Source organism: Streptomyces sp. NPDC037421 (assembly GCF_055602105.1).
Genome location: NZ_JBVJWV010000009.1, coordinates 1 through 113,734, shown reverse-complemented (window position 1 = coordinate 113,734; position 113,734 = coordinate 1). Strand labels below are relative to the sequence as shown.

The 113,734-nt window shown below is 73.6% G+C and carries 94 protein-coding genes (1 of these 94 cut by a window edge); 23 read left to right on the top strand and 71 right to left on the bottom strand.

The features are described from left to right. Positions 1-548, top strand: partial view of a PaaX family transcriptional regulator gene (locus ACZ7IF_RS16040; protein ID WP_470970916.1) — the 3' portion only. 259 nt of this gene lie to the left of the window's left edge; only the last 548 of its 807 coding nucleotides appear in the window; its start codon lies off the left edge, out of view; it ends in the stop codon at positions 546-548. 259 nt (positions 549-807) lie between these two features. After that, positions 808-1,647: a GNAT family N-acetyltransferase gene (locus ACZ7IF_RS16035; RefSeq protein WP_470970912.1), complete on the top strand. Its 840-nt coding sequence runs from the start codon at positions 808-810 to the stop codon at positions 1,645-1,647. Between the two features lies 1 nt (position 1,648). Here the strand turns inward: ACZ7IF_RS16035 and ACZ7IF_RS16030 are convergent, their stop codons facing one another. Both ACZ7IF_RS16030 and ACZ7IF_RS16025 read right to left on the bottom strand, forming a co-directional pair. Next, positions 1,649-3,910 carry a bifunctional salicylyl-CoA 5-hydroxylase/oxidoreductase gene (locus ACZ7IF_RS16030; RefSeq protein ID WP_470970909.1) on the bottom strand — a complete coding sequence of 754 codons (2,262 nt, stop codon included), beginning with the start codon at positions 3,908-3,910 and terminating at the stop codon, positions 1,649-1,651. Positions 3,911-3,914: 4 nt separating this feature from the next. Then, positions 3,915-4,742 (bottom strand): enoyl-CoA hydratase family protein, encoded by an 828-nt coding sequence (locus ACZ7IF_RS16025; protein ID WP_470970904.1) that lies wholly within the window; start codon positions 4,740-4,742, stop codon positions 3,915-3,917. Between the two features lie 208 nt (positions 4,743-4,950). Between ACZ7IF_RS16025 and ACZ7IF_RS16020 the strand changes: the two genes are divergently transcribed. Next, on the top strand, positions 4,951-5,373 hold the full coding sequence (locus ACZ7IF_RS16020) for an ATP-binding protein (RefSeq protein ID WP_470970900.1): 423 nt from the start codon (positions 4,951-4,953) through the stop codon (positions 5,371-5,373). Positions 5,374-5,430: 57 nt separating this feature from the next. Here ACZ7IF_RS16020 and argF read toward each other — a convergent pair whose 3' ends face one another. The 7 genes from argF to ACZ7IF_RS15985 form a co-directional block, all read right to left on the bottom strand. Next, on the bottom strand, positions 5,431-6,441 hold the full coding sequence (argF, locus tag ACZ7IF_RS16015; RefSeq protein ID WP_470970896.1) for an ornithine carbamoyltransferase: 1,011 nt from the start codon (positions 6,439-6,441) through the stop codon (positions 5,431-5,433). A 137-nt stretch (positions 6,442-6,578) separates the two neighbouring features. Next, on the bottom strand, positions 6,579-7,805 hold the full coding sequence (locus tag ACZ7IF_RS16010; protein WP_470970891.1) for an arginine deiminase: 1,227 nt from the start codon (positions 7,803-7,805) through the stop codon (positions 6,579-6,581). A gap of 55 nt (positions 7,806-7,860) precedes the next feature. Further along, positions 7,861-8,364: a hypothetical protein gene (locus ACZ7IF_RS16005; protein ID WP_470970887.1), complete on the bottom strand. Its 504-nt coding sequence runs from the start codon at positions 8,362-8,364 to the stop codon at positions 7,861-7,863. Positions 8,365-8,526: 162 nt separating this feature from the next. Then, complete coding sequence (locus ACZ7IF_RS16000; protein WP_470970883.1) at positions 8,527-11,103, bottom strand: polynucleotide kinase-phosphatase; 2,577 nt, start codon at positions 11,101-11,103, stop codon at positions 8,527-8,529. After that, the gene (locus ACZ7IF_RS15995) at positions 11,100-12,596 is read right to left on the bottom strand and encodes a 3' terminal RNA ribose 2'-O-methyltransferase Hen1 (protein WP_470970879.1); all 1,497 of its coding nucleotides are present in this window, start codon (positions 12,594-12,596) and stop codon (positions 11,100-11,102) included. Before ACZ7IF_RS15995 ends, ACZ7IF_RS16000 begins: the two co-directional genes overlap by 4 nt. 52 nt (positions 12,597-12,648) lie before the next feature. Beyond that, positions 12,649-13,395, bottom strand: a complete 747-nt coding sequence (locus ACZ7IF_RS15990; protein ID WP_470970875.1) for a hypothetical protein — start codon at positions 13,393-13,395, stop codon at positions 12,649-12,651. Positions 13,396-13,524: 129 nt separating this feature from the next. Continuing rightward, entirely contained in the window at positions 13,525-13,755 is a 231-nt protein-coding gene (locus ACZ7IF_RS15985) for a hypothetical protein (RefSeq protein ID WP_401241913.1), read from the bottom strand. A 189-nt stretch (positions 13,756-13,944) separates the two neighbouring features. Here ACZ7IF_RS15985 and ACZ7IF_RS15980 point away from each other — a divergent pair, with 189 nt between their 5' ends. After that, on the top strand, positions 13,945-14,397 hold the full coding sequence (locus ACZ7IF_RS15980; RefSeq protein ID WP_470970872.1) for a zinc ribbon domain-containing protein: 453 nt from the start codon (positions 13,945-13,947) through the stop codon (positions 14,395-14,397). Between the two features lie 33 nt (positions 14,398-14,430). Here ACZ7IF_RS15980 and mmuM read toward each other — a convergent pair whose 3' ends face one another. Both mmuM and ACZ7IF_RS15970 read right to left on the bottom strand, forming a co-directional pair. Then, complete coding sequence (gene mmuM / locus ACZ7IF_RS15975) at positions 14,431-15,297, bottom strand: homocysteine S-methyltransferase (protein ID WP_470970868.1); 867 nt, start codon at positions 15,295-15,297, stop codon at positions 14,431-14,433. Positions 15,298-15,308: 11 nt separating this feature from the next. Further along, positions 15,309-16,235: an LLM class F420-dependent oxidoreductase gene (locus ACZ7IF_RS15970; RefSeq protein WP_470970864.1), complete on the bottom strand. Its 927-nt coding sequence runs from the start codon at positions 16,233-16,235 to the stop codon at positions 15,309-15,311. 203 nt (positions 16,236-16,438) lie between these two features. Between ACZ7IF_RS15970 and ACZ7IF_RS15965 the strand changes: the two genes are divergently transcribed. After that, positions 16,439-16,720, top strand: coding sequence for a hypothetical protein (locus ACZ7IF_RS15965; RefSeq protein WP_470970860.1), 282 nt, complete (start codon positions 16,439-16,441; stop codon positions 16,718-16,720). A 73-nt stretch (positions 16,721-16,793) separates the two neighbouring features. Here ACZ7IF_RS15965 and ACZ7IF_RS15960 read toward each other — a convergent pair whose 3' ends face one another. The 4 genes from ACZ7IF_RS15960 to ACZ7IF_RS15945 all read right to left on the bottom strand — a co-directional run bounded on the left by ACZ7IF_RS15960 (position 16,794) and on the right by ACZ7IF_RS15945 (position 19,473). After that, a complete protein-coding gene (locus ACZ7IF_RS15960; protein WP_470970857.1) occupies positions 16,794-17,282 on the bottom strand; it encodes a DUF6099 family protein in 489 nt (162 codons plus the stop codon). A gap of 122 nt (positions 17,283-17,404) precedes the next feature. After that, a complete protein-coding gene (locus ACZ7IF_RS15955) occupies positions 17,405-17,746 on the bottom strand; it encodes a nucleotide pyrophosphohydrolase (RefSeq protein ID WP_470971481.1) in 342 nt (113 codons plus the stop codon). A 50-nt stretch (positions 17,747-17,796) separates the two neighbouring features. Then, positions 17,797-19,011, bottom strand: a complete 1,215-nt coding sequence (locus ACZ7IF_RS15950; RefSeq protein WP_470970852.1) for an AAA family ATPase — start codon at positions 19,009-19,011, stop codon at positions 17,797-17,799. 66 nt (positions 19,012-19,077) lie between these two features. Continuing rightward, on the bottom strand, positions 19,078-19,473 hold the full coding sequence (locus ACZ7IF_RS15945) for a cell division protein SepF (protein WP_125606022.1): 396 nt from the start codon (positions 19,471-19,473) through the stop codon (positions 19,078-19,080). Positions 19,474-19,571: 98 nt separating this feature from the next. On the opposite strand from ACZ7IF_RS15945, the gene ACZ7IF_RS15940 reads away from it, so the two are divergent. The 3 genes from ACZ7IF_RS15940 (at position 19,572) to ACZ7IF_RS15930 (ending at position 22,002) form a co-directional block, all read left to right on the top strand. Then, complete coding sequence (locus ACZ7IF_RS15940) at positions 19,572-20,237, top strand: TetR/AcrR family transcriptional regulator (RefSeq protein WP_470970841.1); 666 nt, start codon at positions 19,572-19,574, stop codon at positions 20,235-20,237. A 43-nt stretch (positions 20,238-20,280) separates the two neighbouring features. After that, positions 20,281-21,018 carry a DUF2470 domain-containing protein gene (locus ACZ7IF_RS15935; RefSeq protein ID WP_470970835.1) on the top strand — a complete coding sequence of 246 codons (738 nt, stop codon included), beginning with the start codon at positions 20,281-20,283 and terminating at the stop codon, positions 21,016-21,018. A 63-nt stretch (positions 21,019-21,081) separates the two neighbouring features. After that, on the top strand, positions 21,082-22,002 hold the full coding sequence (locus ACZ7IF_RS15930; RefSeq protein WP_470970830.1) for an NADP-dependent oxidoreductase: 921 nt from the start codon (positions 21,082-21,084) through the stop codon (positions 22,000-22,002). Positions 22,003-22,106: 104 nt separating this feature from the next. Here the strand turns inward: ACZ7IF_RS15930 and ACZ7IF_RS15925 are convergent, their stop codons facing one another. From ACZ7IF_RS15925 to ACZ7IF_RS15900, 6 genes are read right to left on the bottom strand one after another with little or no spacing between them, the layout of a single operon-like run. Continuing rightward, positions 22,107-23,429: an LLM class flavin-dependent oxidoreductase gene (locus tag ACZ7IF_RS15925; protein ID WP_470970824.1), complete on the bottom strand. Its 1,323-nt coding sequence runs from the start codon at positions 23,427-23,429 to the stop codon at positions 22,107-22,109. A gap of 47 nt (positions 23,430-23,476) precedes the next feature. Next, positions 23,477-24,448, bottom strand: coding sequence for an ABC transporter permease (locus ACZ7IF_RS15920; RefSeq protein ID WP_470970819.1), 972 nt, complete (start codon positions 24,446-24,448; stop codon positions 23,477-23,479). Further along, positions 24,445-25,266, bottom strand: a complete 822-nt coding sequence (locus ACZ7IF_RS15915) for an ABC transporter ATP-binding protein (RefSeq protein WP_470970811.1) — start codon at positions 25,264-25,266, stop codon at positions 24,445-24,447. The genes ACZ7IF_RS15920 and ACZ7IF_RS15915 overlap by 4 nt, the downstream gene beginning before the upstream one ends. Positions 25,267-25,272: 6 nt before the next feature. Next, entirely contained in the window at positions 25,273-26,316 is a 1,044-nt protein-coding gene (locus ACZ7IF_RS15910) for an ABC transporter substrate-binding protein (RefSeq protein WP_470970804.1), read from the bottom strand. 14 nt (positions 26,317-26,330) lie between these two features. Beyond that, on the bottom strand, positions 26,331-26,876 hold the full coding sequence (gene ssuE / locus ACZ7IF_RS15905) for an NADPH-dependent FMN reductase (RefSeq protein ID WP_470970796.1): 546 nt from the start codon (positions 26,874-26,876) through the stop codon (positions 26,331-26,333). 28 nt (positions 26,877-26,904) lie between these two features. Next, a complete protein-coding gene (locus ACZ7IF_RS15900) occupies positions 26,905-27,834 on the bottom strand; it encodes a TauD/TfdA dioxygenase family protein (protein ID WP_470970788.1) in 930 nt (309 codons plus the stop codon). A gap of 1,046 nt (positions 27,835-28,880) precedes the next feature. Here ACZ7IF_RS15900 and ACZ7IF_RS15895 point away from each other — a divergent pair. The 4 genes from ACZ7IF_RS15895 (at position 28,881) to meaB (ending at position 35,263) form a co-directional block, all read left to right on the top strand. Beyond that, positions 28,881-30,125 (top strand): ROK family protein, encoded by a 1,245-nt coding sequence (locus tag ACZ7IF_RS15895; protein ID WP_470970781.1) that lies wholly within the window; start codon positions 28,881-28,883, stop codon positions 30,123-30,125. 63 nt (positions 30,126-30,188) lie between these two features. Continuing rightward, entirely contained in the window at positions 30,189-32,069 is a 1,881-nt protein-coding gene (gene mutA / locus ACZ7IF_RS15890) for a methylmalonyl-CoA mutase small subunit (protein ID WP_470970774.1), read from the top strand. Continuing rightward, the gene (gene scpA, locus ACZ7IF_RS15885; RefSeq protein ID WP_470970767.1) at positions 32,066-34,267 is read left to right on the top strand and encodes a methylmalonyl-CoA mutase; all 2,202 of its coding nucleotides are present in this window, start codon (positions 32,066-32,068) and stop codon (positions 34,265-34,267) included. The genes mutA and scpA overlap by 4 nt, the downstream gene beginning before the upstream one ends. A gap of 12 nt (positions 34,268-34,279) precedes the next feature. Beyond that, positions 34,280-35,263: a methylmalonyl Co-A mutase-associated GTPase MeaB gene (gene meaB, locus ACZ7IF_RS15880; protein WP_470970761.1), complete on the top strand. Its 984-nt coding sequence runs from the start codon at positions 34,280-34,282 to the stop codon at positions 35,261-35,263. Between the two features lie 30 nt (positions 35,264-35,293). Here meaB and ACZ7IF_RS15875 read toward each other — a convergent pair whose 3' ends face one another. Together ACZ7IF_RS15875 and ACZ7IF_RS15870 are read right to left on the bottom strand one after the other, a co-directional pair. Further along, positions 35,294-38,383, bottom strand: coding sequence for an NACHT domain-containing protein (locus tag ACZ7IF_RS15875; RefSeq protein ID WP_470970754.1), 3,090 nt, complete (start codon positions 38,381-38,383; stop codon positions 35,294-35,296). A 72-nt stretch (positions 38,384-38,455) separates the two neighbouring features. Continuing rightward, on the bottom strand, positions 38,456-39,457 hold the full coding sequence (locus tag ACZ7IF_RS15870; RefSeq protein ID WP_470970746.1) for an asparaginase: 1,002 nt from the start codon (positions 39,455-39,457) through the stop codon (positions 38,456-38,458). Positions 39,458-39,571: 114 nt separating this feature from the next. Here ACZ7IF_RS15870 and ACZ7IF_RS15865 point away from each other — a divergent pair, with 114 nt between their 5' ends. Further along, positions 39,572-40,021: an Lrp/AsnC family transcriptional regulator gene (locus ACZ7IF_RS15865; RefSeq protein ID WP_469114618.1), complete on the top strand. Its 450-nt coding sequence runs from the start codon at positions 39,572-39,574 to the stop codon at positions 40,019-40,021. 133 nt (positions 40,022-40,154) lie between these two features. Then, positions 40,155-41,987, top strand: coding sequence for an AfsR/SARP family transcriptional regulator (locus ACZ7IF_RS15860; RefSeq protein WP_470970736.1), 1,833 nt, complete (start codon positions 40,155-40,157; stop codon positions 41,985-41,987). Positions 41,988-42,021: 34 nt separating this feature from the next. On the opposite strand, the gene ACZ7IF_RS15855 is transcribed toward ACZ7IF_RS15860, so the two are convergent. Together ACZ7IF_RS15855 and ACZ7IF_RS15850 are read right to left on the bottom strand one after the other, a co-directional pair. Next, complete coding sequence (locus ACZ7IF_RS15855) at positions 42,022-42,582, bottom strand: hypothetical protein (protein WP_470970730.1); 561 nt, start codon at positions 42,580-42,582, stop codon at positions 42,022-42,024. An 84-nt stretch (positions 42,583-42,666) separates the two neighbouring features. Next, the gene (locus ACZ7IF_RS15850; protein ID WP_470970724.1) at positions 42,667-43,455 is read right to left on the bottom strand and encodes a 4'-phosphopantetheinyl transferase family protein; all 789 of its coding nucleotides are present in this window, start codon (positions 43,453-43,455) and stop codon (positions 42,667-42,669) included. A 218-nt stretch (positions 43,456-43,673) separates the two neighbouring features. On the opposite strand from ACZ7IF_RS15850, the gene ACZ7IF_RS15845 reads away from it, so the two are divergent. Further along, positions 43,674-44,681, top strand: a complete 1,008-nt coding sequence (locus ACZ7IF_RS15845; protein ID WP_470970721.1) for a TauD/TfdA family dioxygenase — start codon at positions 43,674-43,676, stop codon at positions 44,679-44,681. 75 nt (positions 44,682-44,756) lie between these two features. On the opposite strand, the gene ACZ7IF_RS15840 is transcribed toward ACZ7IF_RS15845, so the two are convergent. From ACZ7IF_RS15840 to sbnA, 25 genes are all read right to left on the bottom strand, one after another. Then, positions 44,757-47,318, bottom strand: coding sequence for an FtsX-like permease family protein (locus ACZ7IF_RS15840; RefSeq protein WP_470970717.1), 2,562 nt, complete (start codon positions 47,316-47,318; stop codon positions 44,757-44,759). Beyond that, positions 47,318-48,097, bottom strand: coding sequence for an ABC transporter ATP-binding protein (locus ACZ7IF_RS15835; RefSeq protein ID WP_470970714.1), 780 nt, complete (start codon positions 48,095-48,097; stop codon positions 47,318-47,320). The genes ACZ7IF_RS15840 and ACZ7IF_RS15835 overlap by 1 nt, the downstream gene beginning before the upstream one ends. A 206-nt stretch (positions 48,098-48,303) precedes the next feature. Next, positions 48,304-49,014 (bottom strand): hypothetical protein, encoded by a 711-nt coding sequence (locus tag ACZ7IF_RS15830; protein ID WP_470970708.1) that lies wholly within the window; start codon positions 49,012-49,014, stop codon positions 48,304-48,306. A 102-nt stretch (positions 49,015-49,116) separates the two neighbouring features. Continuing rightward, on the bottom strand, positions 49,117-49,938 hold the full coding sequence (locus ACZ7IF_RS15825; protein WP_470970702.1) for a 4'-phosphopantetheinyl transferase superfamily protein: 822 nt from the start codon (positions 49,936-49,938) through the stop codon (positions 49,117-49,119). Positions 49,939-49,968: 30 nt separating this feature from the next. Continuing rightward, positions 49,969-51,366, bottom strand: coding sequence for an alkaline phosphatase family protein (locus tag ACZ7IF_RS15820; protein WP_470970696.1), 1,398 nt, complete (start codon positions 51,364-51,366; stop codon positions 49,969-49,971). Then, positions 51,363-52,577: a metabolite traffic protein EboE gene (eboE, locus tag ACZ7IF_RS15815; RefSeq protein WP_470970689.1), complete on the bottom strand. Its 1,215-nt coding sequence runs from the start codon at positions 52,575-52,577 to the stop codon at positions 51,363-51,365. The genes ACZ7IF_RS15820 and eboE overlap by 4 nt, the downstream gene beginning before the upstream one ends. Before the next feature lie 21 nt (positions 52,578-52,598). Further along, a complete protein-coding gene (locus ACZ7IF_RS15810; RefSeq protein WP_362474144.1) occupies positions 52,599-53,456 on the bottom strand; it encodes a TatD family hydrolase in 858 nt (285 codons plus the stop codon). Positions 53,457-53,487: 31 nt separating this feature from the next. Then, positions 53,488-54,171 (bottom strand): EboA domain-containing protein, encoded by a 684-nt coding sequence (locus ACZ7IF_RS15805; RefSeq protein WP_470970681.1) that lies wholly within the window; start codon positions 54,169-54,171, stop codon positions 53,488-53,490. Beyond that, positions 54,168-55,064, bottom strand: coding sequence for a sugar phosphate isomerase/epimerase family protein (locus ACZ7IF_RS15800; RefSeq protein WP_470970679.1), 897 nt, complete (start codon positions 55,062-55,064; stop codon positions 54,168-54,170). Before ACZ7IF_RS15800 ends, ACZ7IF_RS15805 begins: the two co-directional genes overlap by 4 nt. After that, positions 55,061-56,047, bottom strand: a complete 987-nt coding sequence (locus ACZ7IF_RS15795; protein ID WP_470970674.1) for an SCO3242 family prenyltransferase — start codon at positions 56,045-56,047, stop codon at positions 55,061-55,063. The genes ACZ7IF_RS15800 and ACZ7IF_RS15795 overlap by 4 nt, the downstream gene beginning before the upstream one ends. Further along, positions 56,044-57,255, bottom strand: coding sequence for an inositol-3-phosphate synthase (locus ACZ7IF_RS15790; RefSeq protein ID WP_470970671.1), 1,212 nt, complete (start codon positions 57,253-57,255; stop codon positions 56,044-56,046). The genes ACZ7IF_RS15795 and ACZ7IF_RS15790 overlap by 4 nt, the downstream gene beginning before the upstream one ends. Before the next feature lie 271 nt (positions 57,256-57,526). Further along, the gene (locus ACZ7IF_RS15785; RefSeq protein ID WP_470970664.1) at positions 57,527-58,315 is read right to left on the bottom strand and encodes a Tat pathway signal sequence domain protein; all 789 of its coding nucleotides are present in this window, start codon (positions 58,313-58,315) and stop codon (positions 57,527-57,529) included. A gap of 199 nt (positions 58,316-58,514) precedes the next feature. Further along, on the bottom strand, positions 58,515-59,945 hold the full coding sequence (locus ACZ7IF_RS15780) for an MFS transporter (RefSeq protein ID WP_470970658.1): 1,431 nt from the start codon (positions 59,943-59,945) through the stop codon (positions 58,515-58,517). Then, positions 59,942-60,958 (bottom strand): ornithine carbamoyltransferase, encoded by a 1,017-nt coding sequence (locus tag ACZ7IF_RS15775; protein ID WP_470970653.1) that lies wholly within the window; start codon positions 60,956-60,958, stop codon positions 59,942-59,944. The genes ACZ7IF_RS15780 and ACZ7IF_RS15775 overlap by 4 nt, the downstream gene beginning before the upstream one ends. A gap of 4 nt (positions 60,959-60,962) precedes the next feature. After that, positions 60,963-67,508: an amino acid adenylation domain-containing protein gene (locus ACZ7IF_RS15770; protein WP_470970648.1), complete on the bottom strand. Its 6,546-nt coding sequence runs from the start codon at positions 67,506-67,508 to the stop codon at positions 60,963-60,965. Continuing rightward, positions 67,505-72,751, bottom strand: coding sequence for an amino acid adenylation domain-containing protein (locus ACZ7IF_RS15765; RefSeq protein WP_470970644.1), 5,247 nt, complete (start codon positions 72,749-72,751; stop codon positions 67,505-67,507). The genes ACZ7IF_RS15770 and ACZ7IF_RS15765 overlap by 4 nt, the downstream gene beginning before the upstream one ends. An 83-nt stretch (positions 72,752-72,834) precedes the next feature. Then, positions 72,835-73,077, bottom strand: a complete 243-nt coding sequence (locus tag ACZ7IF_RS15760) for an MbtH family protein (RefSeq protein WP_470970639.1) — start codon at positions 73,075-73,077, stop codon at positions 72,835-72,837. 143 nt (positions 73,078-73,220) lie between these two features. Continuing rightward, positions 73,221-74,393 carry an FAD-dependent monooxygenase gene (locus ACZ7IF_RS15755; RefSeq protein ID WP_470970632.1) on the bottom strand — a complete coding sequence of 391 codons (1,173 nt, stop codon included), beginning with the start codon at positions 74,391-74,393 and terminating at the stop codon, positions 73,221-73,223. Next, positions 74,390-75,838 carry a condensation domain-containing protein gene (locus ACZ7IF_RS15750; RefSeq protein WP_470970625.1) on the bottom strand — a complete coding sequence of 483 codons (1,449 nt, stop codon included), beginning with the start codon at positions 75,836-75,838 and terminating at the stop codon, positions 74,390-74,392. Before ACZ7IF_RS15750 ends, ACZ7IF_RS15755 begins: the two co-directional genes overlap by 4 nt. Continuing rightward, positions 75,835-76,551, bottom strand: a complete 717-nt coding sequence (locus ACZ7IF_RS15745) for a DsbA family protein (RefSeq protein ID WP_470970618.1) — start codon at positions 76,549-76,551, stop codon at positions 75,835-75,837. Before ACZ7IF_RS15745 ends, ACZ7IF_RS15750 begins: the two co-directional genes overlap by 4 nt. Before the next feature lie 46 nt (positions 76,552-76,597). Beyond that, positions 76,598-77,341, bottom strand: coding sequence for a 3-oxoacyl-[acyl-carrier-protein] reductase (gene fabG, locus ACZ7IF_RS15740; protein WP_469114642.1), 744 nt, complete (start codon positions 77,339-77,341; stop codon positions 76,598-76,600). 93 nt (positions 77,342-77,434) lie between these two features. Further along, entirely contained in the window at positions 77,435-78,529 is a 1,095-nt protein-coding gene (locus ACZ7IF_RS15735; RefSeq protein ID WP_470970607.1) for a beta-ketoacyl synthase N-terminal-like domain-containing protein, read from the bottom strand. Next, positions 78,526-79,794, bottom strand: a complete 1,269-nt coding sequence (locus tag ACZ7IF_RS15730) for a beta-ketoacyl-[acyl-carrier-protein] synthase family protein (RefSeq protein ID WP_469114644.1) — start codon at positions 79,792-79,794, stop codon at positions 78,526-78,528. The genes ACZ7IF_RS15735 and ACZ7IF_RS15730 overlap by 4 nt, the downstream gene beginning before the upstream one ends. After that, positions 79,791-80,054, bottom strand: a complete 264-nt coding sequence (locus ACZ7IF_RS15725) for an acyl carrier protein (RefSeq protein WP_007267082.1) — start codon at positions 80,052-80,054, stop codon at positions 79,791-79,793. Before ACZ7IF_RS15725 ends, ACZ7IF_RS15730 begins: the two co-directional genes overlap by 4 nt. 63 nt (positions 80,055-80,117) lie before the next feature. Beyond that, complete coding sequence (gene sbnA, locus ACZ7IF_RS15720) at positions 80,118-81,152, bottom strand: 2,3-diaminopropionate biosynthesis protein SbnA (RefSeq protein WP_470970595.1); 1,035 nt, start codon at positions 81,150-81,152, stop codon at positions 80,118-80,120. Positions 81,153-81,328: 176 nt separating this feature from the next. Between sbnA and ACZ7IF_RS15715 the strand changes: the two genes are divergently transcribed. From ACZ7IF_RS15715 to ACZ7IF_RS15705, 3 genes are all read left to right on the top strand, one after another. Next, the gene (locus ACZ7IF_RS15715; protein WP_470970588.1) at positions 81,329-82,927 is read left to right on the top strand and encodes a tryptophan halogenase family protein; all 1,599 of its coding nucleotides are present in this window, start codon (positions 81,329-81,331) and stop codon (positions 82,925-82,927) included. A gap of 98 nt (positions 82,928-83,025) precedes the next feature. Continuing rightward, positions 83,026-83,664: a flavin reductase family protein gene (locus ACZ7IF_RS15710; protein ID WP_470970582.1), complete on the top strand. Its 639-nt coding sequence runs from the start codon at positions 83,026-83,028 to the stop codon at positions 83,662-83,664. Then, positions 83,651-84,964, top strand: coding sequence for a cation:proton antiporter (locus ACZ7IF_RS15705; protein ID WP_470970575.1), 1,314 nt, complete (start codon positions 83,651-83,653; stop codon positions 84,962-84,964). Before ACZ7IF_RS15710 ends, ACZ7IF_RS15705 begins: the two co-directional genes overlap by 14 nt. 234 nt (positions 84,965-85,198) lie before the next feature. On the opposite strand, the gene trpD is transcribed toward ACZ7IF_RS15705, so the two are convergent. The 8 genes from trpD to ACZ7IF_RS15665 form a co-directional block, all read right to left on the bottom strand. After that, positions 85,199-86,248: an anthranilate phosphoribosyltransferase gene (gene trpD, locus ACZ7IF_RS15700; RefSeq protein ID WP_470971476.1), complete on the bottom strand. Its 1,050-nt coding sequence runs from the start codon at positions 86,246-86,248 to the stop codon at positions 85,199-85,201. Positions 86,249-86,337: 89 nt separating this feature from the next. After that, positions 86,338-86,541 carry a hypothetical protein gene (locus ACZ7IF_RS15695; RefSeq protein ID WP_470970568.1) on the bottom strand — a complete coding sequence of 68 codons (204 nt, stop codon included), beginning with the start codon at positions 86,539-86,541 and terminating at the stop codon, positions 86,338-86,340. 265 nt (positions 86,542-86,806) lie between these two features. Beyond that, complete coding sequence (locus ACZ7IF_RS15690; protein ID WP_470970562.1) at positions 86,807-88,135, bottom strand: class II 3-deoxy-7-phosphoheptulonate synthase; 1,329 nt, start codon at positions 88,133-88,135, stop codon at positions 86,807-86,809. A gap of 26 nt (positions 88,136-88,161) precedes the next feature. Then, positions 88,162-88,758 carry an anthranilate synthase component II gene (locus ACZ7IF_RS15685; RefSeq protein ID WP_470970558.1) on the bottom strand — a complete coding sequence of 199 codons (597 nt, stop codon included), beginning with the start codon at positions 88,756-88,758 and terminating at the stop codon, positions 88,162-88,164. Next, positions 88,755-90,293: an anthranilate synthase component I family protein gene (locus ACZ7IF_RS15680; RefSeq protein ID WP_470970551.1), complete on the bottom strand. Its 1,539-nt coding sequence runs from the start codon at positions 90,291-90,293 to the stop codon at positions 88,755-88,757. The genes ACZ7IF_RS15685 and ACZ7IF_RS15680 overlap by 4 nt, the downstream gene beginning before the upstream one ends. Positions 90,294-90,388: 95 nt before the next feature. Beyond that, positions 90,389-91,423 (bottom strand): 2,3-diaminopropionate biosynthesis protein SbnB, encoded by a 1,035-nt coding sequence (gene sbnB, locus ACZ7IF_RS15675; RefSeq protein ID WP_470970543.1) that lies wholly within the window; start codon positions 91,421-91,423, stop codon positions 90,389-90,391. A 77-nt stretch (positions 91,424-91,500) separates the two neighbouring features. Next, the gene (locus tag ACZ7IF_RS15670; protein ID WP_470970536.1) at positions 91,501-94,467 is read right to left on the bottom strand and encodes an AfsR/SARP family transcriptional regulator; all 2,967 of its coding nucleotides are present in this window, start codon (positions 94,465-94,467) and stop codon (positions 91,501-91,503) included. Between the two features lie 582 nt (positions 94,468-95,049). Further along, positions 95,050-96,306: an MFS transporter gene (locus ACZ7IF_RS15665; protein WP_470970529.1), complete on the bottom strand. Its 1,257-nt coding sequence runs from the start codon at positions 96,304-96,306 to the stop codon at positions 95,050-95,052. 148 nt (positions 96,307-96,454) lie between these two features. Here ACZ7IF_RS15665 and ACZ7IF_RS15660 point away from each other — a divergent pair, with 148 nt between their 5' ends. Further along, complete coding sequence (locus ACZ7IF_RS15660; RefSeq protein ID WP_470970524.1) at positions 96,455-96,973, top strand: MarR family winged helix-turn-helix transcriptional regulator; 519 nt, start codon at positions 96,455-96,457, stop codon at positions 96,971-96,973. 339 nt (positions 96,974-97,312) lie between these two features. On the opposite strand, the gene ACZ7IF_RS15655 is transcribed toward ACZ7IF_RS15660, so the two are convergent. After that, positions 97,313-98,644 (bottom strand): class I SAM-dependent RNA methyltransferase, encoded by a 1,332-nt coding sequence (locus ACZ7IF_RS15655; protein WP_470970517.1) that lies wholly within the window; start codon positions 98,642-98,644, stop codon positions 97,313-97,315. Between the two features lie 100 nt (positions 98,645-98,744). Next, a complete protein-coding gene (locus ACZ7IF_RS15650; RefSeq protein ID WP_470970510.1) occupies positions 98,745-100,799 on the bottom strand; it encodes an APC family permease in 2,055 nt (684 codons plus the stop codon). Between the two features lie 210 nt (positions 100,800-101,009). On the opposite strand from ACZ7IF_RS15650, the gene ACZ7IF_RS15645 reads away from it, so the two are divergent. Both ACZ7IF_RS15645 and ACZ7IF_RS15640 read left to right on the top strand, forming a co-directional pair. Further along, positions 101,010-101,678, top strand: coding sequence for a potassium channel family protein (locus ACZ7IF_RS15645; protein WP_470970504.1), 669 nt, complete (start codon positions 101,010-101,012; stop codon positions 101,676-101,678). Beyond that, complete coding sequence (locus ACZ7IF_RS15640; protein WP_266783666.1) at positions 101,675-102,337, top strand: potassium channel family protein; 663 nt, start codon at positions 101,675-101,677, stop codon at positions 102,335-102,337. Before ACZ7IF_RS15645 ends, ACZ7IF_RS15640 begins: the two co-directional genes overlap by 4 nt. Positions 102,338-102,393: 56 nt before the next feature. On the opposite strand, the gene ACZ7IF_RS15635 is transcribed toward ACZ7IF_RS15640, so the two are convergent. From ACZ7IF_RS15635 to ACZ7IF_RS15605, 7 genes are all read right to left on the bottom strand, one after another. Then, the gene (locus ACZ7IF_RS15635) at positions 102,394-103,149 is read right to left on the bottom strand and encodes a DUF3159 domain-containing protein (protein WP_470970499.1); all 756 of its coding nucleotides are present in this window, start codon (positions 103,147-103,149) and stop codon (positions 102,394-102,396) included. Between the two features lie 3 nt (positions 103,150-103,152). Further along, complete coding sequence (locus ACZ7IF_RS15630; protein ID WP_125816976.1) at positions 103,153-103,572, bottom strand: OB-fold nucleic acid binding domain-containing protein; 420 nt, start codon at positions 103,570-103,572, stop codon at positions 103,153-103,155. 43 nt (positions 103,573-103,615) lie between these two features. After that, entirely contained in the window at positions 103,616-104,302 is a 687-nt protein-coding gene (locus tag ACZ7IF_RS15625) for a response regulator (protein WP_470970490.1), read from the bottom strand. After that, positions 104,299-106,926, bottom strand: coding sequence for a DUF4118 domain-containing protein (locus tag ACZ7IF_RS15620; protein WP_470970485.1), 2,628 nt, complete (start codon positions 106,924-106,926; stop codon positions 104,299-104,301). The genes ACZ7IF_RS15625 and ACZ7IF_RS15620 overlap by 4 nt, the downstream gene beginning before the upstream one ends. Before the next feature lie 175 nt (positions 106,927-107,101). Next, on the bottom strand, positions 107,102-107,878 hold the full coding sequence (locus tag ACZ7IF_RS15615; protein ID WP_470970480.1) for a DUF3710 domain-containing protein: 777 nt from the start codon (positions 107,876-107,878) through the stop codon (positions 107,102-107,104). 1 nt (position 107,879) lies between these two features. After that, positions 107,880-108,428, bottom strand: coding sequence for a dUTP diphosphatase (gene dut, locus ACZ7IF_RS15610; RefSeq protein WP_470970474.1), 549 nt, complete (start codon positions 108,426-108,428; stop codon positions 107,880-107,882). Next, positions 108,428-109,012 carry a PaaI family thioesterase gene (locus ACZ7IF_RS15605; RefSeq protein WP_125594768.1) on the bottom strand — a complete coding sequence of 195 codons (585 nt, stop codon included), beginning with the start codon at positions 109,010-109,012 and terminating at the stop codon, positions 108,428-108,430. Before ACZ7IF_RS15605 ends, dut begins: the two co-directional genes overlap by 1 nt. A gap of 58 nt (positions 109,013-109,070) precedes the next feature. On the opposite strand from ACZ7IF_RS15605, the gene ACZ7IF_RS15600 reads away from it, so the two are divergent. Then, positions 109,071-109,541: a DUF3093 domain-containing protein gene (locus ACZ7IF_RS15600; protein WP_470970468.1), complete on the top strand. Its 471-nt coding sequence runs from the start codon at positions 109,071-109,073 to the stop codon at positions 109,539-109,541. A 21-nt stretch (positions 109,542-109,562) separates the two neighbouring features. Here the strand turns inward: ACZ7IF_RS15600 and ACZ7IF_RS15595 are convergent, their stop codons facing one another. From ACZ7IF_RS15595 to ACZ7IF_RS15580, 4 genes are all read right to left on the bottom strand, one after another. Further along, complete coding sequence (locus tag ACZ7IF_RS15595; protein ID WP_470970462.1) at positions 109,563-110,501, bottom strand: hypothetical protein; 939 nt, start codon at positions 110,499-110,501, stop codon at positions 109,563-109,565. A gap of 8 nt (positions 110,502-110,509) precedes the next feature. After that, a complete protein-coding gene (locus ACZ7IF_RS15590) occupies positions 110,510-110,806 on the bottom strand; it encodes a DUF4193 domain-containing protein (protein WP_007267048.1) in 297 nt (98 codons plus the stop codon). Positions 110,807-111,190: 384 nt separating this feature from the next. Continuing rightward, a complete protein-coding gene (locus ACZ7IF_RS15585) occupies positions 111,191-112,435 on the bottom strand; it encodes a sensor histidine kinase (RefSeq protein WP_470970455.1) in 1,245 nt (414 codons plus the stop codon). Between the two features lie 4 nt (positions 112,436-112,439). Continuing rightward, positions 112,440-113,093 (bottom strand): response regulator transcription factor, encoded by a 654-nt coding sequence (locus ACZ7IF_RS15580; RefSeq protein ID WP_007267046.1) that lies wholly within the window; start codon positions 113,091-113,093, stop codon positions 112,440-112,442. A 283-nt stretch (positions 113,094-113,376) separates the two neighbouring features. Here ACZ7IF_RS15580 and ACZ7IF_RS15575 point away from each other — a divergent pair, with 283 nt between their 5' ends. Beyond that, entirely contained in the window at positions 113,377-113,544 is a 168-nt protein-coding gene (locus ACZ7IF_RS15575) for a hypothetical protein (protein ID WP_164720975.1), read from the top strand. Positions 113,545-113,734 lie beyond the last annotated feature (190 nt).

Genomic DNA, 113,734 nt, shown 5'->3' with positions numbered 1-113,734 from the left:
TCTACGGAACAGTGCCGGTGTCCCCGGAGTGGCTGGTCGCCGTCTTCTCCGTCCCCGAGCAGGAGCGGAACAAGCGGCACCTGCTGCGCTCGCGCCTGGCCCGGCTGGGCTTCGGGGCGGTGGCACCGGGCGTGTGGATCGCCCCCGCCCAGCTGGCCGAGGAGACCGGACACACCCTGGAGCGGCTGCACCTGACCGGGTACGTGGAACTCTTCCGCGGCGCCCACACCGGTTTCGCCCCCACCGCCGAGGCGGTGGCCCGCTGGTGGGACCTGGCCGCGCTGGCCAAGCAGCACGAGGAGTTCCTCGACCGGCACGAACCGGTCCTCAGGGCTCTCCAGTCGGGCCCCGAGCCCACCCCCGAGGCCGCCTACCGGGCCTACCTGGCCGCCCTGGACACCTGGCGGCGGCTGCCCTACTCGGACCCGGGCCTGCCCCGCGAGCTGCTCCCGGCGGACTGGCCGGGCGACCGCTCCGCGGCCGTCTTCAGGGAGCTCCACACCCGGCTGCGCGATCCGGGCGCCCGCTTCGTGCGGCAGCGGCCGTAGCGGTGCGGGGCCGGTGCCCGGGCCGTACTCCGCCGGGGTGACGTGCGTGTGCGTGCCGTTCATGGTTGCTCCTCGTCCGATGGGTGTCGGCCTGCCCGGCCGGCTCCTGTTCGCATTTCCCAAGATCCCAGCGACCGGCGGCCCGTTCCTCCCCCGTGCGGGGATACGGTCTCCCCCGCGCGGGGGAGCGTGTGCCCGCCGGTGCGCGCCCGCCGGAAAACCCGGTGCGGCAGCTTCCAGGGGGCCGTCACGATGGGGCATGACATGGACCTTCAGCACTGATCTGGCGGCCTATCTGGCCGCCGCGCGCCCGGCCGTGGCCGCGCAGCCCGTCGTCAACACCTCCCTGCTGACCGTCACCGACGCCCTGGAGCGGCGGGGCCCGCGGGCCTTCGGCGACGGCGAACCCCTCTTCGGCTGGTGGACCGGCGCGGACGGGGCCGTCGACGGGACCCTGCTGCACACACCGCCGTTCCCGCTGCTGCTCGGCGCCGCGCCCCCCGAGGCGGTCCGGGCCCTGGCCGAGGCACTCGGCTCCGACCTGCTGCGCACCCGAGTCGGCGGGTTCAACGCCCGCCGCGCCGACGCGGAGACGCTGGCGGCGGCGTGGGGGACGCCGGCCCGCGTCGCCGAGGAGCTGCGCCTGTACCGGCTGGGCACCCTGGCCGCGCCCGACCCCGCCCCCGCGGGCCGGGCCCGGCCCGCCGCCGAGCCGGACCTGCCGCTGCTGCTGGAGTGGGTCGGGGCCTTCGACCGGGAGTGCGGCATCCCCGCCAGCCCCTCCGAGGCCTCCCTGCGCGACCGGATCTCGTACGGCGGGCTGCTGCTCTGGGAGCACGACGGCCGGCCGGTGTCACTGGCCGGCTTCTCCCGCCCGATCGGCGCCGTCTCCCGCGTCGGCCCCGTCTACACCCCGCCCGCCGACCGGGGCCGGGGCTACGCCGCCGGGGTGACGCACGCGACGAGCGGGGCCGCGTACGCCGCCGGGGCGGCCGAGGTGCTGCTCTTCACCGACCTGGCCAACCCCACCAGCAACGGCGTCTACCAGCGCCTCGGCTACACCCCGGTGGAGGACCGGGTCGTGCTGGAGGCGCTCTGAGCTACCCCTTGCCGGTCGGGGGCCTGCGGCTGCCCGCGCGGTACGGGGCGGGCCACGGGGCGCCGGGGCCCGCGTACCCCTGTTCGGCGGCCGCGTGCAGCGTCCAGTGCGGGTCGTACAGGTGCGGGCGGCCAAGCGCGCAGAGGTCGGCGCGGCCGGCCAGCAGCAGGGAGTTGACGTCGTCCCACGAGGAGATCGCGCCGACGGCGATGACGGGGACGCCGAGCGCGTTGCGGATCCGGTCGGCGTAGGGGGTCTGGTAGGAGCGCCCGTACTCCGGGGCCTCTTCGGCGACGACCTGTCCGGTGGAGACGTCGACGGCGTCGGCGCCGTGGGCGGCGAAGGCGGCCGCGATCCGTTCGGCCTCCTCGGGCGTGGTGCCGCCGGGGGCCCAGTCGGTGGCCGACAGGCGGACCGTCATCGGGCGGTCCCCGGGCCAGACCTCGCGGACGGCGTCGAAGACCTCCAGGGGGAAGCGGAGCCGGTTCTCCAGGGCGCCGCCGTAGGCGTCCTCGCGGTGGTTGGTGAGCGGGGAGAGGAACCCGGACAGCAGGTAGCCGTGCGCGCAGTGCAGTTCCAGCAGGTCGAAGCCGCAGTCGGCGGCCCGGACGGCGGCGGCCGCGAAGTCGGAGCGGATCGCGGCCAGGTCGGCGGCCTCCAGGGCGCGCGGGACGGCGGAGGTCCCGGCCTTGTAGGGCAGCGCGGAGGCGGCGACCAGGGGCCAGTTGCCGTCCGGGAGCGGTTCGTCCATGCCCTCCCACATCAGCCGGGTGGAGCCCTTGCGGCCGGAGTGGCCGAGCTGGACGCCGAGGGCCGTACCGGGCGCGGAGGCGTGGACGAAGTCGGCGATCCGCTTCCAGGCGGCCGCCTGCTCCGCGGTCCACAGGCCGGCGCAGCCGGGGGTGATGCGGCCTTCGGCGCTGACGCAGACCATCTCCGTCATGACCAGCCCGGCTCCGCCGAGGGCCCGCCCGCCCAGGTGCACGAGGTGGAAGTCGCCGGGCACGCCCTCCCGGGCCGAGTACGTGTCCATCGGCGAGACCACGACGCGGTTGCGCAGGGTGAGCCCCCGCAGGGTGAACGGGGTGAACATCGGCGGGGTTTCCGCGCCGTCGGCGTCGTCGGGGCAGCCGAAGTCGCGTTCCACCGCCCGGGTGAACCGTTCGTCGCGCAGCCGCAGGTTGTCGTGGGTGACGCGGCGGCTGCGGGTGAGCAGGTTGAAGGCGAACTGCCGGGCGGGCTGGTCCACGTACCCGGCGAGGTCCTCGAACCAGCGCATGCTGGCGGCGGCGGCGCGCTGGGTGCTGGCCACGGCCGGGCGCCGCTCCTCCTCGTAGGCGGCGAGGGCTGAGGGGACGTCGGGCAGCCGGTCGAGGGCTTCGGCGAGGGCGAGGGCGTCCTCGACGGCGAGCTTCGTGCCGGAGCCGATGGAGAAGTGGGCGGTGTGCGCGGCGTCGCCGAGCAGCACCACGTTGCCGTGCGACCAGTGCTCGTTGACGACGGTGCGGAAGCGGGTCCACGCCGAGCGGTTGCCGCGCAGCGGCCGGCCGTGCAGGGCCTCGGCGAAGGTCTTGGCGCAGCGGGATGCCGATTCGGCCTCGTCGCACAGGTCGAGGCCGGCCGCCCGCCACACCTCCTCCCGCATCTCCACGATGACGGTGGAGGATTCGGGCGCGTACGGGTAGCCGTGCAGCTGCATGACCCCGTGCTCGGTCTCGGCGATCTCGAAGCGGAAGGAGTCGAAGGCGAAGTCGGCGGCGAGCCAGACGTACCGGCAGCGTCCGGGGGTCTCGGTCGGCCGGAAGCGGGCGGCGCCGCGCGCGCGGGTGGCGCTGTGCACCCCGTCCGCGGCGACCACCAGGTCGTACGCGCCGGCCAGTGCGAAGGCGTCGGGGGCCTCGGCGCGGAAGCGCAGGCGTACGCCGAGGCCGGCGCAGCGTTCGTGGAGGATCTCCAGGAGCCGGCGGCGGCCGAGGGCGGCGAAGCCGTGGCCGCCGGAGGTCAGCAGCCGGCCCCGGTGCACGACGTCCACGTCGTCCCAGCGGACGAACTCGGCGGCGAGGGCGGCGTGGACGACGGTGTCGGCGCGTTCGATGCCGCCGAGGGTCTCGTCCGAGAGCACCACGCCGAAGCCGAAGGTGTCGTCGGGGGCGTTCCGTTCCCAGAGCTCCACCACGTGCCCCCGGCGGGCCAGCAGCGCGGCGGTGTAGAGCCCGCCGGGGCCGCCGCCGACGACGGCGACCCTCATGGTGCTCGCGGACATGCGGCTACCTGCCCTTCCACTCCGGGGGCCGCTTCGCGGTGAAGGCGGCGTGGAACTCCGCGTAGTCCTGGCCGTTCATCAGCAGTGCCTGGGTGTTGGCGTCGAGTTCCACCGAGGCGGCCAGCGGCATGTCCAGCTCGGCGGTGAGCAGGGCCTTGGTCTGGGCGTGGGCGAGGGCCGGTCCGGCGGCGAGGCGGGCGGCGAGTTCGGCGGCACGGGCGTCGGCCTTGCCCTCGTCGACGAGTTCGCTGAGCAGGCCGATCCGCTCGGCCTCGGCGGCGCGTACGGGCTCTCCGAGCATCAGCAGCCGGGTGGCGTGGCCGAGGCCGACGACCCGGGGCAGCAGGTACGCGGCGCCCATGTCGCCGCCGGAGAGGCCGACGCGGGTGAAGAGGAAGGCGAAGCGGGCGGAGGGGTCGGCGATCCGGAAGTCGGCGGCGAGGGCGAGCACGGCCCCGGCTCCGGCGGCCACGCCGTGCACGGCGGCGATCACCGGGAAGGGGCATTCGCGGATGGCGCGGACCACCTGGCCGGTCATCCGGTTGAAGTCGAGGAGCTGGGCGGTGTCCATGGCGAGGGTGGCGCCGATGATCTCGTCCACGTCCCCGCCGGAGCAGAAGCCTCGGCCCTCGCCGGCGAGGACGAGGGCGCGCACGGAGCGGGTGCGGGACAGTTCGGCGAGCAGATCGCGCAGGTCGGCGTAGGCGCCGAAGGTGAGCGCGTTCAGCTTCTCGGGGCGGTCGAGGGTGACGGTGGCCACGCCGTCCTGCCGGGTCACCCGCAGGTGGCGCCACCGTTCGGTCGCTGGTGTGGAACCGGTGAAGGGGCTCACACTGCGAAGCTATCACCGAATCGTGACCACCGTCAGAGAAACGCGACAAGTGGCCCCGACGGCGGCACACGGGACGAAGGTCCCCGGCCGCCCCCGCCCTGGTCCCCCGGCGGTGCGCCGGGGTGCCCTACGGAGGCTCCGGCCGGGTCCGTATCGTTGAATTCAGGACTTCCCCCGCGCCCCACCCTCACGGAAGGACGGACCCGCCGTGCACGACGCCTCCGCCTGGCGGATCGCCCTCCCGCACACGACCGCCGCCGTACCCATGGCCCGCGCCCTGATCCGCACCGCGCTCACCGACCCCGAACGGTGCCCCGACAGCGACACGGCGGAGCTGCTGACCGCCGAGCTGGTGGCCAACGCCGTGGAGCACACCGCCGGGGGCGCCCCGATCGAGCTGGTCGTGGAGCTGCGGGCGAACGGCTGCCAGGTGGAGGTGCACGACGGCGATCCGCAGCCGCCGGGCGACCTCACCGCCGGCCGGCCCGGCCCGCTCCCCGACCCGTGGCAGGAGGGCGGCCGCGGACTGCTGCTGATCCGGGCCCTCAGCTCGGCCTGCGGGCACCGGCCCACCCCGCGCGGCAAGGCCGTCTGGTTCACCCTGCCGAGCCGGGCGACGGCGACCGCCTGACCGCCCGGCCCCTCGCCGCCGGAGCCCGCATGACTATGCGGCCGACCGTGCGGACGACTACGCGGCGGGCTCGGCGAGCGTCGCGACGAGGACGGCCTTGATGGTGTGCAGCCGGTTCTCGGCCTCGTCGAAGACGACGGAGTGCGCGGACTCGAACACCTCGTCCGTGACCTCCAGCGAGTCCAGGCCGTGCCGCGCGTGGACCTCCTGGGCCACCTTGGTGCCCAGGTCGTGATAGGCGGGCAGGCAGTGCAGGAACTTCACGTCCGGGTTCCCGGTCGCGCGCAGCACGTCCATGGTGACGGCGTAGGGGGCCAGGGCCCCGATCCGCTCGTCCCAGACCTCCTTGGGCTCGCCCATCGAGACCCAGACGTCCGTGGCCACGAAGTCGGCCTGCGCCACGCCCTCCGCGACCTCCTCGGTCAGGGTGATCCGGGCGCCGCTGGCCGCGGCGAGCTCGCGGGCCCGCGCCACGACGGCCTCGGCCGGCCAGTACGGCTTCGGCGCGACGATGCGCACGTCCATGCCCAGCAGGGCGCCGGTCACCAGGTACGAGTTGCCCATGTTGAAGCGGGCGTCGCCCAGGTAGGCGAAGGAGATCCGCTCCAGCGGCTTGGCGCTGTGCTCGGTCATGGTGAGCACGTCGGCCAGCATCTGGGTGGGGTGCCAGTCGTCGGTGAGGCCGTTGAAGACGGGCACGCCGGAGTGGGCGGCCAGCTCCTCCACGGCCTGCTGGCTGTCACCCCGGTACTCGATGCCGTCGAACATCCGGCCGAGCACCCGCGCCGTGTCCCGGACGGACTCCTTGTGGCCGATCTGGGAGCCGGAGGGGTCGAGGTAGACGGTGTGGGCGCCCTGGTCGGCGGCGGCGACCTCGAAGGCGCAGCGGGTGCGGGTGGAGGTCTTCTCGAAGATCAGCGCGAGGTTCTTCCCCTGGAGCCGGCGCTGCTCGGTCCCGGCCTTCTTGGCCGCCTTGAGTTCGGCTGCGAGCTCGACCAGGCCGCGGAACTCGGCGGCGGTGAAGTCGAGCTCCTTGAGGAAACTGCGACCGGAGAGGTCGGTGGCCATGGGGACGCTCCAGAGTGGCGCTGACAGAGGATGATGGAAGTCTATACGATGCTCTGCATTGATATACGGAACAGTGGATCACATCACATGGTCCGTCACATGGTGACCGTCACGCGGCGTCCGTCACACCGCGTCCGTCACACCGCGTCCCGCTCCACGGGGCAGCTCATGCAGCGCGGACCGCCCCGGCCGCGCCCCAGCTCGCTGCCGGGGATCTCGATCACCTCGATGCCCTCCTTGCGCAGGTGGGTGTTGGTGGTGACGTTCCGCTCGTAGGCGACGACCACTCCCGGCTCCACGGCCAGCACGTTGCACCCGTCGTCCCACTGCTCGCGCTCCGCCGAGTGCACGTCCTGCGTGGCGGTGAGCACCCGCACCTTGTCCAGGCCGAGCGCCGCCGCGATCGCCCGGTGCATGTGCTCCGGCGGGTGGTCGCTCACCCGCAGCTCGCTCGCCCCCTCGCCCGGCCGGATCGTGTAGGAGCGCAGCATGCCGAGCCCGGCGTACTGAGTGAACGTATCTGCGTCCACCATCGTCATCACCGTGTCCAGGTGCATGAAGGCCCGCCGCTTGGGCATGTCCAGGGCCACGATGACGGATGCCGAGCCGGCCGCGAACAGGCCCCGGGCCAGCATCTCCACCGCCTGCGGGGTGGTCCGCTCGCTCATCCCGATCAGTACGGCGCCGTTGCCGATGACCAGGACGTCCCCGCCCTCGATGGTCGAGGGGTAGTCGACCTGCCCCTGCGACCAGTAGTGGAAGGGGCCCGCGCCGGTGAACAGCGGGTGGTGCCGGTAGATCGCCTCGAAGTGCACGGTCTCGCGCTGGCGGGCGGGCCAGCGCATGGCGTTGACGGACACCCCGTCGTAGATCCACGCGGAGGTGTCGCGGGTGAAGAGGTGGTTGGGCAGCGGCCCCAGCAGGAAGCCGTCCATGTCGAGGGCGTGGAACCGCACCGAGACCGGCTCGGCGTGCCGCTCCAGGAACTCCCGCTTGGTCATGCCGCCCACCAGGGCCTCCGCGAGGGCGGCGGAGGGCAGCCCGTCGAAGACCGCGCGCAGGTGGTCGGTGGCGAGCGGGCCGTACTCCTTCTCGTCGAAGACCCGGTCCAGTACGAGGTGGCGGGCCTCGGGGACCTCGAGGACCTCGCGGAGCAGGTCACCGAAGAGGTGGACGGCGACACCGCGGTCGCGGAGCACGTCCGCGAAACCGTCGTGCTCCTGGCGGGCCCGGCGCACCCACAGCACGTCGTCGAAGAGCAGGGCGTCCTTGTTGCTTGGTGTGAGCCGCTTCAGCTCCAGGTCGGGCCGGTGGAGGATGACGCGGCGCAGCCGCCCGGTCTCGGAGTCGACGTGGAATCCCATGCCGTACACATTCCCAGACCGGACGGCCTTTTGACCTCGCGTCGGCCGTCCCCGGTCAGCGCAGGCCGAGAAGTGCCGTCGGGGTGCCGATGACCTCCGGGGCGGCCAGGCCCAGCTTGGGGACGGCCAGGTTCGGGACGCCCGAGTTGCTCGCGTCCGGCATCGTCAGCGGGGCCCTGAGGACCGCACCGGGGGTGCGGGTGAGCAGGGTGGTGGCCGGGGACTCCAGGGAGCCCTCGCCGTCCGTCTCCGGCTCGCCCATCACGTTGGGCACCGGGGTGGTGAGACGGGTGGCCCCGAGGTCGGCGGCGATCGGGACCACCGGGAGCAGTGGGGTCGGCAGCAGGTCGCCCTGGTGGAACCGGGGCGCCTCCGGGGAGCCGACGAGCGGCACCGGGACCCCGGTGGCCAGGTTCGGGGCCGGCACGCCCAGCGTGGTCTCCACCGCCTCCAGCGGGACACCCACCGGGACCGAGTCGGCCACGGCCGGGGAGGCCGCGCCGGCCGCGGCCATACAGGTCATGAGCGCCGCAATGCTTCCGCGCGCGGTCATCTTCATAGGTGACGTTCCGTCCTTCCTGGGTCGCGGACACTCCGCTGCCCTGGATGAACGATCCCGCCGCCGCTTTCCCGGGGCTTCCGCGGGAAAGTTCCCCCATACGACCTAATTCGAGGCCGTACGGGGGCTGCCGCTTTACCCCGCACCTTTACCCGTGGGCGCTCACAGGCGCGGGTCGACCGGCTCCGACTCCAGGGCGAGCACCGCGAACACCGGCTCGTGCACCCGCCACAGCGGCTCCCCCGCCGCCAGCCGGTCCAGCGCCTCCAGACCGAGCGCGTACTCGCGCAGCGCGAGCGAGCGCTTGTGCCCCGGGAACCTCTGGCGCAGCCGCTCCAGCTGCTCCGGACGCGCGTACTCCGGACCGTAGATGATCCTCAGGTACTCGCGCCCGCGGACCTTCAGCCCGGGCTGGACCAGCCGGCCCCTGCCGTCCCGGGCGTACGCCTGGAGCGGCTTGACGACCATGCCCTCGCCCCCGGCGGCGGTCAGCTCCAGCCACCACTCGGTGCCCGCGCGGACGGACTCCTCGTCACCGGTGTCCACGTACACCCGGCGGGTCCGGCGCAGCAGGGGCGCGTCCGTGCCCTCGTCGGCGTCCGCGAGCCGGTCCAGCCAGGCGAGCTGCTCGTCGTGCGGTACGGCCGCCAGGGACCGGCCGGCCGCCGCGAGCAGCTGGAACGGCGCGAAACGTACGCCGTCCAGCCCGTCGGTGCTCCAGCAGTAGCGCCGGTACGCCTCGGTGAAGGCGGCGGCGTCGGCGGCCCGCCCGCGCTGGCGCTCCAGCAGCGCGCCGGTGTCCACGCCCCTGGCCGCGGCCGCCTCCAGGGCGGCGACGGCGTCCGGGAGGACGGCGCGGGAGGCGGCGCCCACGGCCGCGTACTGGTTGCGGAGCAGGCCCGTGGACTTCAGGGACCAGGGCAGCAGCTCCCCGTCGAACAGCAGCCAGTCCGTGCCGAGTTCCTCCCACAGGCCCGCACCGTCGACCGCCGCGCGCAGCCGGGCGAGGAACTCCTCGGTGACCCGCGGGTCCGGGAAGAAGGGCCGGCCGGTGCGGGTGTAGAGGGAGCCGGTGGGGCCGCCCTCGACCCCGAACCGCTCGCGGGCCGCGTCGGCGTCCCGGCACAGCAGGACGGTGGCGCGGGAGCCCATGTGCTTCTCCTCGCACACCACCCGGGCGATGCCGTCGGCCCGGTACTGGGCGAAGGCCTCGGCGGGGTGCTCCAGGTGGCCCTCCTCCCGGGAGGTGGCCGTCGGCGCCATGGTCGGCGGCAGGTACGGCACCAGCCGGGGGTCCACCGCGAAGCGGCTCATGACCTCCAGGGCGGCGGCCGCGTTCTCCTCGCGGACGCCGACGTTGCCCAGGTGACGGGTCTCCACGACCCGGCGGCCGTGGACGTCGGCCAGGTCGAGCGGGCGCCCCTCGTGGCCTCCCGGCACATCGGCGGCGAGCGGCTTGACCGGCTCGTACCAGACCTTCTCGGCCGGTACGTCGACCAGTTCGCGCTCGGGCCAGCGCAGGGCGGTCATCCGGCCGCCGAAGACGGCGCCGGTGTCGAGGCAGATGGTGTTGTTGATCCAGGTGGTGTCCGGGACGGGGGTGTGGCCGTAGACCACGACCGCCTTGCCGCGGTAGTCCTCGGCCCACGGGTAGCGTACGGGCAGGCCGAACTCGTCGGTCTCGCCCGTGGTCTCTCCGTACAGGGCGTGCGAGCGGACCCGGCCGGAGGTGCGGCCGTGGTACTTCTCGGGCAGTCCGGCGTGGCAGACGACCAGCTTGCCGCCGTCGAGGACGTAGTGGCTGACCAGGCCGGCGATGAACTCCCTGACCTCCTTGACGAACTCCTCGCTCTCACGCGAGAGCTGCTCGACGGTCTCGGCGAGGCCGTGGGTCTGCTGGACCTTGGAGCCCTTGAGGTAACGCCCGAGCTTGTTCTCGTGGTTCCCGGGCACGCACAGGGCGTTGCCCGACTTGACCATGCCCATGACCCGGCGCAGCACGCCGGGGCTGTCGGGGCCGCGGTCGACGAGGTCGCCCACGAAGACGGCGGTGCGGCCCGCGGGGTGGACCCCGTCCTCGTAGCCGAGCTTGGCGAGCAGGGTCTCCAGCTCGGAGGAGCAGCCGTGGATGTCGCCGATGATGTCGAAGGGGCCGGTGAGGTGGGTGAGGTCGTTGAAGCGCTTCTCCAGGACCACTTCGGCGGAGTCGGCCTCCTCCACCGTGCGCAGGACGTGGACCTTGCGGAAGCCCTCGCGTTCCAGGCCGCGCAGGGAGCGGCGCAGCTCGGAGCGGTGGCGCTGGATGACGCGGCGCGGCAGTCCGGCCCGGTCGGGGCGGGATGCGTTGCGCTCGGCACAGACCGACTCGGGCATGTCGAGGACGATCGCGATGGGCAGGACGTCGTGCTCGCGGGCCAGGCGGACGAGCTCGCGGCGGGACTCCTGCTGGACGCTGGTGGCGTCCACGACGGTGAGCCGTCCGGCGGCCAGGCGCTTGCCGGCGATGTAGTGGAGCACCTCGAAGGCGTCCTTGCTGGCGCTCTGGTCGTTCTCGTCGTCGGCGACCAGGCCCCGGCAGTAGTCGGAGGAGAGGATCTCGGTGGGCTTGAAGTGCTTGCGGGCGAAGGTGGACTTGCCCGATCCGGTGGCGCCGATGAGGACGACGAGGGACAGGTCGGTGACGGGGAGCACGCGGTGGGTCGCGCGGCCGGTCGTGCGGTCGGTGGTGGGGGTGCTCATGCTGCCTCGCCCTCCTTCGGGGTCTCGGTGGCGACGGTGAAGACGGCCATCTGGGTCGGGGCTCCGACCTCGGGGTCCTCGTCGCCGACGGGTACGTGGGCGACGGTGTAGCCGTGCCGGGCGGCGACACCGGCGGCCCAGGCGCGGAACTCCTCGCGGGTCCACTCGAAGCGGTGGTCGCGGTGGCGGACGTGTCCGGCGGGCAGGGACTCCCAGCGGACGTTGTACTCGACGTTCGGGGTGGTCACGAGGACGGTGCGGGGGCGGGCCGCGGCGAAGACGGCGTACTCCAGCGCGGGCAGCCGGGGCAGGTCGAGGTGCTCGATGACCTCGCTGAGCACGGCCGCGTCGTAGCCGGCCAGCCGCTTGTCGGTGTAGGCGAGCGAGCCCTGGACCAGCCGGACGCGGGAGCTCTGGCGCTCCCCCATCCGCTCCAGCCGCAGCCGCCGGGCGGCCGTGGTCAGCGCCCGCACGGACACGTCGACGCCGACGATCTCGGTGTACGCCGGGTCCTTGAGGAGTGCCTGTACCAGCTGTCCCTGGCCGCAGCCGAGGTCGAGCACCCGCTGGGCGCCGGCCTCGCGCAGTGCGCCCAGGATCGCGTCACGCCGGCGCACGGCGAGCGGAACGGACCGCTCCAGGGTGTCGGGGGTCTCGTCGGCGCCGTCCGCCGCACCGTCGCCCTCGACGGCGTTGTCGAGCTCCTCGGCCTCGCTCCCGTCGGCCTCGGCCAGCCGGGCCAGCTCCAGGCGTTCCATGGCGTTCTGGGTGAGCCGCTTGTGGCGGGCCAGGTAGCGGGCGGTGATCAGCGCGTGCTCGGGGTGCGCGGCCAGCCAGCCGTCCCCGGCGCGCAGCAGCTTGTCGACCTCGTCGGGGGCGATCCAGTAGTGCTTGGCGTCGTCGAGCACGGGCAGCAGTACGTACAGCTGGCGCAGGGCGTCCTCCAGCCTGAGCCCGCCCTCCAGCACGAGCCGCACGTAGCGGCTGTCGCCCCACTCCGGGAACCTCTCGTCCAGCGCGATCGGCACGCTCTCCACCCGGTCCCAGCCCAGCGGGCCGAACAGGCGGCGCACCAGCTCCGGTCCGCCCCGGGCGGGCAGCACCGGGATCTCGATCCGCAGCGGCCGCGGCCGGCCCGGCAGTTCGGGGCGCAGGGCGCACTGGCCCTTGAGGGCGGTGCGGAAGACCCCGCTGAGCGCGACGGCGAGCAGCGAGGAGGCCGCGTACGGGCGGTCGTTGACGTACTGGGCGAGGGCGGCGTCGGGTGCCCCGCCCCGCCCCTTGCCCTGGCCGCGCCGGACGAGCGCGACGGGGTCCACCTCGAGCAGCAGCGCCGCCGTGCACCGTTCGGCCGTGGCCTCGGGGTAGAACACGTGGGCGGTGCCGTGCGAGGTGGAGAACGCCTGCGCCTTCCCGGGATGCTTGTGCAGCAGAAATCCCAGGTCAGTAGCCGGATTCTCCGTCGTGCCGGTGGTGCTGATCGTCAGGAACATGCGTTCAAGCATGACCCGGGCACCGCGTTCCGGGCGAACGGATTTCCGGTGGTCAGTCGTCGGACGGGTCGGGTTCCCGGGTGCAGATGTGGCCGGACGGGCAGGCGGAGCAGCCCTTGACGGCGGCGAGCTCGGCGACGGCCTCGAAGAGCTCGCGGGCCCGGTCGGCGGATCCGATGCCCTCGTGCCCGGCGAACTCCTCCGGGTCGGGCTCGGTGCCCTCGGCCATGTGGGACCTGATGAAGGCCAGGGCCGCGAACTCGTCGGGGGCGATGTCGCCGGGGTGGGCGGGGACGCAGACCTTCGGGACGAGCGTGTCCTCCGGGGAGTCGGCGAACACCCAGGGCTCGCCCGGGCGTTCGGGGCGCCGGGTGACGATCCGCAGGAGGGTGGCGGGCGTCTCGGTGTCGACGAGGACGCCCCCGTAGGCGTGCAGTTCGTGCAGGCTCCTGCGGACCTGGTCGCCGGCCGGGTCGGCGCCGAGCATCTCCGCGGCCGCGGCGACCGGCAGCGGCGCCACCATGTCGCCCTGGCGCAGCAGGATGGTGCCCTCGTCGATGGCGACGTCGAGGTGCACGGCCTGGACGGGGATGCGGCCCGGGTAGAAGGCGCGCAGGCGCCCGAGGCGCCGTACGAGGTCGGCGGCGTCCGGGGTCAGGCGCGGGTCGTCGGCGGCGCCGGCGCCGGCGGACTTCGGGTCGACCCCGATCCACTCGTCGTAGCCGGGGGGCTGCAGCTGCTGGAGCGTGTAGGCCGCCTGGCGGCTGCGCCCCGGCTTGTTGGGCTTCCTGCGTCCCATGGGGGTTCCTCTCGCCCGTTGGGGGTGTCGGACCCTGAACAACGAGCGGGCCGGGCCGAGGTACGGCGGCCGCACCGCCCCGGCGGGTGATCCGGCCGGCGTCGCGCGAGGGCCGCCACGGGGGTCATGTCAGCGCTGCTTGGGGATGTTCAGCGGGCGGCCGATGTGCCAGTGCGGTTCGGTGCCGCTGTACGGGCACAGGTAGGCGATCCGCTCGTGCTGCCACGGCTGGATCCGGTTCATCTCGCTCGCGGCGTGTTCCGCCGCGGCCTCGTTCGCGAACTGCTTCTTCTCCCCGCACGCCCTGGAGCGGGTGATGCGGCGCCTGGCGGCGGCGCCCGTCCTGCTGGTGCGCTTCATCGGGACTCCTTCGTGGATACCCCACCTTCATGGCTTCGGCCTTCAGGGGGGTGGTGGCGGGGAGAAGTGCAATGCCTGCGGAGCAGGCCAGGGGAAACCGGATCGCCCCTGGGGGATTCGCAGTTCGGACAGCTCGACTGCCTCGACGACGTCTCCTCCGGGCCGCTCCGGCGCCCGGCCGTGCGCACCATGGCCGAGAACCGGAACCCGGCACGCGCCATCGGCGACGCGGCTCGGGCCGAGTTCCGGAGCGTGCCGGAGTGCGAAGCCGCCTGGTACGGGCGGACGGTGGCCGCTGTCGACCGCTCCTTCCCGTCCTCCGGGCCGTGCTCCCACGGCGGCGCTCTCGCCGGAAGGGTGCTGAACGTCCGCGAGTGGACGTGCCGAAGCCGCGGGACGACCCGCGACCGGGACGTCAACGCGGCGGAGAACCTTCTGGCCGCCGGACCGGCGGTGACAGCCTGTGGAGCTGGCGTAGGACCTCAACGGAGAACTCCGGGCGGGCGGTCGGCGACGAAGCAGGAAACCCCACGGCGCGAGCCGTGGGAATCCCCCTCGTTCGCGAGGGGAGGAAGTCAACTGTCCTGCCCATCCCAGCAAGCAGGGAGCCGACCCCAAAAGACAGTTCACCCGATCGAGTGATAGTCGGCCGCGCACCCTTGCCTTCGCCCCGCATCAGGCCAGGCGCGGCCCCAGGGCGGCGATGCGGTCCGGCCCGATGCGGCAGCAGCCGCCGATGAGCCGGGCGCCGGCCGTGCGCCAGGCCTCCACGGGCCAGGGGGCGGGGGCGGCGGGGGCGTTCCAGCTCCCGGTGGCGGCGTCCCAGACGGAGCCGTCGTTCGGGTAGGCCACCAGCGGCTTGGCCGTGACGGAGGCGGCGGCCGCCAGGGCGGGCAGCACGTCGGCGGGATCACAGCAGTTGACGCCGACCGCGATCACCTCGGGGGCGGCGGCCGCCAGGGCGAACGCCTCGGTGAGGGGCTGGCCGGCCCGGGTGCGGCCGCCCGCGACCGTGTACGTGAGCCAGGCGCGGGCCCCCGTACCGGCCAGCACCCGCAGCAGGGCCTCGGCCTCCAGGGCGTCCGGGACGGTCTCCAGCGCCAGGACGTCGGGGCCGGCCGCCAGCAGCGCCCCGATCCGGGGCCGGTGGAAGGCGGCCAGCTCCGCCACGGTGAGCCCGTACCGGCCGCGGTACTCGGAGCCGTCGGCCAGGACCGCCCCGTACGGGCCCACCGAGGCGGCCACCCAGACCTCCCGCGCGGCGGCCCGCGCGGCGTCGCCGGCCACCCGCACGCTCCGCTCCAGCAGGGCGGGCTCGTGGCCGACCTGGTAGCTCGCGGTGATCAGCACCTCGGCGCCGGCCCGGACGTACGCCGTGTGGGCGGCCTCCACCTGGCCGGGGCGCTCGGCGAGCACCCGGCCCGTCCACATCCCCCCGGACAGGTCGCAGCCCTGGTCGGCGAGCTGGTTGCTCAGCCCGCCGTCCAGGAGTACGGCCCTGCGGGCCAGGGCTTCGGCGAGCGGGCCGGTCGCACGGGGCACGGTCCGCGGTCCTACCGGCCGAGCTGGGACAGGACGCGGGCGGAGATCAGCTCCAGGTGGTCCAGGTCGTCGAGGTCGAGGACCTGGAGGTAGACGCGCGAGGAGCCGATGGCGGAGTAGGTGCCGAGCTTCTCCACGACCTCGTCCGGAGATCCGGCCAGGCCGTTGGCCTTCAGCTCGTCCACTTCGCGGCCGATGGCGGCGGCCCGGCGGGCGACCTCGGCGTCGTCCTTGCCCACGCACACCACCAGGGCGTTGGAGTAGACGAGTTCGTCCGCCTTGCGCCCGGCCTCGGCGGCGGCCTCGCGGACCCGGGCGAACTGGCGCCGGCTGTCCTCCACGGAGGCGAACGGCATGTTGAACTCGTCCGCGTACCGGGCGGCGAGGCGCGGGGTGCGCCGCGCGCCGTGCCCGCCGATGAGGACGGGCACCTTGGCCTGGGCCGGCTTGGGGAGCGCCGGGGAGTTCTCCACCTGGTAGTGGACGCCCCGGTAGTCGAAGGAGGCGCCGGGCTCGGTGGCCCACAGCCCGGTGACGATGGCGAGCTGCTCCTCCAGCCGGGCCATCCGCTCCGCCGGGAAGGGGATCCCGTACGCCTTGTGCTCCTCCTCGAACCAGCCCGCTCCCAGGCCGAGTTCCACCCGGCCGCCGGACATCTGGTCGACCTGCGCCACCTGGATCGCGAGGACGCCGGGCAGCCGGAAGGTACCGGCCGTCATCAGCGTGCCCAGCCGGATCCGCTTCGTCTCGCGGGCCAGGCCCGCGAGGGTGATCCAGGCGTCCGTGGGACCCGGCAGGCCGTCGACGGAGCCCATCCGCAGGTAGTGGTCCGAGCGGAAGAACGCGTCGAAGCCCAGGTCCTCGGTGGCCTTGGCGACGGTCAGGAGGGTGTCGTAACTCGCACCCTGCTGCGGTTCGGTGAAAATGCGAAGATCCATGCTCTCCATCCTGCCCTCCCCACCCCTGCCGGGTGAATCTGCGTCAACCGGAAGGTCCACCGCCCGCCCCGCCAGTGACCAGCGCCGATGGGGATCGTTGGCTCGGACGGAGCCGGACCGCCCGGCCCGCGCGCCGGCGGCCTCCCGCCGATGCGTCCACCGCCCCCTTCCGCACCGGAAGGGCCAGGGCCGAGGAGGCCGCCATGTCCCACGAGTCCGTGCCCGAGCATCCCGGACAGACCGGACAGGCAGCACACGACCACGCACGCCAGGAGTCCGCGGCACCCGCCCAGGGCGGCGCGCCGAAGGGCCTGCTCCAGCAGATGGAGGAGCTGATGGCGGCGCTGAACGCCGACCTCTCCCAGCTCGACGCCGACCTCCAGCACTCCGCGGACCGCACCCTCCCGGCCGCGCCGGCGGCCCCCGGCGGCCGCGCGTACGAGGGCGAGCTCCGCTCCGACCGCCACTCCGACCGGTCCTTCTGACCGCGCGGGGGTCCCGTCGCGCGCGGCGGGACCCCTCAGCCGCGCACCCGACCGGCCCAGGCCCGCTCCCGGCTCAGCTCACGCCCGACGCCGAGCCCCGTTCGCGTACGGACGCCGCCCGGCGCAGCAGTGACCGCACCCGGTCGCTCGACTCGTCCGCCGCGTCGATCGACTCTATGCACTGCCAGTACAGGCCCTCGTCGTCCGTCGCGCAGGCCACCCCGACGAGGGCTATGCCGACCTCGCCGAGCAGCTCCTGGAGCCCCAGCAGCGCCTGCCGTATGTCGGCCATCCCGGTCAGCTGCGCCGCCCTCGGCGGCTGTTCGGGCGGTCTTCCCTCACCCCGCAGGGCCGCCCGGTCGATGACCCCGCACCCTCTGCCGCCGGCTTCTCCCAGTCCCCGTGCCTCCGCTCTCAGTTCCGGCGGCCCGGTGACCGCCAGCCAGCTCCCCATGCCCTGCGCGAGCGCCTGGGCCTGCCAGGCCTCGCCCACGATGTCCCATGCCTCCCCGCTCCGTGCCAGCGCGTGCCGGCCGGCCGCGATGAGCCGTACCGCATCCATATGCCGTCCCCCGTCCGCACGACATCCCACCGTTCTCCACTACCCAGAGTGAAGGCAACGAGCCAGTAAAGCCAGGGGTATTCGGAAATCTGTGGACACAAACATGGTTGTGGACGACGCCATCACTCCGAAGAGTGACGATCTGGTGTCGAAGTACCGGTTACCGGGAAGCGGAGCTCGTTCCTCTCGATCTTCGCGGCCAGCGCATCCAGCACATCAACCCCGAGAACCTCACAGAACTGCAGCAGATACGCCATCACGTCGGCGACCTCGTCGGTCACTCTGTGGGCGCTTTCGGGCTTCTCCATGACCGCCGCCGACTGTTCCGGAGTCAGCCACTGGAAGATCTCGACCAGTTCGGCGGCCTCCACGCTCAGGGCCACGGCCAGGTTCTTGGGCGTGTGGTACGGGGCCCAGTCCCGGGCGGCCGCGAAATCGGCCAGCCGTCGCTGGAGTTGGTACAGCCGTTCGCCTTGCGGAGGAGCGGGCCCGTCACCCGTGGGTGCTGCGTCGTTCATGGGGACAGGTCTACCACTGAGACGCCGGGGACCCCCCGTCCGGTTCCCGCGGTCTCCTCGCCGACCGCCGCCACCAGCCTGACGTGCCCGCGGCCGCAGGACAGCATGGCCAGCCGCAGCAGTTCGGCGGCCTGCCGCCGGTCCAGCCCCCGGTCGAGGCCGTCGGCGAGGACGGTGAGGGCCTGGCGGGCGGAGAGCAGCTCGGCGGCCGGGTCCACTTCCAGCACCCCGGGCCCGGTGAGCAGGACCAGGGCCAGCGCCAGGAAGCGCAGTTCGCCGGCGCCGAGCCGGTCCAGGCCGGTCGCGGGGCGGCCGGGGCCGCGGTCCAGCACGGCGGCCACGAGCCCGGGGCCGCCGGCGGCCGCCCGTACGTCCAGCCCCGCGACCGGCCCGGCGCAGCCGGCCCGCGCCGCCCCGGCCAGCAGCGCGTGGCGGGTGCCGCATTCGTGGCGGGTCCGGCGCAGCACGTCGGCCAGGTTGCCGCAGTCGGTCCGCAGCCGGCCCTCGCCGGCCGGTACGGGCGCCCGCATCCGGCCGGGGTCCGGGTCGCAGGCGAACACCGCGCGCAGGGCCACCACCACCTGCTCGGCGGCGGCCAGCACCCGGCGCTGTCCCGCCGTGGACCCGGCGACGCGCAGCGGCAGCAGTACGGTGCCGAGGCGGTCGTCGGGCATCGGCGCGCGGGTCACCCCCACGGTGCCACCGGTGAACCAGGCGGCCTCGACGGTGCGCCGGCGCGGGTCGCGCAGGGCGGTGGTGAGCAGGATCCGGCCGTCCTGGGAGAGGCGTTCGCCGGCGATGCGCAGCACGGGCTCGGCCTGGACCGCGAGGTCGAGGCGGACGGGTCCGGAGGGGCCGTCGACCGTGCAGCCGAGGCTGAAGCCGCGCCGCCCGCCGCCGTCGGGCAGGGCCCGCTCGGGCACCCGGGCCCCGGGGTCGGGGAAGACCTCGCGCAGGGTGGCCCCGGAGGCGAGTGCGGCCAGCGCCCGGTAGGCGTCCAGGGCCTGGGTCTTGCCGCTGCCGCTGGGGCCGCCGAAGAGGGTCACGGGGCCCAGCGGGAACACGGCCGCCCGGTGCGGCCCGAAGGCGGAGAGCCGCAGCTCGGTCACGGTCGGGCGTAACGGGCTGTCGGCCGTGGGCTCGGCGCGCGGCGGTGTACCGGTCGCGGCGGAGGGCCCGCCGGGCCCCGCCGCGTCAAGGGTGGCGTCCATGGCCGGACGGTACGGTCCGCCCGGGTGCCTCCGCGCCCGCCGAACCGTTCCGCCGCCGCGACCTTCCTACGATCGGGGGACGGCTGCCGCCGCGATCCCCTCCACCTCGGTCCCGACCGGGGCCAGCAGGAAGACGTTGCGGTCGACCCGGTGCATTCCGCTGCCCAGGCCGAAGACCACGCCGCTGCTGAAGTCGAGGATCCGCTTGGCCACTTCGCTGTCCGCGCCGGTGAGGTCCAGCAGTACGGGGATCTGCGCGATCAGGTACTCCGCCACCTCCCGTGCGTCGGCGAAGATCTGAACCCGGATCACCACGAAGCGCCGCTGTTCCGCCGCGGCCGCGCCGGGGGCCTTGGGGATGGTGCGGTGGTCCACCCGGGAGGGCCATTCGTTGCGACTGCGCAGGGGTACCACCTGCGCGAGTCCCTCCCACTGCTCGTCGGTGACGTCGTACCTGCTCACCGGGCCGCCTCGGCCGTGCGCTTCATGTGCATCCACCCATCCTCTCGTGTTTCACCCGTTCAGCCCAACACCGACACGAAGGACGTAGGGTCGCCGCCATGACCAATGGCGACGAGGTCCGCACGTTGAGCGACATCGCGGGCTCCGGACCCGCCCCGCGCGGTGCCGCGGGGAGCGGCGGGCGGGCCGTACGGCCGCTGCGGCGCGAGGACGCGATCCGCAACCGCGCGCAGATCCTCGCCGCCGCGGAGCAGTTGTTCACCGAGCGGGATCCGCGCAGCGTGACGATGGACCACATAGCCAAGGCGGCCGGCGTCGGCCGGGCCACGCTCTACCGCCGGTTCCCCGATCCGGCCTCCGTGGCCGCCGCGCTCCTGGACGAGCACGAGCGGGTCCTGAGGGGGCGCCTCGCGTTCGGCCCGCCGCCGCTGGGGCCCGGCGCTCCGCCGGCGCGGCGGCTGGCCGCCTTCTACGCGGCGGCCCTGGAGCACCTGGAGCGGCACCTCCCGCTGGTTCTGGGCATCGGCCCCGGCCCGGCCCGGTTCGAGGGCGGCACGTACCGGCACTGGCGCGAACACGTCCGGGCCCTGCTCGTGGAGGCCGGCGCCGACGATCCCGACGTCAGCGTGGACGCCCTGCTCAGCCCGCTCTCCCCGGAGGTCTACCAGTTCCAGCGGCACACCCTGGGCTTCGCGCCCGCACGGATCGCCGAGACGCTCGGCCGGCTGGCGCGCGGGGTACTGCCCGACTCACGAATAGGTTAGGTTAGGCATACCTAAGTCAATCTCCGATGAGGGAGAGATCCGCATGCGCCTGCCCGGTGCCTCAGCCGCCACGCCCGCCGCCCGGCCCACCGGGGCCGAACTGGTCCGCTCGGTCCTGGCCGCCGCCCACTCGATGACGGTCGTCATCGACGGGGTGCGCCACGAGGTCCGCAACCTGGACGGCGGGGACGTGCTCGGCCGGCTGCACCTGCACCCCGCCGCACCCCCGGCCGGACATCCCGCCTCGCTGCTGAACGACGGACCGCCCGCCATCCGGCTGGAGTTCACCGACATCGCCCCGACGCCCGTACGCGACCGGGTGCGCGCCCGCGTCACCGTCCTGGGACACCTGCTGACCCCCTGGGCCGACGAGGGCTCCGCCCCCGGGACCACCACCTGCGTGGAGTACGGCCAGGCGGTCCTGGAGACCGCGCGGGGGACCTCGTACATCGGGCTGGACGAGCTGGACGAGGCCTGGCCCGACCCGCTGGCCCCCTACGAGGCCGGCATGCTCACCCACCTCCTCGACGACCACCCCGAGCTGGTCACCCTGCTGCTGCGGCTGGTGCGGCCGCGGCCCTCGGCCGCCGTCATCCGCGCGCTGCCGCTCGCCATGGACCGGTACGGGATCACCCTGCGTCTGGAGGAGCGCACCGGCCACCGCGACGTGCGGCTGCCCTTCCCGTCCGTGCTCGACGACGTCGACCAGGCGGGCACCCAGATCCAGGCACTGCTCAGCGCGGCCCGGCGGCGCTCGCACCGCAACTCGCTCCCCGCTTGAGGACCACTCAAGTCCGGGTGTCGAACCGGAATTCCCGCCGTCACCCGCTTCGTTGCCCTGTACATGAAGGCAATCACCTACAGCGCCTACGGAACTCCCGCCGCGCTGGAGCTCGTTGAGGTACCCGAGCCCAAGCTCGGCCCGCAGGAGGTCCTGATCCGCGTCAAGGCCGCCGGGGTCAACCCCGTGGACTGGAAGCTCGCCGCCGGGTTCCTCGGCCAGGTCCTCGAGGTCCGCCACCCCGTCATCCCCGGCTGGGACGTCTCCGGCGTCGTCGAGGCCGTCGGCCCCGACACGGACGAATACGCGGTCGGCGACGAGGTCTACGGCTACGTCCGCAAGGAGTGGGTGGAGCTGGGCACTTACGCGGAGCTGGTCACCGCCCCCGTCCGCAGCATCGCGCGCAAGCCCCGCACGCTCGGCTTCGAGGAGGCCGCCGGCCTCCCGCTGGTCGGGCTCACCTCCTACCAGGCGGTCACCCGCGCCGGGGTCGCGGCGGGACAGACCGTGGTCATCCACTCGGCCGCCGGCGGTGTCGGCTCGCTCGGCGTGCAGATCGCGCTCTCGCTCGGGGCCCGGGTCATCGGCACGGCGGGCGCCCGCCACCACGAGTACCTGCGCGAGCTGGGCGCCGAGCCGGTGCTCTACGGGGACGGCGTGGAGGACCGGATCCGCGAGCTGGCCCCCGAGGGCGTGGACGTGGGTCTCGACTTCTACGGCGACGGGGGCGTCGAGATGCTCCAGTCGGTGGTCCGGGAGGGCGGCCCGGTCATCTCCGTCGCCGACAACGACGCCGGCGACAAGGGCGCCAAGCACATCTGGGCGCGCGTCTCCAGCGGCGACCTGACCACCCTCGCGGAGCTCGCCGACGCGGGCCGGATCAGCGTCAAGGTCGGGCACGTGCTGCCGCTGGAGGAGGCCGCGAAGGCCTGGGAGCTGAGCGCGGCGGGCGGCACCAACGGCAAGATCGTCCTGACGGTCTGAGCGCGGGCGCGGCAGGGGCCGCGTGCGGTCGGTCCCGGACGCACGGGCGCGGCCCCCGGAGTGCGCGCTCCGGGGGCCCGCCCCGTTCCCCTCCCTCCCCTCGCCTACCGGGTGTGGCGGTTGACGGGGCGCGGCAGGCCGTAGTTCTCGCGCAGGGTGCGTCCGGTGTACTCGGTGCGGAACAGACCGCGGTCCTGGAGGATCGGCACGACCTGGTCGACGAAGTCGGTGAGGCCGGTGGGCAGGACCGGCGCCATGATGTTGAACCCGTCGGCGGCGCCCTGGGTGAACCACTCCTCCAGCTGGTCCGCGATCTGCTCAGGGGTGCCGGCGAAGACGCGGTGGCCGCGCCCGGCGCCGAGGCGGGCGATCAGCTCCCGCAGGGTGAGCCCGTCGCGGCGGGCGATCTCGGCGACGAGCGTGAAGCGGCTCTTGTTGCCGTTGATCTCCCGCTCCTCGGGGAGTTCGGGCAGCGGGCCGTCGAGATCGGCGCCGGTGAGGTCGGTGCCCAGCATCCCGGACAGCTGGGCGAGCCCGTACTCGGGGACCTGGAGCTCGGTGAGCTCCCGCTCCAGGGCCTTCGCCTCGGCCTCGGTGGCACCGATGACGGGAGCGATGCCGGGCAGGACGAGCAGTTCGTCCTCGCTGCGGCCGTACCGGGCGAGGCGGGACTTGAGGTCCTTGTAGAAGGTCTGGCCGTCGGCGAGGGTCTGCTGCGCGGTGAACACCGCCTCGGCGTACTGGGCCGCGAACTCCTTGCCGGACTCGGACGAGCCGGCCTGCACGAGCAGCGGGTACCCCTGCGGGGAGCGGGGCACGTTGAGCGGGCCCGCGACGCCGAAGTACTCCCCCTTGTGCGCGGCGGGGTGGAGCTTGCCGATGTCGGCGTAGATGCCGCGCTCCTTGTCGAGGACGATCGCGTCGTCCTCCCAGCTGTCCCAGAGCTTGGTGGCGACGTCGAGGAACTCGCGGGCCCGGTCGTAGCGCAGCCCGTGCTCCAGGTGCTCCTCGCGGTTGAAGTTGCGGGCCTCGTCGAGGGTGCCGGAGGTGACGATGTTCCAGCCGGCGCGGCCGCCGCTGATGTGGTCGAGGGAGGCGAACTTGCGGGCGAGGTTGTAGGGCTCGTTGAACGTGGTGGAGACGGTGGCGATCAGGCCGATGTGCTCGGTGACGGCGGCGATCGCGGAGAGCAGGGTGATCGGCTCGAAGCCGCCGAGGGCGTTGTACCGGGCCTTGCCCCACAGGGCCACGCCGTCCGCGAAGAAGATCGAGTCCAGCCGTCCGCGCTCGGCGGTGCGGGCCAGCTCCTGGAAGTAGCGCACGTCGGTGACGCGCTCGGGGCTGCTGGCCGGGTGCCGCCAGGCGGCGTCGTGGTGGCCGGCGTTCATCAGGAAGGCGTTGAGGTGGAGCGTGCGGGGTGCGGGCATGTCTGTTCCCTGGGTCGGGCGGGCGGGGACGGGGCGCGGGCCGGGGGTCAGGCGGGGACGCGCCAGAGGCTGAGGCGGCGTTCGATCGCCACCAGGACCTGGTTGAAGGCCACGCCGATCGCCGAGATCGTGACGATCCCCGCGTACATCTGCGGAATGGCGAAGTTGAACTGCGAGGCGTTGATCAGGTAGCCGAGGCCCGCCTTGGCGCCGATCATCTCGGCGGCCACCAGGACCAGGATCGACACGGCTCCGGCCAGGCGGATGCCCGTGAAGACGGCCGGGACGGAGGCCGGCAGGATCACCTTCTGGAAGAGCCTGGGGGTGGACAGGTCCATCGACCGGGCCAGCCTGACCAGGGTGGGGTCCGCGTTGCCGACGGCGCTGATGGTGTTCAGCAGGATCGGCCAGACGCAGGCGTAGACGACGATCGACACCTTCGAGGTCTCGCCGATGCCGAGGAGCAGGACGAAGACGGGCAGCAGCGCGAGGGCCGCCGTGTTGCGGAACAGCTCCAGCAGCGGGCCGAGGAACGCCGCGACGGGCCGGTACCAGCCGATCAGGAGCCCCAGCGGGACCGCCACCGCGACGGCGATGGCGAAGCCGCCGAAGGACCGGGTGAGGCTGGCCCGGGCGTGCTCGCCGAGCCGGCCGTCGCCGAGCAGCTCCCACCAGGCCCGGGCCACCTCGCTGACCGGGGGCAGGAAGGTGGCGTCGACCAGCCCGAGCCGGGGCGCGGCCTCCCACAGCGCGAGCAGGACGAGGATCGCCGCCGACCGCAGCAGCCCGGCCCGCAGCCACCGCAGTACGGGGACCCCCCGGGCCGGCCGGCGGACGGCCGGCGCGGCGGCGGCGGGGGCCGCCGGCCGCGCCTCATCCCGTACGGCGCCCGGGTCCGCGGAACGCGGCTCCGGGGAGACCCCGGACGCCTCCCCGGCGGGGGCGGGCGTGCCGGCCCGGCCGCGCGGGGCCGGCGCCCGCTCGGCGAGGGTGGCGGTGACGGGTGCATCGGTGCTCATACGGCGGCCTCTTCCTTCTCCAGCTGCTGGGCGCGGGCCACCTCGTCGTGGAGCAGGCTCCAGATCTCGTGGCGGTAGCGGGCGAACTCCGGGCTGGAGCGCAGGTCCTCGCCGGTGGCCCCGGTGAGCCGGTCCCCGAGCGAGACCGGGACGACCTCCTTGACGCGGCCCGGCCGGGAGGTGATGACCGCCACCCGCTGCCCGAGGTACACGGCCTCCTCGATGCCGTGCGTGATGAAGACGACCGTCTTGCCGGTCCGCTGCCAGATGCGCCGCAGCTCGTCCTGGAGGGACTCGCGGGTCTGCGCGTCCAGTGCGGCGAAGGGCTCGTCCATCAGCAGCACGTCCGGGTCGTACGCCAGCGAGCGGGCGATCGCGACCCGCTGGCGCATCCCGCCGGAGAGCTCGTGCGGATGCCGGTCCTCGAATCCGCTGAGGCCCACCAGCTCCAGGAACTCACGTGCCCTCACCGCTCGTTGCCTGCGCGGGACGCCGGTGGCCTCCAGGCCGAACTCGACGTTGCCGAGCGCGGTGCGCCAGGGCAGGAGCGCGTACTGCTGGAAGACGATGCCCCGGTCCAGTCCCGGCCCGGTGACGGGCTCGCCGTCGAGCAGGATGCGGCCTGAGGTGGGCCGGGTGAGGCCGCCGAGGAGGTCCAGGAGGGTGGACTTGCCGCAGCCGCTGGGACCGACGACGACCAGGAACTCCCCCGCCCCGATCTCCAGGTCGATCCCGTCGAGCGCGGTGAACTCGGCTCCTCCCCTGCCCCCCTTGACCGGGAACGTCTTGGTCACGGACTCGAACACGATCTTGGCCATGCCGGTTCAGCCCTTCCCCTGGCCGTTGAACTCGTTGGTGTACAGATCAGCGGCCTTGAGCTGGCCGGGCTTGATCTCGCCCCGCTCGCCGAGCCAGTCCAGCCACAGCTGGAACTCCTTGTCCTCGATCCGCCCGTACTGCCCGGCGACCCCGTAGGAGCGCCAGTACTGGAGGGTGGCGGTGTCCTCGTTGCGGCCGCGCTTCCTGACGATCTCGGTCTGGCGGGCGATGACCTCCTCGCGCGGGGTGGTGCGCGACCATTCGATGGCCTTGCCGACCCCGGTGACGAAGGTGCGGACGGTGTCCGGGTTCTCCTTCACGAACTGCTTCGTCATCACGTACGAGCCGGCGCTGAACTTGCCGAGCAGGTCGTAGTCGCTGAACAGGGGCCGGATCCCGCCGGCCGCCAGGGCCTTGTCCCGCAGTACGCCGCCGAGCACCCCGACCTCGATCTGCTTCTGCCGCAGCACCTGCTCGGTGTTGACGGGCGGCACGACGAGCGCCTCGACCTTCGCTGAATCCGCCTTCGATATCCCGTTGCGGCTCAGGTAGATGTCCAGGAGGGCCTGGGCGTGCGCGCCCAGGGTGTTCATGCCGACCTTCTTGCCGAGCAGGTCGCGGGCCGAGCGGATCGGGCTGTCCTCCAGGACGTAGTAGCCGCTGTACGCGTCCTGGTCGACCCCGTAATAGGAAATGACAGAGGTGATCGGGGCCTTGCTGGAGGCGAGTTTGACGATCGCGCCGTTGAAGGCGCCGCCGAAGTGGATCTGGCCGGTGGCGGCGGACTGGATGTCCTGCGGGCCGCTGATGGTGTTGCCGACCCATTCCAGCTTGAGGTTCCCGAGGTAGCCGAGGTCGGCGGCCAGCTCGGGGAGGGTGACGGCGCCCACGTTGCCCTGGTACTTGAGCGTGGTGACCTGGCCGCCGGAACGGCCGGGGCCGCCTCCGGTGGCGGTGGCCGTGCCGCAGCTCACCGCGGCCGCCGAGATGCCGAGCAGGGTGAGGAACTGGCGCCGGGAGCGGGTGGCCGTGGTGGGTGCTGCGGACATGACGGATCCTTGGGTTACGGGACGGTGGTGAGGGCGGGGAACGCGTCGGCGAACTCGTCGACGGCCTGGAAGAGGTCCAGTTCCGCCTCGGGGCGCAGCCGGTCGGGGCCGGCTCCGCGCTCGACGGAGGAGTCCAGGACGAAGCGCCCGGCGGTGACGTGCCGGGCGCCGAGTGCGGCGAGCACCGGGCGCAGGGCGTAGTCGATGGTCAGGACGTGGGCGAGGCTGCCGCCAGTGGCCAGCGGCAGGACGGTCTTCCCGGCCAGGCCGTCCTGCGGGAGCAGGTCGAGGAAGGCCTTGAGCAGCCCGGTGTACGAGGCCTTGTAGACCGGCGTCGCGATGACCAGGCCATCCGCTTCGGCGACGGCCTCCAGGGCGCGGCGGATCTCCGGCTCGCCGCGCCGGGCGGACAGCAGGTCGGCGGCGGGGAGGGTGCGTACGGGCAGGTGGGCGGTCTCGAACCCGGCGTGGGCCAGGCGCCGCAGCACGTGGTCGGCGACGACCTCGGTGCGGGAGTGGGCGGAGGGGCTGCCGGTGAGGGCGAGCAGCTTGGGCGGCACGGCGTACTCCGTTCTGGGGCGGTGGGGGTCAGGCGGAGGCCGAGGCTCCGGAGGCGATGCCGAAGGACGGCTCGGGAACGCTCTCGGGGCTGACCAGACGGGAGGGCACCCCGTCGGGCCCGACGGGGACGTCGCCGTCGACGGTGACGCGGCGCAGGGTGCGCTCGTGGTCGTCGGAGTCGTCGACGCCGTAGTGCTGGGTGGCACGGTTGTCCCAGATCGCGACGTCACCGGCCTGCCACTGCCACCGCACGGTGTTCTCGGGGCTCTCGATGTGCGCCTGGAAGAGGTCCACCAGGACCCGCGAGTCCCGGCCGGTCAGGCCCTGGATCCGCTGCACGAAGTTGCCGAGGAGCAGGGTCCGCTCGCCGGTCTCGGGGTGGACGCGGACCAGCGGGTGCTCGGTGAGGAACTTGGTGGAGGTGAACACCTCGCGGTACTGGGCGAGGGCCTCGGGGAGGGCGCCCGGCTTCAGGGCGGCGTAGTCGTACTCGTTGGAGTGCACGGCGCGCAGCCCGTCGGCGAGCGCCCGCAGCGGCTCGGGCAGGTGGGAGTAGGCGGTGGCGGTGTTGGCCCAGAGGGTGTCGCCGCCGTACGGGGGGATGGTGACGGCCCTCAGGATCGAGAACGCGGGGTAGGCCGGGACGAAGGTCACGTCGGTGTGCCACTGGTTGGCGCGGGCGCCGTGGTGGGAGTCGATGCCGAGGGCGTACCGCCCGTCCGCGGAGGGCACGGTGGGGTGCGCGACGGGCGTCCCGAGCAGCTGGGCGAAGGCCTCGTGGGAGGCCTCGTCGAGGTGGTCCTGGCCGCGGAAGAAGACGACCTTGTGGGCGAGCAGGGCGGCCCTGACCTCGGCGACGGTCTCGGCAGCGAGCTCGCCGCCGAGGCGTACGCCGCCGATCTCGGCGCCGATGCGGCCGCCGATCTTCGTGACGGTGGTGGCAGTGGCAGTGGCCATGAGGGCTCCTCGGTATTTATTTCCGCAGCGGAAGAAATGGGCGCAGGAGAGGTCCCGGACCCGGCGGGTACGCCGGTGCACGGCGGGACGGTGTTGCGGGAGCGGCCGGGGCGACACCCCGGGCCCGGCGGCGATCACGCGGCGGGGGTACGGGGCGGCCAGGGGCCGGCGGGTCGGGGGCTCAGGCCCCGAGAAGGGCCGGACAGCGGCCCGGACACCTGTCCGGCGCGGTACAGGGGCCGGAGGTGTGGAGCCGCGGGGCGAGGTGCGCGTTCGCGGTCATGGCTCGGAGCCTGTCAGCGCCGCCGCACGGGGTCAACCCCCGCCCCGCCCCCCGGCGGAGCCCTGCCACAGGGGCGCTGACCTGGGGCTTCTCCCCGCCGAGCGGCCGAAAACACCTGGCCGGATTTCACGGCGCCGCAACGCCCCCGCCATGTCGCTCCGCGTCGGTGGCCGGTGTGCCGCTGCGCGGGGCGGTCCCCTACCCGCCCTTCGCCCGTTCCCCGGGCTCCGTCCGGACCCCACCGGGGCTCCGCCCCCGGACTCTCGCGCCTCAACGCCGGCGAGGCTGGAAGTGCGGGCATCAGCCCCAGACGGACCGCGGACGCCGAGCGATGAGGAGCGCGTAGCGATCTGCTGCGCCTGGGTGCTCCGCAGGGGCATCCGGTCAACATTTGGTGCAGGCAGCCGGGCGCCTGCCCCGGAACCAGGCCCATACGGGCCCGGACGCCCGGCGGGCCGGCCCCCGGCCCCTCGCCTCATCGCCGAGAGAGCCGTCCCTCCGACCATGGACCGTGCCGTTCCTTTGGGGGTTTCCCGGCAGTCCTTTGTCTTTCCGGGGCGGGTCGGTCGGTCAAGGGTCGCCGAAGGCGATCACGCAGTGACGCGACCGAAGGGAGCGCCCTTGAGGGACCGGCACGACACGGAAGGACGATGGGACTGCCGGGAAACCCCCGAGCCCTCCCGGACACCGCCCAGGCAAGACACCCCCACCCCCACCCCCACCCCCACCCACTCCCCCACCCCCACCCCGGCATCATCAGGGCATGACGAGAATGGCCGGCGACAGCCGGGGCGCCGCCAATGCCGCCGCCGTGTTGCGGACCGTGCTGGATCACGGGCCCGTCGCCCGCAGCGGGATCTCGGCCCTGTGCGGCCTGAGCCCCGCCGCGGTGTCGCGACAGGCCACCGGGCTGCTGCGGGCCGGGCTGCTGCGCGAGCTGCCCGGGCCCTCACCGCATGCCGGGTCCGGGCGGCCGCGGGTGCCGCTCGACCTGCACACCGGGGCGGTCGGCGGACCGGTCGCCGCCGGGCTGCACATCGGGGTGCCCGCCTCCACCTTCAGCCTCGTCGACCTGCGCGGCCGGACCCTGGCCCGCCGCTCCCTCCCCCACCTCCCCCACCACGCCGGGCGGAACGACCCCGCCCGCATCGCCGCCGGACTCCGCGCCTTCCTCCGCGAGTCCGACACCGGCCGCCCCCTCCTCGGCCTCGGCGCCGCGCTCGGCGGCTGGGTCCGCCCCGACACCGGGACCGTCGTGCGCCATCCCGCACTCGGCTGGCACGACCGCCCCCTCGCCGACGAGCTCGGCGCCGCCCTCAAGCTCCCCGTACGCGTCGACAACCACGCCCGGGCCGTCGCCGCCGCCGAGATCCTGTTCGGGCACCCGGCGGCCCGCCGCAGCCTCGTCCACCTCTTCATCGGCAACGTCGTCGACGCCGCGTTCGGCATCGAGGGCACCGTCCACCAGGGCCCGGGCTCCGCCGCCGGCGACGTCGCCCACCTCCCCGTGCCCGGATCCGGCGCCGCCTGCGCGTGCGGCCGTACGGGGTGCCTCCAGGCGGCCGCCTCCGACACCGCGCTCGGCATCGAGGCCGTGCGGCGCGGGATCGTCCCCGACCCGTCGGTGCCGCTGCTGGCCGACGCCGCCGCGGCCGGGGACCCCCGTGCGGACCGCCTGCTGCGCGAGCGCGCCCGGGACGTCGGGCGGGCCGCGGCCCTCCTCCTCGACGTGTTCAACCCGGCGGTCATGGTCGTCACCGAACTCTCCAGCGTCCTGCACGAGGGGTACCTCGACGAGATCCGCGCCGCCGCCCTGGAAAGGTCCCGCGTGTGCGACGACCCCGCGCGGATCGTCGCCCCGCACGCCGGCCCGGCCGTACTACCCCAGGCCGCCGCGACGGTCCTGCTGGGCCCCCTGTTCCGAGATCCGGCGGCCCCCGCCCCAAGCCCCGCCCAACCCCCCGCCCCACCCCACCCGACCCCACCCCCCACCCCAGAGCTCATCTGAGAGGGCGAGATCACATCCGGTGGTTATGGCAACCGCCGAGTAGCCACCCCTAGCATTCGAGCCATGACGGTCCTGCCTGACGACGGGCTCTCCCTGGCCGCCGAATTTCCTGACGCGACACATGAGCAGTGGCAACGCCTCGTCGAGGGCGTACTGCGCAAGTCGGGCAAGGAAGTCACCGGCGAGGCAGCGGAAGCAGCACTGTCCACCAAACTCGAGGACGGGCTCATCACCCGCCCGCTGTACACGGCGCGCCCCGACGCGGGCGCCCCCGCCGCGGACGGCCCCGACACCGGCTTCCCCGGGTTCGCGCCCTTCGTGCGGGGCGGGACCCCCGAGGGCAACAGCGCCTCGGGCTGGGACGTGCGCCAGCGCCTCGCGGGCAGTGATCCGGTACGGGTCAACGAGGCGGCCCTCGCCGACCTGGAGAACGGCACCACCTCCCTCTGGCTGACCGTCGGCCGACAGGGCATCCCCGCCGAAGGCCTGGGCCGCGCCCTGAAGGACGTCTACCTCGACCTCGCCCCGGTCACCCTTGACGCCGGCGCCGACTACGCCGACGCCGCACGCGCGTTGCTCGCCCTGTACGCGGAGCGCGAGGTGTCCCCCGACGCCGCCCGCGCCGCGCTCGGCATCGACCCGCTGGGCCACGAGGCCCGCACCGGCGAGGCCCTGGACACCGCCCCCGCCGCCGAGATCGCCCGCGAGGCGGCCGCGTCCTGGCCGGGCGTGCGCGCGCTGACCGTCGACGCGCTGCCGTACCACGAGGCCGGCGGCTCGGCGGCCGAGGAGCTCGGGCTGTCCCTGGCCACCGGGGTCGCGTACCTGCGCGCCCTGACGGAGGCCGGCCTCGGCACCGAAGCCGCCTTCGGGCAGCTGGAGTTCCGCTACTCGGCGACCGCCGACCAGTTCCTGACCATCGCCAAGCTGCGCGCCGCCCGCCGCCTGTGGGCCCGGATCGCCGAGGCATGCGGCACCCCGGAGGCGGGCGCCCAGCGGCAGCACGCCGTCACCTCGCCGGTGATGATGACCCGCCGCGACCCGTGGGTGAACATGCTGCGGACCACCGTCGCCTGCATGGCGGCCGGTGTGGGCGGCGCGGACTCCGTCACCGTGCTCCCCTTCGACAGCGAGCTCGGCCTGCCGGACGCCTTCGCGCGCCGGATCGCCCGCAACACCTCGACCGTCCTCCTGGAGGAGTCGCACCTGGCCCGGGTGATCGACCCGGCCGGCGGCTCCTACTACGTGGAGCAGCTCACCGACGAACTCGCCCGCGCCGCGTGGGAGTTCTTCCAGACCGTCGAGCGCGCGGGCGGCCAGGCCGCCGCGCTGCGCTCCGGGCTGGTCGCGGAGCGGCTCGCGGCCACCTGGGCGGCGCGCTCGAAGAAGCTGGCCACCCGCCGCGAACCGGTCACCGGCGTCAGCGAGTTCCCGCTGCTGTCGGAGAAGCCCCTCGTCCGGGAGGCGGCCCCCGCCGCCCCGTCCGGCGGTCTGCCGCGGGTGCGGCGCGACGAGGCGTACGAGGCGCTGCGCGCCCGCAGTGACGCGCACCTGGAGGCCGCCGGCACCCGGCCGCGGATCTTCCTCGCCGCCCTCGGCCCGGCCTCCGCGCACACCGCACGGGCCACCTTCGCCTCGAACCTCTTCCAGGCGGGCGGAATCGAGCCCGTGCACGACCCGGTGTCCGTCGACGCGGCGAACGCCGCCGAGGCGTACGCGGCGAGCGGCGCGGACGGCGTGGCGGTGCTGTGCTCCAGTGACGCGCTGTACGAGGAGCAGGCCGCGGCGGTGGCAGCCGCCCTGCGCGGGGCCGGCGCGACGACCGTGTTCCTCGCGGGCAAGCCCGGCACCTGCGCCGACGCCGTGGACGAGTACGTATTCGCCGGCTGCGACGCGGTCGCCGTGCTGTCCTCCGTACTCGACCGGATGGGAGTCGCGCAGTGAGCAGCATCCCCGATTTCTCCGAGCTCGCCCTCGGCGCTGCCCCGAGCGGCGCCACCCAGGACCAGTGGCGTGCCGCGGTGAAGGAGTCCACCGGCACCACCCCCGCCGACCTGCTGTGGGAGACGCCCGAGGGCATCGGCGTACAGCCGCTGTACACGGGCCGGGACCTGGAGGGCCTGGACTTCCTCCAGACCTACCCGGGTGTGGCCCCGTACCTGCGCGGCCCGTACCCGACGATGTACGTGAACCAGCCCTGGACGATCCGGCAGTACGCCGGTTTCTCCACGGCCGAGGAGTCCAACGCCTTCTACCGGCGCAACCTGGCGTCCGGACAGAAGGGCCTGTCGGTCGCCTTCGACCTGCCGACGCACCGCGGCTACGACAGCGACCACCCGCGCGTGACGGGCGACGTCGGCATGGCGGGCGTGGCGATCGACTCGATCTACGACATGCGGCAGCTGTTCGACGGGATCCCGCTGGACAAGATGTCGGTGTCGATGACGATGAACGGCGCGGTGCTGCCGGTCCTCGCGCTCTACATCGTGGCGGCGGAGGAGCAGGGCGTCTCGCCCGACAAGCTCGCCGGGACCATCCAGAACGACATCCTCAAGGAGTTCATGGTCCGCAACACCTACATCTATCCGCCGAAGCCCTCGATGCGGATCATCTCGGACATCTTCTCCTTCACCTCGCAGAAGATGCCGCGCTACAACTCCATCTCGATCTCCGGGTACCACATCCAGGAGGCGGGGGCCACGGCGGACCTGGAGCTGGCGTACACCCTCGCGGACGGCGTGGAGTACCTGCGGGCCGGTCAGGGCGCCGGGCTGGACGTGGACGCGTTCGCGCCGCGCCTGTCGTTCTTCTGGGCGATCGGCATGAACTTCTTCATGGAGGTCGCGAAGCTGCGCGCCGCCCGCCTGCTGTGGGCGAAGCTGGTCAAGCAGTTCGATCCGAAGAACGCCAAGTCCCTCTCCCTGCGCACCCATTCGCAGACCTCGGGCTGGTCGCTCACGGCGCAGGACGTCTTCAACAACGTCACGCGCACGTGCATCGAGGCGATGGCGGCCACCCAGGGCCACACGCAGTCGCTGCACACCAACGCCCTCGACGAGGCCCTCGCGCTGCCGACGGACTTCTCGGCGCGCATCGCCCGCAACACCCAGCTGCTGCTCCAGCAGGAGTCGGGGACCTGCCGGTCGATCGACCCGTGGGGCGGCAGCGCGTACGTGGAGAAGCTGACGTACGACCTGGCGCGCCGGGCCTGGCAGCACATCCAGGAGGTCGAGGCGGCCGGCGGCATGGCGCAGGCCATCGACGCGGGCATCCCGAAGCTGCGCGTGGAGGAGGCCGCCGCCCGTACGCAGGCGCGGATCGACTCCGGCCGGCAGCCGGTGATCGGCGTGAACAAGTACCGGGTGGAGAACGACGAGCAGATCGACGTCCTCGTCGTGGACAACTCCTCGGTGCGCGCCCAGCAGATCGCCAAGCTGCGGCGGCTGCGCGAGGAGCGCGACGAGGCCCGTACGCAGGACGCGCTGCGGGCGCTGACGAACGCGGCCGAGCGCGGTGCCGGCCAGGGTCTGGAGGGCAACCTGCTGGCGCTGGCGGTGGACGCGGCGCGGGCCAAGGCGACCGTCGGTGAGATCTCCGACGCACTGGAGAAGGTGTACGGGCGGCACGCGAGCCAGATCCGTACGATCTCGGGTGTGTACCGCACCGAAGCAGGCGAGTCCCCGTCCGTGGAGCGCACCCGTGCGCTCGTCGACCGGTTCGAGGAGGCGGAGGGCCGCCGTCCGCGCATCCTGGTCGCGAAGATGGGCCAGGACGGCCACGACCGCGGTCAGAAGGTCATCGCGACGGCCTTCGCCGACCTGGGCTTCGACGTGGACGTCGGCCCGCTGTTCCAGACCCCCGCGGAGGTGGCCCGCCAGGCCGTGGAGGCGGACGTCCACGTGGTGGGCGTCTCGTCACTGGCGGCCGGCCACCTGACCCTCGTACCGGCGCTGCGCGAGCAGCTGGCGGAGGAGGGGCGCGAGGACATCATGATCGTGGTGGGCGGTGTGATCCCGCCGGCGGACGTCCCGACGCTGCTGGAGATGGGTGCGACGGCGGTCTTCCCGCCGGGCACGGTCATCCCGGACGCGGCCCACGACCTGGTGACGCGGCTGGCCGCGGACCTGGGCCACGAGCTGTAGGCGGCGCCGGGTATGCCCCCGAAGATCGACATCGACGTGTACGTGAAGGGCGTGCTCGACGGGAAGCGCGCGCACATCGCGCGCGCCATCACCCTCGTCGAGTCCACCCGGGCGGACCACCGCACCCTGGCCCAGCGGCTGCTGACGGAACTCCTGCCCCACACGGGCAAGGCGCGCCGGATCGGCATCAGCGGGGTGCCGGGGGTGGGCAAGTCCACCTTCATCGACGCGTTCGGCTCGATGCTGACGGGCCTCGGGCACCGGGTCGCGGTCCTCGCGGTGGACCCCTCGTCCACGCGCACGGGCGGCTCCATCCTGGGTGACAAGACCCGGATGGAGCGGCTCGCGGTCGACCCGGCGGCCTTCGTGCGCCCCTCCCCCTCGGCCGGCACGCTGGGCGGGGTCGCGAAGGCCACGCGCGAGTCGATGATCGTGATGGAGGCGGCGGGCTACGACGTGGTCCTCGTCGAGACGGTCGGCGTGGGCCAGTCGGAGACCACGGTGGCGGGGATGGTGGACTCGTTCCTGCTCCTCTCCCTGGCCCGTACGGGCGACCAGCTCCAGGGCATCAAGAAGGGCGTCCTGGAACTGGCGGACGTCCTCGCGGTGAACAAGGCGGACGGCCCGCACGAGCGCGACGCGAAGGCCGCCGCCCGGGAGCTGTCGGGCGCGCTGCGTCTGATGCACCCGGCGGACGCGGCGTGGACCCCGCCGGTGCTGACGTGCAGCGCGCGGGAGTCGGCGGGCCTGGACGAGGTCTGGAACCGCCTGGAACAGCACCGTACGGTCCTGGAGACGGGCGGCCGGCTGGCCGCCAAGCGGGCGGCGCAGCAGGTGGAGTGGACCTGGGCGATGGTCCGTGACGAGCTGCTGGAGCGGCTCCGGTCGAACCCGGCGGTGCGGGAGCTGGCCCCTGGCCTGGAGGCCGCCGTCCGCACCGGTACGGTCACCGCGACCTCGGCGGCGGACCGGATCCTGGGGGCGTTCGGGGGCTGAGCCCGTGCCCTGACCGGGCCCGTCGCCGTGTCATGCGGAGGCGGGCCCGTCCGCTTCGTCGGGCAGGGGGTGCTGCTCCCGGAGGATTGCCAGCTTCACGGAACGCGGCAGCCGGTCGGCACCGCGGATGCGGTCGGGGCTCGTTTCCACGGTGAGCGCCACCAGGCCGGCCAGTCCTGCGAGCGCGGTGACGTCGAGGTCCCCCTCCGCGGTGACGTCGCCGAAGAGCGCGCACCGCTCCAGCCCGGGGAAGAGTGCGGGGATGCGTCGCACGGCCCCCTGGAGCCCCCTCTCTCCGGGCCGGCAGTCGAGGAACAGGTCGACGAGGTCCGGCAGCGTCACGTCCGCGGGAAAGGCACCGAACGCCGAGACCTCCAGAATGAGCGTGTCGAGCTCCCGCAACCCCGTGAGCGCCCGCAGGTCGAGATCCGGGGACGCGTCGAAAATGCTGAGCTCCCGGACCTTCAGCCCGCTGAGGGCGGAAAGGTCCTTCAGCTCCGCGCACTGGCTGATGCCGACCTCCGTCAGAGCGGACTGGCCTGCCAGGAAGCCCAGGTCGGAGAGGTCCGCGCCTTGGAACACGATGCGCCTGGGGCTCCGATGGCCGAGGTAGGACGTCAGCGCCTCCGGTGAGACGCCCCTCCTGACGTCCAGTTGGCACACGTCCAGTCCGAGACGGTCGAGCTGGCGGAGGTGATCGTCGGACCTGACGGTGTAGAGGAGGCCGTCCGGGTCCAGGTGTGCGATGACCTGCTCGGCGTAGTCGGCGCTGTCGAACCGGTACCAGCTCCGCATGATCTGGGAACGCACCTCGCGGAAGTGGTGCTGGGCGAACTGCGCGAGGAAGGGGATCGCTGCTTCCGAGGTGACGTGCGAGGCCGCGATGACCGTGTGGTACGCGTCCATGTCGCCGAGGTCCGCCGGGCCGGGCAGAAGGCCCAGGATCAGGGGACCGACCTCGGCGAGGGCTCGCGCTTCGTCCTCGTCCTGCGGCGGGATGAGGGTCTCGGTGCGCGCCTCCACCTCCCGTCGCGTCTCGGGGGCGAGCGTGGTGGCGTGCTCCAGGCAGGCCGCTGCCAGGAGGTAGACGCGCGCCTTCACGCGCCGGTCGGTGGAGCGGTCGCCGAGGTCCAGCAGGTCACGGAAGATCGCCACGCGTTCGGCGGGACGCGCGAGGGCGACCGCCATGCGAATGACGTCCTCCCACTGGTCGTCGGCAGCGTGAGCGGTGAGCAGCCCGAAGTCACCGTCCTCGACGGCGGCCCGGGCGCCGAGGAAATCCTGGAAGGTGCGGTGGACGAAGTCCACGGTGCCGGGGGCCGGTTCACGGAGCAGGCCGCTGCGCTGGAGGAAGTGCTCGAACACCACGGGTGCGTCGCCCAGCGCCGCCGCCTCCGGGACGGCGGGGAGAGCGCGGGCGATGATGTCCTCGGCCCGTGAACGGTCCATCTCCGTACGGCCGTTCTTGATCAGCCAGTACGCGAGCCGCTGGAGCAGGTCGAGCTGCGGCTCTTCCCGGAGGTCCGGGAGGCGCATGTCGCGCTCGCGGTCACGGCGGCTGAGCAGCATGGAGAGCGCGGCCTCGTAGAGGTCCCTGCGGCCGTGCGGGAGGAAGCCTCGCCGGTCCCGGTGGAGGGCGCAGATCAACCCGCACATCAGCGGGTTGGTGGCGAGCCGGCCGAGGTCGGCCTTGACGCGTACGGAGGTGAGGAGCTGGGCCTCGTACGCTTCCAGCTCCTCGTCCTCGTCCGTGCCCCGGCGGGCCGCCGCGTGCCAGCGCCGGATGAACGTGGCGGCCTCGGCCGGACCCATCGGGGACAGGGTCATCTCGGCGAAGCCGTCCTCCGCCAGCCAGTCCATGCCGACGGCGGAGGGGCGGGAGGTGACGAGCCAGCGGTTGTCTCCGTCGTACAGGTCCATGAGGTCCCGCAGCCAGGTGCGGGTGCGTTCACGCTCGCGCTCGGGGACCTCGTCGATGCCGTCGATCAGGACCAGGGCCCGTCCGGAGGCCAGCACCCGGTGCGCCCAGCCGTCGGGCTGGCTCCCGCCGAGCGGGCAGCCTGCGGCGGTGAGGAAATCCCGCGGCTCGGGGAGCCGGTCGCCGTGGCGGGTCAGGGTGCGCAGGGGCAGTACGAAGGGGATGCGGTCGTCCAGGTACGACATCTGCGGCGGGAAGTCCTGGCGGGCGGCGGAGACGGCCAGCCACTGCACGAGGGTGGTCTTGCCGGAACCGGCCTCACCCCGCAGCAGGACCCGAGGAGTGTTGGCGAGGGCCTGGTCCGCCGGCTGTGTGGCGACGGCGTGGAGGTACTCCCTCAGGGTCTCCAGAGCCTTGACGCTGTCGCCCGTGGCACGGGCGATCCCGTCCGTCTCGTCGACGGTCCAGCCCTCGGGGTGCTCCTCCGGCTTCCACGACCTGGCCACCTCCAGGCTCAGGTACGCCGCGTCCAGCGGCCACCGGTTCGGGGTGTTGCCCAGGTCGATGCCGTAGATGGTGAGCTTCGCGTGCCTGCGGGCCACGTACGGGAGGTACAGCTCCTCGAACGCGGCGTCCTCCGCCCCCGGAAGGGGGTCGCGGCGGATGAGTTCGTCCACCTTGGCCGTCAGCTCGGCGATGCCCCGGGTCTGGGACACCAGGGCGTGGGGGACGAAGGTCGAGCGTTGCGTGAAGAAGTTCAGGATGTGCAGGCAGGCGGCGTCGAGCAGGCGCTCGTAGAAGTAGGTGGCGTCCGACGTCAGTTCGCGCTCCGGACGGCCGGCGGCGTCCCGTAGCGCGCGGGCGAACGCGGCGGGGCCCAGCCGGACCGCGTCCACGTCGCTGATCGTGAGGTCGCCGAGGGCGTGCAGCGTGGTGGCGAGGGCGTCGGCGACGGACTGTTGTTCGTCGGCCGCGATGGGGCGTTCGCCCGTGCGCAGGGCCCGCCGGACCAGTTTCGCCGCCAGAGCCCGCAGGTCGGACTGTGTCAGGGTGCGCTTCTCGCCGGTGAAGGAGACGTACCCGGAGATCCTGATCGGCTTGTCGACCAGGCCCGCGCCGGGGCCTTCCGTGACGAAGAGCTGCCTGACGAGCGGGCCGATGGCCGCCGAGGCGATCCGCATGCCGATGATCCCGGGCTCCATGTCCGCGTCCCCCCACGACGTCGTGTCCGTTGCGAGGATCCTATGGGGCCCGGAGTCGTGCGCCGCGAAACCCTACGCGTCGACCAGCACCGGGTCCGGCGTACCCAGGGCCGCGTGCAGGGCCCGGGTGCGGGCGGCCGGGTCGGTGGCGGACAGCAGGGCCGCGAGGACGGCGATGCGGGCCTGGCCGGCGCGGAGCGTGCCGGTGGGGACGGCGCCGGCGGCGACGAGGTCGACCGCGCCACCGTGCGTGTAGATCTCGGTGACCGGGCCGGCGGCGACCCGCGTGGTCAGGGCGACGAGGACGCCCCGGGCGACGGCGGCCCGTACCGCTTCGACGATCTCGGGGGTGGCGTTGCCGGCGCCGGTGCCGATGAGGACGATGCCCTGGGCGCCGGCGTCGACGGCGGCGTTCAGCAGCAGCGGGTCGGCGTCGGCGTGGTGCATGACCATGTCGACGCGCGGCGGCAGCTCCGGCATGGCGGGCAGGGCGAGGGGGGCCGGGCGCTCGGGGTGGCGGAGCACGGCGACCTTGCCGAAGCCGATCTTGCCGAGCAGTTCCTTCGAGGGGTCCGCGAAGGCGTCCAGGGCCACGGCCTGGGTCTTCACGGTGCCGCGGGCGGCGTGGACCCGGCCGGCGAAGGTGATCAGGACGCCCAGCCCGCGCGTGGTCGCGGCGGTGAGGAGGGCGTCGTAGAGGTTGCCGGGGCCGTCGCCGTCGGCGGAGCCCATGGGGAGCTGCGAGCCGGTGAAGACGACGCTGCGCGCGTCGTGGTGGTGCAGGTCGACCAGGAAGGCCGACTCCTCCAGGGTGTCGGTGCCGTGGGTGACGACGATGCCGTCGACGCCGGGGTCGGCGAGGACCTCGTGGACGGTGCGCAGCAGGGTGAGCTGGTGGGCGGTGGTGAGGCGGGGGCTGTTCACGCTGAACAGGTCGACGACGTCGACGCTGACGCCCTCGGGCAGCGGCGCGGTGGCCATGACCTCGCGGCCGTCCGCCTCGGCGGCGAAGCCCGAGCCCATCCACCGGCTGGCTATCGTCCCGCCGGTGCTGATGACGACGATGCGCCCCATGGCCACCCTTCCTTCGTACAGATTTTCTGGAGGGGGCAATGATAGTGAGATCTACGCGCAATGCGATTGCGCGTTTGAGCCGAACCGTAATAAAAGCTGAGCGATAATTGCGTGATGGATGCGATTGACCGTGAAATCTTGCGTGAGCTCCAGCGCGACGGCCGGCTCAGCAACCAGGAGCTCGCCCAGCGCGTGGGCCTGACCCCCTCCCCCTGCATGCGCCGGGTGCGGCAGCTGGAGCAGGACGGGGTGATCCAGGGGTACCGCGCGGTGATCGACCCCGACGCGGTGGGCCGAGGCTTCGAGGTGCTGGTGTCGGTGGAGGTCCGCCGGGACCGGGAGGCCGTCGAGGCCTTCGAGGCGGCCCTCCAGGACATCCCCGACGTGGTGGAGGCCTACCGCCTCTTCGGCAGCCCGGGCTGCCTGCTGCGCATCGCCGTCGCGGACCTGCGCGCGTACGAGCGGCTGTGGATCGAGCGGCTGACGGCGCTCTCCGGGGTCACCGAGGTCAACTCCCAGATCATCATGAAGCGCGTCAAGGACCCCACGGGCCTGCCCGTGTGAGCCGGTGCGACCCTCCCGGCCTGCGGATATCGCCGCGGGCCGGGAGGCGCACGGCGAGCGATAACCCTCCAATAAGGCCCCCGCATAGCTTCTGGAATCCAGAACGGATGCTCACACCAGAAGGGGGTGCCGCATGGACTTCCGGCTGCTCGGGCCGATCGAGGCCAAACGGGGAGGCGGCGCTACGATCCCGCTCTCCGGTTCGAAGGTGCACACGGTGCTCGCCGCGCTGCTGCTGTCCGAGGGACGCGTGGTCTCCGATGCACGGCTCAGCGCGCTCCTGTGGGGGTGGGACCCGCCGGCCACGGCGAGCGCGCAGATCTACACGTACATGTCCAGGCTGCGCAAGCACCTCGGCGAGGAGATCGAGATCGTCCGGCGCCAGCCCGGCTACGTGCTGCGGGCGCCCGGGGCGTGGATCGACCTGACCGAGTTCACCCGGCTCGACCGGCTGGGCCGCGAGGCCCTCGCCGAGCGGCGCTTCGAGGAGGCCGGGGCGCTGCTGCGCGACGCGCTGGACCTGTGGCGGGGCACCGCGCTGGCCAACGCGACCGAGCAGATGATCGAGGCGGAGCTGCCCCCGCTCGAAGAGGCCCGGATGATCGCGCTGGAGAGCCGGATCGAGGCCGACCTGGCCGTCGGGCGGCACGAGCAGGTGACCGCCGAGCTGACCGGGCTGGTCGCCGAGCACCCCGTACGGGAGCGCCTGCGCGCCCAGCTGATGACGGCCCTGTACCGCTGCGGGCGGCAGGCCGACGCGCTGCACACCTACTACGAGGGGCGCGCGGTCCTCGCCGACCAGCTGGGCGTGGACCCGGGCGAGGCGCTGGGCTCCACCTACCAGGCGGTGCTCGGCGGCGGCCTGGGCCTGGCCTCGGCCGCGCCCCCGGCGTCCGCCGCGGACGGCGCTCCGGCGGCCCCGGCGGCGCCCGCGGGGCGGGCCGCGCCCTCGACGCTGCCGGCGCCCTACGGGGAGTTCACCGGCCGCGGGGCCGAACTGGCCGCGCTGCGCGAGCGGCTGACCCGTGAGGACGGCCGCCCGCGGCGGCTGCTGATCACCGGCATGGCCGGGGTGGGCAAGACGGCGCTCGCGGTGCGCGCGGCCCAGGACTGCGCCGCGCGGTTCCCGGACGGGCAGCTGTACGTGGAGCTGTGCCATCCGGACGGCGCCCCGAAGGAGCCCGCCGAGGTGCTGGTGCGGCTGCTGCGCGCCCTCGGGGAGCCGCCGCCGGCGGCCGCCGCGCAGGACCTGGAGGAGCTGGTGCGGCTGTACCGGACCCGGACATCGGGCGCCCGGCTGCTGGTGGTGCTGGACGGCGCGGTGGGCGACCGGCAGGTGGCCCCGCTGCTGCCGGGCGGCCCGGAGGCGGCGGTGCTGATCACCAGTCAGGCCCGGCTGGCCCGGGTGGCGGGCGCGGACACCACCGCGCTGACCCCGGTCGACGACGACGAGGCGATGGAGCTGCTGGCCTCGCTGGCCGGCCGGGACCGGCTGGAGGCGGATCCGGACGCGGCCGACGACCTGGTCGCGTACTGCGCGGGGCTGCCGCTGGCCCTGTCGGTGACCGGGGCCCGGCTCGCGGCCCGGCCGCACTGGCCGGTGGCCCGGCTGGCGGCCCGGCTGGCCGATCCGGACGGCCGGCTGGCCGAGCTGGCGTACGGGGACGTCAGCGTGCGCGAGGCGCTGGTGCACTGCGTACGCCGGGTGGGCGGCCCGGAGCTGGCCGCACTGACGGGGCTCGCCGACTGGGACGGGGAACCGTTCTCCGCCCAGTACGCGGCGCTGGTGCTGGGCTCGGCGGAGGAGGAGGCGGAGTCTGCCCTGGACGCCTTGGTGGACGGCGCCCTGATGGAGCTGTCCGGGCTGGACGCCCAGGGCAGGCCGCTGTACCGGTGCAATGACCTGGTGCGGCTGCTGGCGGCCTCGCTGACCACGCGTGACGCCTTCCCCTCCGCGGTGCGGTGAGCGTGCGGCGGGCCGGGCACCTACGGGGCTGCGCTCACCAGGAGCTGTGGGAGCGCGGCTGGAAGGTGCCGGCCGGCCGCAGGGCGGGCTCGATGGTCTCCCGGACGATCGTCCACACGTCGGCGACGACCCGCTCGCGCGGCGGGCGCGGGGACTGGGAGAGGGCGTCGGCGGCGATGGCCCAGGCGGACGCGACGGCGGCGGTGGCCCGGACCTCGGCGGAGGGCTTCGCGGCCTTCGCCCGGGCCCGGCCGACGTCGATGCGGAACGCGAGTTCGGCGGCCTGGCCCAGCTGGACCTCACGGATGAGCCGGGTGACGGGGAGCGCGAAGACGGCGGGCGAGAGCGGGTGTTCGTAGACCCGGCGGACCCAGGTGGAGAAGCGCAGCCGCTCCCGCTCCTCCCAGCCGCCGCGCGCGGCCGGGCCCGGGTCGTCCTGCTCGACGGCCTCCGCGATCCGGGTGAAGTAGTCGTCCAGGTCCTGGGCGGTCAGGCCCAGCAGCCCGGTGCCGGCCGGGGCTTGGGACGCCGGGCGACCGTGGACGGGGTTGGCGGCGATCAGCTCTTCCACGGGGAAGAAGGACTCGATGGTCATGGCTCTGCGGGCCTTTCGCTGAGGCGGTACCGGGGCGGTCGGGCGGGGACGGGGTGCGTGCGGGTGCGTGGCGGGTGCGCGGGATCAGGTGGCGGTCGGCTGGTCGGTGTGGTGGTGGACCGGGCCATGCGCGGCGGGTCCCGCCGGCCGGGCCAGTGCCACCGCGACGCCGTCGAAGACCCGGAGGTCCTCGACGGTCCAGGCGCTGGTGCGGCCGCGGTGGGTATGGGTGATCCGGACCGGTCCGGTGCGGGCCGGATGGGTTTCCAGCAGGCCGAGTTCGACGCCGGACAGGCCGAGGCCGGTGGCCTTGACCACGGCTTCCTTCCGGGTCCAGATCCGGTGGAAGGCCGCGTCCCGTTCGGGCCCCTGGGGCAGGGCGGCCAGGTGGGCGCGCTCGGCGGGGGTCAGGTCCGGGTCGGTGGTCGCCGAACGGCGTACGGGGCGCAGGGCCTCGGCGTCGATGCCGATCGCGGCGCCCGCGCCGAGTACGAAGACCCCGCAGCCGTTCGTCCGGCTCATGCTGAGGGCGAGCGGCACCGGCGGGACGACCAGCCGGGGCGGACCGTGGCTGCCGTCGCCGCAGCCGGGACAGTTGTCCCGGCCGAGGGCGATGTCCCGGGGTTCGAGGTGGAACAGTTCCCCGAGTGCCCGGCGGGCGGCGGCGCGGGAGCGGACGAATGCCGCGGCGTCGCGTTCGGCGGGCAGGGACAGCGCCCGCCGGAACTCCTCGGTGTCCAGCAGCGGCAGGTCGGCCGGATCGGTGTTCTCGGGCGGACGCCACCACCAGACGTGGGCCTCCCCCTGGGCGCCCAGGGCGCCGGCCGCGGCGATCGCCGGGCCATGGGCGGGGTCCTCTTCCCTCAATGCCATGAAATCCTCCCTTCTTCTCCCCCGTCGAACGGTGCGGGAACTGCGGCCGACCGGCTGATTCACCGGGGACAAAGCCGCCCCATAAGCATTCGGCGGGCAACTATGTCCCGCCTATACCTATTTCCGCTGCCCGTTCGGGAGTGTTTTCCATAGGAATGTGATAGGGCACGTCCGGAAACTGACTCGGGTCAAGGCTCATCTACCCCGAGGAATTTTTCATGCCAAGGACGCGAGAGCACACCCTTACCCTTCCCGCGACCGGTACGACGCCGGACGCCGTCACCCTCACGGACGCCGAGCGCGACGAGCTGATCGCCCTGGCCACCGGGGTGCTGGAGGCCGGCCCGGCGCTGATCGACGAGCCGGCCTGGCTGGACACCGTCCGGGACGCCTCGGCGATGCTGCCCCGCCGGATCCTCTCCGAGCTGCGCCGCTTCCGGCACGACGCCGGCCCGGACGCGGTGCTGCTGCTGCGCAACGTCCCGGTGGTGGCGAACGACCCGCTGCCGGAGACGCCGGGCGTGCCCGGTTCCGTGGAGCGGCTGCCGGCCGTGGCGTCGGCCCTGGTCACGGCGGCGATGCTGCAGCTCGGCGAGGTCATCGCCTATCGCAGCGAGAAGACCGGCGCCCTGGTGCAGAACGTCGTGCCGGTGCCGGGGAGCGAGAATTCCCAGAGCAATGCGGGATCGGTTCTGCTGGAACTCCACGTCGAGAACGCCTTCCATGACAACAAGCCCGACTACGTGGGGCTGCTCTGCGTGCGCGAGGATTCGACGGGCGACGCGAAGCTGTGCACGTCCTCGATACGGCGGGCGCTTCCGCTGCTTTCCGAGCGCACGGCCGCGGTACTGGCCGCGCCCCGGTTCCTCACCGAGCCGCCGCCGTCCTTCGGCGACCTGAATTCCGTCACGCCGGCGCACCCCATCCTGGTCGGGGACCCCGAGGACCCGAACATCCTGGTGGACTTCGCCGCGACGCACCCGCTGGACGACGAGGCCGCGGCCGCCATGGGCGAGCTGCGCGAGGCGCTCATGCGGACGATGTCGGCCCTGGCGCTGCGGGTCGGCGACCTCGCCGTGGTGGACAACCGGCTCGCCGTGCACGGCAGGACCTCCTTCACCCCTCGCTACGACGGCCAGGACCGCTGGCTGCACCGGGTGTACGCGCACCTGGACCACCGGCGCAGCCGGGTGGACCGCAGGGGCGGCGGGGCGGTGCTCGACTGAGGACCGGACCGCACGCACCGAAGGCCGGAGGGCCGGCCCCCACGAGGGGGGCCGGCCCTCCGGCCGTTGCGACCGCTACTGGCGCGAGCCGATGACGTCCGCGGGACGGCCCGCCAGGGCGAGACGGCCCGGGACCAGCGTGGCCAGGGCGGTGAGCACCGCCGCGAAGCCCAGCACCCCGAGGTACATCCAGGGGTCGATGGACGGGGACGCGGAGCCCGTCATCCCGACGCTGAAGGCGGTGAGCACCGCGAAGGCGATGCCCGTGCCCAGCACGGCGGAGATGATGACCACCAGGGCGGACTCGATGCGGAGCATGCCCATCACCTGCCGGCGGGTGGTGCCGACGAGCTGGAGCAGGGCGAACTCTCGGATCCGGTCGGAGACCGACATGGCCAGCGTGTTGACCACGGCGATCGCGGTGAAGGCGATGATCAGTCCCATCGCCACGTAGTTGACCTCGGCGTTGGACTGCTGGACCTCGGCCTGCAGGTCCTCGACCTGGTCGCGGTCGAGCACACCGACGCCGGGCAGGGCGCCGACGGCCTTCTGCAACTCGGCGCGGCCGGGCTTGCCCTCGCCGGCGGTCTTGACCAGCAGCGAGGAGGCGAGCGGGTTGTCGACGTGCTTGACGACCAGCTCGTGGGACATCGTCAGGTCGCCGAAGCCGAGCCCGCGGTCGTAGACGGCCGCGACGGTCAGCTCGGTCTCGGTGCCGTCGCCGAGGGTCAGCTTCAGCTTGTCCCCCGGCTTCTTGCCCAGGTTGTCGGCCGCGACGTCGCTGAGGGCGACGGACTGCGGTCCGAACCCGTCCAGGGTGCCGGCGCTGACGCCCGGGTCCCAGGTCTGGGTCAGGCCCTGGGTGGACACGCCCTGCGCCGGGTACTTCTCCAGGCCGACGCGCACGGAGGTGCGTACGACCTCGGTCACCGCCGACACGCCGGGGACCCGGTGGAGGCTGTCCGCGGCCTGCGCGGGCACACCGGGGCCGGCCGAGCCGACGACCCAGTCGGCCTTGTTGCCGGCCTTGGCCTGGGCGGAGGCCGCCGCGCCCATCGTGGTCTGGACGAAGAACACCGTGCAGGCCATGCCGATCAGCAGGGCCAGCGGGGTGACGGCCGCGGACAGCCGCTTGGTGTTGGCGCGGGCGTTGGCGGTGGCCAGGTAGCCGCCGACCCGGGAGGCCCTGAGCGGGACCCCGAGGACCGCGACCGCGATCCGGGCGATCAGCGGGCCGAGCAGCGACACCGCCACCGCGAGGACCACGACCGACAGGAAGGTCACCGGGGTGGACGCCGGCTCGCTGCGCAGCACCGAGAGGACCGCGAGCAGGACGACACCGCCGGCCAGGAACGCGGCGCCGGCGCCGAGCCGGCCCCAGGCGAAGTTCCGCTGCTCCATGGCCGCCTCGGACAGGGCCTCGGCGGGGCGGATGCGGGCGGTGCGGCGGGCCGAGATCCTCGCGGCCGCCCACGCCCCCAGCAGGGCCGCGCCGATCGCCGCGAAGAACGGGAAGACGCTGAAGGTGACTTCGAGGGTGTCGGGGATCGCCTTGAAGCCGACGAACTTGCCGTGCAGCCAGTAGGCGATGGGCAGGCCGGTGACCGAGCCGAGCACACCGGCGAGGGCGCCGACGATCAGTGCCTCGCGGCCGATGAGCTGGCGGACCTGCTTGGGCGTCGCCGCGATGGCGCGCAGCAGGGCCAGTTCGCGGTAGCGCTGCTGGATGGACAGGGCGAAGGTGCCGACGACCACGAGGATCGCGACGAGCAGCGAGGTGCCGCCGATGGCGCCGCCCATGGAGACCAGCTTGATGCGGGCCTTGGCCGCGTCGAGGAACTCGACCGGGCCGCGCTCGCCGCCGGTGACCACCTGGGCGGTGGTGCCGTCGAGGGCCTTCTCGACCTGCTTGGCGAGGTCCGCGGTGGACACGCCGGGCTTGGCCAGCACGCCGACCACCGCGACCTGTCCGGCGCGGCCCGAGAGCCGCTCGGCCTCGGCGTCCGAGAAGAACAGCGAGGTCTGCTGCTCCAGGTCGCCCCCGGCGGGGGCCGCGATACCGCTCACGCGGTACTTGCGCGGGGAGCCGGTGGCCTGGACGGTCAGCTCGGTGCCGGGCTTGACGCCGGTCCGGCGGGCGAGTTCGCGGTCGACGACGACCTCGTCGGCGCCGGCCGGGGCGGCGCCCTCGGACAGGGTGAAGGGGGTCAGGGCCGCGGAGGTCCAGGAGTGGCCGTAGGAGGGCTTTCCGTCGACGCCCGGGACGACCTGTCCCTTGGGGCTGACCGCGTACGCCGGGAAGGTGACCTCGGGCAGCGCGGCCTTGACGCCCGGCAGCGAGCCGAGGGTGGTGGCGGTGTCGGCGGGCAGCCAGACCCGCTCGCCGAGCGGCTTCTCCTTCTCCTTGGTCTTGGTCTTGTCGCCCTTGTTCTTGACGGTGACCTGGTGGACGTTCTGGTCACCGCCGACGATCACCGGGGCCCCGGCGTAGCGCTCGGTGCCGATCTCTCCTCTTAAACCCGTCTCCAGGAGGATGCCGCAGGCCGTGACGAGCGCGGCCGCGCAGAAGAGGGCGAGGAAGGCCCCGATGAAGCCGCCCTTGCGGGCGCGCAGGGTCTGCAGGGCATAGCGCAGCATCAGGCCCACGCTCCCAGGTGGGTCATGCGGTCGGCGACGCGGTCGGCGGTGGGGGCGTGCATCCGGTCGGCGATGCGGCCGTCGGCGAGGAAGAGGACGGTGTCGGCGTAGGAAGCGGCGACCGGGTCGTGGGTGACCATGACCACGGTCTGGCCGGTCTCGTCGACGCAGGACCGCAGCAGGGAGAGGATCTCCTTGGCGGTCACCGTGTCGAGGGCGCCGGTGGGCTCGTCACCGAAGATGACGTCGGGGCGGGTGATCAGGGCGCGAGCGATCGCCACGCGCTGCTGCTGGCCGCCGGAGAGCTCGGCGGGCCGGTGCGTGGCGCGGCCGCCCAGGCCCACGCGGGTGAGGATCTCCTCCAGCCAGACCGCGTCGAGGCGCTCGCCGGCCAGCCGCAGCGGAAGCTCCACGTTCTGGCGTACCGACAGGGCCGGGATGAGGTTGAAGGCCTGGAAGACGAAGCCGATGCGCTCGCGGCGCAGCTTCGTCAGCTGGGTCTCGTTCATCCCCCCGAGTTCGGTGTCGCCGATGAAGGCCTTGCCGCTGGAGGGCTTGTCGAGGCCGGCCGCGCAGTGCAGGAAGGTCGACTTTCCGGAACCGGAGGGTCCCATGACGGCCGTGAACGAGCCGCGCTCGATGCCGACCGAGACTCCGTCCAGCGCGCGCACGCCGCGCCCGCTCTTTCCGTACTCCTTCACGACCCCGTCCAGGCGCAGCGCGAACCCGGGGGATCCGGTGCTGCTCTGCCCACGGAGGCTGTTCGTCTGGGTCCGCATGCGCGACCAGTCCTTCCCATGCGTTTGAGGGGGGTATGTCAGCAGCCCCATCCGCCCAAGTCGGCGGATGCAACACGCCGATCCTTGAGGGCGGGTCTATATTCCCTCTACGCGAGAAGGCCCCGGGCACGCGTTTCCGGCCGGGGGCGGTGCCCTCCGGCCGGAACCGTGCGGTCCGGGGCCGTTCGGTCGGCGGGGAGGGACGGTCAGCGGCGGCGGCCGCGGGTGAGGCGGTACGCGAGGGCGGCGAGGGTGGCGGCGGCGCACACGGCGTAGCAGGCGACGACCCAGCCGGCGGGGGTGCGGCCGGCACCGAGTCCGTGGACGAGGCCGGCGGCCCAGCCCGCGTACGCGAGACCGTGCAGGACGCGGAACGGGCGGATCCAGCGGCGGGTGGCGAAGACGCCCCGCCACAGGCCGGTGAGCAGGGCGAGTACGAAGAGCTGGGCGGCCAGGGTGCCGAGGTCGACCAGGAGGTCCCCGCTCCCCCAGCCGAGTACGGCGTCGGCCGCGCCGATCTTCTCCCCGGCGACCTTGACGCCGATGTGGACGAGCAGGAAGCCGACGCCGGCCAGGCCGGCCGCGCGGTGCAGGAGCTGGGCGAACTGCCGCTGGGCGGGGCTGAGTACGTCGCGGAAGACGGTGGCGAGGCCGAGCGTCACGGAGCCGGAGAGCGCGACGAGCGCGAAGACGCCGGCCATCCGGTCCAGGAACTCCTGGACGGCGCCGCCGGCGAGGGGGCCGGCGCACAGCAGCAGGGCGACGGCGAGCAGCCCGCCGGTGACGGCCGCGGCCCCGGGTGCGGGGGTGTGCGGAGGCCCCGGCCGGGCGGGGGCGGGCGCGGCGGCGGGGGCCGGGTCGGCGGCGGGCGCGGCGGCGGGGGCCGGGTCGGCGGTGCGGGTGGCGGACTGGGCCATGGGGAGCTCCGGGATGGGGTCGGTCCTCCGTGCGGGGAGGTCGGCCGGACCGGGCCCGGACCCCACGGGGGAGGGATCCGGACCCGGAGCCTGGTGGCGGGGTCAGGACGGGCGGTGGCGGTGGACGGGGCCCAGGGGGGAGCCGTCGACCGGGCGGGCCAGGGAGGCCGACCAGTTGCCGTCCAGGTCGAGGTCGTCGATCTGCCAGCGGCTGACCTCGCCCTGGTAGCCGTGCTCCACCTCGACCGGGCCGGGCGTGCCGGGGGTGACGTCCAAGGCGTTGAGGTCGATGCCGAGCAGCCCCAGCCCGACCCCCTTGAGCACGGCCTCCTTGCGGGTCCACACCCGGTGGAAGGCTGCGGTCCGCTCCGGTCCGGCGGGCAGCGACAGGATGTACGCGTGCTCCGCCGGCGCGAGCACCACATTGGCCAGGGAGCCGGACTCCACGGGCCGCAGCGCCTCGACGTCCACCCCGATCCAGTCCCCGGCGTGCAGGGCCAGCACCCCGCAGCCGCTGGTGCGGGTCAGGCTCACGGCGAGCCCGACGGCCGGGCTCGCCACGGCCGGCGGGCCGTGCTCCAGGTCTCCGCAGCCCGGGCAGACGCGGCGGCCGAGGGCCACCGTACGGGCCTCCACCCCCAGCAGCGCGCCGATCGCACGCCGGGCGGCGGCCCGGGTCCGGATGAACGCGGCGGCGTCCCTCTCGGCCCGGTAGCGGCGGGCGCGTACCTGCTCGACCTCGTCCAGCAGGTCGAAGTCGGCCTGGTCCACCCGGTCTTCGAGCGGCCACCACCACACGTGCGCCTCGCCCGTGGCGCGCAGTCTCGCGGCCTCCCGTGCGGCCGTTACGGGCACGGGCAGCACACCGGTCGTGGCGGTGTGGTCGATGCGGCCGCGCACGGCGGTCAGGGTCTGGCTCGTCATCGGGTCCTCCTCTCCCCCTTGAGGGCGTTGTCAGGTCAGTCCGCCCAGGCGCAGGAGCAGGTCCTTCACCTCGGTGGCGTGGTAGCGGGGCCGTTCCTGGGACGGGTCCGAGCAGAGCAGCACGGGCGCGTCCCGGTCGTCGCCGGGCAGCCGTCCGTGGCTGCCGCGGACGCAGCCCGGGTCGAGCGGCACCACCTGGAGCGGTGCGCGCATCCCCGCCTTCTTCTTCAGCACCGCGAGGGCCGCCTTCGCCTTGGCCGCCGGATCGGCGGGGTCGAAGAACAGCTCGGCCGGGTCGTAGCCCGGCTTGCGGTGGATCTCGACGCCGCGCGCGAAGTCCGGGGCGCGGCCGTCGTCGAGCCAGTAGTAGTACGTGAACCAGGCGTCGGGTTCCGAGACGGCTACGAGCTCGCCGGCGTTCGGGTGGTCGATGCCGTGGTCGGCCTGCTGGGTGCGGTCCCAGATCTCGTCGACCCCGTCCAGGGACTTCAGCACGTCGCGCACGCGCGGGACGTCGGCCGGGTCGGCCACGTAGACGTGGGCGGCCTGGTGGTCGGCGACGGCGAACGCCCGGGAGGTGTACGGGTCGAGGTACTCCATCCCGCGCTGGGTGTAGACGGACAGCAGTCCCTCGCGGCGCAGCGCGCGGTTGACGTCCACGGGCCGGCTGACCGGCGAGATGCCGTACTCGCTGAGGGCGACGACGGTGGTGCCGCGGTCGCGCAGGTCGGCGAGGAGCGGGCCGAGGGCGGCGTCGGCCTCGCGGGCGGCCCGGACGGCCTCGGGGCTGTCGGGGCCGAACCGCTGGAGGTCGTAGTCGAGGTGCGGGACGTAGATGAAGGACAGGTCGGGGTCGCGGGTGTCCGCGACGTGCCGGGCGGCGCCGGCGATCCACCGGGTGGAGGTGAGCGAGGCGGTCGGACCCCAGTAGTTGAAGAGCGGGAACTCGCCCTGGGCAGCGGTCAGTTCGTCGCGCAGGCCGGCGGGGACGGTGTAGCAGTCGGGGGCCTTGCGGCCGTCGTAGTGGTAGACGGGGCGCGGGGTGAGGACGGTGTCGACGTCCGCGCCCATGGCCCACCACCAGCACAGGTAGGCGGTGGTGTGGTCGGGGTCGTGGCGGCGGGCGGCCTGCCAGACCTTCTCGCCCCGGACGAGGGCGTTGTGCTGGCGCCACATCATCACTTCGCCGTGGTCGCGGAAGTACCAGCCGTTGCCGACGGCCCCGTGCTCGCGGGGCAGGGTGCCGGTGGTGAGGGTGGCCTGGACGGTCGCGGTGACGGCGGGGAACACCGTGTCGAGCGGGGCGGCGAAGCCCTGCTCGCCGATGGCCCGGACGTTCGGCATGTGCGGCAGCAGCCGGGGGGTGAGGCCGACGGTGCACAGGACGGCGGTCTTCTTCCGCCGGACGGCGGGGGTGGGGGCGGTCATGAGCCGGGCTCCTTCTGCGCGGCGGGTGCGGTCGGGGTGGGGCCGGACGCGGTCAGGCCGAGCGCGGTCAGCTCCCGTGCCGTCCAGGCGAGTTCGGCGGCGATGCCCCGGGCGAGGCCGGCCTCGCCGACGGGCCGGGCCTCCTCGGGCAGCACGGACCAGGTGTACGTCTCCACCTCGATGTGGTCGGTGACGGCGTGGTCCCCGCCGAACAGGGTCCGCAGGGTGTCGCGCAGCACCGGCCCGGTGGAGGACAGCGGCGGGGCCGGCTCCTCGTGCAGCGGCACGTGGTAGTGGATGCGCCAGGGCGCCTTGCCGGGCAGGGCTCCGGCCAGGGCCGGCCCGAGGTCGTCGGAGCCGTGGAGTCCGGTGCCGTCGGGCCCGGCCTCGCGGGTCTGGTGCAGGAAGCGCGGCTCGGCGAAGGCCGCCAGCGCCTCCCGGACCCGGGGGTCCTGCGGGTCGGTGGCCTCCAGGGCGCTGGAGGCCTGGAGCTTGACGACCTGGAGTCCGGCCGCGAGCAGCCGGCCGACGGCGGTTTCGGGGTCCTCGTGCGCGACGGCGAGGTGGCAGGCGTCCAGGCAGAGCCCGATCCGGTCGTGGTCGACGTCGGACAGCACCTCGATGGCCTGCTCGGTGGTCTCGGCGACGCAGCCCGGTTCGGGCTCGACGGCGACGCGCACGGTCCGGCCGGTCTCCTCCTCGATCCGGGCGAGGCCGGCGGCGAGCGCGTCGAGGTTGCGGGCGGCGGCGGCCGTGCGGGTGCGTGTCCAGGCGGTGCGCCAGGCCAGCGGCAGGGTGGAGACGGAGCCGCGCTGGGCGTCGTCGGGCAGCAGTCCCGCCAGGATCCGGGCCAGGTTCAGGGTGTAGCCGAGCCGGGCGGGCTCGGACCAGTCCGGGTAGTACACGGCCCGCTTGACCACCGGCGCGTGGAAGCCCCGGTAGGGGAAGCCGTTGAGGGTCACCGTCTCCAGTCCGCGGGCGGTGAGCTCGCCGCGCAGCCGGGTGACGGCGGCCGGGTCGGCGGCGAGGGCCGCGGCGGCGTCCACGGGCAGCCACAGGCCCAGGCCGACGAGGGGCTCGCCGGTGGCCCGGCGGACCGGTTCGGCGTACGTGTCGAGCTGGGCGGTGATCCCCTCCAGGGTTTCCGCGGGGTGCACGTTGGTGCAGTAGGCGAGGTGGACGGCGGTGCCGTCCGGGTGGCGGAAGCGCATCAGGCGTTTCCTCTTTCCTGATCAGTTTCCGCCGCGGGCGATGGAGTTGCCCGCGTAGAGGCCGGCGGCCTGGACGTCGGTGTATCCGTCGAGGCCGAGGCGGCCCGACTGGGCGTAGAAGGCAACCGGGTTGCGCCACAGCACGCGGTCCACGTCGTCCTCGTCGAAGCCGGCGGCGAGCATGGCCTCGGCGGTGGCACGGGTGAGCAGCGGGTCGCTGTGGCCCCAGTCGGCGGCGGAGTTGACGAGGATCCGCTCGGTGCCGTGCTCCTTGAGGATGGCGACCATGCGGTCGGGGGTCATCTTGGTGTCGGGGTAGATGGAGAAGCCCATCCAGCAGCCGGAGTCGCGGACCTCGCGGACGGTGACCTCGTTGAGGTGGTCGAGGACGACGAAGCCGGGGTCGATGCCCGACTCGCGGATCACGGCGAGGGAGCGCCCGGTGCCGCCGGCCTTGTCGCGGTGCGGGGTGTGGACGAGGGCGGGCAGGGCGAACTCGACGGCGAGGGCGAGCTGGACGGCGAAGGCGTGGTCCTCGGCCTCGGTGACGGTGTCGTAGCCGATCTCGCCGACGGCGACCACCCCGTCCTTGGCGAGGTAGCGGGGCAGCAGGTCCAGTACGGGCGTGCAGCGCGGGTCGTTCGCCTCCTTGGGGTTGAGGCCGATGGTGCAGTGGTGGCTGATGCCGAACTGGGCGGCGCGGTACGGCTCCCAGCCGAGGAGGGCGTCGAAGTAGTCGGTGAAGCTGGCGGGGGAGGTGCGGGGCTGGCCCAGCCAGAACGCGGGCTCGACCAGCGCGCGCACGCCGGCGGCGTGCATCGCCCGGTAGTCGTCCGTGGTGCGGGACGTCATGTGGATGTGCGGGTCGAAGATGCGCATGGTCGGGGCTCCGGTAGGGGTAGGCGGTGCGTCAGTTGTCGAGGGTCGCCACGACCCAGAGGTCGGCCGGGACGGTGCGGTCGGCGGCGCGCCGTTCGGCGGCGAAGCCGTGTGCCATCCGGGCGAGTTCGGCGTCGCGGCGTTCGTGCAGTCCGGCCACCTTGGCCAGCGGGATGCCGGTGAACAGGCACTTGAGGACGGCCTGGCGCCAGCGGTACTGGTCGAGGTGGGCGCGGGCGTAGGGGCCGAGGGCGGCGGCGATGAGCCGGTTGTCGTTGGTGCGCACGGCGTCGTCGGTGAGGTGCACGGCGCGGGCGCCGACCGGCAGGAACGGCAGGGCGCGCAGGACGCCCCGCCGTTCGGCGGCGTCGCCGTGCGCGTACCGTTCGGCGGCTTCGGCGGCCAGGGCGGCGCCGGAGGTGCCGTACCGGGTCAGGGCGAGCAGCAGGACGGTGCGTACGGCGTCCTCGACGGCCCAGTCGGCCCAGCCGGGCAGGGGGCCGCGGCCGTACTCGCGTCCGGCGGCGGGGAAGCGGCGGTCCAGGGCGGCGGGGCCTTCTGCGGCGACCGCGTCCTCGGCGGCGGTGAGCCGGGTGCGGTGTTCCTGGTCGAGGACGGAGCGCAGGGACTCCCGGAGGGTGCGCAGGGTCAGCGCGTCGTGCACGGCGCTGTCCGCGAGGGTGGCGGGGGGCGGGGCGAGGGTGGGGGCGGTCATACCGGTACGGCCTCCTTCTGGTGAGTCCGCTGCCGCGGGCGCCGGCCGGCGGCCGCGTGCAGGAAGGCGATGCTGTGGCGGGCGGAGTCGGCTCCGGCGTGGCTGTGGCGCGGCAGTTCGACGGAGACGAGCCCCTGGTAGCCGGTGTCGGCGAGGGCGCGCAGGACGGGCGGGAAGTCGATCTCCCCCTCGCCGAAGGGGAGGTGCTCGTGCGCGCCCCGGCGCATGTCCTCGATCTGGACGTGGGCGAGGCGGTCGGCGGCCAGGGCCACGCAGTCGGCGACGGGCCAGGGCTCCAGGCACCGGCAGTGGCCGAGGTCCAGGGTGAGCCGGAAGCGGTCCGGCCGGCCGAGGTCGGCGAGCAGTCTGCGGTAGCCGGCGAGGTCGGAGACGAGCATTCCCGGCTCGGGTTCGAAGGCGAGGTCGATCCCGGCGGCCTCGGCGTGGCCCACGGTCTCGGCGCAGCCGTCGACCAGCCGCTGCCGGGCTTCGTCGGCGGTGGTGTCCGGGTCGGGGGTGCCGCTCCAGAAGTGGACTGCTCCGGCGCCCAGTTCGGCGCCGATGGCGACGGCCCGGCGCAGCAGGTCCAGGCGCAGCCGGCGGCCCTCGGGCTCGGCGGACAGCAGGGTGGGGCGGTGCTTGCGGTACGGGTCGAGGAGGTAGCGGGCGCCGGTCTCGACGACGACGGCCAGGCCGGTGCGGTCCAGGGCGCGGCGGACGGTGTCGACGCGGGCGGCGAGGTCCGGGGCGTACGGGTCGAGGTGCTGGTGGTCCAGGGTCAGCGCGACGCCCTCGTAGCCGAGGTCGGCGAGGAGGCGCAGGGCGTCGCCGAGGCGGTGGTCGGCGAGGCCGTTGGTGCCGTACGAGAACCGGAGCGCGGCGGGTGCGCTCATGTCGGGGAGACCTTCCGGGCGAGCCGGCGCGCCACCGGCAGGGCGGCGGCGAGCGTGGCGGCGAGTCGGGGGGCTCCGGCCCGGGCGGCCAGGGCGGCCTGGAGGGGCAGGAGGGCGTGGATGCCGGCGCCGACGGCCCGGCGCACCTCGGGGGCCGCGGGGTGGCGCAGCACCCGGGCGAGGGCGGGTCCGTAGCCGGCGCCGTAGAGGGCGAGGGCGGCGCCCTGTACGGGTCCGGTGCCGCGGCGGAGGGTGCCCGCGGCGGCGGCGGCCGAGGCCAGCGCGGTCAGGGCCGCCTCGTGCGGCGGGGCGCCCGCGACCTCGTGGCGGCTGAGCCGGGTCAGGGCCAGGGTGTGGCCGGCGACGGCGGCCGCCGGCGCGAGGGCCGGGCGGGCGGGGCCGGAGCCGGTGCCGTGCAGGACGTCGAGGCCGCGGGCGGCGGCCATCACGGCGGGCCCGAAGGGGGTGTTCTTGGCTCCGAGGTCGTAGGCCCAGACGGCGGCGGCCAGGGGCAGGGTCCGGGTGAGGACGGTGCGCGTCCCGCCGGCGAGGGCGGCGGCGCCCAGTCCGGCGGCGGTGAGCGCGGCGGCCGTGGTCAGTGCGGCACGGGGGCTGATCCGGCCGGACGGCAGGGGCCGTTCGGGCCGCTCGGCGGCGTCCTGCTCCCGGTCGGCCCAGTCGTTGAGGGCCATGCCCGCCCAGTAGAGGCAGACGGAGGAGCCGGCCAGGCCCAGGGTGCGGGGGCCGGCGCCGCGTCCCGCGGCCAGCGCCCCGGCGAGGACGTCGCCGGGGACGGTGACCGCGGCGGGCGCCCGGAGCAGCTCGGCGTAGGCGCGCAGGGTGCGGCGGGCCCGGAAGGCCCGGCCGGGGAAGGGCGGCAGGCGCAGCGGCCCGTCGGGGGCGGTGGTGCGGGGGCGGCCCGCCCGCCCGGCCGCGGCGGCGGTCGCGGCCGGGCTCAGGGCCGGGCCGGCTGCCGGGGTCACGGCCGGGCCCCGGTCAGCGGGTCCGGCCGTACCGGCGCGGGGGCGGAGGCGGGGGCGGTGGCCCAGGCGCGCAGGGTCTCGTACTGGAGGGTGAGGTTGTGCTCGGTGGAGCCGGCCGGGTCCTTGAAGAAGAAGCCGAGGGCGGCCAGCGCCCCGGCCTCGCCGCGCCGGCCGGCCAGCGCGGTGAGCCGTACGAGGTCCAGGACCAGCGGGGCGGCGAGCGCGGAGTCGCAGCCCTGCCAGGTGAACTGCATGGTCATGCGGACGCCGAGGAAGCCCTCGAAGGAGATGTGGTCCCAGGCGGTCTTCCACTCCCCCATCTCCGGGACGTTGTCGATGTGGACCTGGCCCTGGACGGCGTGCCCGACGGTCTCCTCCAGGCTGCGCTGCTTGGACTCGGTCTTGGAGCGGGCGGCCGCCGGGTCGGCGAGGGTCGCGCCGTCGCCGCCGCCGAGCAGGTTGGTGCCGGACCAGGAGCGCAGGCGCAGCGCGCGCTGGGTGAACATGGGCGCGAGGGCGCTCTTGACGAGGGTCTCGCCGGTCTTGCCGTCGCGGCCGGCGTGCGGGACGCGGCGCAGCCGGGCCAGTTCCTCCAGGGCGGGCAGGGCGGCGCCCGCGGAGGGGGTGAAGTTGACGTAGGAGAAGCCGGCGGTGAAGGCGGCGTAGGCGTAGAGGGAGCTGGCGGGCAGGGTCACCGAGCCGGCGGCGAGGCCCGCTTCGAGGGCGGCGAGGTCGAGGAAGGCAGGGTCGGGCTCGGGCAGCGGCTCCGTGGAGGAGACGTTGACCACGACGACCTGTTCCAGGGCGTGCCGGTCGCGGAAGGAGGCCATGTCCTCGGCGAGGCGGGCTGCGGTCTCGGACTGGGGCTCCCCCGGGCGGGCGGATCCGTCGCGGATCTCCAGCTCGGCGGCGGCCAGCGGGGTGTCCAGCGCCTTGAGGACGGACGCGGGCAGCACTCCCGCGTCCACGAGCTGCCGGGCCCTCGCCGACAGCGGTGTGTCGACGACGTCGTGGCCGCCGAACACCAGGTCGGCGAGGGCCGGGAGGGGCGCGTCCGCGAAAGGGGGAGTTTCGGTGACGCACCCGACGGGGGAGGCGGCACCCGCGACGATGGCGGCGGCGCCGGCGACGGCGGCCGTGGCGACCGAGCCTCGCGCGCCGACCATCCAGACGCCGATTCGGGGTACTGATCCGGTCGTGTCTCGCATGGTGTGCCAATCCTCCTGAGCCATAAGGAACGTGGGGGCCGGGATGTGGGGGGGGCGGGGGGGGGGGGGGGGGGGGGGGGGGGGGGGGGGGGGGGGGGGGGGGGGGGGGCTGGGGGGGGGGGGGGGGGGGGGGGGAGACTCCCCCCCACCGCCCCCCCCCCCCCCCCCCCCCCCCCTCCCCCCCCCCCCCCCCCCCCCCCCCCCCCCCCTCCCCGCTCTCCCTTCCCCCCCCTCCCCCCCCCCCCCCCCCCCCCCCCCCCCGGGGCGGGTCCTACTTGCCCATGTCGGCGGGGTGGGGCCAGACGTCGAACGCCGCGGTGACCTTGGAGTCGGAGCGGCACAGCCACTTGGCGGTGACCTTGTTGACCACGTGCCTGGGCAGGTGCTTGTTGTCGTTGGCGTCGTTGACCGGCTTGCCGATCGACTGGAGCTCCCAGGCCATGCCGGTGAGGCGGTTGATGTGCGCCCAGAAGCGGCGGTCGATGTTCAGCAGCTGGAAGGACTGCAGGTAGGCGTGCCAGCGGTGGTAGGCCTGGGTGGGGGTCGGCGGCGTGTAGTTCATCATGTGGACCTTGTTGCCGGCGGGGCGGCGCGGGTCGAACAGGGTGCCCTGGCCGAACTCCTGGAAGGCGAAGACGAGGCCCTTCGGGTCGCGGCCGTACCACTTGTCGTAGACCTTCTTCTGCTCGCGGGAGAGCAGTTCGAAGTGGGCGCGGTTCGGCTGGATGATCTCCATCCAGCTGCGCGGGTAGCGGCCGCCCTTGCGGGTGGCGACCCAGGCGTCGTACGACTTGGTGAACCCGCCGAAGGGGGCGGTGATCGCCCCGACCGCGGCCTTCATCTCCGCGGTGGGGTTGTAGTACGACATCTCGTCGTAGTCGTACCAGAACTCGCTCGCCCAGCGGTCGCCGACCAGGCCCTCGACCTTGGGCAGCTCCGGGCGGTGGCGGCCGTGGGCGGCGGCCGGCGTCGCGCCGACGAGTCCGACGGTGGCGGCGGCTCCGGCAACGCCGAGGGCGGTCCGCAGGACGCTCCTCCGGTCCATGGAGTTGAGCGGCATTGTCGTGCTCCTTCAGGGTCTGGCGCGGATGCGGACGGGCATTCGGGGGACTGCGATGACCTGTACTTTTCCGTGGCCCGCTATGGCCGCTCTATACGTTCCGTACGTGTGCCCGGACCCCGGGAACGCGGCCGCGCAGGCCCCCTGGGCGGGGGCCTGCGCGGGCACGGGACGGGTACGGAAAGGGGTGCGGAAGCGGCTACGCGTCGAGGGGGTTGCGGCGCAGGGCGGGCGAGAGCAGCGCGCCGAGCGCGGTGAGGCCCATGGCGACGCTGAGGCCGAGGACGGTACGGGTGGGCCCGTACGCCTCCAGGGCGAAGCCCGCGGCGACGGGTCCGGCGGCCATGGCCCCGCCGCCGACCAGCATGGCGAGGGAGTTGGCCCTCCCTCTCATCCTGTCGGGGGCGACGCGGACCATGAAGACCCCGCCGGCGACGTTGAAGACACCGCCGACGTAGCCGCTGGCCGCGAACAGGGCGCCGAGGGCGAAGGGGTCGCGCAGGACGGCGACGGGCACCATGAGCGCGGTCCAGACGGACAGTCCGCCGAGGACCAGGGTGCGCAGGGAGAACCGGGTGGCCCACCAGCCGCCGCTGATGGCGCCGACGAGCCCGCCGGCCCCGCTCAGCGAGAGGACGAGGCCGATCTCGAACTGTGAGCCGTGGTTCTCCTGGATCCCGGTCATCACCGCGAGGTTGAGGCCCTGGAAGAGCAGGTTGGAGACGGCCACGGCGGCCATGACGGCGCGCAGGAAGTGCTGGCGCCACATCCAGACGAGGCCCTCCTTGACGTCCGCGACCAGGTCGGGGCGCGGGCCGGTGCGCTCGGCCTGGAGCTTGCCCCGGACCCCGAACAGCAGGGCGACGGAGGCGAGCTGGCCGACGAGCGCCGCCACGTAGGGGAAGGAGGCCCCGAGGGCGACCAGGCCGCTGCCCAGGGGCTGGCCGGCGATGGCCGCGCCGCGGGTACGCGCCTCGTTGCCGGTGAGGGCGGCGGGGAGCTGTTCGGCGGGGACGACGGCGGGGACGGCGGCCCGCTCGGCGAGCTGGTGCAGTACGCCGAGGGTGCCCTCGACGAAGGCGGCGGCGAGCAGGGCCCACAGCCAGACGTGTCCGCTGAGCAGCAGCGCCGCGACCGCTCCGGCGACCAGCGCCTGACCGAGGCCGGCGCCGAGCATGATCCGGCGCCGGTCCCAGCGGTCGACGAGGGCGCCGCCGGGGAGCTGGACGAGGAGCTGCGGGAGGAGCAGGGCGGTGCCGACCAGGCCGGCGTCGCCGGGCGAGCCGGTGAGCCACAGCACGGTGAGCGGGTAGGCCACCGCGGTGGCCCGCCCGGCGAGCAGCGAGAGCCCGGCGCCGCCCCAGAGCAGCGAGAAGTCCCGGTTCCGCCGCAGCGGCACGGCCTCCGTCGCCCCGGCCACGGCTTCGGCTTCGGCTCCGGCTCCGGCTTCGGCTTCGGCCTTGGCTTCGGCCACGGCTTCGGCTCCTGCTCCGGCTCCTGCTCCTGCTCCTGCTCCGGCCTTGGCTGTGGCCTCGGCCTCGGCCCCGGCCTTCGGGGCGGCCCCGGCGTCCTGCGTCAGGTGCCACTGGAGGACCGCCGGGTCCGTCGCCGTCTTCGGCGGCGGGGTCACCGTACGGCCAGGGCGGGGCGGAGCCCGGCCAGGTCGTCGGCGACCGCGTCCGTGTCCGGGCCGGAGTGGGTGTACTCCAGTACCGCCATGGCGCTGTGCATCTTGTTCGTGGCCTGGGCGAAGGCGATGCTCATCGGCCCGTCCAGCACCTCCGCGGTGACCTCCTCGCCCCGGTGGGCGGGCAGGTCGTGCATGAAGGCGGCGCGCGGACTGGCCTCCCACAGGCCGGCGGTGACCTGGAACGGGGCGAAGATCTCCCGCCAGTTCGCGTCCGGCTTCTCGGTGCCCGTGGTCTGCCAGCGCGTGGTGTAGACGACGTCGAAGCCCTCGGGCAGCACGTCCATGTCGTGCCGCTCGACGAGCACCGCGCCGGTGCGCCCGGCCTGGGCCAGCGCCCGCCGCGCGATGGAGGGCAGCAGCCCGTAGCCGGGCGGGGTGCGCAGCTCGAAGTGGACGCCCGGGAAGCGGGTGAGGGCCAGGGCCAGGGCGGCGGCGGTGTTGTTGCCCTCGCCGACGTACAGGATGCGCAGCCCCTCGATCCGGCCGAAGTGGCGCAGCAGGGTGGTGAGGTCGGTGAGGGCCTGGGTGGGGTGCTCCTCGGCGCTCATGGCGTTGACGACGGCCATCCGGTCCTGGGCGGCCCAGCCGCGCAGTTCGGCCTCGGGGCCGGCGGTGCGGGCGACGAGGACGTCGAGCATCCCGGACAGGACGCGGCCGGTGTCCTCGACGGACTCCCCGGTGTTGAGCTGGAGGTCGCCGGGGCCGTAGGCGACGATCCGGGCGCCGACGCGCAGCGCTCCGGAGGAGAAGGCGGTGCGGGTGCGGGTGGAGGTCTTGGCGAAGTAGATGCCGGCGACCAGGCCGTCGAGGGCGTCGGAGCCGGTGGCGGTGCCGGCCGAGAACTCGGCTCCCCGGGCCACGATCCGGCGCAGGTCCAGGTCGGTGAGGTCGTCGATGGAGATCAGGTGGCGGGCGGGGCGGCGGCCCTGCCGGTCGGTGGTGTGGCGGTCCATCGGATCAGCCCTTCCGGGGGTGGTCTGCGCCGTCCTGGCGGGCGGCGGCTTCGAGCGCGGTGGCGGTCTGGGCGACCGTGTGGTTGCGGAGCGCGGTGGCCAGGTCGAGGGCCAGTCCGTGCCGGCGGGCGGTGACGAGCAGCGGTGCCACCAGCAGCGAGTCCCCGCCGAGGTCGCGGAAGTCGTCGTGCACGCCGACCTGTTCGAGGCCGAGGACCTCGGACCAGACCTCGGCGAGCACCTTCTCCAGGTCGGTGCGGGGGGCGGTGTAGGGCAGCGGGGTCGCGGTGGCCTGGCGGGAGGCCAGGGCGGCCTTGTCGCGCTTGCCGTTCGCGGTCAGCGGGAGCTGCGCGACGACGGTGACGGTGGCCGGGATGACGGCGGCGGGCAGGACCGTGCGCAGCCGGTCGCGCAGGGCGGGGACCTCGACGGACGCCCCGTCGGCGGGGACCACCCAGGCGGCGAGCCGCTTGCCGCCGTCGGCGGCGTCCACGGGTGCGACGAGCGCCTCGCGGACGGCCGGGTCGGCGGTCAGGGCCGCTTCGGCCTCGCCGGGTTCGACGCGGTGGCCGCGGATCTTGACCTGCTCGTCGGCGCGGCCGGTGAACTCCAGGATCCCGCCGGGCAGGAGGCGGGCCAGGTCGCCGGTGCGGTAGAGCCGGGTGCCGGGGAGTCCGTACGGGTCCGGCAGGAACGATTCGGCGGTGAGTGCGGGCCGGCCGGCGTAGCCCCGGGCGAGTCCTTCGCCGCCGAGCCAGACCTCGCCGGCGATGCCGTCGGGCACCGGCCGCAGCCGCTCGTCGAGGATCCGCAGCAGCACGCCGGGCAGGCTGGAGCCCAGCGGGACGAGGGTGCGCCCGCCGACCTTGATGTGTCCGGCGGGGCGGACGTACCCGAAGGTCGCGGCGACGGTGGCCTCGGTGGGTCCGTACTCGGCGCCGAGCAGCATCCGCCCGCCGGCCGCGGCGATCCGGGCGGAGACCCGGTCGGCCTGCGCGGTCGGGTAGGCGTCGCCGGCGCAGACGGTGATCCCGGCGAGGCCGCCGAGTTCGCTGTCGGTGAGCTGCGCCTCCAGCAGCTGGAGGTGGCCGGGGGTCAGCCCGACGAAGGAGTACGGGGCTCCGGCCAGCAGCAGCGGCCCGAACTCGCCCGGCTGCCAGTCCTGCGGCAGCAGGTGCACCGGCTGCCCGGTGAGCAGCGGCGCGTACAGGGCGGGCATGCCCAGGTCGAAGCCGACCGAGGTGAACCAGGGGGCTCCGCCGGTGCCCGCCTCCGCGTAGGCCCGTACCGCCCAGTCGAGGTAGTGGGCGAGGGCGCGGTGGGTGACCTCGACGCCCTTGGGGGTGCCGGTGGAGCCGGAGGTGTGCAGGACGTACGCCAGCCGGTCCGGGTCCAGGCGGAGGCCGAGCGGGCCGCCGTCGCCCTCGTGGGAGACGTCCTCGGCGGCGAGCACCCGCCCCTCGGGCAGGATCCCGGCGAAGCGTCCGGCGTACGAGGCCTGCGTGAGGGCCAGTTCGAAGCCGAGCCCGGCGATCCGGGCGTCCGGGGTGCAGGGGTCGACCGGGAGCTGCGCCGCGCCGGCCTTCCACACGCCGAGCAGGGCGGCCACCAGCTCCGGCCCGCGGTCCAGCAGGACGGCGACCCGGGTCTCGGGGCCGGCGCCGAGGGCGCGCAGCCTGCGGGCGATGCGGTTGGCCCGTTCGTCGAGCTCGGCGTACGAGGTGCCGGGGGCGCCGGCTCCGGTGAGGGCGGTGGCCCACGGGGTGCGGGCGGCCCGCGCCTCGAAGCCGGCGAGGACGTCCACCGGGGTCTCGGGGTGCGGCAGGGGCGGCGCGGCGAGGCGGGCCTTCTCGTAGGCGCTGGGGAAGGCGCCGGTGGCGTCCCCGTCGGCTCCGGTGCGGGCCATCTCGGCGAGCACGGCCTTGTACAGCCCGGCGAGCCGCTCGGCGTTGGCCTTGGCGAGGGTCCTCGTACGGGAGGCGATCGACATGTGGCCGCGTACCGGGGTGCCGACGACGAGCGGGAACTCGTTGGGGCTGTCGTCGCGGCTGGCCATGATGTCGATGAGCTCCACGTCGACCTGGTGGAAGTCGAGGTAGTGGAAGAGCACGTCGATCAGGTGGCTCTCGCCGCCGGCCACGCGCATGGCGGGCATCGGGTAGCGGCGGTGCGGCCACAGCGAGACCTCGCGGGCGAACACCTCCTGGGCCAGTTCGCCCCAGGTCGCGGCGCCCTTGCGGTAGGGGAAGGGCACGGAGTTGAGGTACATGCCGGAGACCCGCTCGGCGCCGGCCTCCTCGGGGCGGGCGTCGGCGACCATGCCGCCGCGGAAGGACCCGGCCCGGGTCAGCATCGACAGGACCTTGCTGTGCGCGGCGTGCAGCACGCTCTTGTAGGGGACCTGCGCGGCCGAGGCGAGGGCGCGCAGGCCCGGCTCGACCTCGGCGAGTCCGATGTCGATGCGGTAGCGCTCGTCGATGCCGTGCGGGTCGCCGCCCCAGCCGGTGGGGATGGTGAACTTCTCGTGGGAGTCGACGAGTTCGCGCCAGTAGTCGCGGTCCTCGGCGCTGGCCAGGGAGCGCAGCTCGCCGGCGATGAAGTCGGCGTAGCGCACGGCCGGGACGGGCGGGGCCGGTTCGGGTTCGCCGCCGGTGCGGATCGCGTTGTAGGCGCGGAGCAGCTCCATCAGCTGGGAGTGGTAGCTCCAGCCCTCGATGACGGGGTGGCACTCGGTGATGGACAGCCACCAGCTCTCGTCGTCGACGAGGTGGACGGCCATCCGCATGAGGGGGGCGGCGGTGAGGTCGAACAGCTCCTCGCGGTCGCGGTCGGCGAAGGACCACAGGGTGGACTCGCGGTCCTCGCGCGGCAGGTGGCGCAGGTCCTCGAAGACGCACGGCATGGAGACCGTGCCGACGGCGTGGACCAGCTGGAGCGGCTCGCTGTAGCCGGCCATGGCGAAGGAGGTCCGCATCACCTCGTGGCGTTCGACGATCAGGTCGGCGGCGCGCTGGAAGACCTCGGGGTCGAAGGGGAGGGCGTCGCGGATCCGGAAGGAGGTGATGTTGTGGTAGCGGTTCTCGCCGCTGCGGCCGTGCATCTCGACGAGCATTCCGGCCTGGATCCGGGAGACCGGGTAGGCGTCGGTGACGTCGGCGGGCAGGGTGAGCCGGTCCTCCTCGGAGATCAGGGCGAAGGGGGCGACGGGGCCGTCCGCGCGTTCGGCGGAGCCGTCGCCGGCCTGGTCGCCGAGGGCGGCGCGCAGCCTGGCGACGGTGCGGTGTTCGAAGACGTCGCGGACGCTGGTCTCCCAGCCGGCCTCGCGCAGGGCGCCGACGAGGGAGACGGCCCGGATGGAGTCGCCGCCGAGGTCGAAGTAGTTGTCGTGGACGCCGACCGTCTCCAGGCCGAGGACCTGGGCCCAGACCGCGGCGATGGAGGCCTCGGCGGCGTCGCGGGCCTCGACGTGCTCGCCGACGGCGGTGGCCTCGCGGCCGGGGGCGGGCAGGGCCCGCCGGTCGAGCTTGCCGTTGGCGGTCAGCGGGAGCGCGTCCAGGCGCAGGTAGGCGGAGGGGATCATGTAGGCGGGCAGGGCCTCGGCCAGCGCGTCCTTGAGGGCGGCGGGGGCGAGCGCGGCCTCGTCGGCGCCGGGGGCGGGGACGAGGTAGGCGACGAGTTGCTTGTCGCCGGGGGTGTCCTCGCGGACGAGGGCGACGGCCTCCTCGACGGCGGGCAGCGCGGTCAGGGCGGTCTCGATCTCGCCGAGTTCGATGCGGTAGCCGCGCAGTTTGACCTGGTGGTCGATGCGGGCGACGAAGTCGAGGCTGCCGTCGGGCAGGACCCGGGCGAGGTCGCCGGTGCGGTAGATGCGGGCGCCGGGGGCGCCGTACGGGTCGGGCAGGAAGCGCTCGGCGGTCAGGTCGGGGCGGCCGGCGTAGCCGCGGGCCAGGCCCGTGCCGCCGATCCACACCTCGCCGGGGACGCCCAGCGGCAGCGGCCGCAGGTGCTCGTCGAGGACGTACATGGTGGTGTGGGGGATGGCCCGGCCGATGGAGACGAGCTCGGTGGTGACGGGGCCGTGGGGGGCGCCGTCGGCGGCGAGGAAGTGCGCGGAGTTGCCGACGGTGATCTCGGTGGGGCCGTACTCGGCGGCGAGGCGGGTGCCGTCCGGGCCCGCGGCGGCGGCCCAGCGCTCGGCGAGGCGGTGGGTGAAGGAGTCGCCGGCGGCGATGACCAGGCCGGCCAGGTCGCGGACCTGCGCGGCGTCCAGCTGCTGGGAGAGCAGGTCGAGGTGGCCGGGGGTGAGCTTGATGAAGGCGTACGGTCCCCCGGCTGCGAGCAGCGCGCCCAGGTCGGCGGTGTCGAAGTCCTGGGGCAGCAGGTGGACGCTCTGCCCGGTCATCAGGGGGGCGTACAGGTCGGGGACGCCGAGGTCGAAGGCGACGGAGGAGAACAGGGGCGCGCCGCCGGTGCCGGCCGAGGCGTAGGCGCCGGCGGTCCAGGTGAGGTAGTTGGCCAGGCCCCGGTGGCCGATGAGGACGCCCTTGGGCTTGCCGGTGGAGCCGGAGGTGTAGATGACGTAGGCGAGCTGGTCGATGTCGTACGCGGCGGGCAGTTCGGCCTCGGCGGTGGCGAGGGCGGTCCGCTCGGCCGGGTCGTCGACGATGACGAGTTCCGGGCCCTCGAAGCGGTCCGCGTGCCGGGACTGGGTGACGACGAGGCGGGTCGCGGTGTCGCCGAGCATGAAGGAGATGCGCTCGTCCGGGTAGCCCGGGTCGATCGGCACGTACGCGGCGGCGGCCCGCCAGATGCCCAGCAGGGCGGCGACCAGGTCGGGCCCGCGGTCCAGGAGGACGCCGACGGTGTCGTCGGGGCGTACGCCGAGCTGGACCAGGCGGCGCGCGAACCGGTCGGCGCGGGCGTCGAGTTCGGCGTACGTGAGCTCGCCGGAGGCGTGCCGGACGGCGACCGCGCCGGGGGTGGCGGTCATCCGCTCGGCGATGGTCTCGAAGACGGGCCGCAGGGCGGCGGCGTCCACGGCGGCGCCGACCGGCTCGGCAGGGCCGTCGAGGAGCAGGGCGCGCTCGGCGTCGCCGATGAACTCCAGGGTGGACAGGGGGGCGCCGGGGCGCTCCGCGACGGCGGCGAGCAGCGCGGCGTAGTGGCCGGTGATCCGCTCGGCGGTGGCGGCCTCGAACAGGTCGGTGGCGTACTCCAGGGCGCCGTGCAGGGAGCCGTCGGGGCGCTCGGCGAGGTGCATGGTGAGGTCGAACCGGGCGATCCGGCCGCTGGCGGCGACCGGGCTGACCGTGAGGCCGGGCAGGTCGGGGCTGTCGGAGCCCTGGCCGGATGCCAGGTCGAACATCACCTGGAAGAGCGGGGTGGTGGACAGGTCGCGCTCGGGCTCCAGCTCGTCGGCGATCTTGTCGAAGGGGGTGTCCTGGTGGTCGAAGGCGTCCAGGACGGCGGTGCGGTTGCCGGCGAGCAGCTCGCGGAAGGCGGGGTCGCCCTGCCAGCGGCCGCGCAGCACGAGGCTGTTGTAGGCGTAGCCGGCCATCTGCTGGAGCTCGGGGCGGGTGCGGCCGGAGACGGCGGTGCCGACGCTGACGTCCCGCTTGCCGGTGTAGCGGCCCAGCAGTGCCTGGTAGGCGCTGAGCAGGACCATGAAGAGGGTGGCGCCCTCCTGTTCGGCGAGGGTGCGCAGCCGGGCGGCGGTGGCGGCGGGCACGTCGAACTCGGCGACGGCGCCGGCCCAGCCGCGCACGGACGGGCGCGGCCGGTCGGTGGGCAGGCCGAGCGGTTCGGTGCCGGCGAGCCGTCCGCGCCACCAGTCGAGGGCGGCCTCGGCGGCGGGGCCGCTCTGGCGGGCGTTCATCCAGGCCGCGTAGTCGGCGTACTGGACGGGCGGTTCGGGCAGTACGCCGTCCAGCGGGCCGGCGAAGGTCCCCGCGGCCCGGTAGCAGGCGGCCAGGTCGGCGAGGAGCAGCGGCCGGGTCAGCGCGTCGCAGGCGATGTGGTGCATGACCACGACCAGGACGTGGTCATCGGCGGCCAGGCGCAGCAGGCGCACCCGCAGCGGGGCCTGGGTGGCCAGGTCGAACACCTCGGTGGCGCGGGCCTGGGCGAAGGCGGCCGCGGCGGCGTCCCGGTCGGCCTCGGCCACCCCGCTGACCTCGGTGACGGCGTAGTCGACGGGGCCGGCCGGGTCGACGGTCTGGCGCGGCTCGGCGCCGTCGAGGAGGTAGCGGGTGCGCAGGATCTCGTGGCGGGCGGCCAGCGCGTCGAAGGAGCGGCGCAGGGCGCTCTCGTCGAGGGTGCCGCGCAGCCGGTGGGCGAGCGGCAGCAGGTATTCGGGGCTGTCGGGGTCGAGCTGGTGCAGGAACCACAGCTGGCGCTGGCCGGCGGAGAGCGCCAGCGGCGCCCCCCGGTCGGCGCGCGGGATCCCGGTACGGGCCGGGACGCCCGCGGCGCGGCCCGCGCGGCCGGCGAGCCGTCTGCGCAGCAGCTCCGCGCGCAGCTCGTCCTGCGTGGGTGCGGTGGGTGCGGTCACGGCTGGTACTCCCTGTGGGCGATGGCGAGTTCGGCGTGGTCGAGGGTCTCGATCTCAAGGCGGACGGCCTCTTCGACGGCTGCGGCGAGACCGGTGACGGTGGGGTGCTCGAAGACGGCGCGCAGCGGCATCTCGACGTCGAACTCCTCGTGGAGGCGGGCGATGACGCGGGCGGCGAGGACGGAGTTCCCGCCGATCCGGAAGAAGCCCTGGCGGGCGCCGATCCGGCGGGTGGTGCCGTCCTCCCCGGCGAGGACCTCGGCCCAGATCTCGGCGACGATCTCCTCGACCGGGCCCTCGGGCGCGGTGTACGGCTCGTCGGAGAGGGCCGCGGCGAGGTCGGGGGCGGGCAGGGCCGCCGTGTCGACCTTGTTGTGCCGGGTGAGCGGGATCTCCGGTACGGGCACCAGCAGCGCGGGGACCATGTAGTCCGGCAGGCTGCGGGCGCAGTGGTCGAGGAGTTCGGAGTCTGCGGGCGGGTTGGAGCCGCTGGGGACCCAGTAGCCGACCAGCGCGGCGTTGGAGCCGGTGCCGTGCACGACGACCGCGCACTGCGAGACCCCGGGGTGCTCGGCGAGGACGCCCTGCACCTCTCCGGTCTCCACGCGGCGGCCGCGGATCTTGGCCTGGCCGTCGGCGCGGCCGGCGAACTCGATGGTGCCGTCGGCGGACATCCGGGCCCGGTCGCCGGTGCGGTAGAGGCGGGCGCCGGGGGCTCCGTACGGGTCGGGGACGAAGGAGGCCGCGGTCAGGTCGGGGCGGCCGTGGTAGCCGCGGGCCAGGCCGGCGCCGCCGACGCAGAGTTCGCCGGTGGTGCCGTACGGGACGGGCTCCAGGTACTCGTCCAGGACGCGGGCGGTGATGTGCGGGTAGGCGCGGCCGACGGGTACGGCGGTGGCGGTGTCGTGGGCGTCCCAGCGGGTCGCGGCGATGGTGGTCTCGGTGAGCCCGTACTCGTTGACGAACCGCAGCAGGCGGCGGGACAGGTCCCGGGCCAGGGCGGGCGGGCAGGGCTCGCCGCCGGTCTGGCCGACGAGCGGACGCCGGCCCAGCCCCGCGTCGATGAGCATCTGCCAGTGCGGCGGGGCGACCTGGAGGTGGCTGACGCCGTGCTCCTCGATGAGCCGCAGCTGCGCGGCGTGGTCGCCCAGGTCCCGCTCCCGGGCGAGGACCACCCGGCCGCCGGCGACGAGCGGCATCAGCAGCTCGGTGCAGGAGATGTCGAAGGTGGGCTGGGCCAGGGCGAGCCAGGCGTCGTCGGGGCCCTGCCCGAAGTCCAGGTGGGCCTGGGAGGCGCGGAGCATGGCCAGCAGGGTGCGGTGCTCGACGGCGACGCCCTTGGGGCGGCCGGTGGAGCCGGAGGTGTACATGATGTACGCCAGCCGCGACGGGTCCGCCGGTGCCTCCGGCGGTGTGCCGGCCCAGGACGGCGGCCCCTCGGTGTACTGCTCGCCCGGGCCCTCGGTACGGGTCCACGAGGCGAGGCCGTCGGCGGCGAGCGCCGGGTCGCTGGCCGAGGCCAGGGCGGCCGCGCCCGCGGCGGCGGCGAACTCGGCGCTGGGCGCCCGGGCGGCGAGCCCGACGCCGGGCCGGCCGGCGGCCTGCGCACCGCCGGAGGCCACGGCCAGGCGCTCGTCGGTGTCCACCGCCAGCCAGGGGCCGTCGTGGTGGCCGCGCAGCCGGGTGGCGCCGGCCAGGTCGGACACCAGCAGGGTGACGCCGGCGTCCTGGAGGACGTAGCCCAGGCGCTCGTCGGGGGCCGCCGGGTCGAGCGGTACGTAGGCGGCGCCGGCCTTCCAGGTGCCGAGGTAGGCGGCGATCAGGTCGGGGGTGCGGCCCAGCATGACGGCGACGGTGGTCTCGGGGCCCGCGCCCAGTTCCCGCAGCCGCTGCCCGAAGGCCTCGGCACGGCGCTCCAGCCGGGCGTAGCTCCAGCTCTCGCCGCCGCAGACGACGGCGGTCTCGTCCGGGGAGCGGCGGGCGACGGCCGCGATCGCGGTGTGCACGGCGTCCTCGCCGGCCCGGTCGGCGCCGGGTTCGGGGGCGCCCGGGCCCAGCGCCAGGATCTCCGTGCGCAGGGCGTCGGGGAGCAGTCCGGCACGGCCGAGGCGGACCCCGGGATCGGCGGTGACGGACTCCAGGAGCCGGACCCAGCCGGCCGCGAACCGTTCGACGGTGGCCGCGTCGAAGAGGGAGGTGGCGTACTCGACCATGCCGAGCAGGGAGCCGTCGGCCTGCCGCTGCACGACGAAGGTGAGGTCGGTGCGGGCGGAGCGCCAGGCGCCGCGGAAGGCGTCGACGTCGTCCGCGGCCGTGGCGGTGCCGGTGCGGCCTTCCTCGTGCAGGTCGAACATGACCTGGTAGAGGGGGGTGCGGCCGGGGTCGCGGGCCTCGTCCAGCTCGGCGACGAGCCGGTCGAACGGCAGGTCCTGGTGGGCGAAGGCGGCGCGGGCGGTGTCGCGCACCCGGACCAGGGCCTCGGCGAAGGTGGCGTCGGCGGGGGCGTCGCAGCGCATCACCAGGGTGTTGAGGAAGAAGCCGACGACATCGGCGACCTCGGGCCGCTCGCGCCCGGCGACGGGCACGCCGACCGGTACGTCCCACTGGCCGGTGAGCCGGGCAACGAGGGTCCCGAACACGGTCAGCAGGGTCTGCTGGAGGGTGGCGCCGTGGCCGCGTCCGAGGGCGGCGGCCCGTTCGGCCAGGCCGGCGGGGACGGTGAAGACGTGGGCGGCGCCGAGTCCGTCGCGGACCGCCGGCCGGGGCCGGTCGGCGGGCAGGTCGACGGAGAGGATGCCCTCCAGGGCCTGCTTCCAGTACGACAGTTCCGCGCCGGCGGCGGATCCGGCCAGCCGGCGCCGCTGGTGGGCGGCGTGGTCGGCGTACTGCACGGGCAGGGCGGGCAGTCCGGCGGTGGTGCCGTGGTGCGCGGCGTCGGCGAGGGCCAGCAGGTCGCGTTCGAGGACGACGGAGGACCAGCCGTCGCAGGCGATGTGGTGGACGGACAGCACGAGGTGCAGGGAGTCCGTTCCGCGCACGGTGAGGGCGCGCCAGACCGGGCCGGCCTCCAGGTCGAAGGGGCGGCTGAACTCGTCCTCGATCAGGGCGTGGCGGGCGGCCGCGGTCTCGGCGCGGGTGCTGCGCAGCTCGACGCGGGCGTCGGCGTCGGCGATCTGCACGGGCTCGGTGCCGCGCAGGACGTAGCGGGTGCGCAGGATCTCGTGGCGTTCGGCGAGGCCGGTCAGGGCCGCGGCGACGGTGTCGTCGGCGTAGGCGTGCGGCAGGGTGATGAAGACGGGCGCGTTCCACTCGGCGCTGCCGGGGCGCATCCGGTCCATCAGCCACAGGCCCTGCTGGCCGGGCGACAGGGGCAGGCCCCCGTCGGGGCGCTCCACGGGCCGGACGGTCTCGTCGGCGTCGGGCCCGGCGGCGGCCAGGGCGGGGGCGTCGGCGAGCAGGGCGGCCTGTGCCTCCACGGTGGTGGCGGTGAACAGGGCGCGCAGCGGGACCCGGGTGCCGGCGGCGGCCGTCAGGGCCTCGGCGAGCCTGCTGAGGAGCAGGGAGGCACCGCCGAGCTGGAAGAAGTCGTTGGTGGCGCCGATCCGCTCGGCGGGGATGCCGAGGAGGGCGGACCACTGCTCGGCGACGACCCGTTCGGCGGGGGTGCGCACGGGGACGTGCGCGCCCTCGGCGGCGGAGGCGGCCGCGGCGGCCGGCTCGGGCAGGGCGGAGCGGTCGATCTTGCCGTTGGCGGTGAGGGGGAACTCGGCGACGGGCACGTAGACGGACGGGATCAGCGGGTCGGGCAGGGCCCGGCGCAGGAAGGTGCGCAGTTCCTCGGGGCGCAGCGGTTCGCCGCGGGACTGGACCCAGGCGACGAGGCGGTGTCCGCCGGAGCCGTCGGGGACGGCGGCGGCGACGGCGGCGCGCACCCAGGGGTGGGCGGCGAGGGCGGCCTCGACCTCGCCGGTCTCTATGCGGACGCCGTTGACCTTGACCTGGTGGTCGAGGCGGCCGAGGTACTCCAGGGTGCCGTCGGCCAGCCAGCGGACGCGGTCGCCGGTGCGGTAGAGCCGCTCGCCGGGCGCCCCGTACGGGTCGGGCACGAAACGTTCGGCGGTCTGGTCGGGGCGGCCCTGGTAGCCGAGGGCGAGGCCGACGCCGCCGGCGTGCAGTTCGCCGGGGACGCCGACGGGGACGGGCCGGCCGGCCGGGTCGAGGACGAGGGCCCGCATGTGGGCGATGGGCCGGCCGATGGGGACGGCGCCGGTCTGCTGGGCCGGGTCCCAGCGGTGCTCGGTGACGTCGACGGAGGCCTCGGTGGGTCCGTACGTGTTCCAGATCTCGGCGCGCGGTGCCAGCTCGGCGAGCGCCCTGCAGAGTTCGGCGTGCAGCGGCTCGCCCGCGCTGAAGATCAGCCGCAGGGCGGCGGCGTCCTGCCGGCCGGCCTGCTCGACCAGGCGCCGGTAGACGGAGGGCACGCCCTGCAGGACGGTGACGCCGTGTGCGGCGACGGCGCGGAGCAGGGCGGCGGGGTCGCGTTCGGCGTCCTCGGGGGCGACGGCCACCGCTCCCCCGCTGACCAGCGGGGAGAAGACCTCCAGGCCGGCGGCGTCGAATCCGATGGTGGTCTTGAGCAGGAAGCGGTCGGCGGCGCCCAGCTTGTGGCGGTGGGCCAGCCAGCGGACCCGGTTGGCGATGCCGCCGTGCGGGACCAGGACGCCCTTGGGGCGGCCGGTGGAGCCGGAGGTGTGCAGGACGTACGCGGGCCGGGCGGCGTCGGGGGCCAGCGGGAAGGCGGCGGCCTCCTCGTCCGCCACGCTCTCCGGCGCGTCGGCGACGTCGAGGACGGTGGTGCCGGCGGGCAGCCGGGCGGCGGTGCCGTGCGCGGCGAGCACGACGGCCGCTCCGGCGTCCTCCAGGACCAGCGCGAGGCGGGCCTCGGGGTAGTCGGGGTCGAGGGGGACGTAGCCGGCGCCCGCGAACCAGACGCCGAGCAGCGCGGCGACCAGTTCGGGGCCGCGCGGCAGGCAGACGCCGACGAAGTCGCCGGGGGCCACTCCCCGGGCCCGCAGGGCCGCGGCGTAGCGGCCGGCGAGCCGGTCCAGGGCGGCGTAGCTGAGGGCGGCTCCGTCGGCGCCGAGGACGGCGGGGGCCCGGGGGGTGCGGGCGGCCTGGGCCCTGAACAGGGCGGGCAGCAGCAGACGGCCGGGGGCGGATCCCGACTGCGTACGGTCGTTCACGTTCTCTCCTTCATCGGGATCGGGTGGCGTCGGCCGTGCCCGAGGCCTTGGCGGGCCGGGACGGGCCCGGCGGTGCGGGTGTGTCAGACCGCGGAGGCGGCGGACATCCGCCGGCGCAGACTGGCGGGGCGCAGGTCGGTCCACACCTCGGTGATCCGGGCGAGGCATTCCTCGCGGGTGCCCTCGGTGCCCTCGGCGGTCCATCCGGCGGGGAGTTCGCGCCCGGCCCACCAGATCGAGTACTGCTCCTCGTCGTTGAGGACGACGCGGTAGCGGGTCTCCGCCCGGTCGTCGTTCTGCTGGGGGGCGTTCTGCTGTTCGCTCATCGCTGTTCCCTTCGCGTGATCAGATGTGGCCATCCTTGAAGAGGGCGCTATCGATGCCCTATCGAGCGCATATACGGGCCGGAACGCGGGACGGGCCCCCGGCGCCGGATGGCGTCGGGGGCCCGTGGGGGTGGGGGGCGGGTTCAGGCGGCCGCGCTGCTCACAGGGGTGCGCAGGGCGGCTTCCACGTCGTGGTCGAGGATCCAGCTCACGTCGGCGGCCGCGCCCCTGACGTCGCCGTCGGGCCCGCCCCGGGGCTTGCCGCCGGCGCGGGAGCCGAGCTGTACCCGGGTGGTGTGGGGCCGGCGGAGCGCTTCGTAGCGTTCCAGGGCGGCGGCGGTGCCGGGCCCGCCCGGGCCCGCCTCGGCGAGGCAGACGGCGAGGGCGACGGCGTCCTCGACGGCCTGGTTGGCGCCCTGTCCGTGGTGCGGGAGCATCGGGTGGGCGGCGTCGCCGAGCAGGGTGGTGCGGGCGGTGCTCCAGCGTTCCAGCGGGGCCCGGTCGTACAGGGCCCAGCGGCGCACCTCGCCGGCCGCGCCGATCAGCTCGCGGACCTGCGGGGCCCAGCCGGCGAGTGCGGAGTCCAGGTCGGCCCGGTCGCCGGCACCGGTCCAGGATTCGGCGTCGCCCTCGGGAGCCGGGGCCACCACCACGTAGGTGAACTGCCGCCCGCCGGAGACCGGGTAGCACAGCACCCGCGCGTCGGGGCCCGCGAACATGTACATGCGGGCCGGGTCGAGCCCGGGTACGTCCGACGCGGCGACCAGTCCGCGCAGGGCGCTGTTCCCCGAGTACACGGGGGCGTCGTCGCCGGCCAGCGCGCGGCGCACCGCCGAGTGCACCCCGTCGGCGCCGACCAGTACGTCGGCCCGGTCGGTGGTGCCGTCCGCGAACTCCAGCAGCACCCCGTCGGGGCGCTCCTCGTGGCGGACCAGTTCCCTGCCGGTGCGCACCCGCTCCGCCGGGACCAGGCCGGCCAGCATCCGGTGCAGGTCGCCGCGGTGGACGGTGAGGTAGGGGGCGCGGAACTGCCGCTCCCAGGCCTCGCCCATCTCCTGCACGGCCACCCGGGCGCCGTTGTGGAAGGCGCGGACCTCCAGGGCCTCGGGGCGGACGGCCAGCTCGGCCAGGCGCGGGCCGAGGCCCAGGCGCTCCAGCAGCCGGGTGCCGTTGGGGCCCAGGTGCATGCCGACGCCCTGTTCGCGCAGGGCCTCGCCGCGCTCGTACACCGTGACGTCCAGGCCCCGGGCGTACAGGGCCGCGGCGGCGGTCAGGCCGCCCAGTCCCGCGCCGATGACGGCGATGCGCAGGCTCACCGGTGCTCCCGGGCGTTCTCGAAGGACTCGAACTCGTCGAAGCCGTCGAAGCCGTCGAGGTCTCCGCCGGCGGTGGTGCCCAGTGCCAGCAGGGCCTCCAGCTCGTTCGCGCCGGCGAGTTCCACGTCGGCGACCGCGGTGTCCGGCTCCTTGACGGCGGCCGCGAGCATCCGCTCGTAGCCGTCGGCGAAACGCGCGACCGTCCCGCGGTCCAGTACGTCCGTGTCGTACGAGAAGACGGCCGTGACCCCGTCCGGGGTCTGCTCGATGCGCAGCAGCAGGTCCAGCTGGCCCTCCTGCTGGGGGACGTCGATCAGGGCGATGTCCAGCCCCGCGTACGGGACGGACGGGCCCTCGCTCGCGCCCGGCGGGACGTTGGGCACCGGCGGCTCCATGCGGTCCATCTGGACCAGGAACAGCGCGGTGCGGAAGACCGTGGCGCGGGGGAAGGCCAGGGCGCAGGGGTAGCGGACGTTGACCATGCCGCGCATGACCCGCTCGCCGGCCTGGGCGGCGGCGCTGCGGAAGGTGGAGCGTGCGTCGAAGTCGGCGCGGACCGGCATGGTGTTGAGGAAGCAGCCGATCACGTCGCGCTGGGCGCGGCCCATCCGGCTGGTGGCCGGGACGCCGAGGACGAAGGCGTCCTGGCCGGTCCAGCGGTGGGTGAGGGCCTGGAAGACGGAGAGCAGGTACGCGAAGGGCGTCACCCCGGCGGCCGAGGCCGCCGCGGGCAGGCCGTCGGCGGTGTCCTTCGCGAGCTGCCGTACGACGGTTCCGCCCCGGTAGGAGCGCAGGGCGGGCCGGGGCCGGTCCAGGGGCAGTTCGGCGGCGGCGGCACCGGCCACCGACTCGTGCCACAGCGCGGCGGCCCGCTGCCCCGCCTCGGAGGCGGTGTAGCGCAGCTCTTCGGCCGCGTGGTCGGCGTACGAGCCGGGGATGGGCCGCCAGGCGGGCCCGGTGCCGGCGGCGATGCCCTGGTAGGCGTCGAGGACGTCGCGGACCAGCAGCCAGCGGGAGGTGAAGTCGCTGACGATGTGGTGGGCGGAGGTGACCAGGGCCCAGTCCTCGTCGGAGCGGCGCAGCAGCACCACCCGGAAGGCTCCGGACTCCAGGCGGAAGGGGCGGGCCCCGGCCTCCTCGGCGGCCCGGTGCAGCTCGGCCTCGCCGGCCCCGTCGAGGTCGTGGAACTCCAGCCGGACCAGGGGCTGTTCGCTGACGGTGCGGCGCACTCCGGCGGCGCTCTCGGTGAAGACCGAGCGGAGCAGTTCCTGGCGGGCGCCGACGGCGGTGACGGCGGCGTCCATCGCGACGGGGTCGACGCGGCCGCGCAGCCGCAGCGGCATGACGATGTTGTAGGCGGAGGCCTCGGGCGAGACCCGGTAGGCCGTCCACATGGACTGCTGGATCGCGGTCAGCGGCAGCGCCTCCACGGTGGTCGTGCTCATCCGCAGCCTCCCGCGTGGCTCATGTCGGTGGTGCGGCCGGCTCCGACCGCCGCGAGCTCCTTCTCGGCGGGCGCGGCGGGGGCCTCCTGGACGGCGTCCGCGAAGGAGGCGGCGAAGGAGGCCACCCGGTCCAGGCCCCAGTAGGGCTCGCTGCCGTTGATGAAGTACGGGACCCCGAAGACCCCGTCGCGGTACACGTCCATCAGGGCGGCGGCCCCGCGGGCGCGCAGGCCGGCGTCGTCGGTGGCGGCGGCCACGGCCGCGGGGTCCAGGCCGATCTCCGCGGCCAGCTCGACGACGGTGGCCGGGTCGCAGATGTCGCGGCCCTCCAGCCAGCGGGCCCGCCCGGCGCGTGCCACCCACTCCCGGCCGAGGCCCGCGTCGGCGGCGAGGAACCAGGTCAGGTGGGCCGGCTCCCACCACGGGGCGCGGTCGGCCGGCCAGGTCAGCGGCAGGCCCCGGTCGGCGGCGAGGCGGCGTACGTCGCGCAGGATGTAGAACTGCTTGGCGCGGCTCATCGGCGTGTACGGGAACTGCCCGCCGGCCTCGTCGAGCAGCCGGGCGCTGGTCTCGTCGGGCTCCCAGAAGGGGCGCCATTCGAGGCGGTCGAGCAGTCCGGGGTGCTCGCGCTCGATGTCGTGCAGGGCGAAGAAGTTGTAGGGGCTGCGCAGGTTGAAGTAGAACCGGGGCGGTTTGGCGGCACGGCCGGCCATGTCGAAACTCCTCTGTGAATCAGGCTGGTCCCGGTGGTCGGGCGGGTCAGACGACCAGACCGCCGTCGATGTGGAAGACCTGTCCGGTGATGTAGGAGGCGCGGTCGGAGGCGAGGAAGGACACCAGTTCGGCGACCTCGTGCGCCTCTCCGAAGCGGCGCAGCGGGATGCGGTCCGCCATCTCCTTGGCGTGCTTCTCGGACAGGCCGCCGACCATGTCGGTGGCGATGAAGCCGGGGGCCACGGCGTTGGCGCGCAGGCCGCTGCGGCCGGACTCCTTGGCGAGGGCCTTGGTGAAGCCGATGATCCCGGCCTTGGTGGCGGAGTAGTTGCTCTGGGTGGCGTTGCCGGCGGCGGCGACCGAGGAGAGGGTGATGATGGTGCCGCGGCGGCGCTTCATCATCGGGAAGGCCACTGCCTTGGCGAAGTTGAAGGTGCCGTCGAGGTTGGTGCGGACCACCGCGTCCCAGTCCTCGTCCTTCATCATGGCGAGGTGGCCGTCGCGGACGATGCCGGCGGCGGTGACCAGTACCTCCACCGGGCCCAGCTCCGCCTCGGCCTCCGCGGTGAAGGCGCGGACCTGTTCGCGGTCCGTGACGTCCACCCGGCGGGCCAGTACCCGCGCCCCCAGCGCCTCGGCGGACTTCGCGGCGAGCCGGGCGGCCTCTTCGTTGGACTGGTAGCAGAAGGCCACGTCGTGGCCGTCCCGCGCCAGGATCTCCACCACGGCCCGGCCGATGCCGCGGGAGCCGCCGGTGACGAGGGCTACCGGCCTCGGTGTCTCGGACATGGATAGGTGCCTCTCTCTCGGGACGCGGGTGTGCGTGTGGGGCGGGGGTGAGGGGGGGCGCGTCGGCGTGCGCCCCCGCCCGGACGGCCTGGTTCAGCCGAGCCGCAGCAGGGTGGCTCCGACGGTGCCGTCCCGGTCGATGGCGGTGACCAGGGCGAGCCGGTCGACCAGGGCGGGCCGGGCTCCGGCGTGGGCGAGGACGGCGGCCAGCTGGAAGGCGGCCGAGGCGGCGGTGGCGTCGCCGACGAGGGGGCGTACGGCGATCCGCTCGCCCGCGACGGTCTCCAGCGCGGACTCCTCCTGCTTGCCGAGCAGCCCGGCCGGGGTGCCCGGCGCGACCAGGGCGACGTCCTCGGGGGCGGCGCCCGCGCCGGCGAGCACCTCCGCCACGCAGCGGGCCAGCGCGGAGCCGGCCCGCCCGCTCTCGGGGAAGGCCCGGAAGCGGGAGCCGAGCACGGTGGCGAGGACCTGGCGGCCCCCGTCGCGGGCGGCGGCCCCGCTCTCCAGCAGGAACAGCGCGGCGCCCTCGCCGAGCGGGTCGGCCTCGGCCCCGCCGTGGTCGGCGACCCGCTCCAGGCGGGCCCGCTGGACGGAGTACTCCTCGGCGGCGCCGGCCAGCAGCGCGTTGGCGTGGCCGCCGCGCAGCAGCCGGGAGGCGTAGTTCAGGGCGAGCAGGCCCGTGGCCGAGCCGCCGGAGACGGTGACGTTGGGGCCCTTGAGGGTGTGCCGGATGGCGCTCTGGCCGGTCGGGCAGTTCATCACGGTGTTCGGGAACCGGGCCGGGTCGACGAGGTAGGGCTTCTCCCCCGTCAGGGCGTCCTTGGTGAAGTCCATGATGGACTGGACGCTGCCGGAGGTGCCGAGCACCAGCCCGGTCTTCTCCGGGTCGGCGGCCAGGCCCCGGCCGAAGTCCTCCAGGAGCTCGCCGACGGTGACGACGGCGATGCCGGTGGCCCGGTCCATGGAGCGGGTGCCCTTGCGGCCGAGCACCTCCTTGATGTCGAAGCCGGGGATCAGGCCCGCTTCCTCGTACGGGACGGGCCACTTCCCGGTGTCGACGGGGGCGGTGGCCGCCGTCCGTGCGAGGAGTCCCTCGGCGAAGGCCCGCCGGCCCAGTCCGTACGGGGAGCTGACCGCCCAGCCCGAGATGACGAGCTGCCGCTCGCGGGGTTCCGCTGCCGTGCTCATGCGACGGCGCTCCTCTCGTCTTCCCAGTGGCCGAGGACCAGCACGGCGTTGTTGCCGCCGAAGGCGAGTCCGTTGTTCTGCACGACCTTGAGGTCGGCCTCGACCGCCTCGTTCGGTACGCAGTCCACCCCGCATTCGGGGTCGGTGGTGCGGTGGTTGACGGTCGGCGGGATGAATCCCTCGCGCAGGGCGAGGGCGCAGGCCGCGGAGGCCAGGGCGCTGGCGGCGCCCATGGTGTGGCCGATCATCGACTTGATGGAGACGGTGCGGGGCAGGTCCTCGCCGAACACCTGGCGGATCGCGCCGACCTCGGTGACGTCGTTGGCCTTGGTGCCCGTGCCGTGCGCGGAGATGAAGTCCACGTCGGCGGGGGTGATGCCGGCGTTGGCGTGCGCGGCGGTGATGCAGCGGGCGATCGAGTCCCGGTCGGGGGCGACCGGGTGGCTGGCGTCGCAGGACAGCCCGTACCCGAGCACCTCGGCATAGATCCGGGCGCCGCGGGCCAGAGCGGATTCCAGGGACTCCATCAGCAGGATGCCGGCGCCCTCGCCGGTGAGGATGCCCTGCCGGTCGGCGTCGAAGGGCCGGCACACGTCGGGGGCGATGGTGCCGAGCCGGTAGAAGCCGGTGAAGGTCTTGCGGCACAGGGCGTCGGCGCCGCCGCACAGGGCCATCTCCACGTCGCCGGAGCTGATGGCGTCGTAGCCGTAGCCGACGGCGTAGTTGCCGGCGGCGCAGGCGGTCGGGACGGTGACCGTCTCGACGTCCTCCAGGCCCAGTTCGCGGACGATGCCGGCGGAGAGCCGGCCCGGCCAGACGCGCCGGGCGACCACCGGGTCGAGGGTGTCCTCTCCCTGGGCGACCTGGAGCCCGGTGAGGTGGTCCAGGTCGCGGGACTCGCCGTCGGTGGTGCCGACCGAGACCAGGGAGCGCCTGGCCCGGACGTCCGCCTCGGTGAGTCCGCCGTCGGCCACCGCCATGCGGGCCCCGGCGACCGCGAACTGGGCGGCCCGGCCGAGCTCGTCGGCCGGCAGCTCGCGCAGCCAGGCCTCCGGCTCGAAGTCGGTGATCTCGCAGGCGTTGGAATGGGCGAAGCCGGTGGTGTCGAACGCGCTGATGGGCTTCGCCCCGCTGCGTCCGCCCCGCAGGCCCTCGGCGAAGGCGTCGACGCCCGTGCCGATGCTCGTCACGACACCGAGACCCGTGATCACCACCCGGTGCCGGGCAGCGGGTCGCTGCCCCGTCGCGGCCGTCTCGGAGGTCACTTGCCCTCGGCCTCCGCGATCACGGCGTACACGCCGACCAGGTTGACCATGCGGCTGAGCTCGGCCTGCTCCAGCGTGATGCCGAAGACCCGCTCCAGCGAGGCGAGGATCTCGATGGTGCGCAGGGAGTCGGCGTCGTGCTCCTCCTTGAAGAGGCTGGTCTCGGTCACCTCGTCGAGGTCGAGCTCCAGGATGTCGCAGACGATCTCCTTGATCTGCTCCTTGCGCTCGGCGTCGAGGGTGGCGATCTGGGTGGTCATCCGAATTCCTCCGTTGGGTGGGGGTCGTGCGGGGGGGGGATGGTTCGATGGTGGGAGCGGCCGCTATCCGTGGCCTATATCCACCAGGTGCGGGGTGACCGCGGGCTGCGGGTCCTTCCACAGGTGGGAGACCTCGCCGAACTGGCGGCGCACCCAGGCGTCGTCGTAGATCGTCTCCAGGTAGCGGTCGCCGCCGTCGGGCAGGACGAGCACCACGTTGGAGCCCGGGATGATGTCCGGGGCGATCCGCTCCAGGGCGGCGACCACGGCCCCCGAGGAGCCGCCGGCGAGCACCGCCTCCTGGCGCACCAGCCGGCGGCATCCCACGACGCAGTCGAGGTCGCCGACGTGGATGACCCGGTCCGCGTCCGAGGGGCGCAGCAGCCGGGGCACCACCGAGGCGCCGTGTCCCGGGATCAGCCGGGTGACGCGCTCGGGCGGGGCGAACAGCACGCTGCCGACCGCGTCGACCGCGTTGACGGTGGTGTTCATGCCGTGGCGGCGGATGTACTCGGCGCAGCCGCCCAGGGTGCCGCTGGTGCCGGCGGCCACGACGAGCTGGTCGACGCGGCCGTCGAGGGCCTCGGCGATCTCGCGCATCGTGGTCTGGTGGGCGACCGGGTTGAGCGGGTTGGAGTACTGGTCGGGCCAGTAGGCGTCGGGGATCTCCGCGACGAGGTCGGCGACCCGTCGCAGCCGGGCCGGCAGCAGCTCGCCGGTGGCCGGGTCGGGGTCGACGACGATCTCCACCTCGGCCCCGTAGGCCCGCAGGATCGCGACGTTCTGCCGGGTCGTGCGCGCGTCCACCACGCAGATGAGGCGCAGTCCGAAATAGCCGCAGATCTGGGCGAGCCCGATCGCGAGATTGCCCGAACTCGACTCGACCACCGTGGATTTGCCCGGGACGAGTTCCCCGGACCTGATGCGCGCCAGCACCATGGAGAGTGCCGAGCGGTCTTTGATACTTCCTCCGGGATTGAACCGCTCCACCTTCGCGAACACCCGCGAGCCGAGGCCCGGCAGCAAACGCTCCAGTTCGATGAGCGGCGTTCCTCCCACTGTAGAGAGGATTCCCTTCGTCCCTTCGTCGTACGGCATCTGATGCAGCCATCCTCTGCTGGGAGTTGCGGGGTGCGGATACAACGGGACCGAGATTCGGCCAATCCGCTATACCGATGCCATACGGCTGGTTATAGGTGGCGCATAGTCGACGGTCCGAATCTCTTCCCATCGCACCACGGAACTCCCCAGCAGACGGAAGAGAGAGTCCCCACATGACCGGCACCGACTCGCGCATTCAGAAAGTCGTCATCCTGGGCGGCGGTACCGCCGGCTGGATGACCGCCGCTTATCTCGGGAAGGCCCTCCAGGGCACCGTGGACATCACGGTCCTGGAGGCGCCGGCGATTCCGCGGATCGGTGTCGGCGAGGCCACCGTCCCGAACCTCCACAAGGTCCTCTTCGACTACCTCGGCATCGCCGAGGAGGAGTGGATGCGGGAGTGCAACGCCAGCTTCAAGATGGCGGTGCGGTTCGTGAACTGGAGAACCGGCGGCCAGGGCCAGCCCGACGCGCGTGAGCTGGAGAACGGCGGCCCGGACCACTTCTACCACCCGTTCGGCATCCTGCCCGACAGCGACAACGTCCCGATGTCGCACTACTGGGCCAAGCGGAAGCTGGAGGGCCAGACCGAGGAGCCGTTCGACTACGCGTGCTTCCGCGAGCCCCCGGTGATGGACGCGAAGAAGTCCCCGAAGTGGCTCGACGGCACCCCGTCCACCCGCTACGCCTGGCACTTCGACGCCGCCCTCGTCGCCGACTTCCTGCGCCGCTTCGCCACCGGGAAGCAGGGCGTCAACCACGTCCAGGACGAGATGACGCACGCGGAGAAGGACGAGCGCGGCTTCGTCAAGGCCCTGCACACCAAGGCCGGCCGGGTGCTGGACGCCGACCTGTTCGTGGACTGCTCCGGCTTCCGCGGGCTGCTCATCAACCAGGCCATGGAAGAGCCGTTCATCGACATGAGCGACCACCTGCTGTGCGACAGCGCCGTCGCCACCGCGGTGCCGCACGACGACGAGGCGAACGGCATCGAGCCGTACACCTCCGCCATCGCGATGTCCTCCGGCTGGACCTGGAAGATCCCGATGCTGGGCCGTTTCGGATCCGGCTACGTCTACTCCAGCAGGTTCACGACGAAGGAGGAGGCCACCAAGGAATTCAGCGCCCTGTGGGGCCTGGATCCGGAGACCACGAAGTTCAACCACGTGAAGTTCCGGGTCGGCCGCAACCGCCGCGCCTGGGTGAACAACGTGGTGAGCATCGGCCTCTCCTCCGCGTTCCTGGAGCCGCTGGAATCGACCGGCATCTACTTCATCACCGCGGCCATCTACCAGCTCGCCAAGCACTTCCCGGACCGCGACTTCAACCCGGAGCTGACGACCAGCTTCAACCGCGAGATCGAGGTGATGTTCGACGACACCCGCGACTTCATCCAGGCGCACTTCTACTACGCGCCGCGCAACGACACGCCTTTCTGGCGGGCGAACAAGGAGCTGACCCTCCCGAAGAACATCCAGGAGAAGATCTCCGCCTACAAGGCCGGCCTGGCCATCAATTCGCCGATCGCCGACGAGTCCACGTACTACGGCAACTTCGAGGCCGAATTCCGCAACTTCTGGACGAACGGCAGCTACTACTGCGTCTTCGCCGGCCTCGGCCTGGAGCCGGACGCCCCGCTGCCGATCCTCGCGCACAAGCCCGACTCCGTGGCCGGCGCCGAGGCCCTGTTCGGGAAGGTCAAGCAGGAGCAGGACCACCTCCTCGACACCCTCCCCAGCACGTACGACTACCTGCGCAAGCTGCACGGTTAGTACGCGTCTCCCCCTTCCGGTGCACAGGCCCGGAGCCGGCCCCTCCCTCCGGCTTCCGGGCCCGCGCCGCACCCCTGACCCCAGGAGAGTCCCCACTCATGACAGCCACCTCGCAGCCGTCCCCCTCCGCCCGCGCCGGCCTTGCCGACGGCGCGGCCGAAGCCGACATCAGGCCCCTGATGTCGGCCTTCCCCTCGGGCGTCTCGGTGATCACCACGATCGGTACGGACTCCGAGCCGCGCGGCATGACGTGCAGCTCGCTCGCCAGCGTCGCCCTCTCCCCGCCCACCGTGGTGCTGTGCCTGCGCACCGCGAGCCCGACCGTCCAGGCCGTCCTGGAGACCGGGCACGTGGCGGTCAACCTGCTCCACGAGAACGCCCGCCCCGTCTCGGACCTGTTCGCCTCGGGCGCCCCCGACCGCTTCGAGCACGTCGAGTGGCGGCTGCCGCTGGGCGCCGGCGGCCCGCACCTGGCGGAGGCCTCGCACGCGGTGGCCGACGGGGAGGTCACCCAGGCCGTCGAGTTCGGCGACCACACCGCCGTGTTCGTCCGGATCACCCGGGTCTCGCTGCGCGAGGACGAGGCGCCCCTGCTGTACGGCAAGCGCAGGTACGCCCGCTGGACCGACGCCACGGCCGTCCCCGGCCCACCCGCGGCGGCCCCTCCCCTGCCGGCGATACCCGCCCCGCTCACCGTCCCGCCGGCCCAGGAAGGAGCGGCCCGTGTCCGCCCGTGACCCGCTGCCCGATCTGCTGATCGCCATCCCCGCCGTCATCATCGCGTGCAAGGCCGGCGCGATGCTCTTCCGCCGGCTCGGTCAGCCGCCGGTCGTCGGCGAGATCGCCGTCGGCATCCTGCTGGGCCCCTCGCTGCTCGGCTGGCTCTGGCCCGACGCCCAGACATGGCTGTTCCCCGGGACGGTCCTGCCGTTCACCGGGGCGTTCGGAAACATCGGTCTGCTGGCGTTCATGTTCCTGGTGGGCCTGGAACTCAACCTCTCGGCCCTGCGCGGGCACAGTCGCACGGCCATCGGCGTCAGCCAGGCGAGCATCGCGCTCCCGCTGCTGCTCGGCTCGGGACTGGCCCTGCTGATGTACGACACGATGGCGCCGAAGGGCGTCACCAAGCTCGCCTTCGTCCTGTTCATCGCGGTGTCCATGAGCATCACGGCCTTCCCGGTGCTCGCCCGCATCCTGACCGACCGGGGGCTCTACAACACCCGCATCGGCGCCCTGTCCATGGCCTGCGCGGCGGTGGACGACGTGACCGCCTGGTGCCTGCTGGCCGCCGTCGTCGCCGTCAGCACCAGCAGCTCCCCCATCGAGGCGGCCACGACCGCGGCGCTCGCGGCCCTGTTCCTGGCGTTCATGATCTACGCGATCCGGCCGCTGCTCGCCAAGTGGGCCGTACGGGCCGCCCGCACGGTGGACTCCGTCGTGCTGGTGGTGCTCTTCAGCGGGCTGTGCCTGTCGGCCTTCACCACCGACAAGATCGGCGTGCACGCCCTGTTCGGCGCCTTCGTCTTCGGGGTGATCACCCCGCGCGGCTCCCGGGTGATCGAGCTGTGCGCGGCCCGGCTGCGGGCCTTCACCATCCCGATCCTGCTGCCCCTGTTCTTCGTCAACACCGGCCTCAAGACCGACGTGGGGCTGATCGCCGCCGATCCGGTGATGTGGCTGTGGGCCGCGGCCGTCATGGCCGTCGCCTTCCTCGGCAAGTGGGGCGGCAGCACCGCGGCGGCCCGGGCCACCGGCCAGTCCTGGCGGGACGCCATGTCGATCGGGGCGCTGATGAACTGCCGCGGCCTGACCGAGCTGGTGGTGCTGAACCTGGGGCTGGAGCTGGGGGTGATCGGGCCCGAGCTGTTCACGATGCTCGTCCTGATGGCCCTGTTCACCACCGCGGTCACCTCGCCGGCCCTGTCCTGGATCCGCAAGGGCGTACCCCCGGGCGCGGAGGCCGACGACGTGGCCGAGGGGCCGCTGGTCCACGAGCCGGTACGGCTGCCGGCGAAGGCCGCCGCCCTGTCGCCCTGACCCCGGGCCCCTGACCGCCGCCGGTGGGGGGGGGGGGGGGGGGGGGCGGGGGGGGGGGGGGGGAGCAACTGCGTGGTCTGCTGGCTTTTTTGTTTGGTCGTTTCCCCCCCCCTCCAGCCCCCCCCCCCCCCCCCCCCCCCCCCCCCCCCCCCCCCTCTTCCCCCCCCCCCCCCCCCCCCCCCCCCCCCCCCCCCCCCCCCGCGGCGTGTCCGCGTTCCGTACGGTGCGTACCGCTCACCGCCCCGCGGCGGCGAGCGGCGCTCCTGCATGTCCGGAGGCCGCCCGCGCCCAGCGCTCCAGGACCGCCTCCGCGGCCCCCGAGTCCAGGGAGGCCGCAGCCGCGGCGACCCCCTCGCGCAGCCGCTCGGTGACCGTGCGGCCCCGGGACGGCTCGGCGGCGGCCAGCGCGGCGCCCGCCGAGAGCAGCACCGCGTCACGTACCGGGCCCCGCTCCCCGCCGGCGAACAGCCGCCGGGCCACCTCCGCGTTGTGCGCGGCGTCCCCGCCGCGCAGCGCGTCCACCGGGGCGGGCGCGATGCCCGCGTCGCGGGGGTCGAAGGATTCCTCCCGGACCCTTCCCCCTTCGACGCTGAGCACGGTCGAGGTGGTGCCGACGCTGAGCTCGTCGAGGCCGTCGTCCCCGCGGAACACCAGGGCGGTGCCGCCCCGGCGGGCCAGTACCCCGGCGATCAGCGGGAGCAGCCGCGCGTCCGCCACGCCGACCGCCTGGGCGGTCGGACGGGCCGGGTTGGTCAGCGGCCCGAGCGCGTTGAAGACGGTCGGGATCCCCAGTTGCTTGCGGACCGCGGCGGCGTGCCGCATGGACGGGTGGAAGTCCGGGGCGAAGCAGAAGGTGATCCCCGCCTCGTCCACGAGGGCGGCCACCCTCGCCGGCTCCAGGCGCAGCCGCACGCCCAGGGCCTCCAGCACGTCCGCGGAGCCCGAGGCCGAACTCGACGCCCGGTTGCCGTGCTTGACGACCCGGGCGCCGGCGCCGGCCGCGACGATCGCGGACATGGTCGAGATGTTGACGGTACGGGCCCCGTCGCCGCCCGTGCCGACCACGTCGACCGTGGCTCCGGGGACGTCGAGGGGGACCGCGTGGTGGAGCATGGCCCGTACCAGGCCCTCCAGTTCACCGACCGTCTCCCCCTTGCCGCGCAGGGCGACCAGGAAGCCGGCGAGCTGGGCGTCGGTGGTCTCGCCGCTCATCACCCGGTCCATGGCCCATGCCGTGTCGGCGGCGGCCAGGTCACGGCCGGCGAGGACGGACTGGAGCAACATGGGCCAGGCCCGTGCCCCCGGGCCCGGTTCCGCTCTGTCGGTGATCACGTGAATCTCCCTCGGTGAGGTGTGGGTTCAAGCCCCGCCGCTCAGCCCCACTCTTCGCCGTCCTTGGTGGGCGACGGGGTCGGGGTGGCGGTCGCCGGAGCGTGCTGGGTGGTGTCGTCCGCGGAGACACGGTTCGTGCCCGCCGCCGCTCCCTCTTCCGCGATCTGCACCCCGCCGGCGATGGCCATCGCCGCGATGACCGCGATGGTGGTGCGCTTGACCTGGGTGCGCCACGTGCTCTGCATCTCTGTTCTTCTCCCCGTTGAGTGCCGCTTGAGCTTTGCTTTGTTCCGGTGAGAAGAACACTAGGAAGGAGCGGCTTCGAGCTGATATCGCTCCGCCTTCCGGGGGCGCACAATTTCGATAAGGACGATATATTTGCAGGTCAGGAGGGGTCCACAGGGTGATAAGAAGCCAACGGAACCCCTCTTGACCGCCGCTCGCGGACCGCTTGAGAGATCATCGGGACGTCCTCGGGGGGCGCCCGGCGATAACGGCGATAAGCGGATTTCAGCGTTCCCGGTACATCTCCGCGACCAGGAATGCGAGATCCAGGGACTGGGTGCGGTTGAGGCGCGGGTCGCACGTGGACTCGTAGCGTTCGCTCAGCCCGTCCAGGCTCACTTCCTCACCGCCGCCCACGCATTCCGTGACGTCGCCCCCGGTGAATTCCAGGTGCACGCCCCCGGGATGCGTCCCGAGCTCGCGGTGGACCTCGAAGAAGCCCTTCACCTCGTCGACGATGTCGTCGAAGCGCCGGGTCTTGAGGCCCGAGGGCGCCTCGAAGGTGTTGCCGTGCATGGGATCGCTCACCCAGGCCACCGGCGCGCCCTCCGCGGCCGTCTTCTCCACCAGCTCGGGCAGCCGGTCGCGCACCTGCCCCGCGCCCATCCGGACGACGAAGGTCAGCCGGCCCGGCTCGCGTTCGGGGTCGAGCCGGTCGATCAGCCGCAGCACGGTGTCCGAGTCGGTGGTGGGCCCGAGTTTGACCGCGACCGGGTTGGCGATCCGCGAGAAGAACTCCACGTGCGCGCCGTCCAGGTCGCGGGTGCGCTCCCCGATCCAGAGCATGTGCCCGCTGGTCGCGTAGCGCCGGCCGGTCGCCGGGTCCTCGCGGACCAGCGGTTCCTCGTACTCCAGGAGCAGGCCCTCGTGGCTGACGTAGAACTCCACGGCGTGCTGGATGCGTTCGTCGGCCCCGCAGGCCCGCATGAAGTTGAGGGCCTGGTCGATCTGGGTGGCGAGCGCCGCGTAGCGCTCCCCGACGGGCGAGCGGGCCACGAAGTCCTGGTTCCAGGCGTGCGCCTGGCGCAGGTCGGCGTAGCCGCCGGTGGTGAAGGCCCGTACGAGGTTCAGCGTGCCGGAGGCCGCCTGGTGCATCCGCAGCAGCCGGTCCGGATCGGGGGTGCGCTCGGCCGCCTCGAAGGGGAAGCCGTTGACGGCGTCGCCCCGGTAGGCCGGCAGGGTCAGCCCGCCGCGGGTCTCGGTGGGCTTGGAGCGGGGTTTGGCGTACTGGCCCGCCATCCGGCCGATCTTGACGACCGGCACGGAGGCGGCGTACTGGAGGACGAGCGCCATCTGCAGCAGGGTCTGCACCTTGCGGCGTACCGAGTCCTCGCGGACGTCCGCGAAGGTCTCGGCGCAGTCCCCGCCCTGGAGCAGGAAGGCATCGCCGCGGGCGACGGCGCCGAGCCGGTACTTGAGCTGCTCGCACTCGGCGGCGACCACGAGCGGGACGGTGTCGCGCAGTCGTGCCCGCACCTCCTCCAGGGCGGCGGGGTCGGACCATTCGGGCTGTTGTGCTGCGGGCCGGGCCCGCCAGGAATCCACGTGCTCCACGAAATCGCTCCTTCGATGCTCCTCCGTCACCCGGCGAGGGTGCCGGCCGGCCGGGTCCGTGCGGTGGTGAGGAAGTTCCGCAGCAGCGGCATGCCGCCGACGGTGGTGATGGACTCGGGGTGGAACTGCACCCCTTCGACCGCGAGGGTGCGGTGGCGCAGGCCCATCACGTAGCCGTCGTCGACGGCGTGCGCGGTGGCGAGCAGCTCCTGCGGCAGGGGTTCGGCGACGATGAGGGAGTGGTAGCGGGTCGCGGTCATGGTCTCGCCGAGCCCGGCGAAGACCCCGGCTCCGTCGTGGGAGACCTCGCTGGTCTTGCCGTGCTTGAGCCGGTCGGCGACCTGTACGCGGCCCCCGTAGGCCAGGCCGATGGCCTGGTGGCCCAGGCAGATGCCCAGCAGGGGGACCCGTCCTGCGAACCGGTGCACCAGCTCGACGTGGCCCGACTCCGCGGGGTGGCCCGGTCCGGGGCCCAGGACCACGGCGTCCGGCAGTCGCGCAGCGAGCTCGTCGGGGCTCTCGGTGCGGGAGCGGACGACCTCGGTGTCGGCGCCGAGGGTGCGCAGGTACTGGTCGATGATGTGGGTGAAGCTGTCGTAGGCGTCGACGAGCAGGACCTTCACGGGAGCAGCTCCTCACCGGTGAGCGCCCAGTAGGCCGCCCCCATCTTGTGCAGGGTCTCGCGCCACTCGGCGGCGGGCGAGGAATCGGCGACGATGCCGGCGCAGCTCTGGGTGGAGTAGGCCGTTCCGTCGTGGGTGACCGTGCGGATGCACAGGGCGAGGCGGGACCAGCCGCGCACGTCGACCAGGCCCACGGCGCCGGCGTACATGTCGCGGGGTTCGCACTCCAGTTCGGAGATGATCTCCATGGCGCGGATCTTGGGGGCGCCGGTGACCGTCCCGGCGGGGAAGGTCGCGGCCAGCGAGGACCAGGTGTCCTCTCCGGGGGCGAGGCTGCCCTCGACGGTGGAGACCAGGTGGAAGACGTGGCTGAAGGTCTCGACCGTCATCAGCTGGGGGGCGTCGAGGGTGGTGGGCAGGCAGACCCGGCCGATGTCGTTGCGGCACAGGTCGACCAGCATCACGTGCTCGGCCTGCTCCTTCTCGCTGGCGAGCAGGGCCTCGACGCGCGGGCCGTCCACGGCGGGGTCGCCGCTGCGGGGGGCGGTGCCGGCGATGGGGCGCATCACGATGCGGTCGCCCTCGGTGCGGAAGAGCACCTCGGGGCTGGCGCCGATCAGCGTGGAGCCGTCGCGCGGGACGAGGTACATGTACGGGGACGGGTTGCGGCGGCGCAGCCGCCGGTAGACGTCGAGCGGGGTGAGGTCGGTGTCGACCTCGATGCGGTGGCCGATCTGGATCTGGTAGATGTCGCCGACGCCGATGTGCCGCAGGCAGCGCTCCACGTTCGCGCGGAAGGCCTCCTCGTCGGTGCTGTCGCGGACGGCGCGGGGGGCGGGGGCGGCCGGGACGCGGCCGGCGGGCTCGGTCATCCCGGCGGTCAGCCGCTCCACGATGCCGGCCAGGTCGGTACGGGCGGCCGGGCCGCCGTCGGCGCCGAAGGCCTCGCTGCGGGCCGCCAGCCGGACGGCCGTGCCGGCGTCCAGGTCGTACCAGACGGTGTCCTGGAACAGGGTCAGGACCAGGTCGGGAGCACCTTCGTCGGTGTGCTCCCGGACGGGCAGCTCCTCCATGTACCAGGCGGCGCCGTAGCCGATGGTGGCCAGGAAGCCGAAGGCGTAGTCGGGGCGGGCGCTGTCCACGTCGAAGCGGGCCTGGACGGCCCGCAGCACGTCCCAGACCTGCCCGGGGCGTTCGAAGATCCGGTCGCCCTCGGGGCCGGCGGCCAGCCCCAGCCCGTCGGCCACCCGGGACAGCTCGGCCAGCACGGGCGCCACGCCGGCGGCGGAGATCCGCCCGGCGCGGATGCGCAGCTCGGCGAGGCGGCCGAAGCCGACGACGGCGGAGTTCCCGTCGAACTCGGGGCTCTCCAGGGACTCCAGGAGGAACACGTCCTCGCCGAACCGCGCCCGCAGGGCCTCGTACAGCTCGATCGGGGGGTGCGGGTCGAGGACGGTCTCCTCGATCCTGACGGGGAGGGGGCGCCGGCCGTGTGCGGCCGGCGCCCGAGTGGCGGTGTCGAGCAGTGTGGTCACTGAATCACTTTCCTCGGATGGCTCGGGGCCGTTCGAAGCGGCCGGTCCGCGCCGGGCGGACGGCGCGTGAGGGGGGGTGTGCGCGGGGGCGGGTCTCAGCCGTAGCGGCGCATCTCGTGGAAGAAGCCCTCGACGACCGCGAGGTCGCCGCGCTCGCGCAGGGTGTCGTAGACGTGCCGGCCGACCGCGAGGTCGAGGACGCCCAGGCCGAAGGGCGAGAAGAAGACGGGCTTGTCCTCGGGCACGGGCAGCCGGCCGGAGAGCACGTCGTACAGGGTCCCGTCGACGAAGTCGCGGCTGCCGGTGAGCTGTTCGGCCAGGTGGGGGGAGGTGTCGGCCTTCAGGCAGTGCTCGACGTCGTCGACGACGTTGAAGCCGGAGAGGATCACCTCGGGCGACAGGTCGCGCAGCGAGACGTGCAGCACCAGCGGGTTGTGGCCGAACCAGTCGGGCTCGGTGACGTGCGGGGTGCCGGCGACGGTCGCGAAGACGACCAGGTCACTGCTGCGGATCAGCTTCTCGGCGCTGCCGTGGACGGTGACCGGGCCCTGCTCCCCGGAGCGGGTGAGGTAGTCGGCGAAGCCGCCCGCGTGCTCGGCGGACAGGTCGTGCACGCCGATCTCGTCGAACTCCCAGCCCGTGCCCGCCAGGTACTGGTGGATGAAGCGGGCGATCAGGCCGACGCCGAAGAAGCCGATCCGGCGCGGCCGGCGGCCCGCCGGGCTGAGCCGGTCGGCCGCCAGCGCGGCGGAGGCGGCGGTGCGGGCCGCGCTGATGATCGAGGATTCCAGGCAGGCGAGCGGATATCCGGTCTCGGGGTCGTTGAGGATCAGGACGGCGGAGGCACGCGGAATCCCGGCCGCCACGTTTTCGGGGAAGCTGGAAATCCACTTCACTCCGTCGACCGGGGCCGCTCCCCCGATCGAGGCCGGCAGCGCGATGATCCGCGACGTCGGACGGTCGGGAAAACGCAGGAAATAGGACGGCGGATTCACCGTCCCGCCCTCGCCGTGCACCCGATAGGCGGATTCGATCAATCCGACCACATCGGGCGCACGGCCGTCCAGGACTTCGTTCACCTGGGCGCCGGGGATCACGGCGAAAGAGGGCGCGCCGGTCGTACGTGACATCGCAGACTCCACAGCTTGGCAGTTTTCTCGTCTGCGATGACGCTAGGGAGCCGCTTTATCGCCGGGTTATTGACCGGTTACGTGCGCTGTCCGGATGCCTCCCCCAGTCGTCGCAACGCGGCCGCGGCCTTCTCCTCCCAGGGCGGGGAACCGATGCGCCGGAAGACGGCGAGCGACTCGACGATGTGCGCCCTGCCCGCCTCGCCGTCGCCGCGGGCACCGCACGCCTGCCCCAGCGCGAGCCTGATCTGGCCTTCGATCATCGGGCTCCGGGTGCGCCGGGCCACCTCCAGGGCTTCCAGGAAGGTCCGCTCGGCCGCCGTCGCGGCACCGGCCTGCAGCCGGGTCTCCGCGAGGCCCAGCAACGCGTGGGCGAGGCCGAGGAGGTCGGATATCTCCTTGACGATCTCCACGACCCTGCTGAACCCGCGCTCGGCCTCGTCCAGCTGCCCCAGCGCCAGATGGGCGCCGGCCAGCCGGTGCACGGCCAGCGCCATGCTGCGCCGTTTGCCCCCGATGCTCTCGCTCACGCGCACGGCCTCCCGGCCGAGCTCCACCGCGGCCTCCGGCTGCCCCTGGTCAAGGGCGAACTGGGCCATGTTCTGGAGTGCGTACGCTTCGGAGGAACGCTTGCCCGCGGCCCGGAACACCGGAAGGGCTTCCCGCAGCCGTGCCATTCCCCGGTCGTACTCTCCCCGGATCCGGTCGATGAACGCGAGGTCGCTCAGGACCAGTGCCCGTCCGAGGGAGTCCTCCGCTTCCGTGTAGAGCGCAAGGGCGGCCTCCCCCCGGGCGGTCGACTCGGTGAGCCTGCGCAGCCGTACGTCGATCACGCCCAGCTGCTGTTCCATCGCCGCCTGGCCCCGCAGGTTGCCCGCTCCGCGCGCCGCGTCAAGGGCGTACTCGCTGCACCGGCGCCAGTCCTCCACGTAGTTGCGCGTCTCGAAGAGCACCTCCATGGACATGACCAGACCCCAGGTCAGCTCGTCCATGCCCATCCGGGCCGACTGCTCCACGACGGCGACCAGCGAGAGCCGTTCGGCCTCGAACCACTCCAACGGGGTGGCCAGGAGCTCGTCCAGCAGGAAGGGGTCGATCTCCCTGCGCGGCACGTCACCGTGGACGGTGTCGTGGTCACCGCCGTTCTCGCGCCGGTGCGCCTGCTCGGCGATGGTCAGGCAGGTCCGGAACACACGGTCGCAGGCCGCCAGCCGCTCCTCCTCGCTCTCCTCCTCCCGGGCCAGCTCCTCCGCGTACAGCCGCATCAGGTTCTGGAAGCGGTAGCGCAGCTGTCCGGTCGCGTCCACGCCGACGACCTCCAGGAACTGCGCGTCCACCAGGTGCTCTATCAGCCGCTCCGCGTCCATGACGTCCCCGTCCAGCAGCGCGGCACCCACCCACGTGGTGAAGTCGGGTACGCCGAGCAGCCCGAGGAGCCGGTAGAGCCGGGCCGCGTCCTTGTGCAGGTAGCGGTAGCTCAGCTCGAAGCTGGCCCGGACCTGGGACTCGCCCTGGCTGAGCTCGTCCAGCCGGCGCCGCCCGTCGTTGAGCCGGGTCACCAGGTGGCGCACCGTCCAGTGCGGCTTCGACGCCAGCCGGGCCGCCGCGATGCGCAGCGCCAGGGGCAGCCGGTCGCACAGCTCGGCCAAGCGGGCCGAGTCCTCGGGGGCGGCCTGGATCCGGGCCTCGCCGACGATCCGGCCGAGCAGCTCGACCGAGTCGGCCTCGGGGAGCACGCCCAGGTGCACCCGGGCCCGCTGCGGCCAGGTCACCAGCTGCTCCAGCTGCTCCCGGCTGGTGACGAGCACGGTGCAGCCGCCGCTGCCCGGCAGCAGGGGCCGGATCTGCGCGAAGGTGCGTACGTTGTCCAGCACGATCAGCACCCGGCGCTCCGCGAGCACGCTGCGGTACAGCGCGATGCGGTCCTCCAGGCCGTTGGGCACGTCGTCGCTGTCCACGCCGAGCGAGCGCAGGAAGCGGCTGAGTATGTCCCCGGCGGTGGTCGGGGCGTGGTGCTCGTCATAGCCGCGCAGGTCCGCGAAGAGCCGCCCGTCGGGGTACTGTTCGGTAACACGGTGCGCCCAGCGCACCGCGAGGCCGGTCTTGCCCACCCCCGCGACGCCGGTGATCAGCCCGACGGTGGATGCCCGGCCGCCCTCTCCCTGGCCGTCCACCAGGGTGTCGAGGGCAGCGAGTTCCGCACCGCGTCCAGCGAACCCGGGTACGTCGGGCGGCAGTTCCGAGGGCACGACGCGCCCGCGCGCCGCTAAGGCGTCCGCGGCGCCGTCCGCACCGTCCACCGGGCCGGCCGGCGGCTCGTAGGCCAGGGACGGGTCGTCCCGCAGGATCGCGTCGTGCAGCTCCTGGAGTTCGGGGCCGGGGTCCATGCCGAGTTCGTCGATGAACTGCCGCCGCGCCTCCCGGAAGCTCTCCATCGCCTCGGCCCGCCGCCCGGAGCGGTACTGGGCGAGGATCAGGTGGTACCGGGTGCGCTCGCGGAGCGGGTGTTCCCGTACGGCGGCGGCCAGTTCGGGCAGCAGCAGCTGGTGCCGGCCCAGCTCCAGCTGCACGCTCGTCAGCGCCTCGTAGGCGTTGATGCGGACCTCTTCCCAACGGGCCGCCTCGTCCTCGACGAGCTGCCCGCCGACCCCGGCGAGCGCGGGCCCGCGCCAGAGCGCGAGCGCCTCGGCGTAACAGCGCGCCGCGTCCGCGGGGCGGTGCGTACGAACGGCCTCCTCGGCCTCGGTGACGAGCCCGCTGAACGCGACGGTGTCGAGCACGTGCCCGTCGGGGCGCAGCAGGTAGCCGGGGTGCGCGGTGGCGATGACCTCCTCGGCCACTCCCTCGCTCTTGATGGCCTTGCGCAGGGCCGCGATGACGATGGCGACCTGGGTGCGCGCGGTGGCTGGCGGGCGACCGTTCCAGACCACGTCCACGAGGGTGTCAACCGGAACGATTCGCCCCGGACTCAGGAGCAGAAGGGCCAGAATCGTGCGTTGCCGGGCACCCCCGACCTGAACGGCCCGTTCCCCTACGGTCACCATGAGTGGTCCGAGAATTCCGAATCTGAGTGGCTCGCCCAACTGTGTCTCCCCCCGTCGCCACCGGGCCCGGCAGCGCGATCACCCTACCTGTCTGCCGCTGACAGAAAAGAGTCGAGACCCAAGCTTTGCGGCTGGTGAGGCACCATGACCGAAAGCTGATCGATCATCTCGTGAATGGCTGGAATCGATCGGAACACTACCGGCGGGCGAGCGGATGCCACGAGGTCTACATCCAGCCAAACCCAGGGAACGGGAGGGTCCCGTTCACGCCTCCGCACGGCCACCCCGACGCCACCCACCGGCCGCTTCCGAGCTGGCCGGACCCCCGCACCGCCACGACGGAACCGCTCCCGATCCCGTCAAGCTCGAAGTGGCGCTCTTCGCACCCCTCCAACCGCCGACACCGCACACCGGCGCCCCCCGCGCCCCCGGACTTCACACGGCCGACACGCACCACCCGCCCCCCGCCGTCCGGTACCGGCCACCCGAGCCCGCCACCCCCTCCCCCGCGCACCCGATCCGGCCGCCGCCGGGCGTATCGGTGGCGGACGGCGCCCTGACGTGCGGTCCGGGCACCCGTAGTCATACGGACCTCCTGGGAGACGGCGGCGGAGGGGCCTGGCTGCTGCTGACCGCGTGCGCCGGCAGCGACCGCTCGGCGTACAGGAGGATCGCCGCGCCGGTCAGGACCATCAGAGCGAGAACCGTCCACAGTTGCCACTGCCCGGCGTCGAGCAGGAATCCCAGCAGCACGGGCGCGACGGTGCGACAGACCGACCAGGACAGCTGATAGACCGACAGGTACCGTCCCCGCAGGTGATCGGGGGCCGCCTGGACCGACAGGCCCTGCGAGGGTGCGGAGTGCACGAGTTCGCCGGCGGTGTAGAGCACCGCGACCGCCAGGACGGCGCCGATGGCGTCCGGGCCGCTGACGAACCGGGGAAGGACGGCGAAGGCGGCGAAGGAGAGCGCGAAGGTCGCCGCGCCGAGCGCGGCCGCGCGGGGACGTCTGCCGCGCAAGGTCAGGCGGGCGGCGGGGACGCCGAGCGCGGCGACCAGAGCGGTGTTGACCGCGAACACGGCCCCCGCCAGGGCGTCGGGCATGCCGACATCGCGCGTGAGGAAGACCGGCAGGGCCATGGCCTGGGTGGTGTAGCCGAAGGCGATCAGGAAATTGGCGACGGTGATGAGCAGGTAGGGCCGGTCGGCGAGCACCTGCCGGTACCCGTCCCGCGTCCCCTCCGGCCGCTCCACGTCGCTGCGGGCCTTCGGGAGCCGGGCGACCAGTACCGCGGCGACGGCGAAGACCGCGGCCAGGACCTCGGCGGCGGCGATGAAACCGGCGCTGCCGTCCAGCACCAGCATGCCCGCCGCCGCCAGGCTGCCGCACCCCATCCCGGCGTTGCGCAGGCTGCGGTCCCACGCCAGTAGCCGGTCGCGCTCGGCGCCTTCGGCGATCTCACCGATGAGAGCCTGCTGGCTGGGCGACGAGGCCCACATCCCCACCGCGACCACCAGGCCGATCGCCAGGAATGCGGGGAAGGAGCCGACGAACGGGTAGGCGGCGAACCCGATCGCGCGCAGCGCGAGTACGCCGATGAGCACCCGTCGGCCGCCGAACCGGTCGATGAGGATGCCCACGGCCGGCATGAACGCCAACGCGCAGAGCCCGGCAACCGTGAGTCCCGCGCCGATCGAGGTCAGAGACAGGCCGGTGAGCGAGTGGATGAACAGCATCGTCAGCGGCACGTAAATACCGTCGCCGATCGAGCTGACCAGGCTCGCGGCGATGAGGCGGCGGCGGGTGCGGACGCCGGGTTCAGCGGAAGTCGAGCGCACCGCGTCCCCCCTTCGGCTCGGCGACCGTCTCCTCGCCTTCGGACACGGAGGCGAGGACGGGGCCCCAACGAGAGGCGACCCGGACGAAGGGGCAGGTGGGGCGGCTTGAGGCGCAACTATATCTTCCATGGAAGATAAATTATCATCCGTGGAAGATACAGTGGAAGCCATGCAGCCCGACTCCATCGCCGCCATCGTCGAACAGTGGAAGCGCGAGAGGCCCGATCTCGACGCGACACCGATGCTCGTCATCGGCCGGCTCTTCCGGCTCACCGACGTACTCGACCAACGGCTGCGCCCGCCCTTCGGCGCCGCAAATCTGGGAAACGGCGACTTCGACGTGCTCGCGGCGCTTCGGCGTTCAGGACCGCCCTACGCCCTGTCCGCAGGCGCGCTCAGCCGCACCGTCCTCGTCACCACCGGCGCGATCACCAAGCGGGTCGACCGACTCGAAGCCCGTGGCCTGGTCAGCAGATCCGTCGCCGAGACCGACTCGCGCGGACGTCTCATCACCCTCACAGCAGAGGGCGTCGCACTGACCGACGAGCTCATCGCCGTCCACCTGGACAACCAGCGTCAGCTCCTCGCCGGACTCAGCGGGGACGATCGAACCGAGCTCGCCCGCCTGCTCGAACGACTCGCCTCGACACTGGCCGCGGACGACTGACCACCCGTGGCACTCCGCCTCGCCCTCGTCCGGGCTGAGCGGGCCGGGACGTTTCGGGATCCGGGCGTCCGCCCGCTGGAAGGTGCGCCGGCCCACGATCCGGCGGGAGAACCCGCCACGGACCGCGGCCGCCCCCCACAGCCCCTCGCCGGCGGCGACCCCCAACCCGGTTGGGGGCGGCGGTGGAGTCGCGCCGGACCGGTTCCGCAGCCTGCTCGGCATCCCGGTCCGGCGGGTGAAACCGCGCGGCCGGCGCGGGCTGACGCCCTGAAGGCCGGCCCGCCCCCGTCAGAGGCCCGACTTTCGTCCGGCGCTGGCCCCTTCGCGGGAACTCGCAGGTCAGGCGTCCTCGCGCACCGGCTCCAGGATCGCCACGCACTCCACGTGGTGGGTCATCGGGAAGAGGTCGAACACGCGCAGCGTGCGGACCTTGTAGCCGGCGTCCTTGAAGTAGCCGAGGTCGCGGGCCAGGGCCGCCGGGTCGCAGGCGACGTAGGCGATGCGGCGGGCCGAGAGGCTCGCGATGTGGCGGACCGTCTGCTTGCCGGCGCCCGCGCGGGGCGGGTCCAGGACGACCAGGTCGCACTCGGTGATGCCGGTGCGCGGGAGGGCGGTGTCGACCTTGCCCTGTTCGATGCGGACCCGGGGGAAGTCCGCCAGGTTGTGGCGGGCGTCCTCCACCGCGCGCTTGCCCGACTCGATGCCGAGGACCGCGCCGGTCTCGCCGAGGCGCTCCGCGAGCGCGCCCGCGAAGATGCCGACGCCGCAGTAGAGGTCGAGGGCCATCTCGCCCTTGCGCGGCATCAGGCCCTGCATGACGGCCTTGATCAGGGTGTCGGCGGCCTGCGGGTGGACCTGCCAGAAGCCGCCCATGCCGACGCGGTACGTACGGCCGTCCGCCCGCTCGCGGACGAAGGGGCGGCCGTGGACGCGGTGCGTCGAGCCGTCCTTCTCCTCGACCCGGAGCACCGAGACCGGCTTGTCGAGCTCCACCAGGGGGAGGCGGCCGCCGGGGCGGGGGGTGAGGACGACCTGGCGGTCGCCGGAGCCGGAGGCGGCGATCGCCTCGACCGTCTCCATCTGGGGCCAGTCCTGCTTCTCGATGCCGAGTTCCGAGACGCCCGGGGCGGCGATCATGCAGTGGTCGACGGGCTCGATGTCGTGCGAGCGGTGCTTGCGCAGGCCGGCCCGGCCCGTCTCGTCGATCGCGTACTGGACGCGGGTGCGCCACTGCGGGACCTGCCCGGCCGGCAGCTTGTCGCCCTCGGCCGGCATGACGGTGCCGTCCCAGCCGGCCTCCTCCGGGGTGAGCCCGGCGAGCCTCTTGAGCTGCTCGGTGACGACCTCGCCCTTGAGCCGGCGCTGCGCGCCCGGCTTGGCGTGCTGCCAGTCGCAGCCGCCGCACTTGCCGGGGCCGGCGTACGGGCAGGGGGCCTCGACGCGGTCCTTGGAGGGGGTGAGGACGGTGATGGCGTCGGCTCGCAGGAAACGGGAGTCCGCTTCGCCCTCCGTCACGCGCGCGATGATCTTCTCGCCCGGCAGCGTGTGGCGGACGAACAGGACGCGGCCGTCCGAGGTGCGCGCGATGCAGTGGCCGCCGTGCGCGACGGGGCCGACCTCGACCTCGTACTCCTCCCCGACCAGTGACTGCTTCTCGTTCTGCTCGGTCATGGTGAGGGGGCTCCAAGGATCAAGGAAATGAAGAATGGCCGGAGGACCGACCCACCAGTTTACGTGGATCTCCTCCGGCCGTTCGCCATCGGCTCCGCGGCTACTTCGCCGCCGGGTCCTTCTGACGCGGCCTCGGCGTGTCGACGGGGCCGCGGCGCACCGCGCCCGGAGCGTTCCACTCCTGGCGCTTCTTCGCCCGCCGCTTGGCGAGCTCCGAGGACTCCAGCTGGTAGGGCACCGAGGTGACCATCACGCCGGGCGTGAACAGCAGCCGCCCCTTGAGGCGCAGCGCGCTCTGGTTGTGCAGGAGGTGCTCGTACCAGCGTCCGACGACGTACTCGGGGATGTAGACGCTGACCGCGTCGCGCGGGTTCTCGCTGCGCAGCCCCTTCACGTACTCGACCACCGGCCGGGTGATCTCGCGGTAGGGCGAGTCGAGGATCTTCAGCGGGACGTTGATCCCGCGCCGCTCCCACTCGGCCCGCAGCGCCTTGGTCTCGGCCTGGTCGACGCTGATGCTGAGCGCCTCCAGGGTGTCCGAGCGGGTCAGCTTGGCGAAGGCCAGGGCGCGCAGGGTCGGCTTGTGGACCTTGGAGACCAGGACGATCGAGTGGACCCGGGAGGGGCGCACGCTGTCGTCGCTGGGGCCCTCGTCGGCGGCGATCTCGTGGGCGACCCGGTCGTAGTGCTTCCGGATCGCGGTCATGGTGCCGTAGAAGATCAGCATGCCCAGCAGGGCGACCCAGGCGCCGTGGGTGAACTTGGTGGCGAGGACGACGACCAGCACCATGCCGGTGAAGAAGGCGCCGAAGGTGTTGATCGCCCGCGAGCGGATCATCCGGCGGCGGGCGGACTGGTCGCGCTCGGTCTTCAGGTGGCGGTTCCAGTGCCGGACCATGCCGATCTGGCTCAGCGTGAAGGAGACGAACACTCCGACGATGTAGAGCTGGATCAGCTTCGTGGAGTCGGCGTCGTAGATCCACACCAGCAGTATCGCGGCGCCCGCGAGGAGCACGATGCCGTTGGAGAACGCGAGCCGGTCGCCGCGGGTGTGCAGCTGGCGCGGCAGGTAGCGGTCCTGGGCGAGGATCGAGCCGAGCAGCGGGAAGCCGTTGTAGGCGGTGTTCGCGGCGAGGAACAGGACGAGCGCGGTGGCGGTCGCCAGCACGATGAACAGGAAGCTGCCGCTGCCGAAGACGGCCTCGGCGACCTGGGAGATCACCGGGTGCTGGACGAACCCGTCGCCGACGGGGACGCCGTTCTCCAGCAGGTTGGTGGAGGGTGCCTCGGCCATCTTCACGTCCGTGGCCATGGCCAGGCCGATGATCCCGCAGAACATGGTGACGGCCAGGCCGCCCATGAGGGCGAGGGTGGTGGCGGCGTTCTTGCTCTTGGGCTTGCGGAAGGCCGGTACGCCGTTGCTGATCGCCTCGACGCCGGTCAGGGCGGCACAGCCGGAGGAGAAGGCGCGCAGCAGCAGGAAGACCAGCGCGAAGCCGGCCAGCCCCTGGTGCTCGGCCTTGATCTCCAGGTCGGCGGTCGGGGCCTCCATCGTGTCGCCCATCACGAGGCCGCGCCAGGCGCCCCACGCGATCATCACGAACACGGCGCCGACGAACACGTACGTCGGGATGGCGAAGAGCTTTCCGGATTCCTTCACTCCGCGCAGATTCATCAGCGTGAGCAGCAGAATCATGACGATCGCCGAGAGCACCTTGTGCTCGATGACGAAATCGACGGCGGAGCCGAGATTCTCGACACCGGAGGAAATGGAGACGGCGACGGTCAGGACGTAGTCGACGAGCAGGGCGCTCGCCACGGTGAGGCCTGCCTTGGGTCCCAGGTTGGTGTTGGCCACCTCGTAGTCGCCGCCGCCGCTGGGGTAGGCGTGGACGTTCTGCCGGTAGGAGGCGACCACGGTGAACATCAGCACGACGACCGCGACCGCGATCCAGGGGCTGAAGTGGTACGCCGACACACCCGCGATGGACAGGACCAGCAGTACCTCACCGGGGGCATATGCCACCGAGGAGAGTGGGTCGGATGCGAACACAGGAAGGGCGATCCGCTTGGGGAGGAGCGTTTCCCCGAGGCGGTCGCTGCGCAGCGCCCGGCCGATCAGGATCCGTTTGGGCACGTCGGTCAGTTTGGACACGCAGAGGATCGTAAGCGTTCGAAATGTGGCTGACGAACCCCCTACCCCTGATCCGCACCAATGCGCCCCCAATGAAGCACCTGTCGGACCCCAAACAGTCACACTGGTGACCGCCCGTGTGTAGCTTGGGCCATGGTCTGAGACCCTGATTAGCCAGAGCATGCAATGAGGCTGGAAACCAGCGAGCAGCTGTCAGCCGGAAGGACGGCCGTGCACATCGTCATTATGGGCTGCGGACGGGTGGGTTCCGCCCTCGCGCAGACCTTGGAACAGCAGGGGCATACGGTCGCCGTGGTCGACCAGGACCCCACGGCATTCCGCCGGCTCGGGGCCTCGTTCGGCGGCCGCCGCGTCACCGGTGTCGGCTTCGACCAGGACACGCTGCGGGAGGCCGGGATCGAGGAGGCGGGCGCTTTCGCCGCCGTCAGCAGTGGTGACAATTCCAACATCATCGCGGCCCGCGTGGCCCGCGAGATGTTCGGCGTGGAGAACGTCGCCGCCCGTATCTACGACCCCAAGCGCGCCGAGGTGTACCAGCGCCTCGGCATCCCCACCGTCGCGACCGTGCGGTGGACCGCCGACCAGATGCTGCGCCGGCTGCTCCCCTCGGGTGCGGAGCCGCTGTGGCGCGACCCGAGCGGCGGCGTGCAGCTCGCGGAGGTGCACGCCTCCGCGGCCTGGATCGGCCACAAGGTCAGCAAACTGCAGGAGGAGACCGGCGTCCGTGTCGCGTTCCTCACCCGCCTGGGCGAGGCGATGCTGCCGACTTCGCAGACCGTCCTCCAGGAGGGCGACCTCGTCCACGTGATGATGCGCACGGACGAGATCGACAAGGTCGAGGCGGCCTTCGCCGAGGGCCCCGAGGAGGCACACGCATGAGGGTCGCGATCGCCGGAGCCGGGGCCGTGGGCCGCTCCATCGCGGGCGAGCTGCTGGAGAACGGCCACGAGGTGCTCCTCGTGGACAAGGCGCCGACCGCCATCTCGGTGGAGCGGGTGCCGCAGGCGGAGTGGCTGCTGGCCGACGCCTGCGAGATCACCTCGCTCGACGAGGCGGCGCTGCAGCGCTGCAACGTGGTCATCGCGGCGACGGGCGACGACAAGGTCAACCTGGTCGTCTCCCTGCTCGCGAAGACCGAGTACGGGGTCCCGCGCGTGGTGGCGCGCGTGAACAACCCGAAGAACGAGTGGCTCTTCAACGAGTCCTGGGGCGTCGACGTCGCGGTGTCCACGCCGCGCCTGATGTCGGCCCTGGTCGAGGAGGCCGTCAGCGTCGGCGACCTGGTGCGGCTGCTGCGCTTCAGCCACGGCGACGCCAACCTCGTGGAGCTGACCCTGCCGGCCGACTCCTCGGTCGCGGGCACCCAGATCAGCGAGATCGCCTGGCCGGAGGACACCTCCCTGGTCACGATCATCCGCGGCAACCGCGTGCTCACCCCGCACGGCGAGGAGACCCTGGAGCCGGGCGACGAGCTCCTCTTCGTGGCCGCCCAGGCCCGCGAGGAGCAGCTGGAGGACCTCCTCCAGGCGCGTCACTAGCAGCGCACGGGAAAGGGGCGGGGCGACCGGATGGCCGCTCCGCCCCTTTCCCGTGCTCAGGCCCGCTTGTGGCGGCCGGACTGCGCGGACTGCGCCGACTGCGCCGACTGCGCGGCCTCCTCGGCCTCGTACTCGGCGATCACGTCGATCGGCGGCGGCGCCTTCGCCAGGAAGACCCAGGTGAAGTACACGGCCAGCACCATCGGCGGGAGCTTGAGCGCGATCAGCACCCAGCCCAGCTGCGTCTCGTCACCCCACCAGTACAGCGGGAAGAGGATCGCGTACTTCGCCAGGAAGATGAGCCCCCAGGCCAGGCTGGCCTTGGTGTACGCCTTCTTGCGCCCCGGGTTGCGGGTGCGCCAGGAGAGGTTCTCCTTGAACACCGGCCCCAGGATCACCCCCAGCAGCGGGAACCCCACCAGCGCCGAGAGCGTGAACGCCAGGCCCAGGCAGACCCCGTAGATCATGCCCGGCAGGTAGAAGCCCTTGGCACTGCCCGTGAAGAGGGCGAAGGCCACGCCCACGCCGACGCCGAAGACGCCGCTGAAGGCGTGCTTCACGGTGTCCTTGCGCGCCAGGCGGACGACCACCAGCAGCACCGCGACGACGCCCGCCGCGATGGCGGACATCTTCACGTCCTTGTTGATCGTGTAGATCATCACGAAGAGCAGGCCGGGGAGCATCGTCTCCACGGTGCCCCGGACGCCGCCGAAGGCGTCGAAGAGCGCCGCCTGCGTGACCGCGCTCTGGTCGTCGGCGGGCGCGGTGCCCGGGTCCGGGTCCGGCGTGGTCGGTTTGTCGAGTGACGTCACCGGTCAGTGCTCCTGTCCGAGTGGGCGGAGTTCGTACTTCGGGTTGAAGAGCACCCGGCGGCCGTGGCTCATCGAGATGCGTCCAGAAGCGATCATGCGCCGCCCGGGTTCGATTCCCACGATCGAGCGACGCCCGAGCCAGACCACGTCCAGCGCGGCCGAGCCGTCGAACAGCTCGGCCTCAAGGGCGGGCACGCCCGCTCGCGGCCGGAGGGTGACGGTGCGCAGCGTGCCGGTCACCTTCACTATCTGACGGTCGTGGCAGTCGCAGATCCGCGTGCACCCCGCGGCTTCTGCGTCCTCCTGCAGCTCCGCCGAATGCAGCTCCTCCTGGGAGGTGGACAGCCGCTCTATCATCCGGCGGAACCGGCCCGCCGGCCTGGCCGGTTTCGCGGGCTTCTCGGGACGCGGTTCAGCACTCATACAGGAAGCCTACCGGCGCCCCCGCCGCCTCTCGAAGCCCCCGCTACTTCTCGAAGCGGTACCCCATGCCGGGTTCGGTGATGAAGTGCCGGGGGTGCGAGGGGTCCGCCTCCAGCTTGCGGCGCAGCTGGGCCATGTAGACCCTCAGGTAGTTGCTCTCGGTGCCGTAGGAGGGCCCCCAGACCTCCTGGAGCAGCTGTTTCTGGCTGACCAGCTTCCCGCCGTTGCGCACGAGCACCTCCAGCAGGTGCCACTCGGTGGGGGTGAGGCGTACGTCGCGCCCCTCGCGCACGGCCTTCTTGGCGGCGAGGTCCACCGTGAAGCCCTCGGTCGAGACGACCACCTCGTCCTCGCCGGTCCCGGAGGCCGGCTCGGCCCGGCGGACGGCGGCGCGCAGCCGGGCCAGCAGCTCGTCCATGCCGAAGGGCTTGGTGACGTAGTCGTCGGCGCCGGCGTCGAGGGCCTCGACCTTCTCGTCGGAGCTGTGCCGGGCGGAGAGCACCAGGATCGGCACCCGCGTCCAGCCGCGCAGCCCCTTGATGACCTCGACCCCGTCCATGTCGGGCAGGCCGAGGTCGAGGACGACCACGTCGGGGTGGCGGGCGGCCGCGAGTTCCAGGGCTCCCGCCCCGTCGGCGGCCGCGTCGACCTCGTACTTGCGCGCCTTGAGGTTGATCACGAGGGCTCGGACGATCTGCGGCTCGTCGTCCACCACGAGCACCCGGGTCATCGGGGACCTGCTTTCTGTCGTTCGGGGAGGTCCCCGGTTTCCATCGGTTCCTGGCGCGGGTCCTGTGCCCGGTCGACGCCGCCGGGGCCGTCCCCGGTTCCGGCGGGGCCGGGCGGGCTGCCGCGGGTCGCCGCGCGCAGGGTGAGCACCATGGTCAGCCCTCCCCCGGGGGTGTCCTCGGCGGCGAGCGTGCCGTCCATGGCCTCGGCGAAGCCCCTGGCCACCGCGAGCCCCAGGCCCACCCCGGCGCCGCGCGGGGCGTCCCCGTGCCGCTGGAACGGGGCGAATATCCGGTCCTTGGCCTCGTCCGGGACCCCGGGCCCGCGGTCGACGACGCGCACCTCGACCCGGTCTCCGAGGAAGCTGGCCGCGACCAGTACCCGCTCTCCGGCGGGGCTGTACTTGACGGCGTTCTCCACCACGTTGGCCACGGACCGCTCCAGCAGCCCGGGGTCCACCGCCACCATCGGCAGGGTCTCCGGCACGTCGAGCAGCACGCTGTCCTCCGGTACGCCGCCCAGCGCCATCGGGACCACCTCGTCGAGGTCGATCTCCCGGATCAGCGGGGTCACGGTGCCCGTCTGGAGCCGGGACATGTCCAGCAGGTTGCCCACCAGGTGGTCGAGCCGGTCGGCGCCCTCCTCGATCCCGGCCAGCAGCTCGGCCCGGTCCTCCTCGGACCACTCCACGTCGTCGGAGCGCAGGGAGCTGACGGAGGCCTTGATGGAGGCCAGCGGCGTGCGCAGGTCATGGCTGACGGCGGCCAGCAGGGCGGTCCGGATCCGGTTGCCCTCGGCCAGCCGGCGGGCCTCCTCGGCCTCTCCCACGAGCCGCTGGCGGTCCAGCACCACGGCGGCCTGGGCGGCGAAGGCTCCGAGCACCCGGCGGTCCTCGGCGGGCAGCACCCGCCCGGACAGGGCCAGGGCCATGTGGTCGCCGATCGGCATGTCCACGTCGGCGTCCTCGGGCCGGGCCGCCGGGGCGGGTCCGACGCTGCCTGCCGGGGTCCAGGCCTCCACCTCGCCGGCCCGCTCCAGCAGGGCCACCGACTCCATCGCGAAGGTCTCGCGCACCCGCTCCAGCAGCGCGCCCAGGGCGGTCTCGCCGCGCAGCACGCTCCCGGCCAGGGTGGAGAGGATCTCGGACTCGGCCCGCAGCCGGGCGGCCTGGTGGGTGCGCCGGGCGGCGAGGTCCACCACCGAGGCCACCGAGACCGCGACCCCGAAGAACACGGCGATGGCCATGATGTTCCTGGGGTCGGAGATGGTGAACCGGTGCAGCGGCGGCGCGAAGAAGTAGTTCAGCAGCAGCGAGCCGACGGCCGCCGAGGCCAGCGCAGGCCAGAGCCCGCCCAGCAGCGCGGCCGCGACCGTCAGCGCCAGGAAGAGCAGCATGTCGTTGGCGAGGCCGGGATCGGCGTCGATGTTGGTCAGCAGCGCGCACAGCAGCACGGGGAAGACCACGCCGACCACCCAGCCGGCCACGATCCGGGTCCGGCCGAGCCGGGCCGCCGAGCGGACCACGGGCAGCCCCCGCCCCCGGGCGACCTCCTCGTGGGTGACGATGTGCACGTCGAGGTCGGGCCCGGAGTCGCGGGCGACGGTGGCGCCCACCCCGGGCCCCAGCACGTACTGCCAGGCCTTGCGGCGGCTGGAACCCAGCACGATCTGGGTGGCGTCGACCCCGCGGGCGAAGGCGAGGAGGGCGTCGGGGACGTTGTCGCCGATCACATGGTGAAACGTTCCGCCAAGGTCCTCGACCAGGGTCCGCTGCACCGCGAGCTCCTTGGGCGAGGCCGAGGTCAGCCCGTCGCTGCGGGCGATGTAGACGGCGAGGACCTCGCTGCCGGAGCCCTTGGCCGCCATCCGGGCGGCCCTGCGGATGAGCGTGCGGCCCTCGGGGCCGCCGGTGAGGCCCACCACGATCCGCTCACGGGCCTGCCAGGCCGAGCGGATGCCGTGCTCGCCCCGGTACTGCTGGAGGTACTCGTCGGCCCGGTCGGCGACCCACAGCAGCGCCAGCTCGCGCAGCGCGGTCAGGTTGCCCGGCCGGAAGTAGTTCGAGAGGGCCGCGTCGACCTTGTCCGGCCGGTAGATGTTGCCGTGCGCCATGCGCCGGCGCAGCGCCTGCGGGGACATGTCGACCAGCTCGATCTGGTCGGCCCGTCGCACCACCTCGTCCGGCACGGTCTCGCGCTGGCGCACCCCGGTGATCTTCTCCACCACGTCCCCGAGGGACTCCAGGTGCTGGATGTTGACGGTGGTCACCACGTCGATCCCGGCGCGCAGCAGCTCCTCCACGTCCTGCCAGCGCTTCGCGTTGCGCGAGCCGGGGACGTTCGTGTGCGCGAGCTCGTCCACCAGGGCCACGGCGGGGTGCCGGGCGAGCACCGCGTCCACGTCCATCTCGGTGAAGGCGGCCCCCCGGTACGAGAGCTCCCGCCTGGGCACCTGTTCGAGGCCGTGCAGCATCACCTCGGTGCGCGGCCGCCCGTGGTGCTCGACGAAGCCGACGACGCAGTCGGTGCCCCGCTCCACCCGGCGGTGGCCTTCCGAGAGCATGGCGTACGTCTTGCCCACACCGGGTGCCGCGCCGAGATGGATCCTTAGCCTGCCGCGTCCCATGCGCTCATTCTCGGGGACGTTCCCGCTGTTCACGTACCGGAAGGGTGTCTGCCGGACATCCCTGACGCATCCCTGACGCGCACACCCCCCGCCCCGGACGCGCGAAGGCCCGCGGGCCCGTCCCCCTGGGGGAACGGGGCCCGCGGGCCGGAAGACGCCCTTCGCCGGGTCCGGGTCAGCGGACCTCGGTGATCTCCGGACCGCGCTCCAGCTGGCCCATGCCGCCGGAGAAGCGCGAGCCCTCCTGCTCCTCGGCCGTCTGCACGCCGTCCGGCACCATCTGGGCGTCGTTCGGCAGCTTCAGGACGATCGGGTCGCGCGGGGCCATCGGGCCGTCGCCGCGGACGACGACGGTCTCCCGGAAGATCTGCTCCAGCACGCCGGCCGACTCGGGGCGCACCGCGCCCTGGCCGGAGATGACGCCGCGCAGGAACCAGCGCGGGCCGTCGACGCCGACGAAGCGCACCAGCTGGGCGCCGGTCTGGCCGTCGGGCAGCGGTACCGGGACCTGCGCGCGCAGCTCCCAGCCCAGCGGGCCTTCGACCTCGTCGATGATGCCGCCCTGCTGGGTGATGCCCGAGGCGATCTCGTCGCGGACCTCGCCCCAGATGCCCTCCTTCTTGGGGGCGGCGAAGGCCTGCAGCTGCACGGCGCTGTCGTTCAGTACGACCGTGGCGGCCACGATGGCGTCACCCGCGACCTCGACGCGCAGCTCCATGCCCTCGACACCGGGCACGAGGATGCCGCCCAGGTCGACCCGGCCGTCGGCCGGGTTGCCGAGCACCTCGGAGACGTCCCACGGGCCGTCGGGCCGCGGGGCGGGGGGCAGGTTGAGACGGCGGGGCGCGGCGGAGTCGTCGCCGGCCTGCTCGTCGGCAGCCACGCCGTTCACGACCTGCTCGGCCGCGCCGCCGTCATGGGCGGAGTCGTTCTTCTTGCGACGTCCGAACACGTCACTGTCCTTCCCGGTCGGATACGACCGAAGCGTAGCCATTCCCACCCTGCTGCTGACCAGCCCCGGATCCGGCCACGGCCGCATGGCCGCCGGTGGAGCCGAACCCCCCGTCGGCCCGGGCCGAGCCTGGAAGCTCCGCCACCTCGTGGAAGCGCACCTTCTCGACCCGCTGGACAACCAGCTGGGCAATGCGGTCGAATCGCTCGAACCGGACGCTCTCGCGCGGGTCGAGATTGACCACGATCACCTTGATCTCCCCACGGTACCCGGCATCCACCGTCCCCGGGGCATTCACGAGCGCGAGCCCGCACCTGGCCGCCAGGCCCGAGCGCGGGTGCACGAAGGCCGCGTACCCGTCGGGCAGGGCGATGGAGACGCCGGTGGGCAGTACGGCCCGCTCCCCGGGCTCCAGCTCTGCGGCCACGGTGGTCACCAGGTCGCAGCCGGCGTCGCCGGGGTGGCCGTAGGCGGGGATGGGCACCTCGGGGTCGACGCGCCGGATCAGCACGTCGACCCCGTGACGGGGACCGTTGTCGTTCTGGGGCATCAGGGGTTCACCTCGAAGGCGCGTGCGCGCCTGACCTGGTCCGGGTCGGACATCGCCGCCCGGATCTCCTCGGGCCGACCGTTGTCGATGAAGTGGTCGACCTTCACCTCGATGAAGAGCGCGTCCGCGCGGACGGCGACGGGGCCGTCCGGGCCGCCTATCCGGCCCACGGCGGTGGAGTAGATCTTCCGGCCGGCGACGGCGGTGACCTCGGCCTCCAGGTACAGCACGGTGTCCACGGGCACGGGCCGCACGAAGTCGGTCTCCAGCCGGCCGGTCACCGCGATGACGCGCAGCAGCCAGTTCAGGGAGCCCAGGGTCTCGTCGAGCGCGGTGGCCAGGACGCCGCCGTGCGCGAGACCGGGAGCGCCCTGGTGGGCGGGCTTGACGGTGAACTCCGCGGTGACGCGTACGCCCTCGCCCGCGCGGGCCTCCAGATGGAGCCCGTGCGGCTGACCCCCGCCGCAGCCGAAACAGTGCTCGTAGTGCGCGCCGAGGAGCTCCCCGGGCGCCGGGGCATCGGGGTGCCGGACCGGTGCCGAGGCATCGGCCGGGGGCGTCAACGCCGTGTTTCGTCCACTCACAGCCGCTGACCTTACCCGCGCGGCTACCCGCCGGTCGCCCCGTGGGAGGCTAGGTCCCATGCAGCTCTCCCCCGCGCACCACGACGAACGCCTCTCCGCCCCCCGCTCCTGGTGGGGCATCGCGGCCCTGACCGGCCTGGCGTGCGCGCTGATGCTGCTGCCGCTCGGCACCCTGCCGCTGCTGGCGGGGCTGGTCGGCGGCGCCGCGCTGACGGGGATGCTGGTGAGCTCGTACGGCTCCGCGCGCGTGCGCGTGGTGAACGGCGCGCTCGCGGCCGGCGACGCCCGGATCCCGGTGACGGCCCTGGGCGAGCCCGAGGTGCTGGACGCGGAGGAGGCGCGCGCCTGGCGCACGTACAAGGCCGACACCCGGGCCTTCATGCTGATGCGCAGCTACGTCCCCACGGCGGTCCGGATCGAGATCACCGACCCGGCGGACCCGACCCCGTACGTGTACGTCTCCACGCGCGAGCCCCAGGCGCTCGCGGAGGCCGTCCGCGCGGCGAAGACCGCCGCGGCGGAGGCCTGACCCCGGCTCCGGCGGCGGGCTTCAGCCCCGCGCGTCCGGGCGGCGTCCCTCGATGGCGGCCCTGGTGGCCTCGGGAAGGGCTCCGGAGGGGCGTTCCAGGGGCGGCAGGGCGGCGAGGGAGTCCCACGGCACGGCGCGGCTCCGCAGGTCCTTACGGACCTTCTCGGCGAGTTTCCTGGTGTCCCGGCGGTTCATGACCGCTCCGACGGCCGCGCCGACCATGAACGGCATGAGGTTCGGCAGGTTGCGGAACATCCGCTTCATGATCTGCTGGCGCAGTTCGCGCTTCATCTGCCCGCCGAGGGCCGCGTTCAGCGTCGTCGGCTTGGTCAGGTCGATCCCGCGCTCCTGGGTCCAGGAGGTCAGGTAGGCGAGGCTGCGGTCCTTCAGGCCGCCCGGCGGGCGCTGCCCGTAGACCTCGTGCAGCTCGGCGATGAGCTTCAGCTCGATCGCGGCGACCCCGGTGATCTCCGCGGCCAGCTCCGCCGGCATCGCGGGCGGGACCGGCAGCATGGCCGCGGCGCCGATGCCGGCGCCCACGGTCGAGGTGCCGTTGGCGGCCCCGGCGATCAGCTTGTCGGCCAGCTGGTCGGGACCGAGGTCCGGGAACTGCGCCCGCAGGGTCGCGAGGTCCCTTACCGGAACGCGCGGGGCGTTCTCGATGATCAGGTCGGTGATGTACAGGGCGGCGGCTTTCGCGCTCTCGCCGCCCTTGCGCACACCGTTCTTGACGGCTTGCATCCGACGTGTCCCGGGCCTGCCCCGGGACTCCTCGTCCGCCACTGCGGCCGACGGCACCGCCGCCGTGGCGGTGTCGGACGGCACCACAGTCGTCCCGAAGGCCTGGCCGCCGGCGTCCGCGGGGCCCGTTTCCGGGCCCGTGGTCACCGCGCGAACCTGCGCCTCCGGATCGCCAGATTTCCGGAAGCGTCGCTTCCGAAAGGGCGTCGAGCCGGTCACGGCCGTCCTCAGTCGCAGTCGCGGCAGATCGGCTGGCCGTTCTTCTCCCGCGCCAGCTGGCTGCGGTGGTGCACCAGGAAGCAGCTCATGCAGGTGAACTCGTCGGCCTGCTTGGGCAGCACCCGGACGGCCAGCTCCTCGTTGGAGAGGTCGGCACCCGGGAGCTCCAGGCTCTCGGCGCCGTCGAAGTCCTCGATGTCGACGCTCGACGTGACCTTGTCACTGCGCCGGGCCTTGAGTTCTTCGATGCTGTCGTTGTCGACGTCGTCGTCGGTCTTGCGTGGGGTGTCGTAGTCCGTTGCCATTTTGTCGCTCTCCCCCTCTGGGATTTAGCGGTGTCTCAGCGCACGTAACGCGCGAGAGGCCGGACTTGTGCCCGACCTGAGGCGGAGATTTTGCCTCACATCAAGGTCTGTTACTCAATCGACACCCAGCCGCGTACCCGAAGGACTCCGTGGCCGGGATGTCGAGCGGGACCGTACACGGTCAGGGGGCCGTCTTGCACAAACGCCACCCCGTGTATTTCCCGCCATCCGGGGGGCCGGAAACCCGGACTTCCCGGGCTTTCCGGCCACCTTGGGGTCACAGAACGCGCATGACCCGCCACTCGGCACTGTGATCGATCACACAGGCACCGCCCGCCGCGGCCACCGTTGCGTTCCGCTGACGGCGAACAGCGCTCGGGTGGATCAAAGGGGCAACGTGACGCGCATCACGAGGCCACCGCCCTCTCGGGGGGTCGCGAGGATGCGGCCGCCGTGTGCGCGCGCCACGGAGCGCGCGATCGACAGACCGAGCCCCACACCCTTGTCACTGCCCGTTCGCTCCGTACGCAGCCGTCTGAAGGGCTCGAAGAGGCTGTCCACCTCGTACGCGGGAACCACGGGACCCGTGTTCGAGACGACGAGCACCGCCTGGCCGTGCTGGGCCTCGGTCGTCACCTCCACCCAGCCGCCCTCCGGCACGTTGTACCGGACGGCGTTCTGCACCAGGTTGAGGGCGATCCGCTCCAGCAGGACGCCGTTGCCCTGGATCACGGCCAGCGCGCGCTCGCCGCGGATCTCCACGCCCTTGGCGAGGGCCTCGCCACGGGCCTGGTCGATGGCGCGCGAGGCGACCTCGGCCAGGTCGACCGGCTTGCGCTCGACGATCTGGTTCTCGCTGCGGGCCAGCAGCAGCAGGCCCTCGACCAGCTGCTCGCTGCGCTCGTTGGTGGCCAGCAGCGTCTTGCCCAGCTGCTGGAGCTCCACCGGCGCCCCGGGGTCCGAGAGGTGGACCTCCAGCAGCGTCCGGTTGATCGCCAGGGGGGTCCGCAGCTCGTGCGAGGCGTTGGCCACGAAGCGCTGCTGGGCGGTGAAGGCCCGTTCCAGGCGGTCGAGCATCTCGTCGAAGGTGTCGGCGAGCTCCTTCAGCTCGTCGTCCGGCCCGTCCAGCTCGATCCGCCGGGTCAGGTCGGAGCCCACCACCCGCCGGGCGGTACGGGTGATCTTGCCCAGCGGCGAGAGCACCCGGCCGGCCATCGCGTATCCGAAGGCGAAGGCGATGACGCTGAGGCCCAGCAGGGCCATCAGGGACCGGCTGAGGAGGTCGTCCAGGGCGTGCTTGCGCTGGTCGAGGATGCACTGCGCGATCGCGGCGTTGAACTGGTCGATCGACTGGTCGATGCCCACGCCGGAGCAGGTGGTGCTGGACACCTCGACCTTCTGGCCGCCGACGATCTTGAAGGGGAGGGCGTTGCCCTCCCTCAGGGCCTGGGCGGCCAGCAGGTAGATGATCGACAGCAGCAGGATGCCGGCGATCAGGAACATGCCGCCGTACAGCAGCGTCAGCCTTATCCGGATGGTCGGCCGCAGCCAAGGGAAGGGACCCTCGGGCTGGCCGGGGTCCCAGGTCGGTTTCGGTGGCGCCGCGGGTGGCGCCGGGGTCGCGGCCACCGGGTCAGATCCGGTAGCCGGAGCCGGGCACGGTCACGATGACGGGCGGCTCCCCGAGCTTGCGGCGCAGGGTCATGACGGTCACCCGGACCACGTTGGTGAACGGGTCGGTGTTCTCGTCCCAGGCCTTCTCCAGCAGCTGCTCGGCGGACACCACGGTCCCCTCGCTGCGCATGAGCACCTCCAGCACCGCGAACTCCTTCGGCGCCAGCTGGACCTCGCGGCCCTCCCGGAACACCTCGCGGCGGTTCGGGTCCAGCTTGATGCCGGCCCGCTCCAGCACGGGCGGGAGCGCGACGGTGGTACGCCGGCCGAGGGCGCGCACGCGGGCGGTCAGCTCGGTGAAGGCGAAGGGCTTGGGCAGGTAGTCGTCGGCCCCCAGCTCCAGGCCCTCGACGCGGTCGCTGACGTCGCCGGAGGCGGTGAGCATGAGCACGCGGGTGGGCATGCCCAGCTCGATGATCTTCCGGCAGACGTCGTCGCCGTGCACCAGCGGAAGGTCCCGGTCGAGCACGACCACGTCGTAGTCGTTCACCCCGACGCGCTCCAGCGCCGCGGCACCGTCGTACACGACGTCCACGGCCATGGCCTCCCGGCGCAGGCCCGTGGCCACCGCATCGGCGAGCAGCTGCTCGTCCTCGACGACGAGTACGCGCACGTCGTTTCCTTCCTTCGAGCCCTTCAGGGCACACGTGTATTGCGCCTCCATCCTGCCGGTTTCGGCCGTAAACCGGCTGTAAGGCGCCCCTGGGGGCCTCCGGAGGCGTGCGTACGGCGTGGAAGCGGCGTGTGGGCGCGGTGGAAGTGAGGATTCCCTCGCCTCACGAGGTTTCTGGGCCCAGGGGGCCGGGGAGGACGAGAGCACACCCCAACCACACCCTGAAGCGGCGGACTGCTCCGTGCTCTCCGCCGCCGACCCACGCAGAGGGGGCGCACCCACCATGGACGCATTCACCGCGGGTCTCCTGCAGCGCATCAAGGCCACGCAGTCGGACCTCAGCAAGGCCCGTGAGACGGGCGACGACTACCTCGCGGATGTGGAACAGGCGGAGCTGGAAGACCTCCAGCGGCTCGCCGCGGAACACGGCGTACCGGTTTCCGCCGCCTGACCCGACAGCACCTCCGAGCTCACAGCGCACCCACCGGGCCCGGGGGGGGGGGGGGGGGGGGGGGGGGGGGGGGGTTGGGGGGGGGGGGGGGGGGGGGGGACGGGTGGGGGGGGGGGGGGGGGGGCTGGTAAAGAGGGGAGGGAGCGGGTCCGGGGCGTGAGGTCGAGGGGGGGGGAGCCCCACCAGCCCC

Excerpts from the sequence above, each read along its gene's own strand:
- eboE (WP_470970689.1), bottom strand. The coding sequence starts at position 52,577 with ATGCGCTTCCGCCACCCGGACGGCACCGCCGTCCACCTCGCCTACTGC.
- ACZ7IF_RS15855 (WP_470970730.1), bottom strand. The coding sequence starts at position 42,582 with ATGACCATCGAGTCCTTCTTCCCCGTGGAAGAGCTGATCGCCGCCAAC.
- mutA (WP_470970774.1), top strand. The coding sequence starts at position 30,189 with ATGACGGTCCTGCCTGACGACGGGCTCTCCCTGGCCGCCGAATTTCCT.
- ACZ7IF_RS15870 (WP_470970746.1), bottom strand. The coding sequence starts at position 39,457 with ATGGGGCGCATCGTCGTCATCAGCACCGGCGGGACGATAGCCAGCCGG.
- ACZ7IF_RS15640 (WP_266783666.1), top strand. The coding sequence starts at position 101,675 with ATGAGGGTCGCGATCGCCGGAGCCGGGGCCGTGGGCCGCTCCATCGCG.
- ACZ7IF_RS15725 (WP_007267082.1), bottom strand. The coding sequence starts at position 80,054 with ATGACCACCCAGATCGCCACCCTCGACGCCGAGCGCAAGGAGCAGATC.
- ACZ7IF_RS15895 (WP_470970781.1), top strand. The coding sequence starts at position 28,881 with ATGACGAGAATGGCCGGCGACAGCCGGGGCGCCGCCAATGCCGCCGCC.
- ACZ7IF_RS15710 (WP_470970582.1), top strand. The coding sequence starts at position 83,026 with ATGACAGCCACCTCGCAGCCGTCCCCCTCCGCCCGCGCCGGCCTTGCC.
- ACZ7IF_RS16010 (WP_470970891.1), bottom strand. The coding sequence starts at position 7,805 with ATGGGATTCCACGTCGACTCCGAGACCGGGCGGCTGCGCCGCGTCATC.
- ACZ7IF_RS16005 (WP_470970887.1), bottom strand. The coding sequence starts at position 8,364 with ATGAAGATGACCGCGCGCGGAAGCATTGCGGCGCTCATGACCTGTATG.
- ACZ7IF_RS15630 (WP_125816976.1), bottom strand. The coding sequence starts at position 103,572 with ATGAGTGCTGAACCGCGTCCCGAGAAGCCCGCGAAACCGGCCAGGCCG.
- ACZ7IF_RS15925 (WP_470970824.1), bottom strand. The coding sequence starts at position 23,429 with ATGCCCGCACCCCGCACGCTCCACCTCAACGCCTTCCTGATGAACGCC.
- ACZ7IF_RS15590 (WP_007267048.1), bottom strand. The coding sequence starts at position 110,806 with ATGGCAACGGACTACGACACCCCACGCAAGACCGACGACGACGTCGAC.
- ACZ7IF_RS16035 (WP_470970912.1), top strand. The coding sequence starts at position 808 with ATGACATGGACCTTCAGCACTGATCTGGCGGCCTATCTGGCCGCCGCG.
- ACZ7IF_RS15600 (WP_470970468.1), top strand. The coding sequence starts at position 109,071 with ATGCAGCTCTCCCCCGCGCACCACGACGAACGCCTCTCCGCCCCCCGC.
- ACZ7IF_RS15915 (WP_470970811.1), bottom strand. The coding sequence starts at position 25,266 with ATGGCCAAGATCGTGTTCGAGTCCGTGACCAAGACGTTCCCGGTCAAG.
- ACZ7IF_RS15830 (WP_470970708.1), bottom strand. The coding sequence starts at position 49,014 with ATGGCCCAGTCCGCCACCCGCACCGCCGACCCGGCCCCCGCCGCCGCG.
- trpD (WP_470971476.1), bottom strand. The coding sequence starts at position 86,248 with ATGTTGCTCCAGTCCGTCCTCGCCGGCCGTGACCTGGCCGCCGCCGAC.
- ACZ7IF_RS15745 (WP_470970618.1), bottom strand. The coding sequence starts at position 76,551 with ATGGCCGGCCGTGCCGCCAAACCGCCCCGGTTCTACTTCAACCTGCGC.
- ACZ7IF_RS15750 (WP_470970625.1), bottom strand. The coding sequence starts at position 75,838 with ATGAGCACGACCACCGTGGAGGCGCTGCCGCTGACCGCGATCCAGCAG.
- ACZ7IF_RS15985 (WP_401241913.1), bottom strand. The coding sequence starts at position 13,755 with ATGAAGCGCACCAGCAGGACGGGCGCCGCCGCCAGGCGCCGCATCACC.
- ACZ7IF_RS15670 (WP_470970536.1), bottom strand. The coding sequence starts at position 94,467 with ATGGTGACCGTAGGGGAACGGGCCGTTCAGGTCGGGGGTGCCCGGCAA.
- meaB (WP_470970761.1), top strand. The coding sequence starts at position 34,280 with ATGCCCCCGAAGATCGACATCGACGTGTACGTGAAGGGCGTGCTCGAC.
- ACZ7IF_RS15865 (WP_469114618.1), top strand. The coding sequence starts at position 39,572 with ATGGATGCGATTGACCGTGAAATCTTGCGTGAGCTCCAGCGCGACGGC.
- ACZ7IF_RS15940 (WP_470970841.1), top strand. The coding sequence starts at position 19,572 with ATGACCAATGGCGACGAGGTCCGCACGTTGAGCGACATCGCGGGCTCC.
- ACZ7IF_RS15810 (WP_362474144.1), bottom strand. The coding sequence starts at position 53,456 with ATGCGCATCTTCGACCCGCACATCCACATGACGTCCCGCACCACGGAC.
- ACZ7IF_RS15850 (WP_470970724.1), bottom strand. The coding sequence starts at position 43,455 with ATGGCATTGAGGGAAGAGGACCCCGCCCATGGCCCGGCGATCGCCGCG.
- ACZ7IF_RS15840 (WP_470970717.1), bottom strand. The coding sequence starts at position 47,318 with ATGCTGCGCTATGCCCTGCAGACCCTGCGCGCCCGCAAGGGCGGCTTC.
- ACZ7IF_RS15920 (WP_470970819.1), bottom strand. The coding sequence starts at position 24,448 with ATGAGCACCGATGCACCCGTCACCGCCACCCTCGCCGAGCGGGCGCCG.
- ACZ7IF_RS15695 (WP_470970568.1), bottom strand. The coding sequence starts at position 86,541 with ATGCAGAGCACGTGGCGCACCCAGGTCAAGCGCACCACCATCGCGGTC.
- ACZ7IF_RS15655 (WP_470970517.1), bottom strand. The coding sequence starts at position 98,644 with ATGACCGAGCAGAACGAGAAGCAGTCACTGGTCGGGGAGGAGTACGAG.
- fabG (WP_469114642.1), bottom strand. The coding sequence starts at position 77,341 with ATGTCCGAGACACCGAGGCCGGTAGCCCTCGTCACCGGCGGCTCCCGC.
- ACZ7IF_RS15965 (WP_470970860.1), top strand. The coding sequence starts at position 16,439 with ATGTCCCACGAGTCCGTGCCCGAGCATCCCGGACAGACCGGACAGGCA.
- ACZ7IF_RS15785 (WP_470970664.1), bottom strand. The coding sequence starts at position 58,315 with ATGCCGCTCAACTCCATGGACCGGAGGAGCGTCCTGCGGACCGCCCTC.
- ACZ7IF_RS15575 (WP_164720975.1), top strand. The coding sequence starts at position 113,377 with ATGGACGCATTCACCGCGGGTCTCCTGCAGCGCATCAAGGCCACGCAG.
- ACZ7IF_RS15990 (WP_470970875.1), bottom strand. The coding sequence starts at position 13,395 with ATGGGACGCAGGAAGCCCAACAAGCCGGGGCGCAGCCGCCAGGCGGCC.
- ACZ7IF_RS16000 (WP_470970883.1), bottom strand. The coding sequence starts at position 11,103 with ATGAGCACCCCCACCACCGACCGCACGACCGGCCGCGCGACCCACCGC.
- ACZ7IF_RS15960 (WP_470970857.1), bottom strand. The coding sequence starts at position 17,282 with ATGGATGCGGTACGGCTCATCGCGGCCGGCCGGCACGCGCTGGCACGG.
- ACZ7IF_RS15620 (WP_470970485.1), bottom strand. The coding sequence starts at position 106,926 with ATGGGACGCGGCAGGCTAAGGATCCATCTCGGCGCGGCACCCGGTGTG.
- ACZ7IF_RS15760 (WP_470970639.1), bottom strand. The coding sequence starts at position 73,077 with ATGAGCGAACAGCAGAACGCCCCCCAGCAGAACGACGACCGGGCGGAG.
- argF (WP_470970896.1), bottom strand. The coding sequence starts at position 6,441 with ATGGCCACCGACCTCTCCGGTCGCAGTTTCCTCAAGGAGCTCGACTTC.
- ACZ7IF_RS15715 (WP_470970588.1), top strand. The coding sequence starts at position 81,329 with ATGACCGGCACCGACTCGCGCATTCAGAAAGTCGTCATCCTGGGCGGC.
- ACZ7IF_RS15790 (WP_470970671.1), bottom strand. The coding sequence starts at position 57,255 with ATGCGAGACACGACCGGATCAGTACCCCGAATCGGCGTCTGGATGGTC.
- ACZ7IF_RS15775 (WP_470970653.1), bottom strand. The coding sequence starts at position 60,958 with ATGGACCGCCACACCACCGACCGGCAGGGCCGCCGCCCCGCCCGCCAC.
- ACZ7IF_RS15980 (WP_470970872.1), top strand. The coding sequence starts at position 13,945 with ATGGCCGAGAACCGGAACCCGGCACGCGCCATCGGCGACGCGGCTCGG.
- ACZ7IF_RS15625 (WP_470970490.1), bottom strand. The coding sequence starts at position 104,302 with ATGACCCGGGTGCTCGTGGTGGACGACGAGCCGCAGATCGTCCGAGCC.
- ACZ7IF_RS15845 (WP_470970721.1), top strand. The coding sequence starts at position 43,674 with ATGCCAAGGACGCGAGAGCACACCCTTACCCTTCCCGCGACCGGTACG.
- dut (WP_470970474.1), bottom strand. The coding sequence starts at position 108,428 with ATGCCCCAGAACGACAACGGTCCCCGTCACGGGGTCGACGTGCTGATC.
- ACZ7IF_RS15950 (WP_470970852.1), bottom strand. The coding sequence starts at position 19,011 with ATGGACGCCACCCTTGACGCGGCGGGGCCCGGCGGGCCCTCCGCCGCG.
- ACZ7IF_RS15995 (WP_470970879.1), bottom strand. The coding sequence starts at position 12,596 with ATGTTCCTGACGATCAGCACCACCGGCACGACGGAGAATCCGGCTACT.
- ACZ7IF_RS15820 (WP_470970696.1), bottom strand. The coding sequence starts at position 51,366 with ATGACCGCCCCCACCCCCGCCGTCCGGCGGAAGAAGACCGCCGTCCTG.
- ACZ7IF_RS15835 (WP_470970714.1), bottom strand. The coding sequence starts at position 48,097 with ATGCGGACCCAGACGAACAGCCTCCGTGGGCAGAGCAGCACCGGATCC.
- ACZ7IF_RS15930 (WP_470970830.1), top strand. The coding sequence starts at position 21,082 with ATGAAGGCAATCACCTACAGCGCCTACGGAACTCCCGCCGCGCTGGAG.
- ACZ7IF_RS15735 (WP_470970607.1), bottom strand. The coding sequence starts at position 78,529 with ATGAGCACGGCAGCGGAACCCCGCGAGCGGCAGCTCGTCATCTCGGGC.
- ACZ7IF_RS15875 (WP_470970754.1), bottom strand. The coding sequence starts at position 38,383 with ATGGAGCCCGGGATCATCGGCATGCGGATCGCCTCGGCGGCCATCGGC.
- ACZ7IF_RS15900 (WP_470970788.1), bottom strand. The coding sequence starts at position 27,834 with ATGGCCACTGCCACTGCCACCACCGTCACGAAGATCGGCGGCCGCATC.
- sbnA (WP_470970595.1), bottom strand. The coding sequence starts at position 81,152 with ATGCCGTACGACGAAGGGACGAAGGGAATCCTCTCTACAGTGGGAGGA.
- ACZ7IF_RS15825 (WP_470970702.1), bottom strand. The coding sequence starts at position 49,938 with ATGACGAGCCAGACCCTGACCGCCGTGCGCGGCCGCATCGACCACACC.
- ACZ7IF_RS15935 (WP_470970835.1), top strand. The coding sequence starts at position 20,281 with ATGCGCCTGCCCGGTGCCTCAGCCGCCACGCCCGCCGCCCGGCCCACC.
- ACZ7IF_RS16030 (WP_470970909.1), bottom strand. The coding sequence starts at position 3,910 with ATGTCCGCGAGCACCATGAGGGTCGCCGTCGTCGGCGGCGGCCCCGGC.
- sbnB (WP_470970543.1), bottom strand. The coding sequence starts at position 91,423 with ATGTCACGTACGACCGGCGCGCCCTCTTTCGCCGTGATCCCCGGCGCC.
- ACZ7IF_RS15910 (WP_470970804.1), bottom strand. The coding sequence starts at position 26,316 with ATGTCCGCAGCACCCACCACGGCCACCCGCTCCCGGCGCCAGTTCCTC.
- ACZ7IF_RS15800 (WP_470970679.1), bottom strand. The coding sequence starts at position 55,064 with ATGAGCGCACCCGCCGCGCTCCGGTTCTCGTACGGCACCAACGGCCTC.
- ACZ7IF_RS15970 (WP_470970864.1), bottom strand. The coding sequence starts at position 16,235 with ATGGATCTTCGCATTTTCACCGAACCGCAGCAGGGTGCGAGTTACGAC.
- ACZ7IF_RS15805 (WP_470970681.1), bottom strand. The coding sequence starts at position 54,171 with ATGACCGCCCCCACCCTCGCCCCGCCCCCCGCCACCCTCGCGGACAGC.
- ACZ7IF_RS15860 (WP_470970736.1), top strand. The coding sequence starts at position 40,155 with ATGGACTTCCGGCTGCTCGGGCCGATCGAGGCCAAACGGGGAGGCGGC.